The 113,690-nt window shown below is 70.6% G+C and carries 104 protein-coding genes and 5 pseudogenes (1 of these 109 running past the window's edge); 66 read left to right on the top strand and 43 right to left on the bottom strand.

Annotated features, from left to right (window positions below):
- Positions 1-694, bottom strand: partial view of an FAD-binding oxidoreductase gene (locus tag BV907_RS16090; protein ID WP_077490749.1) — the 5' portion only. 671 nt of this gene lie to the left of the window's left edge; 694 of the gene's 1,365 nt are visible here — the first part of the coding sequence; its start codon is at positions 692-694; its stop codon lies off the left edge, out of view.
- Between the two features lie 214 nt (positions 695-908).
- On the opposite strand from BV907_RS16090, the gene BV907_RS16085 reads away from it, so the two are divergent.
- From BV907_RS16085 to BV907_RS16050, 8 genes are all read left to right on the top strand, one after another.
- On the top strand, positions 909-1,313 hold the full coding sequence (locus tag BV907_RS16085; protein WP_077490748.1) for a tautomerase family protein: 405 nt from the start codon (positions 909-911) through the stop codon (positions 1,311-1,313).
- Positions 1,314-1,570: 257 nt separating this feature from the next.
- On the top strand, positions 1,571-2,560 hold the full coding sequence (gene iolC, locus BV907_RS16080; protein ID WP_077490747.1) for a 5-dehydro-2-deoxygluconokinase: 990 nt from the start codon (positions 1,571-1,573) through the stop codon (positions 2,558-2,560).
- Positions 2,557-3,582: a Cgl0159 family (beta/alpha)8-fold protein gene (locus BV907_RS16075; RefSeq protein ID WP_245828028.1), complete on the top strand. Its 1,026-nt coding sequence runs from the start codon at positions 2,557-2,559 to the stop codon at positions 3,580-3,582. Before iolC ends, BV907_RS16075 begins: the two co-directional genes overlap by 4 nt.
- A gap of 11 nt (positions 3,583-3,593) precedes the next feature.
- Positions 3,594-5,546, top strand: coding sequence for a 3D-(3,5/4)-trihydroxycyclohexane-1,2-dione acylhydrolase (decyclizing) (gene iolD / locus BV907_RS16070; protein ID WP_077490746.1), 1,953 nt, complete (start codon positions 3,594-3,596; stop codon positions 5,544-5,546).
- 73 nt (positions 5,547-5,619) lie between these two features.
- Entirely contained in the window at positions 5,620-7,119 is a 1,500-nt protein-coding gene (locus BV907_RS16065) for a CoA-acylating methylmalonate-semialdehyde dehydrogenase (protein WP_077490745.1), read from the top strand.
- A gap of 24 nt (positions 7,120-7,143) precedes the next feature.
- Complete coding sequence (locus BV907_RS16060) at positions 7,144-8,061, top strand: sugar phosphate isomerase/epimerase family protein (RefSeq protein ID WP_077490744.1); 918 nt, start codon at positions 7,144-7,146, stop codon at positions 8,059-8,061.
- Between the two features lie 26 nt (positions 8,062-8,087).
- The gene (locus BV907_RS16055) at positions 8,088-9,146 is read left to right on the top strand and encodes a Gfo/Idh/MocA family protein (protein WP_077490743.1); all 1,059 of its coding nucleotides are present in this window, start codon (positions 8,088-8,090) and stop codon (positions 9,144-9,146) included.
- Complete coding sequence (locus tag BV907_RS16050; protein ID WP_077490742.1) at positions 9,143-10,024, top strand: sugar phosphate isomerase/epimerase family protein; 882 nt, start codon at positions 9,143-9,145, stop codon at positions 10,022-10,024. The genes BV907_RS16055 and BV907_RS16050 overlap by 4 nt, the downstream gene beginning before the upstream one ends.
- Before the next feature lie 522 nt (positions 10,025-10,546).
- Here the strand turns inward: BV907_RS16050 and iolB are convergent.
- The 3 genes from iolB to BV907_RS16035 all read right to left on the bottom strand — a co-directional run bounded on the left by iolB (position 10,547) and on the right by BV907_RS16035 (position 13,705).
- On the bottom strand, positions 10,547-11,461 hold the full coding sequence (iolB, locus tag BV907_RS16045) for a 5-deoxy-glucuronate isomerase (RefSeq protein WP_077490741.1): 915 nt from the start codon (positions 11,459-11,461) through the stop codon (positions 10,547-10,549).
- A 52-nt stretch (positions 11,462-11,513) separates the two neighbouring features.
- Positions 11,514-12,254 (bottom strand): GntR family transcriptional regulator, encoded by a 741-nt coding sequence (locus BV907_RS16040; RefSeq protein ID WP_077490740.1) that lies wholly within the window; start codon positions 12,252-12,254, stop codon positions 11,514-11,516.
- A 428-nt stretch (positions 12,255-12,682) separates the two neighbouring features.
- Positions 12,683-13,705, bottom strand: coding sequence for a LacI family DNA-binding transcriptional regulator (locus BV907_RS16035; RefSeq protein WP_077490739.1), 1,023 nt, complete (start codon positions 13,703-13,705; stop codon positions 12,683-12,685).
- 140 nt (positions 13,706-13,845) lie between these two features.
- Here BV907_RS16035 and BV907_RS16030 point away from each other — a divergent pair, with 140 nt between their 5' ends.
- Positions 13,846-15,069, top strand: coding sequence for a Gfo/Idh/MocA family protein (locus BV907_RS16030; RefSeq protein ID WP_077490738.1), 1,224 nt, complete (start codon positions 13,846-13,848; stop codon positions 15,067-15,069).
- Positions 15,070-15,092: 23 nt separating this feature from the next.
- Positions 15,093-16,112: a sugar phosphate isomerase/epimerase family protein gene (locus tag BV907_RS16025; protein ID WP_077490737.1), complete on the top strand. Its 1,020-nt coding sequence runs from the start codon at positions 15,093-15,095 to the stop codon at positions 16,110-16,112.
- 96 nt (positions 16,113-16,208) lie between these two features.
- Here the strand turns inward: BV907_RS16025 and BV907_RS18980 are convergent, their stop codons facing one another.
- Entirely contained in the window at positions 16,209-16,346 is a 138-nt protein-coding gene (locus BV907_RS18980) for a hypothetical protein (protein ID WP_175637496.1), read from the bottom strand.
- A gap of 312 nt (positions 16,347-16,658) precedes the next feature.
- On the opposite strand from BV907_RS18980, the gene BV907_RS16020 reads away from it, so the two are divergent.
- On the top strand, positions 16,659-17,084 hold the full coding sequence (locus tag BV907_RS16020) for an ester cyclase (RefSeq protein ID WP_077490736.1): 426 nt from the start codon (positions 16,659-16,661) through the stop codon (positions 17,082-17,084).
- A gap of 22 nt (positions 17,085-17,106) precedes the next feature.
- Here the strand turns inward: BV907_RS16020 and BV907_RS16015 are convergent, their stop codons facing one another.
- The gene (locus BV907_RS16015) at positions 17,107-18,255 is read right to left on the bottom strand and encodes a LacI family DNA-binding transcriptional regulator (protein WP_077490735.1); all 1,149 of its coding nucleotides are present in this window, start codon (positions 18,253-18,255) and stop codon (positions 17,107-17,109) included.
- Positions 18,256-18,399: 144 nt separating this feature from the next.
- Here BV907_RS16015 and BV907_RS16010 point away from each other — a divergent pair, with 144 nt between their 5' ends.
- Together BV907_RS16010 and BV907_RS16005 are read left to right on the top strand one after the other, a co-directional pair.
- Complete coding sequence (locus tag BV907_RS16010; protein ID WP_077490734.1) at positions 18,400-19,458, top strand: Gfo/Idh/MocA family protein; 1,059 nt, start codon at positions 18,400-18,402, stop codon at positions 19,456-19,458.
- 207 nt (positions 19,459-19,665) lie between these two features.
- A complete protein-coding gene (locus tag BV907_RS16005) occupies positions 19,666-20,790 on the top strand; it encodes an LOG family protein (protein ID WP_077490733.1) in 1,125 nt (374 codons plus the stop codon).
- A 70-nt stretch (positions 20,791-20,860) separates the two neighbouring features.
- Here the strand turns inward: BV907_RS16005 and BV907_RS16000 are convergent, their stop codons facing one another.
- Positions 20,861-21,973, bottom strand: a complete 1,113-nt coding sequence (locus BV907_RS16000; protein ID WP_175637495.1) for a VIT1/CCC1 transporter family protein — start codon at positions 21,971-21,973, stop codon at positions 20,861-20,863.
- A 301-nt stretch (positions 21,974-22,274) separates the two neighbouring features.
- On the opposite strand from BV907_RS16000, the gene BV907_RS15995 reads away from it, so the two are divergent.
- Positions 22,275-23,669, top strand: a complete 1,395-nt coding sequence (locus tag BV907_RS15995) for an FAD-binding oxidoreductase (protein ID WP_077490731.1) — start codon at positions 22,275-22,277, stop codon at positions 23,667-23,669.
- Positions 23,670-23,776: 107 nt separating this feature from the next.
- Here the strand turns inward: BV907_RS15995 and BV907_RS15990 are convergent, their stop codons facing one another.
- On the bottom strand, positions 23,777-25,294 hold the full coding sequence (locus BV907_RS15990; RefSeq protein ID WP_077490730.1) for a sodium:solute symporter family protein: 1,518 nt from the start codon (positions 25,292-25,294) through the stop codon (positions 23,777-23,779).
- A gap of 175 nt (positions 25,295-25,469) precedes the next feature.
- Between BV907_RS15990 and BV907_RS15985 the strand changes: the two genes are divergently transcribed.
- Together BV907_RS15985 and BV907_RS18975 are read left to right on the top strand one after the other, a co-directional pair.
- Positions 25,470-26,045, top strand: a complete 576-nt coding sequence (locus BV907_RS15985) for a cupin domain-containing protein (protein WP_077490729.1) — start codon at positions 25,470-25,472, stop codon at positions 26,043-26,045.
- 283 nt (positions 26,046-26,328) lie between these two features.
- The gene (locus tag BV907_RS18975; RefSeq protein ID WP_077490728.1) at positions 26,329-27,045 is read left to right on the top strand and encodes a hypothetical protein; all 717 of its coding nucleotides are present in this window, start codon (positions 26,329-26,331) and stop codon (positions 27,043-27,045) included.
- 152 nt (positions 27,046-27,197) lie between these two features.
- Here the strand turns inward: BV907_RS18975 and BV907_RS15975 are convergent, their stop codons facing one another.
- Positions 27,198-29,171 carry an APC family permease gene (locus tag BV907_RS15975; protein WP_077490727.1) on the bottom strand — a complete coding sequence of 658 codons (1,974 nt, stop codon included), beginning with the start codon at positions 29,169-29,171 and terminating at the stop codon, positions 27,198-27,200.
- Between the two features lie 310 nt (positions 29,172-29,481).
- Between BV907_RS15975 and BV907_RS18970 the strand changes: the two genes are divergently transcribed.
- The 7 genes from BV907_RS18970 (at position 29,482) to BV907_RS15940 (ending at position 40,495) form a co-directional block, all read left to right on the top strand.
- A complete protein-coding gene (locus BV907_RS18970; protein WP_077490726.1) occupies positions 29,482-30,225 on the top strand; it encodes a hypothetical protein in 744 nt (247 codons plus the stop codon).
- An 11-nt stretch (positions 30,226-30,236) separates the two neighbouring features.
- Entirely contained in the window at positions 30,237-30,953 is a 717-nt protein-coding gene (locus tag BV907_RS15965; RefSeq protein WP_077490725.1) for a hypothetical protein, read from the top strand.
- A gap of 100 nt (positions 30,954-31,053) precedes the next feature.
- The gene (speB, locus tag BV907_RS15960; RefSeq protein WP_077490724.1) at positions 31,054-32,106 is read left to right on the top strand and encodes an agmatinase; all 1,053 of its coding nucleotides are present in this window, start codon (positions 31,054-31,056) and stop codon (positions 32,104-32,106) included.
- A 47-nt stretch (positions 32,107-32,153) separates the two neighbouring features.
- The gene (locus BV907_RS15955; protein WP_077490767.1) at positions 32,154-33,890 is read left to right on the top strand and encodes a thiamine pyrophosphate-binding protein; all 1,737 of its coding nucleotides are present in this window, start codon (positions 32,154-32,156) and stop codon (positions 33,888-33,890) included.
- Positions 33,891-34,162: 272 nt separating this feature from the next.
- Positions 34,163-35,905: an ABC transporter ATP-binding protein gene (locus tag BV907_RS15950; protein WP_077490723.1), complete on the top strand. Its 1,743-nt coding sequence runs from the start codon at positions 34,163-34,165 to the stop codon at positions 35,903-35,905.
- A gap of 101 nt (positions 35,906-36,006) precedes the next feature.
- Entirely contained in the window at positions 36,007-37,962 is a 1,956-nt protein-coding gene (locus tag BV907_RS15945) for an ABC transporter ATP-binding protein (protein WP_175637498.1), read from the top strand.
- A gap of 421 nt (positions 37,963-38,383) precedes the next feature.
- Positions 38,384-40,495 (top strand): phosphocholine-specific phospholipase C, encoded by a 2,112-nt coding sequence (locus BV907_RS15940; protein ID WP_217697957.1) that lies wholly within the window; start codon positions 38,384-38,386, stop codon positions 40,493-40,495.
- 50 nt (positions 40,496-40,545) lie between these two features.
- Here BV907_RS15940 and BV907_RS15935 read toward each other — a convergent pair whose 3' ends face one another.
- The gene (locus BV907_RS15935) at positions 40,546-40,740 is read right to left on the bottom strand and encodes a hypothetical protein (protein WP_139346829.1); all 195 of its coding nucleotides are present in this window, start codon (positions 40,738-40,740) and stop codon (positions 40,546-40,548) included.
- 455 nt (positions 40,741-41,195) lie between these two features.
- Here BV907_RS15935 and BV907_RS15930 point away from each other — a divergent pair, with 455 nt between their 5' ends.
- Complete coding sequence (locus tag BV907_RS15930) at positions 41,196-41,561, top strand: hypothetical protein (RefSeq protein ID WP_139346828.1); 366 nt, start codon at positions 41,196-41,198, stop codon at positions 41,559-41,561.
- 75 nt (positions 41,562-41,636) lie between these two features.
- Entirely contained in the window at positions 41,637-42,977 is a 1,341-nt protein-coding gene (locus tag BV907_RS15925) for a ParM/StbA family protein (RefSeq protein WP_077490719.1), read from the top strand.
- A 117-nt stretch (positions 42,978-43,094) separates the two neighbouring features.
- Here the strand turns inward: BV907_RS15925 and BV907_RS15920 are convergent, their stop codons facing one another.
- Entirely contained in the window at positions 43,095-43,541 is a 447-nt protein-coding gene (locus BV907_RS15920; protein WP_077490718.1) for a pyridoxamine 5'-phosphate oxidase family protein, read from the bottom strand.
- A 142-nt stretch (positions 43,542-43,683) separates the two neighbouring features.
- Here BV907_RS15920 and BV907_RS15915 point away from each other — a divergent pair, with 142 nt between their 5' ends.
- The 11 genes and pseudogenes from BV907_RS15915 to BV907_RS19620 all read left to right on the top strand — a co-directional run bounded on the left by BV907_RS15915 (position 43,684) and on the right by BV907_RS19620 (position 53,016).
- Positions 43,684-43,986 (top strand): urease subunit gamma, encoded by a 303-nt coding sequence (locus tag BV907_RS15915; protein ID WP_077490717.1) that lies wholly within the window; start codon positions 43,684-43,686, stop codon positions 43,984-43,986.
- 11 nt (positions 43,987-43,997) lie between these two features.
- The gene (gene ureC, locus BV907_RS15910) at positions 43,998-46,160 is read left to right on the top strand and encodes an urease subunit alpha (protein ID WP_077490716.1); all 2,163 of its coding nucleotides are present in this window, start codon (positions 43,998-44,000) and stop codon (positions 46,158-46,160) included.
- A gap of 38 nt (positions 46,161-46,198) precedes the next feature.
- Positions 46,199-46,708 (top strand): urease accessory protein UreE, encoded by a 510-nt coding sequence (gene ureE / locus BV907_RS15905; protein ID WP_077490715.1) that lies wholly within the window; start codon positions 46,199-46,201, stop codon positions 46,706-46,708.
- A 2-nt stretch (positions 46,709-46,710) separates the two neighbouring features.
- Positions 46,711-46,926: pseudogene (locus BV907_RS19425) on the top strand (urease accessory protein UreF); the annotation flags it as partial.
- On the top strand, positions 46,924-47,631 hold the full coding sequence (locus tag BV907_RS18965; protein ID WP_342745570.1) for an urease accessory protein UreF: 708 nt from the start codon (positions 46,924-46,926) through the stop codon (positions 47,629-47,631). The pseudogene BV907_RS19425 and the gene BV907_RS18965, both read left to right, overlap by 3 nt.
- A 9-nt stretch (positions 47,632-47,640) precedes the next feature.
- Positions 47,641-48,255 carry an urease accessory protein UreG gene (gene ureG, locus BV907_RS15895; protein WP_077490713.1) on the top strand — a complete coding sequence of 205 codons (615 nt, stop codon included), beginning with the start codon at positions 47,641-47,643 and terminating at the stop codon, positions 48,253-48,255.
- Positions 48,252-49,220 (top strand): urease accessory protein UreD, encoded by a 969-nt coding sequence (locus BV907_RS15890; protein WP_245828027.1) that lies wholly within the window; start codon positions 48,252-48,254, stop codon positions 49,218-49,220. The genes ureG and BV907_RS15890 overlap by 4 nt, the downstream gene beginning before the upstream one ends.
- On the top strand, positions 49,220-50,290 hold the full coding sequence (locus tag BV907_RS15885) for a HoxN/HupN/NixA family nickel/cobalt transporter (RefSeq protein ID WP_077490712.1): 1,071 nt from the start codon (positions 49,220-49,222) through the stop codon (positions 50,288-50,290). Before BV907_RS15890 ends, BV907_RS15885 begins: the two co-directional genes overlap by 1 nt.
- A gap of 91 nt (positions 50,291-50,381) precedes the next feature.
- A complete protein-coding gene (locus tag BV907_RS15880; RefSeq protein ID WP_077490711.1) occupies positions 50,382-51,038 on the top strand; it encodes a hypothetical protein in 657 nt (218 codons plus the stop codon).
- Positions 51,039-51,537: 499 nt separating this feature from the next.
- Positions 51,538-51,987, top strand: coding sequence for an acyl-CoA thioesterase (locus BV907_RS15875; protein ID WP_077490710.1), 450 nt, complete (start codon positions 51,538-51,540; stop codon positions 51,985-51,987).
- Between the two features lie 144 nt (positions 51,988-52,131).
- Entirely contained in the window at positions 52,132-53,016 is an 885-nt protein-coding gene (locus tag BV907_RS19620; RefSeq protein ID WP_077490709.1) for a DUF4190 domain-containing protein, read from the top strand.
- Between the two features lie 100 nt (positions 53,017-53,116).
- Here the strand turns inward: BV907_RS19620 and BV907_RS15865 are convergent, their stop codons facing one another.
- Positions 53,117-56,686 (bottom strand): TM0106 family RecB-like putative nuclease, encoded by a 3,570-nt coding sequence (locus BV907_RS15865; protein ID WP_077490708.1) that lies wholly within the window; start codon positions 56,684-56,686, stop codon positions 53,117-53,119.
- 230 nt (positions 56,687-56,916) lie between these two features.
- Here BV907_RS15865 and BV907_RS15860 point away from each other — a divergent pair, with 230 nt between their 5' ends.
- Both BV907_RS15860 and BV907_RS15855 read left to right on the top strand, forming a co-directional pair.
- Positions 56,917-57,801: a pullulanase X25 domain-containing protein gene (locus tag BV907_RS15860; protein ID WP_077490707.1), complete on the top strand. Its 885-nt coding sequence runs from the start codon at positions 56,917-56,919 to the stop codon at positions 57,799-57,801.
- 324 nt (positions 57,802-58,125) lie between these two features.
- Complete coding sequence (locus BV907_RS15855) at positions 58,126-58,848, top strand: HNH endonuclease family protein (protein WP_077490706.1); 723 nt, start codon at positions 58,126-58,128, stop codon at positions 58,846-58,848.
- A gap of 16 nt (positions 58,849-58,864) precedes the next feature.
- On the opposite strand, the gene BV907_RS15850 is transcribed toward BV907_RS15855, so the two are convergent.
- The 4 genes from BV907_RS15850 to BV907_RS15835 form a co-directional block, all read right to left on the bottom strand.
- Complete coding sequence (locus BV907_RS15850; protein WP_077490705.1) at positions 58,865-59,584, bottom strand: DNA alkylation repair protein; 720 nt, start codon at positions 59,582-59,584, stop codon at positions 58,865-58,867.
- Positions 59,585-59,742: 158 nt separating this feature from the next.
- Positions 59,743-60,105 (bottom strand): iron chaperone, encoded by a 363-nt coding sequence (locus tag BV907_RS15845; protein WP_077490704.1) that lies wholly within the window; start codon positions 60,103-60,105, stop codon positions 59,743-59,745.
- A 13-nt stretch (positions 60,106-60,118) separates the two neighbouring features.
- Positions 60,119-61,318 (bottom strand): 5-methylcytosine restriction system specificity protein McrC, encoded by a 1,200-nt coding sequence (locus BV907_RS15840; RefSeq protein ID WP_175637494.1) that lies wholly within the window; start codon positions 61,316-61,318, stop codon positions 60,119-60,121.
- Positions 61,315-63,507, bottom strand: coding sequence for an McrB family protein (locus BV907_RS15835; RefSeq protein ID WP_077490702.1), 2,193 nt, complete (start codon positions 63,505-63,507; stop codon positions 61,315-61,317). Before BV907_RS15835 ends, BV907_RS15840 begins: the two co-directional genes overlap by 4 nt.
- Positions 63,508-63,660: 153 nt before the next feature.
- On the opposite strand from BV907_RS15835, the gene BV907_RS15830 reads away from it, so the two are divergent.
- The gene (locus BV907_RS15830) at positions 63,661-66,036 is read left to right on the top strand and encodes a tectonin domain-containing protein (RefSeq protein WP_077490701.1); all 2,376 of its coding nucleotides are present in this window, start codon (positions 63,661-63,663) and stop codon (positions 66,034-66,036) included.
- 34 nt (positions 66,037-66,070) lie between these two features.
- Here the strand turns inward: BV907_RS15830 and BV907_RS15825 are convergent, their stop codons facing one another.
- From BV907_RS15825 to BV907_RS15810, 4 genes are all read right to left on the bottom strand, one after another.
- Entirely contained in the window at positions 66,071-66,622 is a 552-nt protein-coding gene (locus BV907_RS15825) for a dihydrofolate reductase family protein (RefSeq protein ID WP_077490700.1), read from the bottom strand.
- Positions 66,623-66,717: 95 nt separating this feature from the next.
- Complete coding sequence (locus BV907_RS15820; protein WP_077490699.1) at positions 66,718-67,143, bottom strand: universal stress protein; 426 nt, start codon at positions 67,141-67,143, stop codon at positions 66,718-66,720.
- A gap of 224 nt (positions 67,144-67,367) precedes the next feature.
- Complete coding sequence (locus BV907_RS15815; RefSeq protein WP_077490698.1) at positions 67,368-68,018, bottom strand: SDR family oxidoreductase; 651 nt, start codon at positions 68,016-68,018, stop codon at positions 67,368-67,370.
- A gap of 102 nt (positions 68,019-68,120) precedes the next feature.
- Positions 68,121-68,696 (bottom strand): Rv1352/Rv1906c domain-containing protein, encoded by a 576-nt coding sequence (locus tag BV907_RS15810; RefSeq protein ID WP_077490697.1) that lies wholly within the window; start codon positions 68,694-68,696, stop codon positions 68,121-68,123.
- On the opposite strand from BV907_RS15810, the gene BV907_RS19705 reads away from it, so the two are divergent.
- A complete protein-coding gene (locus tag BV907_RS19705) occupies positions 68,627-69,151 on the top strand; it encodes a nickel-binding protein (protein WP_342745567.1) in 525 nt (174 codons plus the stop codon). The genes BV907_RS15810 and BV907_RS19705 overlap by 70 nt on opposite strands.
- Positions 69,152-69,352: 201 nt before the next feature.
- A pseudogene (locus BV907_RS15800) lies at positions 69,353-70,524 on the top strand (winged helix DNA-binding domain-containing protein).
- 69 nt (positions 70,525-70,593) lie between these two features.
- Here the strand turns inward: BV907_RS15800 and BV907_RS15795 are convergent.
- Entirely contained in the window at positions 70,594-71,049 is a 456-nt protein-coding gene (locus BV907_RS15795) for a MarR family winged helix-turn-helix transcriptional regulator (RefSeq protein WP_077490696.1), read from the bottom strand.
- Positions 71,050-71,164: 115 nt separating this feature from the next.
- Between BV907_RS15795 and BV907_RS15790 the strand changes: the two genes are divergently transcribed.
- The gene (locus BV907_RS15790) at positions 71,165-72,397 is read left to right on the top strand and encodes an MFS transporter (protein WP_077490695.1); all 1,233 of its coding nucleotides are present in this window, start codon (positions 71,165-71,167) and stop codon (positions 72,395-72,397) included.
- A gap of 327 nt (positions 72,398-72,724) precedes the next feature.
- On the opposite strand, the gene BV907_RS18530 is transcribed toward BV907_RS15790, so the two are convergent.
- The 3 genes from BV907_RS18530 to BV907_RS15780 form a co-directional block, all read right to left on the bottom strand.
- The gene (locus tag BV907_RS18530; RefSeq protein WP_139346825.1) at positions 72,725-73,069 is read right to left on the bottom strand and encodes a hypothetical protein; all 345 of its coding nucleotides are present in this window, start codon (positions 73,067-73,069) and stop codon (positions 72,725-72,727) included.
- Positions 73,070-73,196: 127 nt separating this feature from the next.
- The gene (locus tag BV907_RS15785) at positions 73,197-73,718 is read right to left on the bottom strand and encodes a hypothetical protein (protein WP_077490694.1); all 522 of its coding nucleotides are present in this window, start codon (positions 73,716-73,718) and stop codon (positions 73,197-73,199) included.
- Positions 73,719-74,200: 482 nt separating this feature from the next.
- On the bottom strand, positions 74,201-74,497 hold the full coding sequence (locus BV907_RS15780; RefSeq protein ID WP_139346824.1) for a hypothetical protein: 297 nt from the start codon (positions 74,495-74,497) through the stop codon (positions 74,201-74,203).
- An 863-nt stretch (positions 74,498-75,360) separates the two neighbouring features.
- Here BV907_RS15780 and BV907_RS15770 point away from each other — a divergent pair.
- The 6 genes from BV907_RS15770 to BV907_RS15740 all read left to right on the top strand — a co-directional run bounded on the left by BV907_RS15770 (position 75,361) and on the right by BV907_RS15740 (position 82,390).
- Positions 75,361-76,512, top strand: a complete 1,152-nt coding sequence (locus BV907_RS15770; RefSeq protein WP_217697955.1) for a tyrosine-type recombinase/integrase — start codon at positions 75,361-75,363, stop codon at positions 76,510-76,512.
- On the top strand, positions 76,509-78,992 hold the full coding sequence (locus tag BV907_RS15765; protein ID WP_077490692.1) for a site-specific integrase: 2,484 nt from the start codon (positions 76,509-76,511) through the stop codon (positions 78,990-78,992). The genes BV907_RS15770 and BV907_RS15765 overlap by 4 nt, the downstream gene beginning before the upstream one ends.
- 644 nt (positions 78,993-79,636) lie before the next feature.
- Positions 79,637-80,242, top strand: coding sequence for an RNA polymerase sigma factor (locus BV907_RS15755; protein ID WP_077490762.1), 606 nt, complete (start codon positions 79,637-79,639; stop codon positions 80,240-80,242).
- Entirely contained in the window at positions 80,239-80,988 is a 750-nt protein-coding gene (locus BV907_RS15750; RefSeq protein ID WP_077490691.1) for a hypothetical protein, read from the top strand. The genes BV907_RS15755 and BV907_RS15750 overlap by 4 nt, the downstream gene beginning before the upstream one ends.
- Positions 80,989-81,044: 56 nt before the next feature.
- Positions 81,045-81,383 carry a PadR family transcriptional regulator gene (locus tag BV907_RS15745; protein WP_217697954.1) on the top strand — a complete coding sequence of 113 codons (339 nt, stop codon included), beginning with the start codon at positions 81,045-81,047 and terminating at the stop codon, positions 81,381-81,383.
- Positions 81,380-82,390, top strand: coding sequence for a hypothetical protein (locus BV907_RS15740; RefSeq protein ID WP_139346823.1), 1,011 nt, complete (start codon positions 81,380-81,382; stop codon positions 82,388-82,390). Before BV907_RS15745 ends, BV907_RS15740 begins: the two co-directional genes overlap by 4 nt.
- Positions 82,391-83,252: 862 nt before the next feature.
- Here the strand turns inward: BV907_RS15740 and BV907_RS15735 are convergent.
- The 5 genes from BV907_RS15735 to BV907_RS15715 form a co-directional block, all read right to left on the bottom strand.
- Entirely contained in the window at positions 83,253-83,660 is a 408-nt protein-coding gene (locus BV907_RS15735) for a recombinase family protein (RefSeq protein ID WP_425441650.1), read from the bottom strand.
- Between the two features lie 92 nt (positions 83,661-83,752).
- On the bottom strand, positions 83,753-84,160 hold the full coding sequence (locus tag BV907_RS15730) for a hypothetical protein (protein ID WP_175637492.1): 408 nt from the start codon (positions 84,158-84,160) through the stop codon (positions 83,753-83,755).
- Positions 84,055-85,002, bottom strand: coding sequence for a TniQ family protein (locus BV907_RS19835; protein WP_077490688.1), 948 nt, complete (start codon positions 85,000-85,002; stop codon positions 84,055-84,057). Before BV907_RS19835 ends, BV907_RS15730 begins: the two co-directional genes overlap by 106 nt.
- Entirely contained in the window at positions 84,999-85,913 is a 915-nt protein-coding gene (locus BV907_RS15720) for a TniB family NTP-binding protein (protein WP_245828024.1), read from the bottom strand. The genes BV907_RS19835 and BV907_RS15720 overlap by 4 nt, the downstream gene beginning before the upstream one ends.
- The gene (locus BV907_RS15715; RefSeq protein ID WP_077490687.1) at positions 85,907-87,583 is read right to left on the bottom strand and encodes a Mu transposase C-terminal domain-containing protein; all 1,677 of its coding nucleotides are present in this window, start codon (positions 87,581-87,583) and stop codon (positions 85,907-85,909) included. Before BV907_RS15715 ends, BV907_RS15720 begins: the two co-directional genes overlap by 7 nt.
- Before the next feature lie 148 nt (positions 87,584-87,731).
- Between BV907_RS15715 and BV907_RS18525 the strand changes: the two are divergent.
- A pseudogene (locus tag BV907_RS18525) lies at positions 87,732-87,875 on the top strand (transposase); the annotation flags it as partial.
- A 99-nt stretch (positions 87,876-87,974) separates the two neighbouring features.
- Here BV907_RS18525 and BV907_RS18960 read toward each other — a convergent pair.
- Positions 87,975-88,439 carry a hypothetical protein gene (locus tag BV907_RS18960; RefSeq protein ID WP_175637491.1) on the bottom strand — a complete coding sequence of 155 codons (465 nt, stop codon included), beginning with the start codon at positions 88,437-88,439 and terminating at the stop codon, positions 87,975-87,977.
- Positions 88,440-88,732: 293 nt separating this feature from the next.
- Here BV907_RS18960 and BV907_RS19830 point away from each other — a divergent pair.
- A pseudogene (locus tag BV907_RS19830) lies at positions 88,733-89,182 on the top strand (recombinase family protein); the annotation flags it as partial.
- Between the two features lie 289 nt (positions 89,183-89,471).
- Here BV907_RS19830 and BV907_RS19400 read toward each other — a convergent pair.
- Positions 89,472-89,720, bottom strand: a complete 249-nt coding sequence (locus BV907_RS19400; RefSeq protein WP_175637490.1) for a hypothetical protein — start codon at positions 89,718-89,720, stop codon at positions 89,472-89,474.
- Between the two features lie 402 nt (positions 89,721-90,122).
- Here BV907_RS19400 and BV907_RS15700 point away from each other — a divergent pair.
- Positions 90,123-90,341: pseudogene (locus BV907_RS15700) on the top strand (MFS transporter); the annotation flags it as partial.
- 105 nt (positions 90,342-90,446) lie between these two features.
- On the opposite strand, the gene BV907_RS15695 reads toward BV907_RS15700, so the two are convergent.
- Positions 90,447-91,034, bottom strand: a complete 588-nt coding sequence (locus tag BV907_RS15695) for a helix-turn-helix domain-containing protein (protein ID WP_077490685.1) — start codon at positions 91,032-91,034, stop codon at positions 90,447-90,449.
- A gap of 82 nt (positions 91,035-91,116) precedes the next feature.
- Between BV907_RS15695 and BV907_RS15690 the strand changes: the two genes are divergently transcribed.
- A complete protein-coding gene (locus BV907_RS15690) occupies positions 91,117-92,064 on the top strand; it encodes an NAD(P)/FAD-dependent oxidoreductase (RefSeq protein WP_139346822.1) in 948 nt (315 codons plus the stop codon).
- Positions 92,061-92,711 carry a class I SAM-dependent methyltransferase gene (locus tag BV907_RS15685; protein ID WP_077490683.1) on the top strand — a complete coding sequence of 217 codons (651 nt, stop codon included), beginning with the start codon at positions 92,061-92,063 and terminating at the stop codon, positions 92,709-92,711. Before BV907_RS15690 ends, BV907_RS15685 begins: the two co-directional genes overlap by 4 nt.
- A gap of 161 nt (positions 92,712-92,872) precedes the next feature.
- Here BV907_RS15685 and BV907_RS15680 read toward each other — a convergent pair whose 3' ends face one another.
- The 3 genes from BV907_RS15680 to BV907_RS15670 form a co-directional block, all read right to left on the bottom strand.
- The gene (locus BV907_RS15680) at positions 92,873-93,661 is read right to left on the bottom strand and encodes a copper homeostasis protein CutC (protein ID WP_245828023.1); all 789 of its coding nucleotides are present in this window, start codon (positions 93,659-93,661) and stop codon (positions 92,873-92,875) included.
- Positions 93,646-94,425 carry a glucosamine-6-phosphate deaminase gene (gene nagB, locus BV907_RS15675; RefSeq protein ID WP_077490682.1) on the bottom strand — a complete coding sequence of 260 codons (780 nt, stop codon included), beginning with the start codon at positions 94,423-94,425 and terminating at the stop codon, positions 93,646-93,648. Before nagB ends, BV907_RS15680 begins: the two co-directional genes overlap by 16 nt.
- A gap of 104 nt (positions 94,426-94,529) precedes the next feature.
- Positions 94,530-95,777 carry a PTS transporter subunit EIIC gene (locus BV907_RS15670; RefSeq protein ID WP_077490681.1) on the bottom strand — a complete coding sequence of 416 codons (1,248 nt, stop codon included), beginning with the start codon at positions 95,775-95,777 and terminating at the stop codon, positions 94,530-94,532.
- Between the two features lie 181 nt (positions 95,778-95,958).
- On the opposite strand from BV907_RS15670, the gene BV907_RS15665 reads away from it, so the two are divergent.
- The 4 genes from BV907_RS15665 (at position 95,959) to BV907_RS15650 (ending at position 98,123) form a co-directional block, all read left to right on the top strand.
- Positions 95,959-96,189, top strand: coding sequence for a PTS sugar transporter subunit IIB (locus BV907_RS15665; RefSeq protein ID WP_077490680.1), 231 nt, complete (start codon positions 95,959-95,961; stop codon positions 96,187-96,189).
- Positions 96,189-96,653 carry a PTS sugar transporter subunit IIA gene (locus tag BV907_RS15660; RefSeq protein WP_077490679.1) on the top strand — a complete coding sequence of 155 codons (465 nt, stop codon included), beginning with the start codon at positions 96,189-96,191 and terminating at the stop codon, positions 96,651-96,653. Before BV907_RS15665 ends, BV907_RS15660 begins: the two co-directional genes overlap by 1 nt.
- 50 nt (positions 96,654-96,703) lie before the next feature.
- Positions 96,704-97,051 (top strand): hypothetical protein, encoded by a 348-nt coding sequence (locus BV907_RS15655; RefSeq protein ID WP_077490678.1) that lies wholly within the window; start codon positions 96,704-96,706, stop codon positions 97,049-97,051.
- A gap of 64 nt (positions 97,052-97,115) precedes the next feature.
- Positions 97,116-98,123 carry an adenosine deaminase gene (locus tag BV907_RS15650; protein WP_217697952.1) on the top strand — a complete coding sequence of 336 codons (1,008 nt, stop codon included), beginning with the start codon at positions 97,116-97,118 and terminating at the stop codon, positions 98,121-98,123.
- On the opposite strand, the gene BV907_RS15645 is transcribed toward BV907_RS15650, so the two are convergent.
- From BV907_RS15645 to BV907_RS15615, 7 genes are all read right to left on the bottom strand, one after another.
- Positions 98,124-98,717 (bottom strand): hypothetical protein, encoded by a 594-nt coding sequence (locus BV907_RS15645; protein WP_077490677.1) that lies wholly within the window; start codon positions 98,715-98,717, stop codon positions 98,124-98,126.
- Positions 98,718-98,793: 76 nt separating this feature from the next.
- A complete protein-coding gene (locus BV907_RS15640) occupies positions 98,794-99,951 on the bottom strand; it encodes a Gfo/Idh/MocA family protein (protein ID WP_281250877.1) in 1,158 nt (385 codons plus the stop codon).
- The gene (locus tag BV907_RS15635; protein WP_077490675.1) at positions 99,948-100,727 is read right to left on the bottom strand and encodes a ThuA domain-containing protein; all 780 of its coding nucleotides are present in this window, start codon (positions 100,725-100,727) and stop codon (positions 99,948-99,950) included. The genes BV907_RS15640 and BV907_RS15635 overlap by 4 nt, the downstream gene beginning before the upstream one ends.
- 43 nt (positions 100,728-100,770) lie before the next feature.
- A complete protein-coding gene (locus tag BV907_RS15630; RefSeq protein WP_077490674.1) occupies positions 100,771-101,661 on the bottom strand; it encodes a carbohydrate ABC transporter permease in 891 nt (296 codons plus the stop codon).
- Between the two features lie 11 nt (positions 101,662-101,672).
- Entirely contained in the window at positions 101,673-102,644 is a 972-nt protein-coding gene (locus tag BV907_RS15625) for a carbohydrate ABC transporter permease (protein WP_077490673.1), read from the bottom strand.
- Between the two features lie 8 nt (positions 102,645-102,652).
- Positions 102,653-103,870: a sugar ABC transporter substrate-binding protein gene (locus tag BV907_RS15620; RefSeq protein ID WP_077490672.1), complete on the bottom strand. Its 1,218-nt coding sequence runs from the start codon at positions 103,868-103,870 to the stop codon at positions 102,653-102,655.
- 60 nt (positions 103,871-103,930) lie between these two features.
- A complete protein-coding gene (locus tag BV907_RS15615) occupies positions 103,931-105,205 on the bottom strand; it encodes a Gfo/Idh/MocA family protein (protein WP_077490671.1) in 1,275 nt (424 codons plus the stop codon).
- Positions 105,206-105,420: 215 nt separating this feature from the next.
- On the opposite strand from BV907_RS15615, the gene BV907_RS15610 reads away from it, so the two are divergent.
- Complete coding sequence (locus BV907_RS15610; RefSeq protein WP_077490670.1) at positions 105,421-106,446, top strand: LacI family DNA-binding transcriptional regulator; 1,026 nt, start codon at positions 105,421-105,423, stop codon at positions 106,444-106,446.
- Between the two features lie 71 nt (positions 106,447-106,517).
- Here BV907_RS15610 and BV907_RS15605 read toward each other — a convergent pair whose 3' ends face one another.
- Positions 106,518-106,973 carry a hypothetical protein gene (locus BV907_RS15605; protein ID WP_245828022.1) on the bottom strand — a complete coding sequence of 152 codons (456 nt, stop codon included), beginning with the start codon at positions 106,971-106,973 and terminating at the stop codon, positions 106,518-106,520.
- A gap of 96 nt (positions 106,974-107,069) precedes the next feature.
- Here BV907_RS15605 and BV907_RS15600 point away from each other — a divergent pair, with 96 nt between their 5' ends.
- From BV907_RS15600 to BV907_RS15570, 8 genes are all read left to right on the top strand, one after another.
- On the top strand, positions 107,070-107,717 hold the full coding sequence (locus BV907_RS15600; RefSeq protein ID WP_077490669.1) for a helix-turn-helix transcriptional regulator: 648 nt from the start codon (positions 107,070-107,072) through the stop codon (positions 107,715-107,717).
- 47 nt (positions 107,718-107,764) lie between these two features.
- On the top strand, positions 107,765-108,673 hold the full coding sequence (locus tag BV907_RS15595) for a hypothetical protein (protein WP_077490668.1): 909 nt from the start codon (positions 107,765-107,767) through the stop codon (positions 108,671-108,673).
- A 685-nt stretch (positions 108,674-109,358) separates the two neighbouring features.
- Positions 109,359-109,505 (top strand): hypothetical protein, encoded by a 147-nt coding sequence (locus tag BV907_RS18950; protein WP_175637493.1) that lies wholly within the window; start codon positions 109,359-109,361, stop codon positions 109,503-109,505.
- Between the two features lie 59 nt (positions 109,506-109,564).
- Positions 109,565-109,951, top strand: a complete 387-nt coding sequence (locus BV907_RS15590) for a hypothetical protein (protein WP_139346820.1) — start codon at positions 109,565-109,567, stop codon at positions 109,949-109,951.
- Positions 109,952-110,111: 160 nt separating this feature from the next.
- Complete coding sequence (locus BV907_RS15585) at positions 110,112-110,546, top strand: hypothetical protein (protein WP_077490666.1); 435 nt, start codon at positions 110,112-110,114, stop codon at positions 110,544-110,546.
- A complete protein-coding gene (locus BV907_RS15580; RefSeq protein ID WP_139346819.1) occupies positions 110,533-111,105 on the top strand; it encodes a DUF6262 family protein in 573 nt (190 codons plus the stop codon). The genes BV907_RS15585 and BV907_RS15580 overlap by 14 nt, the downstream gene beginning before the upstream one ends.
- 343 nt (positions 111,106-111,448) lie before the next feature.
- Complete coding sequence (locus BV907_RS18520; protein WP_139346818.1) at positions 111,449-111,952, top strand: hypothetical protein; 504 nt, start codon at positions 111,449-111,451, stop codon at positions 111,950-111,952.
- A 1,307-nt stretch (positions 111,953-113,259) separates the two neighbouring features.
- Positions 113,260-113,690, top strand: a 431-nt coding sequence (locus BV907_RS15570; protein ID WP_217697951.1) for a DUF6531 domain-containing protein, incomplete at its 3' end; no start/stop codon positions are given.

Here is a 113,690-nt window from a genome sequence, read left to right as displayed (position 1 = left end):
TCTCGACGTCGTCGAAGTAGGCGGCGAGGGTCTCCGTCCGGACCGGCCGCGGGCGCAGCCGCAGCGTCGCCTCGACCACGATCCCGAGCGTGCCCTCGCTCCCGATTATGAGCGCATTGAGGTCGTAGCCGGTGACGCCCTTGATTGTCGCCCGGCCCGTGCGCAGGAGCCGGCCGTCCGCGAGCACGACGGCGAGCCCCAGCACGGACTCGCGCGTCACCCCGTACTTGGCGCACCACATGCCCCCGGCATTCGTGGCGATGTTCCCGCCGATCGAGCAGATCGACGTGCTCGCCGGGTCCGGCGCGTAGAACAGGCCGTGCTCGGCGGCCGCGGCATTGACCGTGGCGTTGAGGACGCCGGGCTCGACGACGGCGGTCATCTCGACCGGGTCGATCGCGAGGATGCGGTCCATGCCCGAGACGTCCACGACCACCTGGCCCGCCTGCGCGCTCGAGCCGCCCGCGAGGCCCGTTCCCGTGCCGCGCGGCACGACCGCGATGCCGTGCTCGTGCGCGAGGCGGAGGGCGAGGGCCACGTCGTCGGCCGTCTCGCAGCGCACGACGACGTCGGGCGGGTGCGGGGGCTCGTAGCCCGAGCGGTCGGTCGCCGCCGCGGCCCGCGCGGCGGGATCCGTGGTGGCGCGCGGGTGGGCGGCGAAGACGGCTGCCGGGCTGAACGGCGCGTCGGGCATGGCAACTCCTTCGTGGGCCTGAGGGCACGGCCTGAGGGCACCCTACCCGAGCGTCTATCGCCGAGATGGGGGAGTGGGGCGCCGAGATGGGGGAGTGGGCACTAGGTAGGTCGAGCGCGCGACAGCCAATTTGTTAGGACAAATCTTGTGTTTCCTGTGGCCTCGACATATTGTTTTTATGTTAGGACAAATTGCCTTTGAAGGAGCCCCCCGCATGCCTCTCGTCCGCATCGACGTCAACGCCGGCCGCAGCCCCGAGCAGGTCTCCCGGCTCAGCCGCGCGATCCACGACGCGATCCTCGCCGAGTACCGGATCCCCGAGCGCGACTACTTCCACATCGTCACCGAGCACGCGCCCGGGCAGATCGTGGCCCAGGATGCCGGGCTCGGCTTCGAGCGCACGGGCGGAGTCGTCATGATCCAGATCTTCACGCAGGGCGGCCGCAGCCAGGAGGCGAAGGAGTCGCTCTTCGCCGCCATCTCAGGCAATCTCGCCGACGCCGGGGTCCTCGGCGAGGACGTGTTCATCGGCTACGTCGAGAACGGCGCCGGCGACTGGTCCTTCGGCTTCGGCCGCGCGCAGTACATGACCGGCGAGCTCGCCGTCCCCGCACGCTGACACGCCTGTCGCCTATCCCCCATCTCGGCGTTGCACGCCCCCATTTCGGCGTCATGGGCCCCCATCTCGGCGTCCCAGTCCCCCCTTTCGGCGACTGGGCGCGGACCGGGCCGGCCGCCGTCGTTCGCTGAGACGGCAGCATGTCAGTACAAACTTTTGACAGGACATTAATTCTGTAGCAGAGTGGACCTGTGGCCGCCGCCACAGGCAGCGAAGCCGGCCCGCACCACGGGCTCACGAGGAAAGGCACCGCACACGTGACCTACGACGTTCTCACGATGGGGCGCATCAGCGTCGACATCTACCCCAACGACATCGGCGTCGGCCTGGCGGACGTGACGAGCTTCGGCAAGTACCTCGGCGGCTCGCCGTCGAACGTCGCCGTCGCCGCCTCGCGCCACGGGCGCCGCACCGCCGTCGTGACCCGCACGGGCGACGACCCGTTCGGCGAGTACCTCCACGGCGAGCTGGCCAAGTTCGGCGTCGACGACCGCTACGTCCGCCCGGTGGGCGGCCTGCAGACCCCCGCGACGTTCTGCGCGATCCTGCCCGAGCAGCACGACTTCCCGCTGTACTTCTACGGCCGCTTCCCGACGGCCCCGGACCTGCAGATCAAGGCCGAGGAGCTGGACCTGGCGGCCATCCGCGAGGCCCGGATCTTCTGGTCCACGGTCACCGGCCTGTGCCAGGAGCCCAGCCGCTCGGCCCACATCGCCGCCCACGAGGCCCGCCCGCGCGCCGGGCTCGCCCAGGGCCAGTTCACCGTCCTGGACCTGGACTACCGGCCCATGTTCTGGGATTCGGAGGAGGACGCCCGCGAGCAGGTCGCCAAGGTCCTGCCGCACGTCACGGTCGCGATCGGCAACGAGGAGGAGTGCGCGGTCGCCGTCGGCCACGGCACCCCGGACGAGCAGGCGGACCGCCTCCTCGCCGCCGGCGTGGAGATCGCCGTCGTCAAGCTCGGCCCCGAGGGAGTCATGGCAACGACCCGCGCCGAGCGCGTCGTCTCCGCCCCGGTCCCCGTCGAGACGCTCAACGGACTCGGCGCCGGCGACTCCTTCGGCGGCGCCTTCTGCCACGGCCTGCTCGCGGGCTGGCCGCTGGCCCAGGTCCTCGACTACGCGAACGCCGCCGGCGCGATCGTCGCCTCCCGCCTCTCCTGCGCGGACGCGATGCCGACGCCGGACGAGGTCACCTCGCTGCTGGCCGAACGCGGCCGGCTCGTCCCCGAGGGGGTGGCCCGATGAGCGCCACGACCGTGTCCAACGCCCAGACCGTGCCCGCCGTCGCTCCTGGCGTCGCCGCGCTGCGCAACGCGCACGACGACGACCCCCGCCGCTACGAGCACCTCACCAAGATCCGGCTCGAGGACCCGCAGGCCATCGCGCGCGCCGCTGCGTCCCGCCGCCGCCACCCGGGCGCCGTCCTGGGCCGGCAGAACTTCATCGTCGCCGCCGACCATCCGGCCCGCGGCGCGCTCGCGGCGCAGGGCCGCCCGGAGGCCATGGCCGACCGGCGCGAGCTGCTCGACCGGCTCCAGATCGCCCTCGCGAACCCCGCCGTCGACGGCGTCCTCGCGAGCCCGGACATCATGGACGACCTGCTCCTGCTCGGCGCGCTCGAGGGCAAGCTCGTCTTCGGCTCGATGAACCGCGGCGGCCTCGCCGGGTACGTCAACGAGTTCGACGACCGCTTCACGGGCCACACGGCCGAGGCCCTCGCCGCGCTCGGCGCCGACGGCGGCAAGATGCTCACGCGCATCGCCCTCGGCGACCCGGCCACGGCGTCGTTCCTCGAGGCCACCGCCAAGGCGATCGACTCGCTCGCCGAGCGCGGCCTCATCGCGATGGTCGAGCCCTTCCTCTCCGCCTGGATCGACGGGAAGGTCCGCAACGACCTCTCGACGGACGCGGTCATCAAGTCGATCGCGATCGCCGAGGGCCTCGGCTCCACGAGCGCCTACACGTGGATGAAGCTGCCCGTGGTGGAGGACATGGAGCGCGTCATGGCCGCCACGACCATGCCGACCGTGCTCCTCGGCGGCGACCCGACCGGCCACCAGGACGAGGTCTTCGCCTCGTGGGGCCGCGCCCTCGCCCTCCCCGGCGTCCAGGGCCTCACCGTGGGCCGCACCCTCCTCTACCCGGCCGACGGCGATGTGTCCGGCGCCGTCGCGGCAGCCGCCTCGCTGCTGACCACGGAAGAGATCAAGCCCGCCGCGGTGGCCGCGGCCGGCGCCAGCACGTCCGGCAAGGAGGCCGCGCAGTGACCACCCGCAGAATGACGGTGTCCCAGGCGCTCGTCGAGTTCCTGGGGAGGCAGTACACCGTCGACCGCATCGGGGACAGCACGTTCCGCGAGCGTCTCATCCCCGGCATGTTCGGCATCTTCGGCCACGGCAACGTGGCCGGCGTGGGCCAGGCGCTCAAGCAGTGGCAGGTCGCCGACCCGGCGCTCATGCCGTACTACCAGGGGCGCAACGAGCAGGCCCAGGTCCACCAGGCCGTCGGCTACGCCCGGCACACGCGCCGCCGCCAGACCTTCGCCGTCTCGACATCGATCGGCCCGGGCTCGTCCAACCTGCTCACCGGCGCCGCGCTCGCCACGGCCAACCGCCTCCCCGTCCTGCTCCTGCCGAGCGACACGTTCGCGACCCGTGCGGCGGACCCGGTCCTGCAGCAGCTCGAGCAGCCGCACGGCTACGACATCACGGTCAACGACGCGTTCCGGCCGCTGTCGAAGTACTTCGACCGCGTCAACCGGCCCGAGCAGCTCTTCTCGGCGCTCCTGCACGGCCTGCGCGTCCTGACCGACCCGGCCGAGACCGGTGCCGTGACCATCGCCCTGCCGCAGGACGTCCAGGCCGAGGTCTTCGACGTCCCCGAGGAGTTCCTCGCCGAGCGCGAGTGGCGCATCCGCCGCCCCGAGCCCGAGGCCGAGGACATCGCCGAGGCCGCCCGCCGCATCCGCGCGGCGAGGCGCCCGCTCATCGTGGCCGGCGGCGGCGTGCTCTACGCCTTCGCGACCGAGCAGCTGCGCGCGCTCGCCGAGGCCACCGGCATCCCGGTGGGCTGGACCCAGGCCGGCGTCGGCGTCCTGCCCTGGGACCACGCCCAAGCCCTCGGCGCGATCGGCTCGACTGGCACGACGGCGGCCAACACCCTCGCGCGCGAGGCCGACCTCGTCATCGGCATCGGCACGCGCTACGAGGACTTCACGACGGCCTCGCGCACGGCGTTCCAGAACCCCGACGTCGCCTTCGTGAACATCAACGTCGCCCCGATCGACGCCTACAAGCACGGCACCTCCCTGCCGATCGTCGCCGACGCGCGCAAGGCGCTCGCGGCGCTGACGACGGCGCTCGGGGGCTACCGCGCGGGCGCGGACCTCGAGTCCTCGGTCGCCTCCGAGAAGGCCCGCTGGGACGCGACTGTCGACGAGGCGTTCGCCCAGGACCACGCCCCGCTCGTGTCCCAGAACGCGATCATCGGCGCCGTCAACCGCGCGATGGACCCGCGCGACGTCGTCATCTGCGCCGCCGGCTCGCTCCCGGGCGACCTGCACAAGATGTGGCGCGTCCGCGACCCGTTCGGCTACCACGTCGAGTACGCGTTCTCGTGCATGGGCTACGAGATCCCGGGCGGGCTCGGGGTCAAGCGCGCGGCGCTCGACGAGGCGGACCGGGCCGGCGCCCGGCCGGGCGGCGCCGAGGAGGCGCCGCGCGACGTCGTCGTCATGGTCGGGGACGGCTCGTACCTCATGATGCACACCGAGCTCGTCACCGCCGTCGCGGAGGGCATCAAGCTCATCACCGTGCTCATCCAGAACCACGGCTACGCCTCGATCGGCGCCCTGTCCGAGCAGCTCGGCTCGCAGCGCTTCGGCACGAAGTACCGCACCCTGGACCGCGAGCGGCACACGTTCGACGACGGCGAGAAGCTTCCGATCGACCTCGCCACGAACGCCGAGAGCCTCGGCGTGACGGTGTACCGGATCGAGCCGGGCGCGAACGCGATCGCCGACCTCGAGGCCGCGATCGGCAAGGCCAAGGCCGCCCCCGAGGGCAGCGGGCCGATCGTGATCCACATCGAGTCGGACCCGCTCGTGGACGCCCCGAGCTCCGAGTCCTGGTGGGACGTCCCCGTCTCCGCCGCCTCCGAGCTCGAGTCCACGAAGAAGGCCTTCGAGACCTACATCGACCACAAGTCCCGCCAGAAGCCCTTCCTCGGCTAAGCGACCAGCCCTTCACCCACCCACCCGCAGGCCGCCGACTCCGTCGGCGGCGCCCCTCACAGTAGGAGCAACGATGACCATCAAGACCATTCCCCACTTCCTCAATGGCGAGGAGACCCACGGCGTCGGCACCCGCACGCAGCCTGTCTTCAACCCGGCCACCGGCGAGCAGACCGCTGAGCTTCGCCTCGCGGACGCCGCGGACCTCGAGACCGCCGTCGCCAACGCCCGCAAGGCCGCGGAGTCGTGGAACGACATCTCCCTCGCGAAGCGCACCGCGGTGCTGTTCACGTTCCGCGAGCTCGTCGCGGCACACATCGATGAGCTGGCCGCGCTCATCACGGCCGAGCACGGCAAGGTCATCTCGGACGCCAAGGGCGAGATCGGCCGCGGCCTCGAGGTCATCGAGTTCGCGTGCGGCATCCCGCAGCTGCTCAAGGGCGCCTACTCGGACCAGGCCTCGACCGGGATCGACGTGTTCTCCTACCGCCAGCCGGTCGGCGTCGTCGCGGGCATCACTCCGTTCAACTTCCCCGTCATGGTGCCGCTGTGGATGGCACCGGTCGCGATCGCGACGGGCAACGCGTTCATCCTCAAGCCCTCCGAGCGCGACCCCTCGCCGTCGATCCTGCTGGCGAACCTGTGGAAGCAGGCAGGCCTGCCCGACGGCGTCTTCCAGGTCCTGCACGGCGGCAAGGAGACCGTCGACGGCCTCCTGACCCACCCGGACGTCGACGCCATCTCGTTCGTCGGCTCGACCCCGATCGCCCGCTACGTCCAGGAGACCGCCACGGCGCACGGCAAGCGCGTCCAGGCCCTCGGCGGGGCGAAGAACCACGCGATCATCCTCCCGGACGCGGACCTCGACAACGCCGCGGACCACCTCGCCGCGGCCGCGTTCGGCTCCGCGGGCGAGCGCTGCATGGCCATCTCGGTCGCCGTCGCCGTCGGCTCCGCCGCGGACGAGCTCGTGGGCAAGGTCAAGGACCGCGCCGAGGCCGTGCACGTCGCCGAGGGCACCGACCCGGCCGCGGAGATGGGCCCGATCATCACGGCCGCGTCCAAGGAGCGCATGAAGGGCATCGTGACCAAGGCCGCCGACGCCGGCGCGCAGCTCGTCGTCGACGGCCGCGAGTTCACCGTCCCCGGCAAGGAGGGCGGCTTCTGGTTCGGCCCGACCGTGATCGACAACGTCGGCACGGACATGGAGGCCTACACCGAGGAGATCTTCGGTCCCGTCCTGTCCGTGGTCCGGGTCGAGACGGTCGAGGAGGCGATCGAGCTGATCAACTCCAACCCCTACGGCAACGGCACCGCGATCTTCACCTCCTCGGGCTCCAACGCCCGCAAGTTCCACCGCGGCGTGCACGTGGGCATGATCGGGGTCAACGTCCCGATCCCGGTCCCGGTCGCGTACCACTCGTTCGGCGGCTGGAAGAGCTCGCTCTTCGGCGACAAGCACATCTACGGCGAGGAGGGCGTGTCCTTCTACACCCGCGCCAAGGTCGTCACCCAGCGCTGGCCCGAGCCCACCCACGCCTCCGGCGCCTCCTACAACTTCCCGTCCAACTAGCCCGGAAGGATGCGAAGGAGCATCATGACTGAGACCGAGAACAAGGTCATCATCGGCACGGCCCCCGACTCGTGGGGCGTGTGGTTCGCCGACGACCCGAAGCAGACCCCCTGGGAGCGCTTCCTCGACGAGGTGGCCGAGGCCGGCTACAAGTGGATCGAGCTGGGCCCGTACGGCTACCTGCCCACGGATCCGTCCCGCCTGGCGGACGAGCTCAAGGCCCGCGACCTCCAGGTCTCGGCGGGGACGGTGTTCACGGCGTTCCACCGGGGTCGTGCCCAGTGGGAGGAGGCGTGGGAGCCGGCCCGCCGTGTCGCCGAGCTGACCGCCGCGATGGGCGGCGAGCACATCGTCGTCATCCCTGCCATGTGGCGCGACGATGTCACGGGCCAGGCCGTCGAGAACGAGGTCCTCAGCTCCGAGCAGTGGGACTCGCTCTTCACCGGGCACAACGAGCTGGGACGGCGCCTGGCCGAGCAGTTCGGCCTCAGGCAGCAGTTCCACTCGCACGCCGATTCGCACGTGCTCACGCAGGAGGACATCGAGACGCTCCTGAAGAACACGGACCCCGAGCTGCTCAACCTGTGCCTCGACACGGGCCACGCCGAGTACGGCGGAGCGAGCAGCCTGGACCTCATCCGCACGTACCCCGAGCGCATCGGCTATCTGCACCTCAAGCAGGTCGACCCCGGTGTCATGGAGCGGGTCCGCGCCGAGAACCTCACGTTCGCCGCGGCCAATGCGGCCGGCGTCATGACCGAGCCTCCCGGCGGCCTGCCGGACCTGCGCGAGGTCATCGAGGAGGTCGAGAGGCTCGACCGCCCGATCTTCGGCATCGTCGAGCAGGACATGTACCCCGTGGCGTTCGACGTCCCGCTCCCGATCGCCAAGCGCACCCGGAGCTACCTGCTCTCGTGCGGCTCCCGCACGCGCGTCTCCTGACCCCGCTTCCGAGAAAGGCACACCCCATGGCTGAGAACCTGCGCGTCGCCGTCATCGGCGCCGGCCGCATGGGCGCTGACCACATCCAGCGCCTGCACACGCGCGTCCACGGCGCCGAGGTGGCCGCCGTCATCGACGTCGACCTCGACCGCGCCAAGGCCGCCGTCGCGGACATCCCGGGCGCCCGGGCCTTCGCGACGCCCGGCGAGGCGTACGCTGCTTCTGCCGCCGACGGCGGCATCAACGCCGTCGTCATCGCCACCCCCGGCTTCCTGCACGAGGAGGCGCTCCTCGAGGCGCTCGCGCTCGACATCCCGATCCTGTGCGAGAAGCCGCTGACCCCGGACGCCGAGTCGGCGTGGCGGATCGTCGAGGCGGAGCAACGGCTCGGCCGGAAGCGGATCCAGGTCGGCTTCATGCGCCGCTTCGACGCCGAGTACGCCCGGCTGGGCGGGCTCATCCGCTCGCGCGACCTCGGCGAGCTGCTCCTGCTGCACTGCCGCCACCGCAACCCGGACACCCCGGCCGGCTTCACGAACGAGATGCTCATCAACGACTCGGTCGTGCACGAGTTCGACGTGATCCGGTACCTCACGGGCGAGGAGATCACCTCCGTCCAGGTCCGCCTCGGCAAGGCCACCTCGAAGGCACCCTCGGGCCAGCACGACCCGCAGCACGTGCTCATCGAGACAGAGTCCGGCGTCCTCGCCGACGTCGAGATCTTCGTCAACGCCCAGTTCGGCTACGAGGTCGCGACGCAGGCCGCGTTCGAGGACGGGATCGTGGACATCGGCGGCGACGGCGGGCCGTACGTGCGCCGCGCGGGCCGCTGGGGCGGCGAGGTCACGCCGAGCTTCATCGAGCGCTTCGGCGCGGCGTACGACGTCGAGGTCCAGGCCTGGGTCGATGCCGCCCTCCGCGGCGAGATCGGCGGACCGTCCGCGTGGGACGGCTACGCCACGGCCGCGTGCTGCGAGGCCGGCGTGGAGGCCCAGAAGAGCGGCGAGAAGGTCGCCGTCGTCCTGCCTGAGAAGCCGGAGCTGTACTGGTCTTCTGGCACGGCGCGGAAGGGAGCCGGCCGATGAAGATCGCCCTCGACCCCACCCCGTTCCACTCGACGCACTCGCTGCTCGAGTTCCCCGCCCTCGCGGCGGAGCTCGGCTACGAGTACCTCCAGATGACCCCGCACCGGGACATGATCCCGTTCTTCACGCACCCCAAGGCCGACGACGAGCTGGTCCGCCAGTTCCGCAGGAACTGCACGGACGCGGGCGTCCAGGTCGCCTCGGTGCTGCCCGTCCTGCGCTGGTCCGGGCCCGACGAGGCGATGCGCGAGGCCGCCGTGCGGTACTGGAAGCGCGCCATCCAGATCACCGTGGACCTCGGCTGCACCCAGATGAACACCGAGTTCTCGGGCCGGCCCGAGAAGCCCGAGGAGTCCGAGGCCTGCTTCTACAAGTCCATGGAGGAGCTGCTGCCGGTCTTCGAGCGCGAGAGCGTCCACGTGGCGATCGACCCGCACCCTGACGACTTCGTCGAGGAGGGCCTCGCCGCGCTCCGCGTGATCCGGGGGCTCAACTCGCCGAACGTCGGCATGGTGTACGTCGCCTCGCACACGTTTCACATGAAGGACGAGCCGCTGACGATCATGCGGGCAGCGGGTGACCGCCTGCGCGTCGTGCACGTCTCGGACACGATGAACCACCACGCGTCCCACGGGCTGCGGTACATCACCAACCCGCCCGGGAACGACGTCCGGGTGCACCAGCACCTCAAGATCGGCGACGGCGACGTCAACTGGGACGAGTTCTTCGGCGGGCTCGGGGAGATCGGCTTCCTGGGCCGGGAGGACACGGTCATGGTCTCCTCGGTCTTCGCGGAAGACGAGAACGCCCCCGACGTCTCGCGCTACCAGCTGCGCGAGATGCAGGAGCGCGCTGAGAAGGCGCGGGCGGCCCTCTGACCCCCCGCCCCTCCCGCCCGCCCCCCGTTCCGGGTACGGATCTCGACGCGTTTCCCCGTTCCTGGTACGGATCTCGACGCGTTTCGGCCGTCCCGGGTACGCGGGGCGCGGCGTCTCGAGCCGCCGGGGGCGCACCAGCCATGGTGCGCCCCGGGCGGCTCTTCGTCGTGCCCTGAGGCAGCGTCCTGAGACGGGTCCGCGGGCCTAGCCTTCCCGCGCGAGACCGGTGCTGACCCGCGAGACCGGCCTTGGGCGGCGGGACGGGGTCCCGGGTATTGAGACAGGTCCCTGGCCGCGAGACCGGCCTTGGGCCCGCCTGTCTCGCGGCCAGGGACCGGTCTCGTGGCGAGACCGGTCCTTCCGTGCGGACATGCTGGGGAGCCGTCGCCCGGACCCACGACGCCGGGTGCCCGACCCGCGTGGGCCGGGCACCCGGCGTCGTGCGTACCCGAGATACGAAAATGGCGTCGAGATCTGCACCCGAAATGCCAAAAAGGGTGACGAGATGCGTACCCGAAGCGGTCAGGGGGTGAAGGGGAGGCGGGGGTCGATCTTCTCGGCGTCCCAGGTCCGGCGGACCCAGCCGTGGTGCGGGTCGTCGCTGATGAGCCACTCCCGCACCCGCCCCGGGCCGGCCATGACGTTGAGGTAGTACAGGTCGTAGCCGGGGGCGGCCATCGCGGGGCCATGCCAGCCGTAGGGGACCAGGACGACGTCGCCCGTGCGCACCTCGGCCTGCACGTCGATCGGCCGCTCGTCCGAGGCGTAGACCCGGGCGTAGCCGATCGGGTCCTGGCCCGCGGCGGCAGAAGCGCCAGCACCCTCGACGGGGGAGCCGGCGGCGAGCCTGGTCTCGAAGTAGTAGATCTCCTCGAGGGCGGTCTCGCCGTCCTTCTCCGTATCATGCTTGTGCGGCGGGTACGAGGACCAGTTGCCGGCCGGGGTGATGACCTCGCACACGATGAACCGGTCGGCCTCGAGCGCGGCGGGGGTGCCGAAGTTGTGCACCTGGCGCGAGCAGTTGCCCGCCCCGCGCAGCTCGACCGGGGTCTCCTCGGCGCGCACGAGCCGCGTCGGGTAGTCGGCCTTGGCCGGGGCGAGGGCGACGGCGACCCGCCCGCCGTCGGGGGAGGAGATCTCCACCTCGCGCCCGATCCCGGTGTACAGCACGTCGCTCGGGCCGGCGAAGACGGAGGCGCGGCCGCGCAGGGAGTGGACGACGCCGTCGACCGTCACCTCGAACGCGCCCTCCAGCGGGACGACGATCCGCTCCTCGCCGGCGGCCTCGAGCGAGACCGACGCGCCGGGGGCGAGCTCGGCGACCTTGAGGCCCGTGTGCGCCCAGCCGTCGACGGCGGTCGAGGAGTCGTGTGCGCCGAGGGAGACCTGCCAGTCCCCGTCCTTGGCCGATCCGAGGGGGTAGACCCACTCTGCCATGGGTGTCCTTTCGTCAGGGTCTGATCGCGGACTCTCGCTGGGCTGTGGTGGCTCAGCGGGAGACCAGGGTCATCTCGAAGCTGTAGGAGTCAGCGCGGTAGACGTGCCGGCCGGTCTCAACGTGGCGGCCCGTGTCGTCCACGGCGGTGCGCTCCATGGTGACAAGCGCCGAGCCGGGGGCCGTCTCGAGGAGCGAGGCCTGGTACTCGTCCGCGACGGTCGCGCCGATGCGCTGGTTCGCGAGCCGGAAGTTCACCCCCGCGTCCCGCAGGATCTGGTACATGCCGCGCTCGCGCAGCCCGCCCTCGGTGAGCTCGGCGACGTCGTCCCGCACCCAGTTCTCCATGAGCGCGAGCGGCTTCTCGCCGACCGAGCGCAGGCGGGTGAAGTGGTAGACGCCGACGCCGGGCGGCAGCTGGAGGGTGTCAGCGATGTCGGCCTCGGCGGGGCCGTGGCGGAACGCGAGGACCTTCGTGGACGGGGCCTTCCCGCCGCGGGACAGGTCGTCCCAGAGGCTCGAGAGCTCGAGGTGCCGGCGCACCTGGCTCGCCACGACCTGCGTGCCGACGCCCCGCTTGCGCACGAGCAGGCCGGCGCGCACGAGCTCGTCCATCGCCTTGCGCATCGTGGGCCGGGACAGGTTCAGCTGCGCGGCGAGCTCGATCTCGTTCTCGAGCTTGGAGCCGGGCTCGAGCGCGCCGCTGCGGATCATCCCCTCGATGCCCTGGACCACCTGGTGGTACAGGGGGACGGGGGACGAGCGGTCGATGGGGATGTTGAGGCTGGCTGCCATGACCTCTCCTTGGGCCGCGCCGTCGGGCCTGGGTGCCCGAAACCGCATGTTTATTTGATAGGACAAATTGTCCTCGTTGATCTTAGCACTGGCAACCCCGATCCTTCGGGGATTTCCGCCCACTCTGCATCCGCAGCCGCATGTTCGCAAGGGGTGACATACGACAGCGGGCGGCTGGGAGCGCTCCAAATATTAGTGCTTATGTGTGGACAAAATATGGCATGACGTGATCACCCAAGATCGGGCCCCCAGCCCGGCGCAGTGCGCCAGGCCGGGATCGTGTTACCGGGGGAGTAGGGCCGAGGCCGTCAGAAACTGCACAACTCAGGGACGGAATGGCACCCAGAGCGGAGGTTCCGGCCGTGAGTTGTGCAGTTTCTGACGTGTGGGCTGCCGTTTGCGGCCGGGAGCCGATGAGCGGGGCCGGGCTACCGGCTGGCGTCGCGTACGGGGCCCGTCGAGTGGCGGACCACGAGGCTCGGCTCGAGGAGCTCGCGGTGCGGCGGGGCGTCGGGGTGGTCGAGCCGGGCAAGGAGCGCCCGTGCCGCTGCGGCGCCGACCTCGCGGCTGTGCCCGTCCACGCTCGTGAGCCCGAGGAACCGGTAGGCGGCGAGGGGCGAGTCGTCGTGGCCGACCACCGAGACGTCCGCGGGCGCGGCGAGCCCGCGCTCCCTCAGGGCCGCGAGGGCGCCCACGGCCATGACGTCGTTGCCCGCGACGATTGCGGTGGTCTCCGGGCGGGCGTCGAGCAGGGCGCACGCCGCGGCGTAGCCGTCCGCCTCCGAGGTCCCGCCCGCCTCGCCCGTCACGGCGGGCTCCAGACCGGCGTCCCGCATCGCTGCCTCGTAGCCGCGGCGTCGGTGCGCGCCCGGTCCGCTGCGGCCGGTCAGGTGCCCGATGCGCCGGTGGCCGAGCCCCAGGAGGTGCTTGGTCGCGAGGCGCGCGCCGAGCTCGTCGTCGCCCGCGACGACGTCCGCCCCGTCGTCCGGCAGTCCGAGCTCCCGCATCCCGGCGACGACCATCGGCACGTCCACGCCGTCCAGGGTTCCCGGAGCCGGCTCGGCGGCGACGACGAGCGCGTCGACGTGCTGGGCCAGGAAGCCCTCCACGGGGTTGCTGCCAGTGGCCGCCTCGAGCTGGAGGTCGGCGACGCTCGCCGTGTAGCGCGCCGGGTCGAGGACGGAGCGCAGGCCGGCGAGGAGCTCGACGAACCAGGGGTTGTGGAAGTCGTCGATGAGGACGCCGACTGTGCGCGTGCGCTGGCTCGCGAGGGCCGCCGCGGCGCGCGAGGGACGGTAGCCCAGCTCCTCGATCGCCGCCTCGACGGCTTCGCGGCGGGCCGGGCTCACGTGGTCGGAGCCGCGCAGCACGAGCGAGACGAGGGACTTGGACACGCCGGCCCGCTGGGCGACGTCGTAGATCGTCGGGCGGGGGTTCGCGTCGGTCGGCACGGGTCCATCATGGCACTCCCGAGGACGCGCACGAGGGCATTGACAGGACAAAGTCCCCGGTCCTACGCTTCTTTGGAGCGCTCCAAATCGCACCGCGCCAAGACCCCGGCGACGCCGGACCCCCCTCGAAGGAGAGAGACATGAGCAAGCCCCTCGGCGTCGCCGTCATCGGCGCCGGCATGGCGGGCAAGGCCCACGCCGCCGCGTACCGCACCGCCAGCACCCTCTTCAAGCCCAGCCTCCCGGAGATCCGCCTCATCTCCATCGGCGATGTCAACGCCGAGTTCGGCCGGGCCGCCGCGACCCGCTTCGGCTACGCGCGCCACGACTCCTCGTGGCAGGCCATCGCCGAGGCGGACGACATCGACGTCGTCTCGGTCGTCATCGCCAACTCGCTGCACCGCGAGGTCGTCGAGGGCCTGCTCGCCGCCGGCAAGCACGTCCTGTGCGAGAAGCCGCTCTCCGACTCGCTCGCCGACGCCCGCGCCATGGCCGACGCCGCGCGCGTCGCCGAGGGGCGCGGCGTCCTCGGCCGGATCGGCTTCACCTTCCGCCGCACCCCCGGCATCGCCGCCATCCGCCAGCTCATCCAGGACGGCACGCTCGGCCGCCCGCTCCACTTCTCGGGCCGCTACTGGACCGACTACGGCTGCAGCCCCGACGCCCCCATGAGCTGGCGCTACAAGGGCGGCCCCGGCTCCGGCGCGCTCGCCGACGTCGGCAGCCACCTCGCCTACGTGGGCGAGTTCCTCTGCGGCGACATCCGGTCCGTCTCGGGCGGGCAGCTCTCGACGGCGATCGCACAGCGCCCGCTGCCGCTCGGCGCCGTCATGGGCCACGACCACGCCGCCGTCTCGGACACCTTCGAGCCCGTCGAGAACGACGACGTCGCCTCCTTCTCCGCCGAGTTCGCCTCCTGCATCGGCTCCCTCTCGGTCTCCCGCGTCGCGGCAGGGCACGCGAACTCGCTCATGTTCGAGGTGTTCTGCGAGAACGGCGCGGCCCTGTTCGACCAGCGCCGCCCGGCCGAGATCGGGCTGTTCCTCAACGACGGCGCCTCCGCCCAGAACGGCTACCGCCAGGTCATCCTCGGCCCGGAGCACCCCTACATCGCGGGCGGCCTGGCCATGGACGCCCCGAGCGTCGGGTTCGGCCAGAACGACGCCTTCGGCTACCAGGCGCGCGCGTTCCTCGAGGAGGTCGCCGGCCTGCCCGGGGCCGAGTCCCTCCCGCGCTGCGCGACCTTCGACGAGGGCGTGCGCAACATGGAGATCCTCGACGCCGTCGCCGCCTCCGCCGCCGACGCGGGCCGCCGCATTGAGCTGCCGTCCGCCGCCACGCCCGCCCACGCCGTCGTGCGCTGACGAGAACACCGGAGAAACCGACCATGAAGCTCGGCGTCTACAACGCGATCCTGCACGACCGCCCGCTCCGCGAGGCCCTCACGGTCATCGCGGACCTCGGCCTGACCGGGATCGAGATCAACACCGGCGGCTTCCTGCCCGCCGTCCACGTCCCCACCTTCGACCAGATCCTCGTCAGCGACGCCGCGCGCGACGACTACCTCGGGATCTTCGAGGGCACCGGCGTCTCGATCGCGGGCCTGAACTGCAACGGCAACCCGCTGCACCCCAAGCCCGAGATCGGGCAGAAGCACGCGGAGGACATCCGCCGCTCGATCCGGCTCGCGGAGCGCCTGGGCCAGAAACGCGTCGTCACGATGTCCGGGCTGCCCGGCGGCGAGCCCGGCGCGACGGTGACCAACTGGGTCGTCAACGCATGGAACTCCGCCGCGCTCGACGTGCTCGACTACCAGTGGGGCGTCGCCGCCGAGTTCTGGCGCGAGACCGACCGCCTCGCCGCGGACCACGGCGTCAAGGTCGCCCTCGAACTTCACCCGCAGAACATCGTGTTCAACACCGCGGACGTGTACAAGCTCGTCGAGCTCACGGGCGCGACGCATGTGGGCGTCGAGCTGGACGCCTCGCACCTGTTCTGGCAGCAGATGGACCCCGTCGCTGTGGTCCGCGAGCTCGGCCCGCTCGTGGTCCACGCCGCAGCGAAGGACGTCCGGGTCAATCCCGAGCACGCGCGCCTCTACGGCGTGCTCGACAACCGCTTCCGGCGGCTCTCTCCTGAGGAGCCGCGGACCAACCTCGGCGGCGACGAGTGGGCCAACGAGTGGCCGAAGGATTCCGCGTGGGACTTCGTCGCGCTCGGCCGCGGCCATGACACCGCCTACTGGGCCGAGTTCCTGCGGGCCCTGCGCGAGGTCGACCCGGACATGATGGTCAACATCGAGCATGAGGACGTCTCGCTCGGCCGGATCGAGGGCCTCGAGGTCGCCGCGGGCGTCCTGCTCGACGCGGCCCGGATGATCGGCGAGCCGGTGGCGGCCCGGACCTGAATTCCCGGCAATTGGTGGGCTGAGCAGGGTGCGGAGGCCTCCGACCCTGCTCACCCCACCATTTCGCGGGAAGGGGGAGCTGAGGGCGGCCTGGTTTCAGCGCACGACGGCGGGCGGCGGCGCGGTGCTCGACCGCACCGTGAGCGAGGGCGGCACGAGGACATGCTCGTGCCGCCCTTCGAGCGGCGGAGTCGCCCGATCCAGGCCTGAGTTGTGCAGTTTCTCTGCGGCCATCGCCCGAGGGAGCCTTCTGCGAGGCCCCCTCTCCGCGGCCTTGACAGGCCAGTGGGCGGCGCGCTCAATGAACCCAGGCGAGCGCAGCCTCGCGGCGTGCCGCCTGTTGGAGTATGCCGGATGGGCTGGGGGTCCAGGTCGTCCGCGCGGCGTGCGCTGCGCTGACGACGCTCTGCTCTGGTGACAGGGGCGGAGAGCCGGGCGGCCTCGGATCGGACAGCGCCAGCCACCAGGATCCGTCGGCGCGGCCGCATCCGGAGGCCGAGGCGCCCTGCGAGAACACTCATTCCAGGACCGAGGAGAAAGACCGCCATGACTGCTGACGATGTGCGTCGAACGGACGACGAGGGGATGGCCGCGTGGGACGCCCACGATCCCGATCGTTTCGTCGCCCTGCTGGGAGAGGGCTTCCAGTTCAAGGACACCTCCCTTCCCGAGCCGCTGACCACGGCCGACCAGGTCAAGGAGTACATGCGCTCATGGTTCACCGCCTTCCCGGACATGCGGGTGGCCACGACCAACCGCGTGATCTCCGATGACAGCGTGGCGGCGGAGGTTGAGTTCACGGGAACGCAGACGGGCCCCCTCAACGCCGGTGGGCAGGAGATCCCGCCGACCGGCAAGGCCGTCCGGTCGACGGGGACCTACTTCGCCCGCGTGGAGGACGGCAAGATCTCCTCCTTCAGCGCCCACCCCGACAGCATGGGCCTCATGGCGCAGCTGGGGCTCATGGGCTGACGGCGCGTGGCCCTCCTGTCGATCAGGCCGGCGGGGGCGCCGTGCTCGAGCGGGCCTTGAGCTCCGGCGGCAGGAGGACGACGGCGGGCGGCTCGCCGCCGGCGTCGCCGCTCCACCCTTCAACGCCGCATCGCAACACGCCGGAAAGACGCTGTTTTTCCGGCGTGTTGCGATGCGGCGTTGCGCGACTTCCGGGGTCTGAGATGCGCTCCGCGAGGAGCCCGGCGGCGACGCGCCCGGCCTCGCGGCTCGCGTTGTCCACGCTCGTGAGCCCGACGGCGCGCAGCCTCGCCGCGGGCGTGTCGTCGTAGCCGGCGAGCGATAGGTCCTCCGGCACGCGCAGCCCGAGCTCGTCGGCGGCCGAGAGCGCGCCGAGCGCGGCCATGTCGTTGACCGCGAACAGGGCGGTGGGGCGGGCGGGGGAGCCGGGCCCGCCGGGGGAGCCGGGTCGGGAGCGGTCCTCGGCGCCGGGGCGCAACAGCGCGAGCGCGGCCCGTCGGCCCGCGTCCTCGGTGAGCCCGGCCTCGACGGTCTCGAAATCGACCCCCAGGCGCGCGCACTCCTCCTCGAACCCCGCCCGCCGCGCGTCGCCCACGCCCGTCCCCGGGGCGGCGAGATGCGCGATCCGGCGGTGGCCCAGCGCGGCGAGGTGCCGCACGACGTGGCGGGCGCCCTCGGCGTCGTCGTTCGTCACGACGGCGGCGCCCCGCACCTGCGCCCGCGCCGCGCCGACCTGGACCACCGGCACCGATGCGAGGGAGGGCAGGGCCGACTCGGCGCCGTCGAGCGTCCCGACGAGCACGAGTCCCTCGACGCGCAGCTCGAGGAAGCGCTCGGCGAGGGCCGCGCCCTCGAGCCGCCAGTCGCCGAGCAGCGGGCGGAGCGAGCCCGCATGGAGGCCCTCGGAGAGGCCCTCGATCGCCGGCACGAACCACGGGTTGCGCAGGTCGTCGAGGATGACGCCGACCGTGCCCGAGCGCGCCGAGCCCATCGCCCGGGCGGCGGCGTTCGGGCGGTAGCCGAGCTCGGCGGCGGCGGCGAGGACGGCCGTCCGCTTGGCCTCGCTCACGTAGCCCGTCCCGCGAAGGGCCAGCGAGGCCGCCGACTTCGAGACGCCCGCGCGTGCGGCGACGTCGAGAATTGTCGCGGACTTGGGCACGGCCTTCGCCATGGCGCCTCCTTCGGGTCCGGGCCGGCTCAGCGCTCTTGTCAGGACAAACCTTGACCCGCTGCCGCGGCCCATGGATACTCTACTGCAGATGTTGGAACGTTCCCATACGTTCTGGCCGTTCCAGGTGTTACGAAGGAGTGCCCCATGGCCCAGACCACTCAACCCACCCAGACCGTCACGCTCGGCCTCGTCGGCGTCGGCCGCATCGGCGTCATGCACGCGCGCAACATCGCCGCGATCGCGCCGCAGCTCGCGGCCCGCGGCATCCGGCTCGAGCTCCGCCTCACCGATGTCGCCGAGGAGCACGCCCGCTCCGTCGCTGCCGAGGTCGGGGCCGAATTCGTCGCCGGCGGCGCCGGTGGCCTCCTCGCCTCGGGGGTGGACGCCCTCGTCATCGCGACCGGGACGCAGACGCACCCCGACCTCATCCGCGCCGGCGTCGACGCGGGCGTGCCCGTGTTCTGCGAGAAGCCCGTCGCCGGCTCGGTCGAGGACTCGCTGCCCGTCATCGAGTACATCGCCGCGAAGGGCGGCACGGTGCAGATCGGCCACCAGCGCCGCTTCGACGCCGGCTACCTCGAGGCCAAGCGCCGCTTCGACGCGGGGGAGATCGGCTGGATCCACTCGCTGCGCGCCATGACGGGGGACATGGCCCCGCCGTCGGTCGAGTTCATCGCGACCTCCGGCGGCCTGTTCCGCGACTGCTCAGTGCACGACTTCGACATCCTCCGCTGGCTCACCGGCCGCGAGATCACCGAGGTCTATGCGAAGGGCTCCAACAACGGCGACCCGGCGATCGGTGAGGTCGGCGACGTCGACACTGCTCTGGCCGTCGTGACGTTCGAGGACGGCACGGTCGGCACCGTCTCCGCGACGCGATACAACGGCGCCGGCCACGACGTGCGCCTCGAGATCCAGGGCTGCCAGTCCTCGGTCATGGTCGGCCTGGACGACAAGACGGCGCTGCGCTCGGCCGAGGCCGGCGTCGCGTTCCCCGCGGGCGAGACGCACAAGACCTTCGCCGACCGCTTCGACGCCGCGTACCGGGCCGAGCTCGCGGCCTTCGTCGAACTCGTGCTCGGCGAACGGGGGAACCCGTGCACGCCCGAGGACGCAGTCGCCGCCTCCCGCGTGGCCGACGCCGCCCAGGAGTCCCTCGAGACCGGCGCCCCGGTCCGGATCAATCTCCCCGCCCGCGCCTAACCCCCGCCCGGTTTCGGGTACGCATCTCGACGCGGATCCGGCGTTCCGGGTGCGCATCTCGACGCTCATTCAGCGTTCCGGGTACGACTCCCGACCCTCGTGCGGACGCAGCCCCGTTGGTGACCACCCGCCGTCGTGCGCCACCGGGTAGCAGGCGGCGGGCCCCGGGCGTGCGTCACGGCACCGTCCCCCGGCTAATGTTTCTCCATGGACGCCGCGCCGGCCCTGAGCCCCACCCCCCGCGTGCTCGAGGTCGACACGCTCGAGTACTTCGACCGCCTCGTCGAGGCCGGGGCCACGGCCATGGCGGGCTGGCATGTCCGCTCGCTCGACCTCACCCAGCGCTCGAGCGCACTCAAGGCCCTCGACCCCAGCTCCGCGATGTTCCTTGGCTGCGAGCTGCAGCCGGGCATGGAGCAGTCGCTGCGTGCTCGCGGAGCGCTCGTCTTCCCGGTCCTGCCCGGCGTCCCCTTCAACGCCTACCGGCCCACGCTCTACACCGGGCGGGAGCTCTACGAGGGCGTCGAGGACCACCCCTACGAGGAGACCCCGGACGCGCGCATCTACGCGTGGACGCAGCGGCAGGGGCGCAGCGGCGTCGACTCCGCCCTCTCCGCGGCGCTCCACGACCACCACATCGGTGACGCCCTGCACGATGTCCTCGCCGATCTCGCGCGCGGACGCCGCGTGGTCGGCGTCATGGGCGGGCACGCCGCGGGCCGGGGGAGTGCCACGTACGACGACGCCGCTCGCCTCGGGCGCGGCATCGCCGGGGCGGGGCATGTGGTCGCCACGGGCGGGGGGCCGGGTTCGATGGAGGCGGCCAACCTCGGCGCCTACCTCGCGACCGCGCCCGACGGTGCCCTCGAGGACGCCTTGGCCCTGCTCGCCGTCGTGCCGTCGTTCCGACCGTCGGTGAGCGCCTGGGCCCGGGCCTCGCTCGCGGTCCTGACCGAGCATCCGGTGGGGACGCCGAGCCTGGGCATCCCGACGTGGTTCTACGGCCACGAACCGCCCAACCTCTTCGCGACCCACATCGCCAAGTACTTTGCGAACTCGGTCCGCGAGGCCGTGCTGCTCGAGAAGTGCACTGGCGGAGTCGTGTTCCTCCCGGGCGCCGCCGGCACGGTCCAGGAGATCTTCCAGGACGGGTGCGAGAACTACTACGCCGCGGCCGAGGCCGTCACTCCCATGGTCCTCGTGGGCCTACGGTATTGGACCGAGGAGCTCCCCGCCTGGCCGCTGCTGTCCCGCCTCGCCGCCGGGCGGGGGATGAGGAAGCGGCTGCACCTCGTCGACACCGTCGAGGAAGCCGTTGCTGCCCTGGCCTGAGCTTCGGTGGTGACCCCGCAACGCAGGGAGGTGACCCCGCAACGCAGGGAGGTGACCCCGCACCCCTGGGTCAGGCGATCACCACTCCGAAGCCCCAGCCCAGGAGGTACGTCACGGCCGCCGCGCCGAACCCGATGCCGAGCTGGCGGACGGCCCGCTTGAGCGGCGACGCCCCCGCGAGCAGGCCGACGACGGCGCCGGTCGCGAGAAGCGCGAGGCCAACCAGCACGCCGGAGACCGCCAGCGCGCCGACCCCGACCATGCCGAACAGGAACGGCAGGACCGGCACGATGGCCCCCGAGGCGAAGAAGCAGAAGCTGCTCAGGGCCGCGCCCCACGCAGACCCGACCGCCTCGTGCTCGTCCTCGCCCCTCTCGGGGTGGAGCGAGAGGCTCGGGTCGCAGTCGCACGTGAAGTGCCCGAGCCGCTCGGCGGCGCGGTGCTCCGCGGCCTCCTGGCTCATGCCGCGTGCCTTGTAGACGAGCACGAGTTCGTTGTGGTCGAGGTCGAGCGCCGGCGCCGCGCTCAGCGTCACCTGGGTGGGCCTCGAGGCGCTCAGGAGCTCGCGCTGCGAGCGGACGGAGATGAACTCGCCGGCGCCCATCGACAGCGCGCCCGCGAGCAGTCCCGCGATGCCCGAGAGCAGCACGACCTCGCTCGCCACGCCCGAGGCGGCCATGCCGGCCACGAGGGACAGGTTGCTCACGAGCCCGTCGTTGGCGCCGAACACCGCCGCGCGGAACGAGCCCGAGAGCCGCGTGCGCCCCCTGACCGCGAGCCCGCGCACGACTTCCTCGTGGATGCGCTCGTCGGCGGCCATCGCGGGAGTGGCGTACGGATCGGTCGCGTAGGGGGAGCGGCTCTCGGCCCGCTGCGCCATCGCGAGCACGAACACGCTCCCGAAGTGCCGCGCGAGGAACCCCAGGAGCTGGCTGCGCAGCGACGCCGGCCGCGGCCTGCCGACCTCCTCGCCGAGCAGTGCGAGCCAATGAGCCTCGTGCCGGCCCTCGGCCTCGGCCAGGCCCAGCAGGATCTGGCGTTCCTCGCCGTCGCGGCGGCTCGCGAGGGAGCGGTAGATCGCGGCCTCGGCCCTCTCGTCGGCCAGATACTGCCGCCACCGCCGGATGTCCGCGGGCGAGGGCTCGCGGCGTGCTCCGTGGTGGTTGGACAGGGTGTTCTGCATCGTGGCTCCTGGGCTGTGGCGGGTGCTGCGGGCGCCGTTGCCCCAGCCACTGTAGCCCTTTCGCACCGCGGATTTCCGCCGGTCTCCCGGCATCGCGGAGTTAGGCGGGCCGGAACCTTTCGCGCGTTCTCGAAAGGCGCGGACGACGGCGGGCAGCCGGGCCGCGCGGGCCGGGCACGCGCCGTCGTGCTTGAGACGGCCGACGGCGGCGCGCCACCCAATGAACGAGAGGATCCAGTCCCGTCTTGTCAGCCGATCCCAACGGTGGGAATCTGCTCGCACGAGAGAGGACCGTGAGTCCATGTCACAGGGCACCCGGATCGATGGCCGCGCTGTCGATGAATTGCAGGCATCCTTTCGGGGCGGACTCTTCCGTCCGGGGGATGGTGGTTATGACGAGCATCGCAAGGTCTGGAACGGATCGATTGATCGCCATCCCGCACTCATAGCCCGGTGCACCGGCGTCGCAGACATACGGGCCGCCGTTCGGTGCGCCCGCTCGCAGGATCTGCTGGTCGCCGTGCGTGGGGGCGGTCACAGCTTCCCCGGGCTGTCAGTGTGCGACGACGGCATGCTCATCGATCTCGGGCCGATGAGGGGGATCCGGGTGGACCCCGAGGCGCGAACGGCACGTGTTCAGGCCGGTGTCCTGCTGGGTGAGCTCGACCGCGAGACGCAGGAGTTCGGTCTCGCTGTTCCTTCCGGGATCGTCACCCATACCGGAGTGGCGGGCCTCACGCTGGGTGGCGGCATCGGCTGGGTCATGCGCAAGTACGGGCTCACGATCGACCAACTGCTGTCCGTGGATCTCGTCACCGCCGACGGCGACCTGGTCAGGGCCAGCGAGGATCAGAACGCCGACCTCTTCTGGGGCGTGCGAGGCGGGGGCGGGAACTTCGGCATCGTCACCGAGTTCGAGTTCCGTCTCAACCCTGTTGGCCCCTACGTCATGGCGGGCCCGGTCTTCTGGTCGATGGACGATGCCCCGCAGGTGCTGCGGTTCTATCGCGATTGGATCGCCGACTGCCCCGACCCGCTCATGACGATCGCCGTGGAGCGGAGGGCGCCGGCGCTGCCGATCGTCCCGCCTGAGCTGGTCGGAAAGCACGTCGTGGCGATCGCCGCCTGCTACGCGGGACCGGTCGAGGAGGGCCAACGAATCCTGGAGCCCCTCAAGCACTTCGGTTCGCCCGTGCTCGATCTCTGCCGGCCCAAGCCGTTCCTGGAGCATCAGAAGATGTTCGACGCGTCCTTCCCCCACGGCTGGTCCTACTACGTCCGATCCTGTGACGTCGCAGCCCTGACGGACGACGTCATCGACACCACCGTCGAGTACGGCAGACGCATCACCTCGCCGATCACGAGTCTCGGCCTGTGGCAGATGGGTGGGGCGGTAGGGCGCGTCGATGATGGTGCCACCGCATTCAATGGCCGCCAGACCGGGTTCACCTTCAACATCAACGGCAACAGCACGACCGCCGCTGGCTTCGACGCTGAGCGCGAATGGGCCCGCAACCTCTGGTCCGCTCTGGCGCCTCATCACACCAGCGTGTACGTGAACTTCCTGATGGAAGAGGGCGAGGATCGTGTCAGGCAGGCCTATGGCGCAGCCAAGTACGACCGGCTGAAGGCGCTCAAGCGCAAGTACGACCCGACGAACTTCTTCACCCTGAACCAGAACATCAAGCCGGACTGAGCGGAAGCTCGCTGCCGGCACACGCCGCCCCCGCGCGCCAAACGCACGACGGCGGTGCGCCGCCCCGGCGAAGGGGGCAACGCACCGCCGTCGTGCACGCGGGCAGGCTAGGCGACCTTCTCCGGCAGGGCCTCCTCGACCCGTCCGGCGAGCCGGGCCTCCCACGCGGCGCGGACGCGGCCGTCCGTGGGCGGGGTCGCGAGGGAGACGGCGACGTAGGCGACGGCCGAGGCCGCGAGGCCGAAGTAGATCGGCTCGTTGGCGTAGATGCCGTCGAGCGGCACGGCGGCGGTGGCCTCGAGGTAGACCATCGTGCCGAGCGTCACGACCGTGCCGACGGCCATCGAGACCGCGGCGCCGAGTCCCGTGCCGCGCCTCCAGACGAGCCCGCCGAGGATCGCGACGAGGAGGCCGCCCACGAGGATGTCGTACGCGATGGTCAGGGCCGCGACGACATCCTTGACGAGGATCGCGATGACGATCGTGACCACGCCGAGGCCGAGGACCCACCAGCGGTTCTCGCGCACGTCCTCCTCGGGGTCGCGGTCGTGTTCGACGGCGATGCTCTTGCCGAACCAGCCCGCGACGAAGGGCACGACGTCGGTGCGCGCGACGGTGGCGGCGGCGATGAGGGCGCCGGACGCGGTGGACATCATCGCGGCGACGGCGGCGGCGAGCACGAGGCCGCCGACGGCGATGGGCAGCAGGTGCGTCGCGACCTCCGCGTACACGACGTCCTTGCCGAGGTTCGCGACGTCGATGTTCGGAAGGGCGACCTTGGCGGCCATGCCGATCACGGCGCCGGCGACCCCGTAGAGGACGCAGTAGATGCCGGCCGTGGTGCCGCCCCAGCGGGCCACCTCGGGGGTCTTGGCCGTGAACACGCGCTGCCAGATGTCCTGGCCGATGAGCAGGCCGAGGGTGTAGACGACGAAGTAGGTGATGATCGTCTGCACGCCGATCCCGTCCCACTGGAAGAACGAGGCGTCGACGCGCTGCCGGATCCCGTCGAAGCCGCCCGCGGCGTTGAGGGCGAAGGGGAGCATGAGCAGGAAGATGCCCACGGTCTTGATGACGAACTGGACCTGGTCCGCGAGGGTGATGGACCACATGCCGCCGACGGTCGAGTAGACGAGCACGATCGCGCCGCCGAGGAGGATCGCGAACCAGCGCTCCCAGCCGAAGAGGACGACGAAGATGGTCGCGTAGGCGCTCGTCGACGTCGCGCACAGCATGAGCGTGTAGGCAAGCATGACGATGCCGGAGGTCTGGGTCGAGCGCGTGCCGTAGCGCAGCGTGAGCATCTGGGCGACGGTGTAGATCTTGAGCCGCTGGATGGTCCCGGCGAAGGCGAGGCTCAGGGCGATGACGCCGGCGCCGATCGCGATGACGAGCCATGCGCCGGAGATGCCGAACCGGTAGCCGAGGCCGACGCCGCCGACGGTGGAGGCGCCGCCGAGCACGACGGCGGCCATAGTGCCCGTGTAGAGGAGCGGGCCGAGGCGGCGGCCCGCGACGAGGAAGTCGCTGTTGTTCTTGGTCCGGCTCTTGCCCCACCAGCCGAAGGCGAGCATCGCGGCGAGATAGGCCACCACGATGCCGATGTTGACGGCGTTTGCGTCCATGGAGAGTCCTTGGGGAGTTTGGGTCAGGGGTCCGCTGCCTCCGGCACGGATGCCTAGAGAGCAACAGGTGTTGCCCAATAGACTAAATTGTGATGGGAACAACAGTCAATGCGGCCCTCGCCAGTAGGATGGCGGGAGCCGCTTCCAGCCAGAGCGCTTCCAGAGAGAGACAGCCATGAAAGCCCTGCCAGTCGAGCCGAGCAACGCGCCCGTCGCCATCGGCTCCCGCATCCGCGCGGCGCGCCAGGCCCAGCGCATGACGATCGAGCAGGTCGCCGACGCCACGGGCCTGACCAAGGGCTTTCTCTCCCGCGTCGAGCGGGACCTGACGTCGCCGTCGGTCGCCTCGCTCGTGACCCTGTGCCAGGTGCTCTCGCTCTCCATCGGGGACCTCTTTGCCGTCCCGGAGACCCACCTGACCCGTGCGCAGGAGGCTCCGCGGATCTCGCTCGGCGGCGAGGGCATCGTCGAGCGGCTGCTCACGGCGCGCTCCGAGCGGAGGGTCCAGCTGCTTCAGGCGGACATCCAGCCGCGCGGGACGGGCGAGTCCGAGCTGTACGCCGTGGACTGCGACGTGGACGTCCTGCACGTGGTGCGCGGGCAGATCACGCTCATCATGACCAACGAGCGCTACTCGCTGCGCGCGGGGGACACCCTCACCTTCCCGGGCCGCGAACCGCACACGTGGGTTAACCCCTCCGACGAGCCCGCGACCGTCCTCTGGGTCCTGGTCCCGGCCGCCTCCCGCTGACCCCCCTCGTTCACCCTCTCGTTCCGGGTACGTATCTCGTCGCCCTTCTGGCGTTCCGGGTACGTATCTCGTCGCCCTTTCGGGGTTTCTGGTGCACGACGGCGCGTGCCCGACCCGCGCGGAGGCCTCCGGATCACGATCCGGTACGGCGGCCGGCCACGAAGGGGCCTCCGGACACGAGTCCATATCAATTCGATGGAATTATGCGCTGGCCACTGGTGCGAACGATGCACAGGGTGGACCGTTGACCCACCGGTCCACCCTCGCACCCTCGGAGCCAGACATGACCCGCCCCGCAGCCCTCTCCGCCCGCGCCGTGACCGCCCTGTCGGCGGCCTGCATGGCCATCGCCCTCGCGCTGTCAGGCTGCGGCACGGGAGCCGGTGCCCCGGCGACCGGCACGCCGTCGGCGACCGGCACGCCGTCGTCCGCCGCACCCACACCGGCCGCCACCACGGCGGCGCCGTCCGCGCCGACGACGACCTACACTTTCACGACCCAGCGGCTTGCCTTCCAGTACCCGGCCGCGTGGAGCGCAGACAACTACTCCGACTCGCGGGGCGGCCAGGAGATGGAGTACGTGAGCCTCAAGGACGAGGCCGGCCGGCACATCCTCACCGTTTCGGTCAACTTCTCGCCGTACGACGTCAGCATGCCGATCGAGCGCCGTGCGGTGGTCTTCGCCGAGCCCGTCCCGGGCCTCGCCGCGGGGCCCTGGGAGCAGCCCTACCGCCTCGCGTTCTTCGCCGAGGGCGCCGCGGACCTCGGCGCCGGAACCATCTACACGATGACGTACTACCCCGGCGTCCCCCAGGAAGGGCCCGGTGAACTGCGCGGAGGCGGGACCGGGCCGATGAACACCGTGAGTCCGCCGGCCCTCTTCGCCGAGGTCAGCCCCGAGATTCTCCGGTTCGCGAGCCTCGGCGAAGCCAACGACTGGCTCGCCTCGCCGCAGGGCCAGCAGGTCAAGGCCGTCCTCATGAGCCTGACCCTGACCTGACGGTCGCCCTCGGTTGCGCCGGGAGGGCGCACGACGCCGGCGGGGCGCCTGCCCGGGGTGCCCCGCCGGCGTCGTGCGTACCAGAAACGGCGAATCGGCGACGTCATGCGTACCAGAAACGGAGGGGGTGGGGGCGTCCCCGGGCGGTGCCGTCAGCCGACGTGGACCCAGGGGCGCTCCGTGACGTCGGGCTCGGCCTCGCGCAGCACCTCCCGGGTCACGGGCGCGATCTCGCCCTCGCCGAAGAACAGGAACTTCGTCAGGTTCACCACGGGGTTGCCCTCGGTCCAGCGGAAGTAGATGTGCGGCATGAGGCCCGTGACGTTGCGCAGGTGCAGGAGGACCGCGGCCAGCGTGTTGGGCACGTTGTTCGAGTGGACCTCGAGCACCTTGAACCCGTGCCGCTTGATCCCCCGGACGTCGAGCTCGCGCTCGAACTCCGAGCTGTCGTCCACCACGACTTCGATGAACAGGATGCGCGCGTCCACCGGCACGTGGTTGGCCGCGCGCGCGTGGTCGAGCTTGGTCCGGTACCGCGCGGCGTCGAGCCGCTGGGGCTCATGGGCGATGAGCCGGATCGGCCCGCTCTCGATGCCTGCCAGGAATTCGAGCGCCTGGTCGTCGAGCCGCACGTGCGTCGCGCGCAGCTCGAACGAGCGCCGCACCCGCGAGGCGAAGCTCACGAGGAGGATGCCGAGGATGAACATGGCGGCGATCCGGATGCCGTCGGGGCGCTCGACGATGTTCGCCACGGTCGTGTACACGAACACGGCGGTGACGGCCCCGAACGCCCACGTCCGCGTGCGCTCGCGGGCCGTGCGCGCCGAGAGCGTCACGGCGACGGCCGCCGAGGTCATGAGCACGAGCACGCCGGTCGCGTACGCGCCGCCTTGGGCGTCGACGTCGGCCTCGAAGATCCACGTGATGAGGAACCCGACGCCCGTGAACACGAGCACGAGCGGCCGGACGGCCCGCGCCCACTCCGGCGCCATCCCGTAGCGGGGCAGGTAGCGCGGCACGAGGTTGAGCAGCCCGGCCATCGCAGAGGCCCCGGCGAACCACAGGATCGCGATCGTCGCGACGTCGTACACCGTGCCGAACCCGTCGCCGAAGAACCCGTGCGCGAGGTACGCGAGGGCGCGGCCGTTGGCGGCGCCTCCGGGGGCGAACTCGGCGGCGGGGATGAGCAGGGTCGTGACGAAGCTCGAGGCGATGAGGAAGGCGGACATGATCAGGGCCGCGGAGGTCAGGAGCTTGTGCGTGCCGCGGATCCGGCCCACGGGGCGCTCCTCGGTGTCGCCGGGCCCGCCCTTGACCTGGGGCATGACGGCCACGCCGGTCTCGAAGCCGGAGAGGCCGAGCGCGAGCTTCGGGAACACGAGCAGCGCGATCCCGACCATGAGCCACGGGTCGCTGTGCTGCGTGGTCAGGGCGGCCCACCAGTCCGTCACGAGGTGCCCCTCGGCGACGACGTGCACGATCCCGGCCGCGACCACGATCGCATTGAGGCCCAGGTAGACCCCGACGAGCACGACAGCGACGTTGATCGCCTCGCGGAAGCCGCGCAGGAACACGATCCCGAGCGCGGCGATGAGCCCCAGGGTGATCGGCACCTGCTGCCCGTGCAGGAACGCGGGCGCGAACGGGTTCTCGAGCAGGTGCGCGCTCGCGTCCGCCGCGGAGAGGGTCATGGTGATCATGAAGTCCGTCGCGGCGAATCCGAGCAGGGCGAGGACGACGAGCTTGCCGTTCCACCGGCCCATGAGCTTCTCGAGCATCGCGATCGAGCCCTCGCCGCGCGGGCTCTCGCGCGCCACGCGCCGGTACACGGGCAGGGCCCCGGCGAGGGTCACGACGACGAGGATCACGGTGGCGAGCGGCGCGAGCAGCCCGGCGGCGAGGGCCGCGATGGCGGGCTGGTAGCCGAGGGTCGAGAAGTAGTCCACGCCGGTGAGGCACATGACGCGCCACCACGGCGCCGGAGTGTGATGCTCGCGCGGGACGCCGTGCGGGCCCTGGCGCTTGCCGGAGGCCTCGGGCATGCCCTCGAGCAGCCAGGTCCGGACGGGGTGCGGCTGCCTGCGGCGGGTGGAGGGGTCGGCCGGCGGCCGTGTGAGTGTGCTCATGGCTCCTGCGCTCTCTTGGGTGCAGTCAGGAGCGTAGGCAGGGCGCGTGGAGGGGAATGTGGGCTTTGACGGAACCTTAACGCGCCTTTGCGGTGTCTTTGCGCACGACGCCGGGCGCTCGCCGGGGCGGTTCGGTCACCGTTGCTTCACGGCCGGGTCCCGAGACCGGCTCCTCGTAACGGCTTTATTTCATTTCGGTGGATTTATTATCCTGACTCTTCTTCCCGCCCGGACCGAGGTGAGACGGTGGTCTCGTTAGACCTCGCAGCACCACCGCATCCCCGACGCTTCCACACCCCTCTGGAGAGCCATGCACCCCCACCGGCCCACCCATCGGCCCATCCTCACCCTCGCGGCAGCCGCACTTGCCCTCGCCCTCACGGGCTGCGGGGAGGTCGCGTCGCAGGGCGCCGCCACCCAGGCGCCCAGCGCGCAGCCGTCGGCCACCTCGGCCGCCCCCGCCAGCCCGGCGCCGTCGTCCGCGACCGACGCCAGCCGTCCCGCCGCCACCGCGACGGGGGAGGCGCCCGCCTCGACGGCCCCGTCCGCGGCCCTCTCCACGTTCACGTTCCCGGGCGGGCGCTTCTCGTTCGACCACCCGCAGGACTGGACGGTCGAGGGCTTCCATTCCGTGGACGCGCCGGTCACGACCGTGACGGCGACCGTCAAGGACCCTGCCGGGCGCACCATGGCCACGGTCTATATCGGCGGCCTCGCGGACATGGTGGCGGGCGGTGGCAGCCGGACGGTCTACGAGTCAGTCCCCGTCCCCGGCCTCGCCTCCCTGCCGGCCCCGCAGGCCCACGTCTCGTGGTTCCGCGAGGGAGACGGGGACTCGGCGCTCTACCACCTGCGACTCACCGCCGGGACGCCGGCCGCGACGCCGGACCCGGCCACGGAGCGGGTCGTCCAGACGCACGAGGGTGTCCTCGGCGCCGAGGCCGTGTGGGACGTGCCGCGGCCCTTCGCCTCGGAGGAAGCCGCGAAGGCGTGGTACGACTCGGACGAGGGGCGCCAGCTGCGCGCGCTCCTGCTCAGCCTCCGGGCCTCGTGAGGACCGCGGCCATGGCACGCACCCTGTCCTGGACGGCCGCGGCGCTCGCCGCGGCGGTCCTCGCTCTCGCCGGCTGCGGCGCGCCCTGGCCGGAGGCGACCGCACCCGCGTCCTCCGCGCCCGCGGGCGCCTCCGCCCCGGCCTCTGCGCCTTCCGGCGGCGACGCCGGGGCGACGCCCAGCCCCACGCCGTCGCCCGCGCTCAAGCTGCACAACTTCACGGCCCACCAGCTCGCCTTCCGCTATCCGGCGGGCTGGACCGTCACGAGCGAGCTGCACCCCATGGGCCCCGCGATGCGCGAGATCGCGACGCTGCGCACCGCGGACGGCACGGAGGTCCTGGGCGTCTTCCTGAACTGGACGCCGCAGGACGTGGGCTTTGAGGTCACGCGCTCCGTCCTCGACGCCGAGCCGGTCCCCGGCCTCGGGTCGGCCGCCGTCGAGCTGGGGCACTACGCGTTCTATGCGGAGACCCCGGCCGCCGGCTCTGCGGCCTCCGGCCTCGAGTACTTCATGACCATCTCGCCCGGACGGCCGATCGACGGACCCGGGCAGCGGCACGGGGGATTCGACAAGGGAGTGGTCCAGATCTCCAGCGGCTACGCCGTCGCTGCCGACGTCTCGCCCGCGCTCCTGGAGTTCGAGAGCCCGGAGGCGGCGCGGAAGTGGCTCGCCTCGCCGCTGGGCCAGCAGCTCAAGGAGGTCCTGCTGAGCCTGACGGTGTACTAGCCGGGACACATGCCTAAGTAAACAGTGGGTGCGTATTGGGAAACTTTGCTGTAGTGTGGCTCACAAGCACACACTCACCGCCACACTCAGGATGGTCATCTTGGAAGAGCTGCGCATCGAGGCCAACGGCAACCTCGGCCCCATCGATTCGTCCCGCATCCCGCGCTTCGCCGGCGCCGCCACGTTCGCCCGCCTCCCGCGCCTCGACCAGGTGCCCCGGGCGGACGTCGCGGTGGTCGGCGTCCCCTTCGACTCCGGGGTCTCCTACCGCCCGGGCGCGCGCTTCGGCGCGAACCACGTCCGCGAGGCGAGCCGCCTCCTGCGCCCGTACAACCCGGCCCTGGACCTCTCGCCGTTCGCCACCGCCCAGGTCGCCGACGCGGGGGACATGGCCGTGAACCCGTTCAACATCAACGAGGCCATCGAGACCATCCAGCAGAACGCCCTCGACCTCACGGCCGGCGGCGCGCGGCTGGTCACGCTCGGCGGCGACCACACGATCGCCCTGCCGCTCCTGCGCGCCGCGTCCGAGCGGGCCGGCGAGCCCGTCGCGCTCCTGCACTTCGACGCCCACCTCGACACGTGGGACACGTACTTCGGCGCCGAGTACACGCACGGCACGCCGTTCCGCCGTGCGGTCGAGGAGGGCATCCTCGACACCGAGGCCATCTCCCATGTCGGCACGCGAGGCCCGCTCTACGGCAAGAAGGACCTCGAGGACGACCGCCGCTTCGGCTTCGGCATCGTGACCTCCTCTGACGTCTACTACCAGGGCGTGCGCGAGATCGTCGAGAAGCTGCGCGACCGCATCGGCAGCCGCCCGCTGTACGTCTCGATCGACATCGACGTCCTCGACCCGGCGCATGCCCCCGGCACCGGCACCCCCGAGGCCGGCGGCATCACGAGCCGCGAGCTCCTCGAGATCCTGCGCGGTCTGCGCGGGCTCAATCTCGTCGGCGCCGACATCGTCGAGGTCTCCCCGGCCTACGACCACGCCGAGATCACGGGCGTCGCCGCGAGCCACGTGGCCTACGACCTCGTGTCGCTCATGAGCGAGCTGCCGAAGGCTTCTCCCACGGCCGGCGCCGAGCCTGGCACCGTCTCCGCCGCTGGCTCTGCCGCGGCACGGCGCACGACGGCGGTGGCCCAGTGAGCCCGGTGGAGTCGCCGGAGGCGCCCCGGACCGGGGAGGCCGAGGCGATCCGCGCGCACGAGGCGGGCGGCGCCGTCGTTCGCCCCGGCACCGGCGCCCAGCGCAACGGCGGCGACCTCGTCGTCGAGACGCTCGAGGCGCTCGGCGCGAAGACCGTCTTCGGCATCCCCGGCCAGCACGCGCTCGGGCTCTTCGACGCCATGGGCCGCGGGAACCTGCACTTCGTCTCGAGCAGGGTCGAGAACAACTCCGCGTTCGCCGCGGACGGGTACTCGCGCGCCACCGGCGAGGTCGGCGTCCTGTTCCTCTCGACCGGGCCCGGCGCGCTGACCTCCCTCGCGGGCCTCCAGGAGGCGTACGCGACGGGCGTGCCGATGGTCGTGATCGCGAGCCAGATCCCGCTCGAGGGGCTCGGCGCGCGGCGCAAGGGCATGCTGCACCAGCTCGACGACCAGAAGGCCTCGGCCGCGAACGTCACCAAGAGCCAGCGGCTCATCCAGCACGCCTCGGGCATCCCGAGCGCGATCCAGGACGCGTGGACCGAGGCGATCTCCTCGCCTCAGGGGCCCGTGTGGATCGAGATCCCGCAGAACGTGCTGCTGGACCCGATCGTCGTGCCGCCGGTCGAGGACGCGCTCGCGGTCGCGGCGGACAACCCGCCGCGCGTCGAGCTCGTCCGCGAGGCCGTGCGCTGGCTCGCCGAGGCCCGGCGCCCCGCGATCATCGCCGGCGGCGGCACCCGGCGCGGCCACGCCGAGAAGTCCCTCCTCTCGATCGCCGAGCGGCTGCGCGCCCCCGTCATCTGCACGCCGGGCGGCAACGGCGCCTTTCCGTGGGAGCACCCGCTCTCGCTCCAGTCGTGGATCGAGGACCGGCACATGACGGGGGTCCTCGAGGACGCCGACGTGCTCCTGGTCATCGGGTCCTCGCTCGGCGAGGTCACCTCGAACTACTTCACCTTCGAGCCCCGCGGCCGGATCATCCAGATCGACGCCGAGCCGCGGGTCCTCGAGTCCAACCGGCCCGGGCTCGGCATCCGCGCCGACGCCGGGCAGGCGCTGGAGGCGCTGGACGCGGCGCTCGAGGCCGCCCTCGCCGAGGCGCTCGGCGACCCGGCCGCCGCGGCACGCCCCGGCCCGGACTGGCACGGCGCGACGCCCGAGGAGATCGTCGCCGACGCGCTCGCGAAGGTCCGGTCCCGGCTCGAGTCCCAGGACCTGGCCAAGGAGCTGCGCTTCATGGCCGACCTCCGCGCCGCCGTGCCGGACGACATGCAGACGTTCTGGGACATGACGATCTCCGCCTACTGGGGCTGGAGCTGCTGGGACGCCCGGCGGGGCCAGTTCCACTCGGCCCAGGGCGCGGGCGGGCTCGGCTACGGCTTCCCGGCCGCGATCGGCGGCGCCGTGGGCCTCGCGACCGTGGGCCAGCCCGCCCGCGTGCTCGCCGTCTCGGGCGACGGCTCCGCGATGTACTCGATCAGCGAGCTCGCGACCGCGAAGCAGCACAACGTGCCGGTCACGTGGCTCATCGTGGACGACGGCGGGTACGGGATCCTGCGCGAGTACATGGTCGGGGCGTTCGGCCAGGCCACCGCGACCGAGCTCGCGCGGCCCGACTTCGTCGCGCTCGCCGAGGCCTTCGGCGTCCCGGCGCGGAAGGTCGCGCCCGAGGACGTGCGGGAGGCGCTCGAGGAGGGCTTCGCCGCGGACGGGCCGAACGTCGTCGTCGTCGAGACGCTCCTGAAGATGTTCGCCCCGACCCACGTGGAGCTCGAGCACTAGCCCCACCCGCCTCCGCAACGCCGCATCGCAACACGCCGCTATCCCGCCGGGATAGCGGCGTGTTGCGATGCGGCGTTGCGGGGTTTCCGGAGCGGGCTGGCCCGCGCGGGCCGGGAACCCGCCGTCGTGCGCGCGCCGGGGCAGCCAGCGGACAGCTCCTGTCCGCAGGCAGCCCGAATCGTCCTCAAGGCTGATGGTTCCCGGCGATCCCGGGACTACGCTGGACTCGCCCGCACCCCACTGGCGGTGCCGGCCCGACGCGAAGGACTTCGATGCTCCTCACCCTCATTCGGCGCTACAGCGCCCGCTACTGGGCGTGGATCCTGGCCGTCGTGGCGTTCCAGCTCGCCACGACGATCGCCACGCTCTACCTGCCCAGCATCAACGCCCAGATCATCGACCAGGGCGTGGCCCGCGGCGACACGGACTACATCTGGCGCCAGGGCGGCCTCATGCTCGGCGTGGCCATGGCCCAGGTCGCGACCGCGATCGCCGCCGTGTACTTCGGCTCGAAGACGGCGATGGCGTTCGGCCGCGACCTGCGCCAGGCCGTGTTCCGCAAGGTCACCTCGTTCTCGGCGCAGGAGGTGCAGTCCTTCGGCGCGCCGACGCTCATCACGCGCGGCACGAACGACGTCCAGCAGGTCCAGATGCTCCTGCTCATGGCGCTGAACTTCATGGTCTCGACGCCGATCATGTGCATCGGCGGCATCATCATGGCCCTGCGCGAGGACCTCGGCCTCTCGTGGCTCGTATGGGTCTCCGTGCCGGTCCTGTTCGGGATCGTCGGGTACCTCGTGTACCTGCTGCTGCCGCTCTTCCGCGGGATGCAGACCCGGATCGACGGGATCAACGGCGTGCTGCGCGAGCAGATCATGGGCATCCGCGTGGTCCGGGCCTTCGTGCGCGAGCCCTACGAGGAGGGCCGCTTCGCCGAGGCCAACCGGGCCCTGACGGAGGTCTCGCTCAAGGTCGGCGCCATCTTCGTGCTCATGTTCCCGATCATCATGATGCTCCTGCACCTCGCCACCGCCGCCGTGCTGTACTTCGGCGGGCAGCGCGTGGACGCCGGGCAGATGCAGGTCGGGGCGCTCACGGCGTTCCTGCAGTACCTCCTGCAGATCCTCATGGCCGTCATGATGGGCACCTTCATGGCCATGATGATCCCGCGCGCCGCCGTGTGCGCCGACCGCATCGGCGAGGTCCTCGGCGTCGTGCCAGCCATGAAGGCGCCCGCCGAGCCGCTCGTGCCCGCGCGGCGGGAGGGCGTCGTCGAGTTCCGCGACGTGTCCTTCCGCTACCCGGGCGCCGAGGCGCCGGTCCTGTCGGGACTGAGCTTCATGGCGCGGCCGGGGGAGACGCTCGCGATCGTCGGGTCCACCGGCTCGGGCAAGTCCACCCTGCTCTCGCTCATCCCCCGGCTCTACGACGCCGGCGGCGGTCAGGTGCTGCTCGACGGCGTGCCCGTGGACCGGATGCCGCGCTCCGAGATCACCTCGCGTGTGGCCATGGTGCCGCAGCGCCCGTACCTGTTCTCCGGCACGGTCGAGCACAACCTGCGCTTCGGCCGGCAGGACGCGTCCGACGGCGAGCTGTGGCAGGCGCTCGAGGTCGCCCAGGGTGCCGACTTCGTCCGCGAGAAGCCCGCGGGGCTCGGCGCGCGGATCGCCCAGGGCGGCACGAACGTCTCGGGCGGCCAGCGGCAGCGGCTGTGCATCGCCCGGGCCCTCGTCGCCAAGCCCGCCGTCTACCTCTTCGACGACTCCTTCTCTGCCCTCGACGTCGCGACCGACGCCAGGCTGCGCCGGGCCCTGCACGCGCACACGCGAGAGGCGACCGTGATCATCGTGGCCCAGCGCGTCTCGACGATCGTCGACGCCGACCAGATCCTCGTGCTCGACGGCGGGCGGATCGTGGACCGCGGCACGCACGAGGAGCTGCTCGAGACGAGCCCGACGTACCAGGAGATCGTGCAATCGCAGATCTCCGCCGAGGAAGTGGGGGAGATCGCGTGAGCCCTGGGAAGGTTGAGAAGAGGCCTCACCCGCAGCACGAGGACGAGCTCCTCGAGGAGGAGTATCGCCCCTCCGAGGCGGATGGCGGCGCGTTCGGGGCCATGCCCGCGAAGAAGGCCAAGAACTTCGGGCCGAGCGCGAAGCGGCTCATGGGCCTTCTGCGGCCCGAGCGCGCCCAGATGGCGGTCATCGTTGGCTTCATCCTCGTCTCGGTCGTGCTGACGGTCATCGCGCCGAAGGTCCTGGGCCAGGCCATGGACGTCATCTTCTCGGGCGCGATCGGCAAGCAGATGCCTGCCGGCGTCTCGAAGGAGCAGGTCGTTGAGGGCCTCCGGGCCCAGGGGCAGGGCAACTTCGCCGACATGCTTTCGGGCATGGACCTCGTGCCCGGGCAGGGGATCGACTTCCCCCGCCTGACGTTCCTCATCGCCGTCGTGCTGCTCATGTACTCGGTGGCCGGGGTGTTCATGTGGGCCCAGGGCTACCTCCTCAACCGGCTCGTCATGCGGGTGATCTACCGGCTGCGGCAGGACGTCGAGGCCAAGCTCAACCGGCTCCCGCTGGGCTACTTCGACACCCGGCAGCGCGGCGACGTGCTCTCCCGGGTGACCAACGACGTCGACAACATCCAGCAGGGCCTCCAGCAGGCGTTCTCGCAGCTGCTCTCCTCGGTCCTGCAGGTGCTCGGCATCGTCGTGATGATGTTCATCGTCTCGTGGCAGCTGGCCCTCATCGCCCTCATCGCGCTGCCGCTCTCGGGCGTCGTCGCGGGCGTGATCGGCGCGCGCAGCCAGAAGCTGTTCCAGGCGCAGTGGAAGAACACGGGCGCGCTCAACGGCCAGATCGAGGAGTCCTTCTCCGGCCACGACCTCGCGACCGTGTTCGGGCGCCAGGCCGACATGGTCGCCCGGTTCGACGACAAGAACGAGGAGCTGTACCGGGCCTCGTTCGGCGCGCAGTTCGTCTCCGGCATGATCTTCCCCATCATGAACTGGGTGAGCTACCTCGCCTACGTGGGCATCGCCGTCGTGGGCGGCCTGCGCGTCGCTGCCGGGCAGATGACGCTCGGCGACGCCACGGCGTTCATCCAGTACTCGCGCGAGTTCACCCAGCCGCTCGGGCAGATCGCCGGCATGGCCAACATGCTCCAGTCCGGCGTGGCCTCCGCCGAGCGGACCTTCGAGCTGCTCGACGCCGAGGAGGAAGAGCCCGAGGCCCCGACCCGGCACCTGCCCGAGGCCACGGACGGGCACGTCGACTTCGAGCACGTGACCTTCTCCTACTCGCCCGATCAGCCGCTCATCGAGGACCTCTCGCTCACGGCCGAGCCCGGGCACACGGTCGCGATCGTGGGGCCGACCGGCGCGGGCAAGACGACGCTCGTGAACCTCGTGATGCGCTTCTACGAGATCTCCTCGGGCCGGATCCTGCTCGACGGCGTGGACATCCGCGACCTCTCGCGGTCCGAGCTGCGCTCCAAGGTCGGAATGGTGCTCCAGGACGCGTGGCTCTTCGGCGGCACGATCTACGAGAACATCCGCTACGGCAACCTCGACGCGACCGAGGACGAGGTCATGGCCGCGGCCAAGGCCACCTACGTGGACCGGTTCGTGCGGGCGCTCCCGGACGGCTACCAGACGGTCATCGACGAGGAGGGCTCGAACATCTCCGCCGGCGAGAAGCAGCTCATCACGATCGCGCGGGCGTTCGTGTCCAACCCGTCGCTGCTGATCCTGGACGAGGCGACCTCGTCCGTGGACACGCGCACCGAACTGCTCGTGCAGAAGGCCATGCGGGCGCTGCGGACGGACAGGACGTCGTTCGTCATCGCCCACCGGCTCTCGACCATCCGGGACGCGGACACGATCCTCGTCATGGAGGCCGGGCGCATCGTCGAGCAGGGCAGCCACGAGGAGCTGCTCGCCCGAGGCGAGGCGTACCACCGGCTGTACATGAGCCAGTTCGCGGGCGGCCACGACATCGAGGCGGAGGAGGCGGCGGCCACGGCAGGAGGCGCGGCCGCGCCGGTGGCGAGCAACACCCCCGCGGCGCCGTAGCCCGGACCGGAGCCAGAAGGCCCTGGCCGAACATCGTGGGCATTGAAACTGCACCCTTCGAGGTGGACTATGGGGGAAGGCGGCTGGGAGCTCAAGAGAGGGGCTTCCCATGCATGCCACATCTCGTCGCAAAGGCCATCCGCGGTGGCGGGAAATGATCGCCGGTGCGGCTCTGGCGTTCCTGCTCGCAGTCATCCCGACCTCGGTACAGGGGACCAGCACGTCCAGTCCGCCCGCGTCAACGGGCTCCGGGGAGCCAGACGGTGGAGCGGTCGCCAACATAGGCAACTGGCCCGACCCCATGTAGAAGCATCCCTGGGTCTGGAAGGATTCGACCCAGCGGGAGGCGACCCCCGCCGGTTCACCTCACGGCAACCCGGCCGTCGTCGTGCGCTCGCTCCGGCTCCCTACCCTCGCGGGCATGGCACAGTCACCCGGACACATGACAGAGATCTCGCGCCGGCACCTCCTCGGGCTCGGCGCGGCGACGGCCGCCCTCACGGCGGGCCAGTCGCTCCTGCCGCCCTCCTTCCAGAAGGCCATGGCGCTCGAACCGGCCCCCGGCGGGCTCGCAGGGGTCAAGCATGTCGTGGTGTTCATGCAGGAGAACCGCTCGTTCGACCACTACTTCGGCACGCTCCGCGGCGTCGCGGGCTTCGGCGACCGGACTGTCCTGCCGCGGCGCAAGGGCGGGACCCTCTTCGAGCAGGACGGCGTCCTGCCCTTCCTCGTCCGGGAGGCCCGCGACGCGGGGGACAAGAGCATCGAGTACATCGCCTCCCTTCCGCACACCTGGCCCGACGGCCAAGAAGCCTGGAACGCCGGCTGGTGCGACAACTGGGTCAAGGCCAAGGGCCGGAGCACGATGGCCGCCTACGACCGCTCCGACATCCCCTTCCAGTTCGAGCTCGCGGACAAGTTCACGATCTGCGACGCGTACTTCTGCTCGATGAACGCCGGCACGAGCCCCAACCGCAACTACCTGGTGAGCGGCCTGAGCGGGTTCGAGCCGGGCAGTACGCAGCGCGCCGTCATGAACGACGCGTACGCGGCCTCGCACGCCGGCTACGACTGGAAGACCTACACCGAGCTCCTCACGGAGGCCGGGGTGTCGTGGCAGGTCATGCAGGAGTGGGACAACTACACCGACAACAACCTCGAGTTCTTCAGGCACTACAAGGACATCGCGCGCACGGTCCTGGCCGGCGTCGAGGGCGGCGCCTTCGGAGATCTCACAGAGTTCTACAACGCGGTGATCGCGGGCGACGGCGCGCGGCGGGCGAGCCTGCTCGCGCAGCTCGACGCTGCGGTCGCCACCCTGCCCGAGGGGCATCGGCTCGACTTCGAGCGGGCACTTCGCCGTGGGCCCGAGGGGAGCGTCGGCCGGCAGTTCCGCGACGCCGTCGCGAGCGGGACCCTCCCCGCCGTGACGCACATCGTCGCCTCCGCCGCCGACTCCGAGCACCCGAGTGTGTCCTCGCCGATCCAGAGCGCCAACCTCACCTACCAGATCCTCGAGGCGCTCGGGGACCACCCCGAGGTCTGGCGGGAGACCGTCTTCCTGCTCATGTTCGACGAGTACGACGGCTACTTCGACCACGTCCCGCAGCCGGTCCCGCCGGCGGGCACGGCCGACGAGTACTTCGAGGGACTGCCCGTGGGCCTCGGCCCGCGCGTGCCCATGTACGTCGTGTCCCCGTGGAGCGTGGGCGGCTACGTGTCCTCGGAGGTCTTCGACCACACGTCGGTGATCCGCTTCCTCGAGGAGTGGACGGGCGTGCGCACGGACCAGATCAGCGCCTGGCGCCGCGCCGCCGTCGGCGACCTCACCGGGACCATGGACTTCGCCGGGACGGCCGCCGCGGCGATGCCCCGCACCACGCAGCCGGGCCCCGTCCCGGCGTTCACGGGCCGCTGGATGCCCACGCCGCCGAAGGAGCAGGCGCTGCCCGTCCAGGAGCCGGGAACGCGTCTTGCCCGCGCGCTGCCGTACCGGCCCGAGGCGCACCTCCGGATCGAGGGCGGCACGGTGCGCGTCGACCTCTCCAACGCCGGAGAGCGCCCCGCCCACCTCGCCGTGTACGACTTCGCGGGCGGGCAGGAGAGGCCCGAGCACGCCGACGTCGCGCCGAGGAGCTCCCAGCGGTTCGAGCTCGCGGCGGGCAAGGAGTACAGCACCACCGTGACCGGCCCGAACCGCTTCCGCCGGGATGCGAGCGGACCGCTCGAGTCCGGGCTTCCGCTCGCCCAGGTCACGACGGGGCTGGACCACGGGCGGCGCCTCGTCACCGTCGCGATCTTCAACCCCAGGGCCAAGGCCATCCTCCTGCGGGTCCAGTCGGCCGGCGACGCCCAGGACCGGACGCTCAGCGTCTCGCCCGGGACGACCCACACGCTCATCGTCGACGCCGGCGTGCAGAACGGCTGGTACGACGTCGTCGTGACCGCTCCCGAGGTCCCCGCCTTCAGGTTCTGGGCCACGGGTCACCTGGAGAATGACCAGCCGAGCATCTCGAGCCCGTTCCGCCTCTGACTTGAGGCCCTCCGTTTCGATGGGGGATCGTCGGCTCGGCGGCGGCCACGCTAGACCGCCGAGTACCCGCCGTCGGCCGCGAGGACGGCCCCGACGACGAACGAGGCGGCGTAGGTCACCGCGGCCGAGCGGGTGAGGTTGGCGACGCCGGCCTTGGCGGCGGGCGTGCCGAACTCGGCCGCCGCGGCCTCCATGAGCCCGGCGACCGAGTCCTCGTCCGTGACATCCCATCCGTGCACACCCACACATGGGGACTTTCCTTCGAGCCGGCGGAGTGGCTGCATCGGGAGTCGCACCGTGGGATATGGCGCGGATCACCTCTTCCCGATCATCGGGAAATGGACGCTTGAGGGCAGCGTCCTCTTCCGCGTGCCGGCGTGCCATCGATCCCCGTTTCTCCGTGGCTCAAAGTTGGGCTGATTCCGACCAGAAAATGGCCAAAAGTAGGTCATGAGTGGGCTGGGCCCGAGCTGCCAATGACGTATGTGTCCACTGATGGTCACAACTGGTCATCAGCGACACGACTGTGGTCAGATGTGGCCGGACATGGCCCAGTTTCGGGTCGATGTGGGGATGTTCCGCACTATGGCTCTCGGGATCGAGAGCGAGCTGCTCGCGGAGTGAAGAGGGAGGGGCGCCGCCCATGGCAGGACGTTCGAAGGCAGACATACCGGCGAAGCCGCAGCCGCACCGTTTCCGGGTGAGTGTTCCCGCAGCCGACGAGGCTGTGGTGGCGTGGATGGAGCTGCAGGACAATCCGTCGCTGTCGGTGCGGATGCTGATCCGGGAGAGCATCGAGCGCCTCGGCTATGTCGACGTCGTGAATCGTCCCGTGAGCCAGCTCCCCGGGCGGGACCGCCCGGCAGGGCCGTCGGAAGAAGGGGGCTCGGTCCAGGAGGCGGCGGGGGCTGCTCCCGAGGCCCGCCCACAGCTTCCCGTCCCGGTCTCTGCACCGAGGCCCCGGGCCGCAGTGCCCCAGTCGGCGCCGGCCCCGTCTCCCTCCGGGCCGGAGGAGCCAAGGGGAGAGCCGCTTGATGTCAACGACATCTTCTCGATGACGCGGTAGCTCCTCGAACCCCCTCAGCACTACCGGCAGCACAGGCAAGCCCCACCCCGCACACTTTCCAGGAAGGGATTCTCCATGACCATTTCGACCCAACTCACGGGCGGCATCGACGTCGGCAACGGCTATGTCAAGGGCATCATCCGCGGTGCCGAGGACGACGGCGCCTTCACCATCGACGAGATCGACCTTCCCAGCGGCGTCGCCCTCGTCACCAGATCCAACGCTATGCCCACTGCCGACGGCGACGCCGGGGCGAAGATGGACGGCGACTTCTACAATGAGCTGGACGTCAGCTTCGCCTCCCCGCTCATCGGCGACCAGTACCGTCGCCTGTTCGGCACTCGTGCGCTGAGCGCCCAGGGCGCCTTCGACGAGTTCGACGTCGTCGGGCGCCGCAGCAAGGCCCAGCAGGAGCTGAGCAAGGTCCTGGTCATGGGGGCCTTCGCTGCCAAGGCGCTGCGCGACTACGTCCGCCAGAACGGCGCGCTGCCGCCGGCGGACGAGACGCTGAGCGTGCAGGCCCGCGTCGCCCTGGCGCTGCCGATCAACGAGTACATGGCCCACCGCACGAGCTATGCCGCCGAGTTCACCACCGGCACGCACACGGCCACCATCCACAACTTCGACACCCCAGTCACCGTGAACCTCCGCTTCGTGGACGTGCAGGTCATTCCCGAGGGTGCATCGGCCCAGTACGCGATCACCGTCAAGGGCGAGTCGCTGATGGACGCGATGCTGGCAGATGTGCGCCGCAGGGGAGTGGCGCTGGAGGGCATCACCTCCGCTGACGTGCTGGCAGCCCAGCACAGCGTCGGCATCGACATCGGCGAGGGCACCGTGAACTTCCCGGTGTTCACCGCCGGGAAGTTCAACGCGGACGCCTCGACCACCTACAAGAAGGGCTACGGCTCGGTGCTCACGGACGCTCTGAAGTCGATGGCCGACCGGGGCTTCGACTCGGGCTTCACCTCGCGCAAGCAGCTGGCCGAGTACCTGCAGGCGGGCCCCTCGCCGCTGAAGCGCAACTTCTACAACAAGGTCGCCCAGTTTGTGGAGGAGGAGATGCTGTTCTTCTCCAAGGAGGTCGCCGAGCAGTTCGGGCGCGTGCTGGCCGTCGTCGGCGCCACAACCGAGGTCGCCTACGTCTACGGCGGCGGCTCAGGTCCCGTGAAGGACTTCCTGTACCCGGCGCTGCTGGCCAAGGCGACCGAGATGAACAGCGAGGACGCCTTCCCCACGCTCTACCTGGATTCGTCCTACTCGCGTCACCTGAACCGGGAGGGCCTCTACATCGCGGCCTTGACCGTGGAGGATCGCGAGACCAGCGCTGCTCCCGCATCGACCACCCGCGGCAAGCGCAGCGCCCGAGTGGCCGATACGGAGGAAGGCAAGGAGCTCACTGCCGCTGCCGTGTGAGCCAGCGAAGAGATGGCCTTCCCGGACCGACCGGGAAGGCCATTTCTGTTGCACCCGTTCTCGAGCTCTCCCACCGAGGCCTCCCGGCCATCGCCGGGGTCTCCGGGGGTGTCCTTCTCAGTAGGGGCGCGCCGTCGTCGAGTCCGGCTCCGCGCCGAGTACGAAGTGGCGCCCCTCGACGTGCTCGGGCGTGATCTCGACGTAGATGTTCCTCAGCGCCGGGAGCCACGACTCGATGCCCACAGCCTCTGCGGCCTCGATCTCCGCCGAGGTCTCGAGCATCCTGGCCCTGCCCTTGACGACGACGCTCCAGGCCTCGTCGTCCGTCACGCCGTCCGCCTCGAAGGCCACGGTGGGGTCGATGACGAGCTCGGCGAGCTTCGTCCCCGGGATCGTGCGCACGTAGAGCTTCCCGTCGACTGCCTTGACGTTGATGGGCACGATGTCGAGCTCGCCGGCGGCATGGGTCGCCAGGCGGCCGTGCCTCGCGTGGGCCAGCAGCTCCCAGCTCTCGGCGTCGGTGAGGATGCGGACCGGATCGTCGTTGTCGTGATCGAACAGCATGGTGTTCCCCTCCCTGTCCCAGCCATCGTAGGCTCGCACCACGCCTGCCCGGTATGGATCTACGGCCCGTCCCGGTGGGGACACTTGTCCGTAACACTCCCGCCCTACGATCGGTATCCCAGAAGCCCGAACAAGGAGCGCCATGCGACTCAGCCCCCGCGAGCAGGAGAAGCTCATGATCGTCGTCGCCGCGGACCTCGCCCGGCGGCGGCAGGCCCGGGGACTCAAGCTCAACTACCCCGAGGCAGTGGCGATCATCAGCTACGAGCTCATCGAAGGGGCGCGCGACGGCCGGACCGTCGCGGAGCTCATGAGCTGGGGCACGACGATCCTCGCGCGCGAGGACGTCATGGACGGGGTGCCCGAGATGATCCACGACGTCCAGATCGAGGCCACGTTCCCCGACGGCACGAAACTCGTGACCGTCCACGAGCCGATCCGCTAGGAGCTGCGCGCATGGCACACACTTCAGGCACGGGGGGTCAGGTTCCCGGCCACGCCGTCCCGGGCCAGGTCATCCCGGCCCAGGGCGACATCGTGCTCAACGCAGGCCGTCCCGTGTCCGAGCTCGAGGTCACGAACACGGGGGACCGCCCCGTCCAGGTCGGCTCGCACTACCACTTCGCCGAGGCCAACAAGGCCCTCGCGTTCGACCGCGCCGCGGCGCGCGGGCGCCGCCTCGACATCCCCGCGGGGACGGCGGTGCGCTTCGAGCCCGGCGACGCCAAGACGGTCCGGCTCGTGCCGCTCGGCGGGGCGCGCGAGGTGTACGGCCTGCGCAACCTCACCAACGGCCCCCTCGACAAGCCCGCCGAGATGGGGGCCGGGGACGCCGAGATGGGGTCCCCGATCCCGAACCGGGCGATCCCCCGCGCCCAGTACGCCCAGCTCTACGGCCCGACGACGGGCGACCGGATCCGCCTTGGCGACACCGACCTGTGGGCAGAGGTCGAACGCGACCTGACGGTCTACGGCGAGGAGGTCGTGTTCGGCGGCGGCAAGGTCCTGCGCGACGGCATGGGCCAGAACGGGCGAGCGACGCGCGACGGCGGGACGGACGCCGCGGGCGGCCCGGCCGGCGTCGTGCGCGGGGAAGTCCCCGACACGGTGATCACGAACGCGCTCATCATCGACTACGCCGGGATCTACAAGGCGGACGTCGCGCTGCGCGACGGCCACATCCAGGCCATCGGCAAGGCGGGCAACCCGCTCGTGCAGGACGGCGTGGACATCGTCGTGGGCGCGGCGACCGAGATCATCGCGGGGGAGCGGAAGATCCTCACGGCCGGCGGGATCGACACCCACATCCACTTCATCCACCCCGACCAGGTGCCCGTCGCGCTCGCCTCGGGCGTGACGACGATGATCGGCGGCGGCACCGGCCCGGCCGAGGGCACGAAGGCGACGACGGTGACCCCGGGCGCGTGGCACATCCAGCGGATGCTCGAGGCCGCGGAGGGCCTTCCGGTCAACATCGGGCTCCTGGGGAAGGGGCACGCGTCCCGCACCGAGCCGCTCGCCGAGCAGATCGAGGCGGGAGCGATCGGGCTCAAGATCCACGAGGACTGGGGCGCGACGCACTCCTCGATCGACGCGTCCCTGCGCGTGGCCGACGAGTACGACGTCCAGATCGCGATCCACACCGACACCCTCAACGAGTGCGGCTTCCTCGAGGACACGGTCGCGGCGATCGGCGGCCGCGTCATCCACACCTTCCACACCGAGGGCGCGGGCGGCGGGCACGCGCCGGACATCATCGCGATCGCGGCCCACCCGAACGTCCTGCCGTCTTCGACCAACCCGACCATCCCGTACACGCGCAACACGGCCGAGGAGCACCTCGACATGCTCATGGTGTGCCACCACCTGAGCCCGCAGATCCCCGAGGACGTGGCCTTCGCCGACTCCCGCATCCGCCCCGAGACGATCGCCGCGGAGGACGTGCTGCACGATCTGGGCGTCTTCTCGATGATGTCCAGCGACTCGCAGGCCATGGGCCGCGTCGGGGAGGTCATCACGCGCACGTGGCAGCTCGCCGACGCGATGAAGGCGCGGCGCGGGGTGCTGGCCCCGGACGACGGCGGGGAGTCGCCCGCGGCCGACAACTTCCGGATCAAGCGGTACGTCGCGAAGTACACGATCAACCCGGCCCTCGCGCAGGGCATCGCGGACACGGTGGGCTCGGTCGAGGTGGGCAAGTTCGCGGACCTCGTGCTGTGGGACCCGGCGTTCTTCGGCGTCAAGCCGGACCTCGTGATCAAGGGCGGCACGATCGCCGGCTCCGTCATGGGCGACCCCGGCGCCTCGATCCCGACGCCGCAGCCGCAGACGCTCCGGATGGCCTTCGGCTCGTACGGGCGGAGCCTGCAGGGTTCCTCGATCACGTTCCTGCCGAAGGCCGCGATCGAGGCCGGCGTGCCCGAGCGGCTCGGGCTGCGCAAGCAGATCCGCGCCGTCGGCGGCATCCGCACGCTCACCAAGGCGGACCTGCCGTTCAACGCCGCCATGCCCTCGATCGAGGTGGACCCCGAGACCTACGAAGTCCGCGTCGACGGCGAGCTCGCCACGTGCGAGCCGGCCGAGTCCCTGCCCCTCGCCCAGCGCTACTTCCTCTTCTGATCCCCTCTTCCTCCCCTCTCCTTCCTCCGGAGGCTGCCATGATCGTCACCGAAATCCTCGGCAACCTGCACGACGACGGCGCTGCCGCCGCCTACGCGGGCCGGCACCGCGAGCGGGTGGTCCTGCCGAGCGCGGACCTGGCCAAGCGGATCCAGCGGGTCCGCACCGACCACGGCACCGAGCTGGGGATCCGGCTGCCCGCAGGCTCGCCGGACCTGCGCGACGGGGACATCCTCGCCGCGCGAGAGCCGGGGGAGGGGACGCGCGGGAACGTCGTCGTGGTCTCGGTGGAGGGCACGGACGTGCTCGTCATCGCGCCCCGGACCATCGGCGAGGCGCTCTTCACCGCCCACTCGCTCGGGAACCGGCACCTCCAGGCGCAGTTCTTCGGCGCGGGGAGCGAGTTCGCGGGCGCCTCAGGCCAGGACGTCATGGTGTGCCAGTTCGACCACACGGTCGCGGACTTCCTCGACGCCCACGGCGTCCCGTACCGGCGCGAGGAGCGGGTCATGGCCGTGCCGTTCCGCCACGCGTCCCACACGCACTAGCCATGTCGCACACCTCTCTCTCCGGCCTTCTCCAGCTCACCGACTCGGCCCTGCCGACCGGCGCGTTCAGCCACTCCTTCGGGCTCGAGGCGTACCTCGAGTCCGGGGAGGTGCACGACGAGGCGACCCTCCTGGCCTGGCTCGAGGGCTTCCTCGCGACCCAGCTCACCCACACCGACGCGGTCGCGGTGCGCCGCGCGGCCCGCCTCGCCGAAATGGGGGCCTGTGACGCCGAGGTGGGGTCCTGTGCCGCCGAAATGGGGTCGTGTGACGCCGAGGTGGGGGCCTGTGACGCCGAGGTGGGGTCCCCTGTTGGCCCCGACCTTGCGGTTCGAGGCCCCCAATTCGCGGTGCAGGACCCCCATTTCGCGGTTCGAGGCCCCCATTTCGCGCTCCCAAACCCCCATTTCGCGATCCAGAACCCCCATCTCGGCGACCTCGACGACGCCGCAGGGCTCGACGCCCTCCGCGCCCTCGACGTCGAGCTCACCGCCCTCCTCGTCCCCGCCCAGATCCGGCAGGCGAGCCTCCGCATGGGCCGGCGCCTCCTCGAGATCGCCGCGGAGAACTTCGCGTCCGATGCCGTGGCCTCCTACGCCGCCGACGTCGCCGCGGGCACGTGCGCGGGCCACTACCCGATCGCGTTCGCGCTCGCGGGCGCGGGCCAGGGGATTGACGAGGAGACGCTCGTCGAGGCCTACCTCTACTCGACGCTGACGTCCCTCACGCAGAACGCCGTCCGCGCCATCCCCCTCGGTCAGCTCGCCGGCCAGCGCGTCCTCGGCGGGCTGCGCGCCCACGTGCCCGCCGCCGTCGTCCGCTCCCGCGCCGCCGACCCGCGGCACTTCGGCGCCGCGGCACCCGCCCTCGAGATCCACCAGATGCGGCACGAGCACCAGCGCGCCCGCATGTTCGCCAGCTAGGAGAAGAGCATGAGCGATCCCGTCATCATCGGCATCGGCGGCCCCGTCGGCGCCGGGAAGACCCAGCTCGTCGAGCGCGTCACGCGCGCGCTCATCGGCGAGCTGTCCATGGCCGCCATCACGAACGACATCTACACGATCGAGGACGCCAAGATCCTCGCCCGCAACGGCGTGCTGCCCGAGGACAGGATCGTCGGCGTCGAGACCGGCGGCTGCCCGCACACCGCGATCCGGGAGGACACCTCGATGAACACTGCCGCGATCGAGGAGCTCAGGGCCCGGCACCCGGACCTGCAGCTCATCTTCGTCGAGTCCGGCGGGGACAACCTCTCGGCCACGTTCAGCCCCGAGCTCGTGGACTTCTCCATCTACGTCATCGACGTCGCCCAGGGCGAGAAGATCCCCCGCAAGGCCGGGCAGGGCATGATCAAGAGCGACCTGCTCGTGATCAACAAGACCGACCTCGCCCCGCACGTCGGCGCGGACCTCACCGTCATGGAGCGGGACTCGAAGTCCTTCCGCGGCGAGAGGCCGTTCTGCTTCACGAACCTCAAGACCGACGAGGGCCTGGACTACGTGCTCGAGTGGATCCGCCGCGACGTGCTCCTGACGGGCCTCGCGTGACGGCGCGAGCCGAGCCCCGCGTGCGTTCCGGCCCCGGGGAGCCCACGACGGCGGGGCCCCGCCTCACCGGGCAGCTGCGGCTCGGCCTCGAGCTGCGCGCCGGCCGCACGGTCGCGGCCCGCCAGTTCCACGAGGGCGCCCTGCGGGTGCTCCGCGCGCTGTACCCGGACGGCACGGGGCAGCCCATGCTGACGGTCGTGAATCCCGGCGGCGGGTACCTCGGCGGGGACACGTACGCGACGGAGGTCGCCCTCGGCCCCGGTGCCTCCGCCCTGCTCACCACGCAGTCCGCGACCAAGGTCTACCGCACGCCCCAGGGCCCTGCCCGCGCGGTGCTGCGCCTGAGCCTCGGCCCGGGCTCCCGGCTCGAGTCCGTCCCCGACGCGCTCATCGCCTACCGCGGCGCGGCCTACCGCCAGGACACCGAGGTGGCCATGGCCCCGGACGCCTCCCTGGCCCTCGCCGACGTCGTGACCCACGGCTGGTCGCCCGACGGCGAGCCGTTCCGCTTCGACGAGGTCTTCCTGCGCACGCGCGTGGCCGTGGACGGCCGGCTCGCCGTCGCGGACAACCTCGTCGTGCGCCCGGCCGACGGCGGCACCGCCCGCCTCATGCTCGCCGGCCGCAGCCACCTCGGCTCGCTCCTCGTCGTCGACCCCCGCGCCGACGACGCGGCCGTCGCCGCCCTGCGCTCCCACCTCGGCATCGATGCCGCGCCGGGCGCGGGCGCCACCGCGCACGACGGCGCGCGCTCGCCGCGTGTGGTTGCGGCGCACGACGGCGCGCGCTCGCCTCGGAGGGGAACAGCGCCGCTCGCGGGCATCACCCGCCTCGCCGTCCCCGGCTTCGCCCTGAGGGTCCTCGCGGACTCGACCCAGTCCGCCGAGGCCGTCCTGCACGCCGCCCTGAACTGGATGCGGTCCGCGTGGCACGGCCAGGGCCCGCTCGACACAAGGAAGCCCTGATGACCCTCCCCGCCGGCCTCGGCGCCCTGGACGGGCTGTCCGCCCGGATCGAGCGCGCGCCCTGGCGGCGCCGCGCCGCCGGGGCGCTCGCCGTCGTCGTCCTCCTCCACGCCGTGGCGGGCGCCCTCCTCGCCGCGGTGCCCGCCGGGCACGCCGCGACGGTGCTGGCGCTCGCCGGGGTGGCCTACCTCGCCGGCGTCAAGCACTCATACGACTGGGACCACCTCGCCGCGATCGACAACTCGAGCCGCCGGTTCGCCGCGCGCGGCCAGGACCCCGTGGGCGTGGGACTCGCGTTCAGCCTCGGGCACTCGAGCGTCGTCGTTGCCGCCGCGGCGCTCGTCCTCGCGGGCGTCGGTGCCGTGGGCACGGCCTTCGAGGAGGGGTCGGCGGTGTCGGCGGCCCTCGGCGGGGTCGGCGCCGGCGTCTCGGGGGGCTTCCTGCTGGCCCTCGGCCTCGCGAACCTCGCCGCGTTCGCCGCCGCGTCCCGCGCCGCGCGCCGCCACCGCCGCGGCGCCGCCCTGACCAAGGAGGACTTGGAGCCCCGCGGCATCCTCGCGCGGCTCCTCGACCGGCCCCTCGGCCTCGTCCGCCGCCCGCGGGACATCTACGTGGTCGGGTTCCTGTTCGGGCTCGGCTTCGACACGGCCACGACCGTCGGCCTCCTCGTCGCCGCGGCGGCCGCCGTGCTCGCCGGCGTCCCGGCCGGGGCGCTGCTCGCGGTGCCGTTCGCGTTCGCCGGGGCCATGACCCTGTGCGACACGGCGAACGGGATCGCCATGATGCGGCTCTACCGGCGGGCCCTGGCCGTGCCGGGCCGGCGCATCGCGTTCAACCTTCTTATCACGGGCATGTCCGCGGCCTCGGCCCTGCTCGTCGCGGTCCTGACAATGGCCGGTCTTGCGCGCGAGCTGCTCGGGCTGAGCGATCCGCTCACGGGGTTCCTCGCCGCCGTCGACCTCGGCGACGCCGGCCTGCTCCTCGCCGCGGCGTTCGGCACCGCGTGGCTGCTCGCGGTCGCGGCGGAGCGGCTGCGACGGCCCTCGGCGGAGGCGCCGTCCCGGACATAGACTGGAGGGGCCCTCGCTGGCCGACGTACCGGCCCTCCGGCGGCCGGGCGCGAACCTCCCGAACGGCCGCGAGCCGGTAGGAGGAACAGCCATGGATCCGACTCAGCACGCCGACGGCCCCCTGCACGCCGAACACGCCGCGCTCCTCCGCTGGACGGCCGTGGCCATGATCGCGGGCGGCGCGATCATGGTGCTCTTCGAATTGGGCCGGGTCCTGACCGGCGATTCCAGTGCCTACAGCCGCGCGGCCGGGATCGTCGTCGCCCTCGGCCAGCTCGGCATCGCCGCCGGCTGCGCGGGCCTGTGGCTGCACCATTCTTTCGGCGGCAGCGTCCTGGCCCGCACCGGGCTCGCGCTCGCGATGGTCGGCCTCGTGCTCTATGCCACGGGCAATGCCGTGGAGCCGTTTGCGCCCACCGTCTGGTGGCCGTTCGCCGCCGCGACCCTGCTGATTCCCCTCGGCTTCATCCTGGCCGGCGTGGCCGCCGTCCGCGCGCACGTGTGGGACGGATGGGCCAGGTACCTGCCGCTCGCCGTGGGCGTCTACCCCGTCCTGGCCGTCTATCCGTGGCTCGCCATGACCGGCGCCGCGGACGGCTCGTGGATCGGGACTACGGTCGTGGCGGTGTGGGGCCTGCTCTTCGCGGTCACCGGGTGGGTCGAGCTCGCGCACGTCGAGCACCGCACAACGGCGGCCGCCCACGCCCGCGCCGACGCCCGCCGGGGCCGCGGACGCCGGCACCCATGACGGCCCCCGAGCGTAACCGCGATTAAACAGCGAGGACACCCCCGCGCAAGTTCGCCTTCGTAGGCTGAAGCCATCGGTCCGGAGGGGATGGCCAGCCAGAGAGCGTTGGGTCCTGCGGGAACGGACCACACGAAGCCAGCCGCGGGGCTGGCGCCGGCGGGGCACGTAGCGTCCCGGGTGGTGTCCCGCGGCACCGGGAGTCGGGCGGATGAGGCGCCGCCCGGCCCCGCGCCCCGCCCCGATCGGTCACTCCGGGACGGGGCGCCATTTTGTTTCGAACGTCCCCGCTCGAGGCGCTGGCCTTCGAGCGCGAGCACTTCCTCACGGGCCTCGTCGCGTCCCTCGGCTGGCCTCGTTCGTGATCAGCCACGCCGCGTGATAGACCACTCGGGTGAGCACTGACAGCGCAGCGCAGCCCCCGGTCGAGGATGTGACGGATGCCGGGGATACGGCCGGCAGGACGCCCGACGGCGGGGGCAGGCTCCGCGTCCGCGTCCCTATGCGCTGGGGGGACATGGACGCCTACGGGCACATCAACAACGTCGAGATCATCCGCATGCTCGAGGAGGCTCGGATCGCCGCGTTCGGCCCTCCCGGGGGCACGGGTGCGGCGGGTGTCGAGCCCCTCGTCCCGCTCTTCTCGGCCGTCTCCGACGGCACCCTCGCCCTCGTCGTCGAGCACCGCGTGCGCTACCTGCGGCCCCTGGACTACCGCAACGTCCCCGCGGAGGTCGACGTGTGGGTCAGCGGGCTCAAGGCCGCGGCCCTCACGCTCGACTACGTGGTCCACGATCCCGTCGACGGCCACGAGTGTGTGCGGGCGACGACGCAGCTCGCCTTCGTCGACGAGGCCACCGGGGCGCTCATCCGGCTCAGCGCGGAGCAGCGCGGGCGGCTCGCCCCGTACGTGGGGCCCGGCCTCTTCGTCGCGGGGGTCCGCGGGGGCTGACCGGCGACGCCTGAACGACGCCTGAACAGGGGCGCGCGAACCGCAGTATTCCGCGCCTCGGCGTGGAATACTCACACCCAGCGCGCTTGAACGTCTCGGCAGGGGGCCGGGAGGGGCGTGCGCTTGCGCCAGAGGGGGAACATCATGAGCAGCAGCACGCCTACCGGCGGCACGCCGCAGCAGCCGCAGGACGAGCAGCCGGAGGGCAAGCAGCCGGAGGGGCAGCAGCCGGGCGGCCAACAGCCGGGGGGCCAGCAGTACGGGCAGCCCGGACAGCAGTACACTCCGCTCGCCCAGTCGGGGCAGCAGTACAGCCCGCCGGCTCAGCAGTACGGCCAGCCGGGCCAGCAGTACGGCCAGTCGGGGCAGCAGCAGGGGCAGGCGCCCTACGGGCAGCCGGGCCAGCAGGGGCAGGCACCCTACGGGCAGCCGGGCCAGCAGTACGGCGCTCCGGGACCGCAGCAGAGCAAGGTCCTCGCGATCGTCGCCCTTGTCCTCGGCGGCCTCGCCTTCCTGATGAGCTGGATCCCGATCGTGAATGTCGTGGCCATCGCCATGGCGATCGCAGGCGCCGTCTGCGGTGTGATCGCGCTCGTGCGCAAGCTCGGCGGCAAGCCGCTGGCCATCACCGGCGTGGCGCTCTCTGGCGTCGCGATCATCATCTCGATCGCCATGACCCTATTGGCCGCCGCCGTCCTGTCCACGACCGCCGGTGAACTGTCCAAGATCAGTGAGACGTTCTCCGCGCAGGCCAACGCCGAGCACACGGTCCAGTACAAGGTGACGACGTCGGCCCCTGCCGATGTCGACTACGGCGACGCGAACGGCACGAAGACCGAGCAGATCACCGAGAACTGGGACAAGGAGTTCACCGAGACGGGCTTCTTCATCGGCCACGTCTCCGTCATGGCGAATTTCGACACCGAGGCCGACGTGAGCTGCCAGATCATCATCGACGGCGTCGTCGTGTCGGAGGACGCGTCCTCCGGCACCGGCGCGATGGCGATCTGCACGGGCAGCCTGAACTGACCTCCTCGGTCTGACACTGCTCTGACGGGCCGCCCGGGTTCCAGCGCCCGGCAGGCGAGGCACCATGCTCCCTGCCGGGCGGACCCCTACACCCCGCGCTTCAGCCACCGCACAGCCCGATGAACGCCCCGAGCTCCTCGAGCCCGGCCGGGCGCCGGGGGAGCGCCGCCGTGAGCTGCGGAGAGCGCACGACGACGGCCCGCCACTTCGCGCGGGACACCGCGACGTTGATGCGGTTCCGGTTGAGCAGGAAGCCGAGCCCCCGGGGTGCCTCGGCCGGCGACGAGCAGGCCATCGACACGAGGACGACGACGGCCTCCTGCCCCTGGAACTTGTCGACCGTCCCGACCCTCGCCGCGGAGAGCCCCGCGTCGTCGAGGCGCTCGCGGATGAGGTTCACCTGGGCGTTGTACGGCGCGACGACGAGCACGTCGGACGCCTCGAGCGCCCGCGCCCCGGCCTCGTCGTGCCACGTGAGCCCCACGTGGGCCTGGACCTCGCGCACGACGGCGGCGGCCTCCTCGGGCGAGTTCGTCGCGTTGCCGCTGTGCTCGACCCAGTGGACGGCGACCCCGGAGGGGACGCCGTCGAGTCGACGGCCGGCGGCCGCCGGGGCTGACCGCAGGCGCCTGGCGTAGGACAGCCGCGAGACCGCCTCGCAGAGGGGCGGCGCCATGCGCCACGACTCGGGCAGGAAGTAGCCGAACTCGTCCGGGAGCACGCGCGCTCCGGCCGCGAGCCAGCCCAGGGCCGACTCGTTGACGGGCTCGGGATGCTGTCCCTGGCTCACCTCGGGGAGCTGCTGGGGGTCGCCGAGCAGGAGCAGCCGGGGGGCCGCGCGGCTCACCGCGACGGTGTTCGCGAGGGAGAACTGGCCGGCCTCGTCGACGACCACGAGGTCGAGGGATCCGGCCGGGATTTCCTGCCCTGTGAGCTGCCACGCCGTCCCGCCGACGAGGCAGCCGCCCGGTGCTGCCACGAGTGCCGCGACTGACCCGTTCCGCCTGTTGGCGAGCGGCCACGGAACCTCCAGGTCCTCGGGCGCGAGCCCGCTCCGGGGCTTCTTCGCGACCGATCCGACGGGCACTCCGGCAGCGACGGAGCGCGTGAGCAGGTTCTCGACAACGTTGTGCGAGTTGCCCACCACCCCGACCTTCCAGCCGGTCGCGACGAGCCGCGCGATGACCGTCGCGCCGACGTGCGTCTTGCCGCTCCCCGGCGGGCCCTGCACCGCGAGGTAGGAGCGGTCGAGGGAGCGCACGGCGCCCTCGATCGCCGCGACGAGCCCATCGCCGTCGTGCGTGCCGTTCGGGGCGGGAGGCAGCGGGGCGCGCCCGGCCGTGCGCGGCGGGAGGCGGCGGAGGAGGTCCACGGCGGGCTGGGCCAGCAGCCCGGGCAGGGCGCGCGCCGCCTCGCGAGCGACCTCTCGCTGGGCCGCCTCGATCGAGGCCGTGGGAAGGGGGGCGTCCTCGGTGAGGGCCACGGGGAGCTGGGCGTACGGCGGCACCTTGCCCGTGCACTTCTCCCGCACCGTGAGCACGTCGCGGTCCCCGTCCCGGCCCATCCCGACGATCTCGGTGCCGGGCAGCCCGCTGCGGCCGATCCCGAGGGGATCGGTCGGCTCGAGCCCCTCGGGCAGCGGCTGCTCGAACTCGCGGAACCACGTGCTGCCCTCGCGGAAGTCAGAGCCGGGGGTCGCGGTCCCCACGAGCCGGGTCGTGCGCCCGAACAGGCGCCCGTCGGGCTCCCAGTCGTGCACGACCTCCGCCTTCTCGACGATGAACGCGTTCCGCACGGATTCGAGCCGTGCCAGCGGCCGCTCGAGCCGGTCGAAGTGCGCCCACCAGTACGCCTTGCGCTCGCGCGGGTGGAACCTGACGGCCGCGGCGAGCAGGCCGAGGGCCGTGTCGTCCGCGGCGGCCCGTTCGTCCGCGGAGCCCGACTCGGCTCGGGCGGCCCGCCGCCGCGCGACGAACTCCGTGAGCGCTGCCTCGTCGGGATCGGCCGGGGGCTGCGGCCGTGCCTCGCGGGCCGCCGGGAGCGCTGCGTGCGCCGTCGACGGGTGGGCCGCGGCGAGGCCGCGGAGCCAATCGCACAGCCGCAGCGTCGAGACGCAGTCGTCCCGGTTGTACTCGAGGATGAGGTCCAGCAGCTCCTCGGCCTCGGGCTCCCGTCTCGCCTCGCGGGCCGCGGTGAAGCGCGCGTACATCTCGACCGACGCGGCCCCGCCTTGGAGCTCGGCCGTGCGCAGCTCGCTGCCCATGTAGAGCGGCTCGAGCTTCTTGATCGAGTACGAGCGCTCCGAGATGCGGATCCCGCTGCGCACGGCCTGGTAGAGGTCGACGAGGAGTCCCTCGCGCAGCCACGCGTCGATCTCCGCCTCGCACACGCCGTGCCGGACCGAGAGCTTGCGCAGGGCCGTCTTCTCGTACGCCGCGTAGTGGTAGACGTGCATGCCGGGGTGCTGGGCGCGCCGCTTCTCGATGTAGGCGACGAAGTCGACCAGCGCCTGGCGCTCCTCGGCGAGGGTGTGCGCGAGGAAGGAGCGGTACACGGGGTCCGAATGTTCCGCCCCCGGAACGGGTGCCTCGATGACCCCGAAGAGATACTCGAGGCCCCACGTGCGCGAGCTCCGGTCGAACCACAACGGGTCGCCCTCGAAGTCGAAGTACACGTCGCCCGCGGACGGAGCGGGCAGGGCGCCGAGCCCGTGGTCGGGCAGCACCTCGTACCGGACCCAGTGCGCCGGCGCGCCGTCGTGCTCGGGAGCCAGCCCGCCGCCGTCGCCCGTCACGACGCCGGTCTGGAGGCGCGCCTGGGCGACGAGCCGGGCGAGCGTGGCGTCGCCGCCTGCGGGGTCGAGGGCCGCGAGATCGTCGATCGTGCGCACGCCCGCCTCGCGGAGCGCGCGCCGGCGCGGCGCGCCCATGCCGGCCGTGAGGTACATGTCGCGGTGCTCCTCGATCTGGACCGCGCAATAGTCGCACCGCCCGCAGGCCGCGACGCCGGGCGCCTCCCACTCCGCCGGGTGGTCGCGACCGACGTGCGCCTCGGCGAGCTCGCGGAGACGCGCCCACCGCTCGCGGAACGCCGGCACGAGGTCGGTGAGGCTGAACGACTCGATCTCGCCCGTGCCGAGGATGAGGGTCGCGGCGTCCGACGGCGGGAAGCCGGCCCGCGCGAGCTGGTCGCCGTACGCCGCGAGCTGCAGCAGCGCGGTCGTCTTGGCGTGACGGGCGAGCTTCGTGTCGAAGACCGCGTAGCGGCCCCCGGGGCCGCGGACGAGGAAGTCCGCCCGGCCATGGAACCCGCCGTCGAAGAAGCTGGCCTGGAACACGACGTCCGCCCCCGCGGCGAGGGCGGCCATCGACTCCGCGTGCTTGGCCTCGAGCGTCGCCCTCGTCATGTCCGCGGCTGGCTCGATCTCCGCGACGCCGCCCGCCCCGCCCGGCGTCCAGGGCCCGAACTCGTCCCGGTACGCCTGCAGCACGGCCTGCTCGTGGACGTCGCCGAGGGCCGCGGCCCGCTCCCGCATCGGGTCCGGGACGTGGAGCCGCTCGGCGCGCCCGAGCTTCTCGTCGAGCCGGCGCAGGAGGCCGAATTCGCACTCGGCTGCCGTGACCAGATCCGATGCCGAGAAGACGAGCCGGCGGTCCTCGAGGAAGAACATGACCCCAGCACAGCACACCCCTCCGACAGTCTTCGAGGTCCCATTCCGTTGCACGCCCGTAACCCTGTCGAAACCCCGGTCGTGAAGGGTGGCAGAATCATCGTGTGTTTGGCGTGTCACACTCGGTCACCGACAAGGTGACTCGGGAGTAACAGACCAGCATGTGACGGGGGACGGGCGCTGCAGGCGCCGCGGACCGCACCTAGTGAACCGATGGAAAGAGGTAAGCCATGGCGAGGAACGCAAGCGGGACAGAGAAGGTTGACCTGCGGCTCAAGGCTGTGCTGGACGGACTGGCAGAGGCGGCATTCTCCGGTGAGGGCGCCGACGCGCGCGCCGTGCTCGCCGCAGCGGTCGAGCAGGTCCCTTTCGACGACCATGAGGCGTTCCTCCTCGCGGGCGGCATCCCGCGGGGCCACAAGGCCCTGACTGCCGCTACCGCCAAGCTCGTCAAGGCTGGCTGGATGGTCAAGGGCCGCTCCGGCTGGACCATCACGGAGGACGGGCTCCGCGCGACCGTGGCGTTCCCGACCGCTGCCGCGCTCGCCGAGGCCCTCGACGCCGGGACGCCCGTCCCGGCAGACACGCCCGTGCCGACCGAGGCGCCGGCCCCGAAGAAGGCTCCGCGCAAGAAGGCTCCCGCCCGCACCTCGAAGAAGGCCGCAGCCGCCGAGGAGGTCCTCGCTCCCGCGGTGACGGCACCTGCCGCTGCGGCGGACGCCGCTGCCGACGACGACGAGGCGCCGGTCGCCGTCGCTGGCGCCGCTGAGGCAGAGGCTGCGGCCGAGTCCGAGGCTCCGGTCGTCGTCGACCTCCAGCAGCCCGAGGCCGTCGCGATCGCCGGCGACTTCGCCGCGCACCTGGGCGCCGAGACGGACTGGGAGCCGCAGCTCGACGCCGTCCAGATGGGTCTTGATGGGTCTGGCCGCCGCTGGGTGCGCACCGTGGAACTGCCCGCGGGGCACTACAGCTTCAAGATCGCCATCAACCGCTCGTGGGACGAGAACTACGGCGCGTTCGGCGCCTTCAACGGCGCGAACCACGAGCTCGCGCACGACGGCGGGCCGGTCACCATCGCGTACGACCACTCCACGAAGGACATCGTCTTCTCCTGATTCCCGATGGCGCGCAGGCCGGGCCCGGACATCCGTCGGGCCCGGCCAGCGCCCAGGGGTTGATCCCTGGCAGAGGCCGCGACCCCTCGCGATATTCGCATCGCGAACTTGCAGAGTCGGCGCGACACCCCGGTGAATCCACCGAAGGAAGCTGCGGTGTCGCATCGAACCTACGACCTCGAGGGCGCCCAGGTGGCTGGTGTGTCCACCATCCCGGCCCGTGCGTCACCACCGAGGCTCTCCCCGGGCGCTGCCGGTTCCACTTCTGTCGGTGCCCCCTGATGTACTGGGGGTCCGAGCCGAGGTGGAAAGTGGGGGAGGACCGTGGGCAGGATCGGGGGCCGGGCGGCCAGGCTGCTCGGCGTGCTGGCCGTTCTCGCGGCCGTGTGGGGCGTTGCGTGGGCGGCGGGCTGGGTTGGGCCGCCCGGAGGGGCGGCCTCAGACGGCGCGCTGGCGGACGCCGGGACGCTCCCGGACGACAAGCTCGCCGCGGCGCGCGCGCAGCTCGCGCGCCTCCAGGTCAAGGGCCGCGCGGGCACGGGCGGCTACGAGCGCAGCGAGTTCGGGCAGGCCTGGGCCGACGTCGACCGCAACGGCTGCGACACCCGCAACGACATCCTCGCGCGGGACCTCACGGGCGTCGCGTTCCGCGCCGGGACGCGGGACTGCGTCGTGTCCTCCGGCGTGCTCGAGGATCCGTACACGGGCGACCGGATCGACTTCGTGCGCGGGCCCCGCTCGGCGGAGGTGCAGATCGACCACGTCGTCGCGCTCTCCGACGCGTGGCAGAAGGGCGCCCAGCTGTGGAGCCCGGAACGGCGGGAGGAGTTCGCCAACGACCCGGCCAACCTGCTCGCGGTCGACGGCGACGCGAACCAGGAGAAGGGCAACGGCGACCTCGCGACGTGGCTGCCGCAGAACAAGGCGTTCCGGTGCGAGTACACGGCGCGGATCGTCGCGGTGAAGTCGGAGTACGGGCTGTGGATGACCGAGGCCGAGCACAGGCGCGCGGGCGAGCTGCTCGACGCCTGCGGGCCGGGCGGCTAGTCAGGGCCCGTCGGCATCAGGACGCCTTGAGCGTCTGGGCCTTGAGGAACCGTTCGCGCGTGTCCTTGGGCAGCTTCTCGACGGCGTACCGCAGCGCCACCCGCGCCATGTGGGGCGCCCAGTGCTCGAGGAACTGCTCGAGCCCCGGGCTTCCGGCCGTGCGGAGCGCCCAGCCCACGGCCTTCTGCACGACCGGGTCCGGATCGTCCGCGAGGATCTCGGCGATCGCGAAGGTGTCCTTCGTCTGGCCCAGGGAGAGGAAGTGCATCGTGGCCACGATGGCGGTGCGCCGCTCGTACGGCGAGGAGGAGCGGGCGAGCACGTAGAGCTGGTCCTTCCGCCTGTCCGCGAGGTAGCCGCCGACGACGTGTGCGGCCGCGCGGTCCACGAGGTCCCACGAGTCGATCCGGTCGTGCCGCCGCAGGTACAGCTCGTACAGCTCCTGCCGCCGCTCGGGCGCCGTGGTGCGGCGGCGCGCCTGGAAGTCCATGATGGACACGGCCCCGGCCCGTGCCTCGTGCCACGGGCTCTCGAGCAGCTGCTCGACCTCGTCCAGCGGCATGTCGGCGGAGGCCTTGGCAAGGTCGAAGACGTCGCCCATCCGGACGCCGAGGAACCTGTCCCGGCCCTTGCGGGCGAGTGGGAACGCGCGTTTGTACTTCCTGAGCTCGTCATCGGAGCTCAGGGCCTCGAGCGCCGCCAGGAAGGCCCCGGCGGTCTCCACCCCGGCGAACATGCCCACCCCCAGGCAACGACAGAGATCCTCCTTCGAGGGTAGCCCTCGGGCACGGCCGCTGGTACCCCCGAGGTGACGCTCGGAAAACCCGGACGCAGGGCCCCGACCGGGCAGCCCAGACTGTTCGCGACCTGACGCCGGGGGAGGTGCCCGTGGGCTCAGCCCGGGCGCCCCCGCGGCGGGCCGATCTCGGCGATCCGCGCCTCGAGGATGCGGCGCACGAGATCCTCGGGCACCGGGTCCTTGGCGGTGAACCGCAGCGTCCCGGGCGCCCAGTCGAGGCCCTCGAGCTCGTCCGCGAGCCGCGGCAGGATCTGGCCGCTGAAGGGGTACAGCGCGAGGTGCTTCTTGGTCGCGAGCGCGCTCACGTAGCCCTTGCCATGCAGCAGGAGCGCGGGCATGCCGTAGCTGCGCCCCTCGGTCGCCTCCGGCGCGAGCCCCCGCGCGATCTCCATGATCCGTCCGAGCACGGCGCGGTCCTGGCCGTCGAGGGAGTCCAGGTAGTCGGTGACCTCACCCATGCAAGGAATGGTCTCAGGCGGGCTCGTCTGAGAGGTAGGGGCCCACGACGGCGATGAGCTGATCCCGCACGAGCACGGACGCGACGGAGAGGTCCACGGTCGCGGCACCGAGCCGGTGCCCCGCGGTCACGAAGGACTCGGCGAGGGACGACCCGGCGGAGGGGTACAGGAGCAGGCCGCCGGCGCCGAGGGAGGCCGGGTCCGCGGGGTCCTCCTGCTCGCGGACGTACGTGTAGAGCTGGTACAGGTGCCCGCTGTCGAGGGTCTCGCGCGCGAACCGCCCCGCCCGGAGCGCCGGGGTGAACTTCGTGTCGACGATGAGGCGCCGCCCGCTGCGGGGGCTGTCGATCCACACGTCCGTGACCATGTGGGGCAGGACGGCAGCCATCCCAGGGGTCGGGCCGAGCGCGTTCCAGCCGACCTTGCGCCCGCGCTCCACGGCCCACCCTCTCGGGCGCCCGTGCACGCGGTAGAAGCCGCCGACGGCCCGCTCGAAGAGGTGCCGGAATTGGCGTTCGTCGAGCTGCCCTCGCCCGTGCCCGGGGTTCGTGCGGCCGAAGGGGAGCGCGAGCTCGAGCGCGAGCCGGGCGGCGAGGAGCACCGAGCGGTCCTGGGCGTCGTTGCGCGTGAGCCGGACCCCGGCGTCGCGCTGGCCCGCGCGCAGGTCGATCCGGCCGACGCCGAGTCGCTCGAGCCGCTGCGACTGGCCCTGGCAGCGGCGGACGAGCTCCTCGTCCGAGCACAGCCGCGCGATCGAGTCCAGGGCGGTCCGGATGAGTCGGTTGCGCGGCGTGTCCACCGTGAGCTCCTCGAACCGGCACGCGACGAGGCCGCGGGACAGGAGCTGGTGGGACTCGGTGCGCAGCGTGTCGATCCCGCCGCGGACGCGCGAGAGGTCCCGGGAGGTCTTCGCGAACGACGGCGTGAGCGGCCGCCGCAGGCGGTCCTCCGTACTGGCGACGAGCACCTCCGCGAGGAGCTCGGGCAGCTTCTCCGGGTACTCCTCGATCCCATCGAACGCCTCGGGCCCGGACTGGTAGAACTCCGAGGCGTACAGCAGCAGGAGCCACACGTTGCGCACGGGGATGCGCGCCCCGCCGGCGACGACAACAGAACCGTCGGCCGCCGTCGTCGGCGGCGCAGGCGACTGCTGCGCCGTCAACCGCTGCGCCGTCGGCTGCCCCCTGCCGCCGGACCCAGGCACCTCGGTCACTCGAGTCCTTCGAGCAGCGCCTCCGAGGCCGCCTCGGCCTTGGCCGCATCGTCGAACCAGTACTCCTCGAGCGTCGGGACGATCTCGGTGTCGACGACGCCGCGGAACCAGTCGGGGAACGAGTTCACGCGTTCCTCCGCCGGGGGCGTGACGAACGAGTGCCCGAGCCGGAACTCCGTGCCGAGGGCCGGGTCGGAGGCGATCCGGTCGTTGAGCGCCTCGAAGCGGTGCCGCACGAGCTCGAGCTCGCGCTGGGCGACGCCGTGGCGCTGCGACATCCACTCCTCCCACGCCTCGTTCACGGCCGGCTCGAGCGAGACGAACGCAAAGCGGCGGCGGAAGGCGAGGTCCATGATCGCGAGCGAGCGGTCCGCGAGGTTCATGGTGCCGATGATGTACAGGTTGCTCGGCACGTGGACGCTCTCAGTGCCCGAGCGCGGGTACGCGAGCTGGAGGGACTCGCGCGGGGAGCGCTTGCCGGCCTCGATGAGGGTCAGGAGCTCGCCGAACACCTGGACAGGGTTGCCGCGGTTGATCTCCTCGATCAGCACGACGTGCGGCACGTCCGGATTGGCGTTGGCCCGCTCGACCATCTCGAGGAATGGCCCGTCCACGAGCGTGAGCTTCCCGTCCGAGCCGGGGCGCCAGCCGCGCACGAAGTCCTCGTAGCTGGAGTTCGGGTGGAACTGGGTCGCCCGCAGGGCGGACTTGTTGTCCTTCGTGCCGATGAGCGCGTACGCGAGCCGGCGGGCGAGCCACGTCTTGCCCGTCCCCGGAGGGCCCTGCAGGATGAGGTTCTTCTTCGACCGCCACCGGGCCAGATAGCCGTTGAGCGAGGGCTCGGGCAGGAAGCAGCCGTCGGTGACGATGTCGTGGACCGTGTAGCTGGCCTGCGGCGAGACGGGCGTGGGGTCGTCGTCGTCCGGCTCCGGCGCCTCGTCCGCGCCCCCGGTCTCCGTGTGCGCGCCGCGGCCGTCCCGCTCGAGGTAGGCCGTCCAGGACAGCTCGGGGAAGGAGTTCACGGCGAACTGCGGATCCTCGAATTTGGACGCGAGCGTGTCGATGAGGTTCACGTACGCCGTGCCGTCCGCCATGAAGAAGTCCTGGTCGAGCATGAGCTCGGTCTTGAGGTACTGGCGCGAGCGCCCGTCGAGCGGGACGAAGTTCCACGGCCGGATCCAGAACAGGCCCATGGTGAGCTTCGTGCCCACGCGGTAGATGTCCCGCGCCCGGCTGTACGCGGCAGCGAAGCGGATCCGGGCGTGGTCCTCGGAGCTGTCCGCCGCGGCGATCGCGGCCTCGAAGACGTCCCAGAGCGTGTCGATGTCGTCCTTCTGCCGCGTGCCCGCCGTCGGGAAGAACCACGAGTTCTGGCTGTTCAGGAGCGGGATCCCGTCGAAGCTCGACGGCGCCGGCGTCGTGACGCCGAGCAGGCGGGCCCAGTCCGCCGCGATCTCGGTCCGCTTCTCCGGGGTCGAGCCCCGGTTGAACGTGCCCATGACCGTGAACGGGCAGATGTCCCGCAGCGGCACGGGATTGTCCCGCCAGTCGCGGTCCATGAGGACGCCGAGGACCTCGTGGCGCTCCTGCATCTCGCGCAGGTGGGCGAGCAGCTCGGGGCGGCGGTTGCGGAAGGCGAGCAGCGCCGTTGCCGCCTCCTCGTAGAACGCGGCCCACTCGAAGTTCTGCTCGGGCTTGGGCCGGACGTCGGCGAAGCGCTTGGCCCACGCCGGGTCGTTGCGGAACCTGTCCGTGTCCTGCGCGTCACCCCAGAACGCGAAGCGCAGGAGGGCCTCGCGCATCCAGTGGCCCGGCGTGACCTTCCAGATCGAGTGCCGGCCGGTGTAGAAGTACCACTCGCGCGGGCTGTCGAGGCGCGTCCACGCGACGCCGATCTTGCGGCCGTCGCCCGGGTTGGCCGTGATGGTGCCGGTCGCGGTGATGGCCATGACCGAGACGGAGTGGCCGCGCGGGTCGAAGGGGAGCTCCGTTTTCCGCACGTAGGTGGCCTTGAGGGCGATCTGGTCGCCGACCTTCATCGACTTGACGGTGTCGAGGAACCGGTCCTCGAACCCGTTCTCCCAGATGCCCTCGGCGAGGAACCGCTCCGTCTGGTCGTGCGGTTCGCGGTCGCTGTCATAGGCCCCCACAAACCAGTACTGACCCTCCGGAACGCCCACTTCTGCCATCGCTTCCCTGTCTCCCGCACGGGTGCCGCGGCCACGGCACCCATGCATTAGATCATGCCCAGCTGAACGAGTCGGGCCGTTGACCCCCACACGGAGCGCGCGCACCATGGCGTTCAGGCCCGGCGTGGGCCGGAGCCGCACGGAGGTGGCGCCATGTCCCGCGAGATCCTGCTGTACGCCGAGGACGCCGACAGCGCGGCGCGCGAGATCGAGGCGGCCGGAGGGAGGATCCTCCTCGGCCTCTCGCCGCACCTCATCGTCGCGGTCCTCCCGGACGACGCCGACCCCGGCGGCCTCGGGAGCGTCACCGAGGATCTTCCGGAGCTCGAGGGGGCCGAGCGGGTGGCCGCGGAGGCGTGGATCGAGCGGTTCGGGCAGCGGACGACGGCGGAGGGCCGGCGCGCGCGGGCCGCTGCCGAGCCGGTGGTCCCCTGGGATGCCCCCGGCCGCACCCCGCCCGACCACACGGGCGAGCCAGGCGGGCCGGTGGGAACGTTACCGGCCGGACCGGAGGGCCCGCCGGGCACGGTCCTGCCGGGTTCCGATACGGTCCCGCCGGGGTCCGACACGCTCCCGCCGGGCGAAGGCCCCGCCGTCGGGCCCCGCTCGACCAACACCCCGACCTCGGTGGTCATGACCGGGAAGGTGGCCGTCGGCGTCGTCGTCGTGTCCGGGCCCGCGACGCCGCCCTACTGGTTCCCGCTGCACGGCGCGCTCATCCACGTCGCGGCGTCCTCGACGGGCGAGGTGTGGGGAGTGAACGCGGCGCACGAGATCTTCCGGCTCGACGGCACGTCCTGGACCAAGGTCGCCGGAGCCCTCCGGCAGGTCTCCGTCGGCGCGAAGGTGTGGGGCGTCAACGCCCAGGACGAGATCTACCGGCGCGACGGCACCGCATGGACGCGCGTCCCCGGCGCGCTGCGGCACGTCTCCGCCGCCGAGGACGGCACGGTGTGGGGCGTCAACGCCCAGCACAGCATCTACCGCTGGGACGGCTCCGCGTGGACGCAGGTGCCGGGCGCGCTCACACAGGTCTCGGCGGGCTCGGCGTCGACCGTGTGGGGCGTCAACGCCGACGGCGAGATCTACCAGTGGACCGGGGCTGCGTGGTCCCAGGTGCCCGGGGCGCTCAGGCACGTCGCGGCGGCCGCGGACGGGTCCGTGTACGGCGTCAACGCGGACGACGAGATCTACCGGTACCTCGGCGGCGGGAACTGGGAGCAGCTCGACGGCCGGCTCGCGCAGATCAGCGCCGCGTCGGCGTCGGTGCAGTGGGGCGTGAACGCCGAGGAGGAGATCTTCCGGCATGACCCCAACCTCAACCTCGTGGTCAGCGGCGCCGAGCGGCGGCAGATCGTGGCCGAGGTCCTTGAGGGGCTCGCGTTCCTCGGCACGGCCGGGGCCGCGGAGAACGTCTCGTTCCAGCTGGACCTGCGGTTCCCGACGGTCGACGTGGCGACCGGCACCGGGCACGACTACGAGCCCATGGAGGCGCCCTGGCGCGACGCTGCGCTCACGCAGCTCGGCTTCGAGGGCTCCCGGGACGGCTCCGTGGACTACGTGACGTCCATCCGCTCCGCGCTCGGCGCGACGTGGGCCTATGTGGGGTACTTCACGAAGTACCCCACGCACCACTTCGCCTACGCGGGCCGCGAGCGGATCGTCATGGAGTACGCGAACGACGGCTGGGGGCCGGCCGAGATCAGCCGGGTCTTCGCGCACGAGACGTGCCACATCTTCGGCGCGGCCGACGAGTACGGCGGCTGCTCGTGCGACGCGAGCGGCCACCACGGCATCCCCAACCTCAACTGCCGCAACTGCACGAGCGCCCAGGTGCCGTGCCTCATGGAGGCCAACACGCTCGTGCTGTGCCCGTGGTCGCGCGGCCAGGTCGGGTGGCGGCTGTGGATCCCGGTGGCCGGGGCGCTCAAGCACGTCTCCGCCGGGGCGGACGGGACGGTGTGGGGCGTCAACGCCGCCGACAGGATCTACCGCTGGACCGGGTCCGCGTGGCAGCAGGTGCCCGGGGCGCTGAGCCAGATCTCGGTCGGGGACGCGGCGCACGTGTGGGGCGTGAACTCGGCCGGGAAGATCTACCGCTGGAATGGCTCCTCGTGGACCCAGGTCTCGGGCGCCCTGCGGCACGTCTCGGCCGCCTCCGATGGGACGGTGTGGGGGGTCAATTCCGCGGACAGGATCTACCGGCGCGACGGGAACGCGTGGACCCAGATCCCCGGGGCGCTGCGCCAGGTCTCGGCCGGCTCGGCGGGGCGGGTCTGGGGCGTGAACTCCGCCGGGAGCATCTACCAGTGGAACGGCGCCTCGTGGACGCACATCGCGGGGGCGCTCAGGCACGTCTCGGTCGCGGCGGACGGGACGGTGTGGGGCGTGAACGCCTCGGACACGGTCTACCATCGCGAGGCCAACGCGTGGCGGCAGTTCCCGGGCGCGCTCAAGCAGGTCTCGGTCGGGGCCGCCGGGCGCGTGTGGGGCGTCAACGCCGGCGACGCGATCTTCCGCCAGGCGTGAGCCCCCGGGGGAGCCAAGGCAGGCCCTGGCGAGTTCAGTGCACCCGGTACGTGAGCCGCACGAAGCGCCCGATCCGCTCCTCGCCCGTGAGCTCGAGGTCGAGCCTGGCATCAGGGAGCGCGGCCGTCCCGCCTCCCACGACGGCCGGCGCAACGAACAGGGTCACCTCGTCCACGAGCCCCGCGCGGAAGGCCGACGCCGCCAGGCCCGGGCCGCCGACGGCGAGGTCCGCCGTCGTGCGCTCCTTGAAGTCCCGGACGACGTCGGGCTCGAAGCTGCGCGCGATGCCCGTACGGGCGGTGTCCACGGACGGCAGCGTGGACGAGTACACGATCTTGTCGGTGGCGCGCCAGATCTCGGCGAAGTCGCGCACGACGGCGGACCGGCCGGCTTCGATGGCCGGGTCCTCCCATGCGCGCATCACCTCGTAGAGGCGGCGGCCGTAGAGGTAGGTGCCCACAGGGCGGAGGAGGTCGTTGACGGCCGCGTGGACGTCGTCGTCCGGGGCCGCCCAGGAGAACGAGCCGCTGCGGTCCGCGATGTAGCCGTCGACGGACATGATGTTCATGTAGAGGAGCCGGGCCATGCCCCTACTGTGGCCGCGGGGGAGCGGCGGCGGCAATGGGCGGCGGGGGAGGCGGGCCCGGCGGGCCGCCTCCCCCGCGGGCGTCAGGCGCCCGGTCAGTCCACGGTCTTGACGATGTACACGTCGCACGGCGCCGTGTGGGCGACCGTGTTGGCCACGCTCCCGAGGACCCGGCCGATGCCCTGCATGCGCCGGTTGCCGACGACGATCATCCGCGCGTCGAGCACCTCCGCCTCCTTGACGAGCGCCTCCGCGGGCTTGCCGCGCGCGGCGGTGTGGGTGATCGTGACGCCCGGGGCGGAGAGCTTCTCCGCGACCATCTTCGCGATCCCGAGGGCCGTGTTCGCATCCGACACGATCCACGTGTCGCTGCCAGCGCCGATCACCTCGGCGCGGTCGCCCTCGAACGCCGAGACCACGTGGAGCTGCGCCCCGAGGGCCGCCGCGATGTCCCGCGCGGCCTCTGCCGCCCGTCCTGCCGTCTCGCTGCCGTCTACGCCGACAATGATGGGTCCAGTCATGATGTACTCCCTTGCTCGATCGCCGGCTCTCAATCCGTGCGGCTACCAGTATCACCGATATCGAAGCCCGCCTGCGCCAGCGCCGCCGCGTCGCCGCCGTCGTTCGCTGCGAGCCGCTCGACGATCCCCGCGAAGGCGCGCTCGTCGAAGGCGGACTCGTCCAGCGGCGTGAGCGGGAACGCGCTCAGGCCAGTGAAGGGGCGGACGGGCCGGCTGGCCAGCGCTCACAGCGAGCCCAGGGCCTCGTCGATGGGCGTCGGCCCCTCGACGAAGCCGACGAACTGCCGCACGGTGCGCGGCTCGCGCAGCGTCGCGGCGGCCACGGCGGCGACGTCCTCGCGGCTCACGCGCCCGGGGTCCCCGGGGCGGGCCAGAGCGATGCGGCCCGTGCCCGGCTCGAGCGTGAGCGTCGAGGGGCCGAGGATCGTCCAGTCCAGCGCCGTGCCGCGCAGGTGCTCGTCCGCCGCGGCCTTCGCCTCGGCGTAATGGAAGAACGGGTCCCCGGGCGGGACGCCGTGGTCCGGGCGGGCGCCGAGGTAGGAGACCATGACGTACCGGGGCACGCCGGCGGCCGCGGCGGCGTCCATCGAGCGGATGGCCGCTTCCCGGTCCACGGCACGCGTCCGCTCCGGGTTCCCGCCGCCCGCCCCGGCGGACCACACGACGGCGTCGTGCCCCGCGATCAGCTCGGCGATCCCGGCCGTGTCGAGGCGCTCGACGTCGGCCACGACCGCCGTCGCGCCCGTCGCCTCGACCTCGGGCACGTGGGCCGGGTCGCGGACGATTCCGGTCACCTCGTCGCCGCGGCCGACGAGGAGGGGCGCGAGGAGGAGGGCCACCTTGCCGTGGCCCCCGACGATCGCGATGCGGGACATGCGTGCTCCTTCCGACGATGACGGGTCCACGCTAGCCGGTCGGGGAGCGGCCGCGCGCCCACGCCGGGGCGGTCCTCGCGACCGCCCGGGCGTGGGTGCGCGTCAGCCCTGCTTGGTCCAGGGAGCGCAGCTCGACGACTCGAACACCTCCCCGTCGCGCAGCGTGACCGTGGCGGGGCCCTTCACGATGTTGTTGTCCACGATCTCCGCGTCGGAGCCCGTTCCGGACATCCACGCGTAGTAGCAGCCCAGGGGATTGCGCCCCGAGCCGCCCGTCGTCGAGTAGACGCCCGGCTGGACGTCCTTGCCCACCACGTGGAGGCCGTCCGTGATCTGGGACTGGGCGACCTTCGTCTGGCGCTCCTCGAAGGCCTTCTCGCGGGCGGTGAGGTCGGCCTCCTTCTTCGTGACGTCCTGCTCCCGCTTCGCGGCCTCCTGCTCGCGTTGGGCGAAGCCGTTCTCCTTCGCGGCAGCCGCGGCCTCACGGGCCTTCATCGCCGACTCCTGGCGGACGTAGCCCGCGATCGTGTCCGCCTGGCGGGAGGACTCGGACGTCGCGGCGGCGAGCTCGGCGCCCAGCGCCGCGTATTCCGACGAGGATTCGACGGGTGGCCGCAGGGCGACGCCCCCGACGACGCCGAGGGCGATCAGGGCGGCAGCCGCGACGGCCTGCAGCACGCGGCGAAGGCGGCGCCGGGGGCGGTGCGGTTTCCCGGTCTGAAGGGGGTCCGCGGCCTGGGGTGCGGCCGGTGGGCGGGGCGGGATCGGCGCAGCGGGTACGCCCGGGGGTGGTGGCAACGTGTCCATGGGGCTCTCCTGGGACGCCGGAAGGCCGCCTCCCCAACGGCCCGCCGAAGGCGGTTGTGGCGCGGCCGGCCGGGAGGGCTGGCCGCAGCATCAGGGAACCACGGGGGTCCGACAGTTCTCGGCGTTGTCTGCGCGACGCCCACGACGCGGACGTCGCCATCCAGGACGATGAGAAAGTGAACTTCAAGATTGCCTGGGCTGACCCCGAGTCCGGCGATGTCTTCTGCCTGTCCGAGGCGCCGTCGGCCGACGCAGTGCGGAAGATCCACGAGCGGACGGGGCATCCTGTTGACGAGATCCATCCCCTCCCGCTCTCCGTCTCGTGAGACGCTTTAGTCGCTCCCGGAAGGGCAAGAGTCCCGGTGCCATCGGCACCGGGACTCTTGCGCTGAGCCGCCAGAGATGTGTGACCTGACCCCGCATCGTTGGGAGGTGACCCCGCAACGTAGGGTCGGCCCTCCATTGACGCTGGCGCGGGGCGGGCCTAGCGTCTGCTGGCATGGCCCCGATCTGCAGCGTCCGGTGAGATGGGCGGGGGCGAGCCCGAGGCGGGCGCGCTCTCCTGGCCGGAGGCGTGCGGCAGGCGGCTGGCCCGGCACGGACTGGCCGAGCCGTGGACCGACGCCAGCCCGGCCGATGCCGTCGCCGCGATCTGCGGGGCCCACGCCCAGGTGATGTCCGCCGCGGAGCTCTCCGTGGGCATCAGGCTGCGCGGCACAACCCGCTCCGCGGTCCAGGCCGCCCTCGAGGCCGAGCACTCCCTCGTCAAGACCTTCGGCCCCCGAGGCACCGTGCATCTGCTGCCAACGCGGGACCTGCCGCTGTGGGCCGGGGCGCTCGCCGCGCTCTGGGTCCCTCCGACTCATCTGCCGCCAGAGGCGCTCATGACCGAGGAGCAGACCGACCGGGTCATCGAGGCCGTCGGCGATGCCCTGCGGGACGCCGAGCTGACCCTCGACGAACTGACGGACGCGGTTGTCGAGCGGGCGGGGGCCTGGGCCGGGGAGCCCGTCGTGCCCGCGTGGTATGGGCTCTGGCCCCGCTGGCGGCCAGCCATGTACCCAGCCGCGGCCCGCGGTGTGCTCTGCTGCGGTCCCAACCGCGGCCGCGCCGTCACCTACACGAACCCGCACCGCTACCTCCCCGGCCTGCGGCCGCTCGGCCCCGCCGCGGCCGGGGCCGAGCTCGTGCGCCGGTACCTCCACGCCTACGGGCCGGCCACCCTTGGGGACTTCGCCCGCTGGCTCGGCATGCCCAGCCCGCGGCGAAGGGACTCTTCGAGGCCGTGTCCGCGGAGCTTGCTCCCGTCAGACTCGTCGGCGCCCCTGCGTGGGCCCTGGCCGCGGACGCGGACCAGCCGGCCGCGCCGGCCGAGGGAGTCCGCCTCCTGCCGTACTTCGACGCCTACGCCATCGGCTGCCAGCCGCGGGATCGGCTGTTCCCGGGCCGTGCCTCGGGGCGGGCGCTCTCCGGGGGCCAGGCCGGGAATTATCCCGTGCTGCTTGTCGACGGAGTCGTCGCCGGCGTGTGGCACCTGAAGCGCTCCGGCCGCAGGGCCGTCGTCACTGTCGAGCCGATCGGGCGGCTCACGTCGGCCCGGCGCCGGGAGCTTGAGGAGCAGGCGGCCCGCGTGGGCGAGGTCCTCGAGTGCCGCGCGGAGCTCAGCATCGGCGCTGTCACCGTGGGGCCGCACGCCTGAAGATGCGGCGGCGTGCCCGCGGCCGCCGCGCCGACCGACGGCTGGCGCGTCAGCCCGCCGTCGTCCGCGTCAGCCCGCCGTCGTCCGCGCCCCCGCGCCGAGGGCCGCGACGACGGGCGCGAGCTCGGGCTGCTCCTCCGCCTCCGCCAGGACGGCCCGGAGCGCGGCGTCGTGGACCGGCCTGACCTTCTCGTAGAGCCCGCGCCCCTGCGCCGTGAGCTCGGTATAGATGCCGCGCCGGTCGTCGGCGCAGAGGATCCTCGTCAGCAGGCCGCGGTCCTCGAGCCGGTTGACGAGCCGCGTCGTCGCGCTCGGGCTCAGCGCGGTGGCGCGCGCGAGCTGCTGCATCCGCATGTGCCAGCCGTCCTGGCGGCTGAGCGCGTCGAGGACCGTGTACTCGACCACCGAGAGCTTGGCCTCCGCGGAGAGCGCGCGCTCGAGCGCGGCCTCGATGAGCCCGTGCAGCGCGGCGAGCGTGCGCCAGCCCTGCGCGCGCACCTCGACGGCGTCGTCGGCGATGCCCAATGTGAACCTCCTGCCAATTAGTTGCTTGCGCTTTGTATTTGCATGTGCAACTATCTACTCTGGCGGCGCAATATGCCGCGTCTGCAACTAATCCAAGCCTAGCAGGAGACCCCTCGTGCCCCTCGGCCTCATTGCCCTGTCCCTCGGTGCGTTCGGCATCGGGCTCACCGAATTCGTCATCATGGGCCTGCTGCCCGACGTCGCCCGCGACTTCGCGGTCGACGAGGCCGCCGCGGGCTGGCTCATCTCGGGCTACGCCCTCGCCGTCGTGGTCGGCGCGCTCGGCGTCACCGCCGCGACGTCCCGCTGGCCGCGCAAGCCCGTGCTCGTGGGCCTCCTCGGCCTCTTCATCGCCGGCAACGCGCTCTCCGCCCTCGCCCCGGACTACGGCTCGATGCTCGCCGGGCGGATCGTCGCGGCGCTGTGCCACGGCGCGTTCTTCGGCATCGGCGCGGTCGTCGCGTCCGGCCTCGTGGACCCCGCTCGCAAGGCACGCGCCGTCGCCGTCATGTTCACCGGGCTGACGGCGGCCAACGTCCTTGGCGTTCCCTTCGGGACCTTCCTCGGCCAGGAGCTCGGCTGGCGCTCGACCTTCTGGGCCATCGTCGGCATCGGCGTGCTCGCCCTGGCCGGGATCCTCGCGCTCGTGCCCGCTGACAGGGCGCACGACGGCGGGCCGGGCCTCGCGCGCGAGCTCGGCGCCTTCCGCTCGGGCCAGGTCTGGCTCTCGCTTGCCGTGACCGTGCTCGGCTACGGCGGCATGTTCGGCGCCTTCACCTACATCGCCTACACCCTGACCGAGGTCAGCGGCTTCGAGGCCTCGGCCGTGCCGTGGCTGCTCGTGCTGTTCGGCCTCGGGCTCTTCGCGGGGAACTGGGCCGGCGGGCGGCTCGCCGACCGGGACGTGGACCGCGCTCTCGCCGGATTCATCGCCGCGCTCCTGGCCGTGCTCGTGCTCTTCGCCGCCACCGCGGCGAGCCAGCCTGCCACGATCGTCGCACTCTTCCTCATGGGCGGCTTCGGCTTCGGGACCGTCCCGGGCCTGCAGTCCCGCATCATGCATTTCGCCTCGCACGCCCCGACCCTGGCCTCGGGCGCGAACATCGGAGCCTTCAACCTCGGCAACGCCCTCGGCGCATGGGCGGGCGGGCTCGGCATCAGCGCCGGCCTCGGCTACACCTCGCCGATCTGGATCGGCGCAGCCATCACCCTCGCCGGGCTCGTGGTCCTCGTGCTCGCGGCCGGGGCAGCCCGCCGCGCGGGCTCGCATGCTCCGTCCGTCGCGTCTGCCGAGCCCGAGCCCGGGGCGAGGAGCGAGCGGACGGAGCCTGCCGGCGTCGTTCGCTGAGGCCCGGGGGGCCGCTCATACAGATCCGGGTTACCTTGCTGTTAACCGGCATCAAGGACTGGATCGGGCATGACAAAGCGGGCGTTACGATCGTGTTCATTAAAAGGGCGCCCGCATGTCGCGCAGCGTGCTGTCTGTTAGGGGAAACCCGGCGGCCCTCCGGCGGTGTACCCCAGCAGCGGAGGGCGCATCCGCATCAGAAGTCGGACTCGTATTATGCCAACCAAGCCTGCAGCACTCCGCTCTCATCAAGATTGGTTCCGGGGCACAAGCGCTCCAGTTCGGCGAAGAACTCTAATCCAGCGCGGGCTACCGCCCGCATAGAGTTCATCGGCAAACTGCGATTGCTTTACGATTAATCGATTCTCCATCCGTCACAGATACGAGAAGCTGATCTGCCCCTGCAGCCTTTACCCTAAATGATATTGGCTGATCGGGAAATCCTCGGCTACCGAATCCTGTGCGACGGCAATCATCAAGTGCTTGCACGATAAAGGGCCATAGCCAGTTCACATCGTCCCACAAATCCACGCCGAGAATCTCGATACCGTCAATTGTCAGGCTGATGGCGCCAGGCACATACTCCCGGTTACCGCCATAGCGCGAGATCTCTCGGATGGGCAGAAAGGTGTCTCCAACCTGTACGTAACTCTCAATTCTGATTGAATTCACGGTGGCCTCCCGGGATAGAACTTTACCCACTTTCTAGTAAGACTTTGCTTCAGCTAAGCAGATATCCAATACATGCGTTCTACGCGAGCCGCGCTTGCCCCTGAGTTCAATTCTTAATGAAGTCACTTCACTGTCCTTGGTTGAGGAAGGCAGCGCTGACTACCTCGAATGGCGACTCCCAGCCCGCAACCTGTTGGCCCAGAGTCGTGCGGTCAAGATCGGTGTAGTCGGGCGGCGCCTCGGACAGCCCTGGCACATCGCCGACGAAGAAGGCAGCACTTTCGGCCGTCAGCGATAGTTGCGCACCGGGATGAGGCCACATCACAAGACGCAACCCAAAGAGTCCATCCATTACCTGTGGATGGGAACTTCCAACCGCCCACGCCATGAGTGCCGTGTCGCGGCCGGGTCCAGACCAGGCCAGCTCACGGATGCCGCGGGCAATGAGAACTCCAGTGTTGGCCTCCCGCAGCTGAAGAGCCGTTCGAAGCTCAAACATCAGTCCAACGACGCTAGCTAGGGCATCGAACCCGACATCGAGCAGTTGCGCTTCCTGAAGCGCATCTGCCTCGGTCAGTGGGTCCATTTCGGGAGACGAAGCGTACTGGCGCAGTCCGGTATTCAGGAGCAGAAGGTCGTCGATCTTCATCACGGCCAGGGGACATGGGCGAAGGGATGGGAGTTGCCGATGATCTCGCCTGTGAGTGGATAAACGGTCTGCCCTGTCTTGTTCATGCAGGCAGCGTAACCATTGGGGTACTGGTACTTGGCGTCACCGGATCCATAATGCGTCCGTGTCAGTTTTCGAAGTCATCTGCACAAGTGATCGAAGTCCTGTGCACAAGCCTCCGTTCGGGACTCAGACCGTCCGATTGAGGATCCTTCACCGGCAATTATTCGAGCGGGCTCGAGGAAGATACCGGCGTTCGTGTCGTAATGGCAGGTGCGCGGATGGATGAGGCCTGTGCGGTCCTGGGGCGAAGCCGTGGGATGTGTCGTAGCGGAGGCTGTCTTAGGTTTAGATCGGCGCCGGAGCTTCCGCCGAGGCAGCAGCGGCTGCGCCCGGAGTGGCCGGGCAGAGCCAACCTATGAGGAGCGCGATCATCGCAACCACAGCGCGCAGAACCGGGGTCACGAGGTCCCTCCCACCACGACCGCGAGGACGCGCTCCAGCAGAGCATCGAGCTCAGCTGGCGACTCGACCTCCACGTGTTCGAGGACAGGGTCGTCAAGGGTGCCGTAGTTGAACTCGGCCTCGCCGGACTCCCAGAGCACAAGTTCGACGTCATAGTCCGTGAGAGCGACGACAAGGTGCGCCGACGGGTTCGGAAGGTCTCGCGGGCCTCGGGTGTAGGTCAGCGATCCCGCTTGCTTGAGCTCAGCGCCGCGGCTGCTGAGCCACTGGTCCAGACGATCGAGATGGGTCATCGGCGGCACACCAGGACGATGCACGTGGCGGGTGGCATTTCTGCAGGTGGAGGACCGTAGAGCCGCGTCGTGACGTTGGGCCCGGGAATCACGCCCCACTCCGGCTTGCTCGCAGGGAAGACGGAGACACTGGCTGCCTTCCAAGCACGATGAAGACTCCGCTTCACGGTCCCTCCAATGAACAGGCCAAGAAAGTTGGACGGAGCCTACGGTCAAGATTCCCGGGGAACCAGAGGTGGATTGAGCAGACGACTACTTGAATTTGGAAATCATGTACTCGATTTCAGAAGGACCCTCGTGTCATCCCTCTGCGAACGGCGATGGCGAAACCGTTCGAGCGGACAAGGCAGCCGGCTCGCCTCGTTCGAGGAGATGGACGTGCGAGGTCAGGGCTCGCAGAGGGGAATCTACGATCCGCGACGCCGAGGATTCAGCGCCTTCACCCAGGCCGACCTCGACATGACGAGAAGAACCTAGCCCGAACGCTCCGTGTCCTGTCGCCAGGACGCTCGCGCTGCAGTTCTTGTCCTCGACTCATTCTCAAGAACGTCAGCCTGGGATGAGGGACTGCCCTTGGCGAGCACCTTCGCCCCATGGGGACGCAGCTCCCCGGCGGGCGAGACGTGCCGGTAGAGCGTCTGGCGGGTGATCCCGAGCTCCCGGCACAGATCGCCGACGCGTGTCTCGGGTTTGCCCATGGAGGCCATGGCGAGGCGGAGCTTGGGCGGGGTCATCTTGAAGGGACGGCCGCCGGTGCGGCCGCGGGCGCGTGCGGAGGCCAGGCCGGCGATGGTGCGGTCTGTTAACTGAACTCCGGCGGGTCCATCCGGGCGCCCGCTGGGAGGCATGGAAGGGTGGTGGCCGTGGCACAGCTGCTGGGCAGGGTGGTGGAGTCGGCCGAGGGGCTCCGGTATTGGCTGGTGTTCCCCGATGACGAGCACGAGGCCGCCTGCTCGTTCCTGCGAGATCTCGCCGCCTCCGACTGCTCGCCTGCGACGCTGCGCAGCTACGCGTACGACCTGCTGCGCTGGTTCCGCTTCCTGCACGGCCGCTTCATCCCGTGGGAGAAGGCCGAGCGGATCGACGTACGCGCGCTCGTGGAGCACATGAAGGCCTCGCCGACCGCCAACACGCTGCGTAGGGGACCGGACGCCCCTCCCACGGTGAACCCCGTGACGAGGAGGCTAGGGCCGGGCATGACGTTCTCGGCGCGCACCATCAACCATCAGCTGACCGTGCTCTCGAGCTTCTACGACTTCGCGCTCGAGTTCGGTCTCGGTCCCCTGGTGAATCCTGTTCCGCGGCAGCGGAATGTCCATGCGCACCACAACCCGATGGAGCCGTTCGCCCGGAGCCGACGAGGGTCCTACCGGCAGCGCGTTCCGCAGCCCGCCTGGCGGGGCATCCCGGATGATGCAGTGGCGGCGATCTTCGACGCCCTCGAGCACCACCGCGACCGGGCCCTGCTCGCCTTCTGGCTCAGCAGCGGCGCCCGCGCCGAGGAGCTCCTGGGACTGCGGCACGGCGACTACGACTTCGGCGAGCACACCCTTACGGTCACGACCAAGGGCACCAGGAGCCGCGACGTCATCCCGGCGAGCCCGGATGCGTTCGTCTGGCTCGCCCTCTACATGCGCCAGGGACAGCCGGCGGACCCGGGTGACCCGGTGTGGTGGACGCTCGCGGCGAAGAACCGAAGACCCCTGACCTACGCCGCAGCTCGCCGCATGTTCGCCCGCGCCCAGAGCGCGCTCGGGTCGAACTGGACCCTGCACGACCTGCGCCACACTGCGGCGGAGCGGATGATCGCGGATCCGGCCTTCACCCTCGTCGACGTCCAGACCGTCCTCCGGCATGCGCATGTGACCACGACGACCATCTACACCCAGCCGCGGATGGAGGACGTGCTGGCCAAGGTGCTCGAGCACTACGCCCGCCCGAAGCCTGCCCCGTCATCGATCGAGCCCGAGTACGACGACGCTGCCGTGCGCGAACTGCTCGGGCTGGGCGAATGAGCGACCAGACCGTCCTGGCGGACCCGAGGTCCCCCTCCCAGATCGCGGCAGCACAGACGCTCCAGCGCGCCAGACAGTTGCGCCTCGCTGCGGACAGGGCGGTCACCTCGAACGGGCGCATCTGGCCGAGACTGGCCCACGACGCCGGCTCCCCCGCGCCCAGGGGCCAGGACGACGAGCTCGCGCGCCTGCAGGCATCGACCCTGGACGAGGCGCTCGCCCGCGTCGAGGAGTGCGCGGGGCGCATCCGCCCGAACCCCGGGCCGCGCGCACGGCTCATGTGCGGGGCGGGGCATCTCCTGCACTGGCTGGCCGCGTTCGACGGGCAGACGTGGGACGAGCGCTGGCGGAACTCCGGAATGGACACGGCGCCCCGCCGAGGAGTCCACGAGCTGAGCGAACGCCTCGGCGTGTCTGTCCAGCGCATCGGTGGCGGGGTCATCGGCATGGTCCTGGCCCGGCTCGTGCGCCCTTCCTACGAATGGCTGCTCTCCTCGTCCCTGTGGAAGCCGAACGCGCCTACCGCCTTCCTGGACCTGGCAGGGAACGAAGACGCAGAACGGGTCCGGGCACTGCCCGAGTACGGCCGCGCCCACGAGCTCGGCCGGCGGAACGCCGAGAACGCGATCGCACGGATCCTCATCCGCACCGGCAAGCACTTGCACCAGCTCACCGCCGAGGACGTCCTGGCCTACTCCCAGGCGGTGCGCACCTCGCGCAACCACGCCAAGGAGCACCTCGCCTGGGAACTGCTGGTCGCCCTCGGCCCCCTCGCGGGGGAGCCGCCCACCCTCCGGGCCGCATGGCACGCAAGCGTCACCTCCCGCCGGCACACCGTGGCGATGCTCGTTGACCGCTACGCAATCCCCGCCTCCCCCGTGCGGGACCTCCTCGTGGATTACCTGGAGGAGCTCGCGCCCAACATGGACTACGGCTCGCTCAGCGGCCTGGCCTACCGGCTCGTGCGGCTGTTCTGGGCCGAGGTGATCGATATCAACCCCGACCAGACGGACCTCCGGCTCTCCCCGGCCGTCGCCGCCGAATGGCGCCAACGGATCCAGACCACGCTCGAGGGCCGGGAGAGGACGGACACCTCCTCAACGTTCTTCGCCGTCCGGGCCCTCTACCGCGACCTCGCCGAATGGTCCTACGACGATCCCGGGCGCTGGGCCGCGTGGGTCGCGCCCACGCCCCTGCCGCGCTCCCAGTCACGCGCAGAGTCGAAGCGCCGCCGCAAGGTCGAGGCCAGGATGCACCAGCGCACCCGCACCCTGGCGCCCCTGCTCCCAGCCTTCCTCCTGGCCGCGTCCGAGCTGCGGGATCGCGGGAGCATGCTGCTGGAGGCGACCCTGGCCGCAGAGCACGGACAGGAATACACGCTCGACGGCGTGACCTACCGCAGGCACGACCCCCCGACTCGATGCCTGGCCAACGAGCGCGCACGGGTCTGGGCCGAGGTCGTCTCCGCCGAGGGCGGGGCACGCCCGCCCAAACCGGCAGGGAAGCGGGTCGACGTCAGCGCGGTCGAAGCCGACGGGTTCTGGGGTTGGGCCATCGCCTCGACCCTGAAGGAGACCGGCATCAGGAGCGAGGAGCTCCAGGAGCTCACACAGCTCTCGCTGCGGCACTACACCGCCCCGTCCACGAACACGATCGTCCCGCTCCTGCACATCGCCCCCTCGAAGACCGACCGCGAACGGCTCATCCCCATGTCGCCCGAGCTCGTCAAAGTCCTCGTGGACGTCCAGCGCCGGGCCCGCGGAACCGGTACCACCGTCCCGCTCTCGATCCGCTACGACAGCTACGAGAAGACCTTCGGCGACCCGCTTCCGCACCTCTTCGCCCGCATCGTCGGCCCAACCCAGAACACCCTCTCCCCGGCATACATCCGGAGCGTGCTCAACGGGATCGCCGCCCATGCCGGGATCACCGACGGCGGAGCACCGATCAACTTCACCCCACACGACTTCCGCCGCCTGTTCGCCACCGACCTCGTCGGCACCGGCCTCCCCCTGCACATCGTCGCGACCCTGCTCGGCCACCTGAACCTCGAAACCACCCGCGGATACACCGCGGTTTTCCCCGAGCACGTCATCCAGGCCCACCATGCCTTCATCGAAAGACGCCGCCAGACCCGCCCCGACGGGGAACTGCGGCCCGCCACCACCGAGGAATGGACTGACTTCGAACAGCGCTTCCTCCTCCGAAGAATCGCCCTCGGAGCCTGCCACCGCCCCTACGCCACCCCCTGCATCCACGAACACGCCTGCATCAAATGCCGCTTCCTCCAAGTCGACCCCGCCCAGGCAGGCCGTCTCGAGGAGATGACCGCCAACGCCGAGCAGCGCCTCGCCGAAGCCCGCGAGCACAGGTGGCTCGGCGAAGTCAGCGCACTCGAAGAGAGCCTCGTCCACCTACGGCGGCGAAGAGCGGAAGCCCAATGCAGCGCAGGCACAGCCGAACCCGCGATCTCCCCCTAGCAGGGCAGGCCGTCTCAGACACGGACTGGGCACGTCTGGGGGCGGAATCAAGCTGAATGGTTGTCCGCGGGGGGATCCCCGATGGGGCGATCTCAGCGTGGACGGATCACGAGCACCATACTCTGACCATGGCCGTTTACTTCGAGTGCACAACGCGGACAAGCCTGCCCAAACAAGAGCTGTTCGACCTCGCCAGGACATTGACGCCCACAAGGACTCGATGGCGCGGTCTCAAGAAGAGGCGGTTGCTGGCGTCAGGTCTGGACTCATTTCTTTGGGCGAGGAAGTCACTTGGCGAGCTTGGCACTTCGGTGTCCCGCTTCGTATGACGAGCCGGATCGCTGAGATGGAGCCGCCTGACTATTTTGTGGATGAGCAGGTCAAGGGCCCGTTTCGGCGGTTCCGGCACGTCCATGAGTTCAATCAGGATCCGACAGGCACCATGATGGTCGATCGGATCGAGTTCGTTCGCAGTGCCGTTCGGCCCCCTAGGACGTCTGGTCGAGAGGCTAGTGCTGGCCCGCTATCTCCGGAAGCTGATCGAGAACCAGAATCGGCACCTAACGGAAGGCAACGTCCGGTAAAGGATCCCTTAGCGGACGCATACCGTGAAACCTTTCGGGCTCTTCCGGACAATACAGGGCATGGGGGACCTTGAAGCGGGGGACGAGGGCCTGTGGGCCCGTAGCCTCGGGGGCAACGGCGAGGCGTTCGGCACGCTGTATGACAGGCACAGGGATCGGGTCTTCCGCCACGCCTATCGCCTGGCGGGAAGCCATCATGACGCGGAGGACATCCTGGCATCGGCCTTCCTGGAGCTGTGGAGGCGGCGCAACGCCGTGCGGCTGGTCGAGGGGTCGGTTCTTCCCTGGCTGCTCATCACGACGACGAACGTGGCCCGCAACACCGCGCGGGCCGCACGCCGGTACCGGAGGTTCCTTGAATCCCTGCCCCGCGCCGAGAGCGTGTCCGACCAAGGGGATGAAGACTTCTTCGGCCGAGCCCAGGGACTCCTCGACCAGGACGTCGCCTCGGCCCTGAGGGCCCTGAAGGCCGAAGACCTGCATCTGGTGGTCCTGGTCGTCTTCGAGGAGTACACCCTCTCCGCCGCCGGCGCCGTTCTCGGGCTCAGCCCCTCAGCGGCGAAGAGCCGGTTCCATCGTGCTCGCCAGAGGCTGAAGGCCGCCCTCGCCGATGCCCGGCCCCGGGCTGTTCCGGCCGCGCCGATCCTGGAAGGAGAAGGGGCATGAGCGGGCTTCGAGTCGACGAGCAGTTCAGCACAGCGCTGCGGGCGGAGCTGGTCTCACGGGCAGAGCGGGCGAAGCCTGCTCGGCGGGCACGGCTGTGGATCGGTGCCGGGGCTCTGGCAGGTGCCGGACTCCTGGGGGGTGTCGCCGCCACAGCCGCGGGGCTGCTGCCCCTTCCGGGCGGCGAACAGGTGACTCCTCTGGCCTCCCCGGTGACCGAGACGTACACGGGCACGGCGACGGTCGAGCTCGGCCCCGCCCCGGAGGGCGCGACCGGGATCGAGATGGAGCTGACCTGCCTGACCCCCGGGAGCTTCAGGTTCCCCGACGGTGCCAGTCTGGCGTGCTCGCCCGCGGACGCGGGGAGCCGCACGGGCTGGGCCGGCTACACCCTTCCGCTCGCCGAGGGCCAGGACAGCGTGACCATCGAGACCGGCCCCGAGAGCCGCTGGCAGCTGAAGGCGGAGTACGTGAAGCAGGAACGGACCGAGTGGGGGGTCAACGCCAGGGGCGAGACCTACGGCGTCGAGATCCCGGGGGTCGGAGTCCCCGACCTCCTCGCCGTCATCGCCACGAACGGCCGGGAAGGCTACGTCTACGCAAGGGACCTCTCCGGCGGACCGGGCCCGACCAGCCCAGAAGACGCCGCGAAGAACTTCAGCAAGCCCCGCCCACCCCGCGAGATCCCCGTCTACCTGAGCGACGGAGAGACCCAGATCGGAATCTTCGAGGTGACACCGGGCAGGTAGCGACACGCGCAAGAAGCTTCCCGCCAATAGTCATGCCAATTGACTATGGTGCTCACATGACTAAACGCGAGATGAGAGAACCGACATTCCTCGTACTTTCCGCACTGGCCGCTGGCCCGCAGCACGGCTATTCGCTGATTTCCGAGACGGCGCGGCTTTCGGGAGGGAGGGTGAAGCTGCAGCCCGGCAGTCTGTATGCCGCTTTGGACCGACTCTCGGACGAGGGATCGATACGCGTGGACCGTGAAGAGGTGGTTGATGGGCGTCTCCGGCGCTACTACGGGCTAACGGATCAGGGAGAGCAAGAGCTTCGCTCAGAAATCGACCGGCTTGAGGCGAACGTCGTGGTCGCTCGCACCAATCTGAAGATCCGTATGGCTGGAGGACTCGCATGAGCCCCCGCACCACACCGCTTGAGGTTGGTTACCGTCGTGCACTGCGGGCCTATCCCCGGAGCTGGAGGGCACGTTACGGCGACGAATTTGTTGGCGTCCTGCTCGACATCGCTGAAAGCCGACAACGCACACATCCGACTAGCGCAGAGTTGGTGGCTGTCGTCTTCCACGGACTCATCGCACGAATTTCGTTGCTTCTGGGTATGGTCGCCCCAGCCGAGCGGAGGGATAGGGTGGCGGCTGCGGCCACCATCATTTTGACAGCGCTGGCGGCAATCATGATGGTGCTGGGCGAAGTCGGCCGTTGGTTCCGCTCGAACTCCTATACCCTGGCAGACGGACTCTACGGCCCGTTCACAACCGCTGCCTCAAACATCTACCTCTTGGCGATGGCAGCTTTCGGAGCCTTGGTCATCGGCAGGGAAGGCTTCCGGAAACTGCTGCTCGGCCTTACCGTTCTCGCATGCCTCGCCACGCCGCTCCTGACTGACACAGCCCACGCCGCGGTGGCCGTGCACTGGTTCATCCCCGCCGTATTCGCAACGGGCAGCCTGCTGGCCCTGATCGGCCGACCTGCCCGGAACCGAAAGCTCACAAAAATTGTGGTCTGGGCTACCCCCGTTGTCACGGTCCTTCTGACCCTGACCAGCTATCTCCAAGGCGGCGGCTCCCAGAGAACGTTCTACGGTCATTCTCTGATGCCCGTCGTCGACGCGCTGACCCTGTCGCGGTCGGCGGCCGAGATCCTTGCCCTAACAACCGCGGTGCTGCTCGCAAGCCGGAAACTACTCCCATGGGTCGTACTCCTCAGCGTCGCCGCATTGTCGTGGCCGCTCGGCCGTCTCCTCATTTTTCTGGGCGGTGACACAACTACCGGGCTCATCGGTTTTCTGAATCCGGGCACGGTATCTACGATCTGTTTCCTCGCGGCACCACTCTCCGCGTGGGCCGCTTGGAAACGTCCTCGACTCGAGTTCGGAGACGGGGACATGAGCGCGCTCAGCTAGCCGACACGAGCGGGCTGATCGGCGGACCGGTCGCAGCTGGTGGCTCTGGATCTGATCGCTATGTGGCGGCGTTCTGTGATCGCTAAGTGGCACTCGCGGGTGTCCCGACAGCCGATCCCTTTGCGGACGCGGAGGTCTGGCGGAACAGCTTCTATCCAGGGAAGCCGAGTCCCAACACCTTGGCGTCTCATCGCTATGCGCAGCGGGCGGGGCACTTGACTCATGGCAAGGACCATTGGTGGCGGCTAGCTGGAGACGGAACGAATGAAGCGCGTATTCAGTCCGAGGTGCTTGCCGCGCTTCGCCAGACGCTTATCCCGAAACTCAGAGCCGAGATGCTGGACAGGACTCCAGGTCCACGCGGCACTCTTGAGGGACTAGCGGGACGATGATCTTACCCGAGCGGAGGAACCATTCGACCACCGCCAGCCTGGCCGTTAACCGACGCCAGTGGCTCCAGGGGCCGGCGTCCGAGATGGGGATCGCCCAACGGATGCCGATCCGTTTGAGCGAGTGCACAGGCAACTACAGCAGCCACCTTCGAAGTTCCCGTTCCCACAATCGTTGCCACTGACTGCCCAACCACGCCTTGCAGTTCATCCTCTTGGAGACGAGTCACAGCGCCCGTAAGTCGGCCGTCCACCGGACGCGGAGTGGGGCGGGACTTTGCGCTTCGGGCTGCCACCCCGGCTCTGATCTGCAGATTGGCACATACCCCGCCCAAATAAATGCCCGGTAAGGGTAGGACAACTGCAACACTGCTTCCCGGGGTAGCCCCCTTGCTCCTGACGCGCTCTTAGGCTCTCGAGGCGAAACCACCTAAATGGCTCTCGACCAGATGCTCCTCGGTCCGCCCAGCCGGTCACCTTGACGATGTCCAGTGAAGTTCCCTGATGAGCTCGCGCTCGAATTCGGCCAGGGCGGCGAAGATCCCGAAGACCAGCTTTCCGGAGGCGGTGGTGGTGTCGATCGCGGCGCCCTGACCGGTGAGGACTTTCAGGCCGATGCCGCGCTCCGTGAGGTCGTGGACGATGTTCACCAGATGGCGCAGGTCCCGACCGAGCCGGTCCAGCTTCCACACCACCAGAGTGTCCCCGTTTCGGAGGGCCTTCAGGCAGGCTGCGAGCTCCGGCCTGTCGTCGCGTTTCCCCGACGCCCGGTCCTCGTACACGGCCTCGGGGTCGACGCCGGCGGCGAGGAGCGCGTCGCACTGCAGATCTGTGGTCTGTGACCCGTCGGCCTTCGACACCCGGACATATCCGACGAGCATGGCTTCCTCCGTCACTTATACGGCCGATTACGTGACAGAACACCAGGTACGCCAAAGCCAAGTCCCGGATGTCACGTAATCCGTCGCTTATTCTACGTCTCGCTAACATCCTGCCCCCGGCTAGCGTGACTTTCCCGGTGGATCGCCCTGAGGCGCATGGCCTCGGTCTGGGTGGGAAGGTTCTGCTCCGGGATCCCGAGCATGATGAGGTCCTCGCGCACGGTGGCGAACCTCTTCGAGCCAGGGTTAGGTGCGAGCAGGGCCAGCAGGCGGTGCGCCTCGAGGGGGTCCGCCCGGGCCGCTGCGAGGGCGTCCTCGAGCGCCTGGTTCAGCTCGGCCGCCCGGACCGCTTCGGGCGTCCTCCCGTCGGGCAGGGGCCTGTGGGGCTCGGCGCTCAGCAGACCACCCAGACTGCCCTCGGCGGTGATCCCGCCGTTCCCAATGAGGTGCAGTGCCACTGCTGCGGCTTCGAGCGTGGCCTGCTGGCGGGACCAGGGCATCGCCTCGTACGCCCGCCATGCGCCGACGACTCCCGCGCGGGCGGGGTGGCCGGCCGCCTCCCAGACGCGGCCACGGCCCTCCGTGAGCGCGCCGGCAGCTTCGAGAGGGGGATGGAGATCTCGTCGATGAGGGTGCGCAGGAGGCGGAACCAGACACCGGCGTGCACGGTCCGGCGCGGAAGGGCGACGGCTCCGGTGCTCAGGGCGGCGTGGGTGAGCCGGTCCATCGCCACGACGGCGGCCGGCGCCGGGGCCCGCGCTGTTTCGGGACTCTCCCAGAAGAAGCAGATGCCGGGGGCGCCGTATGCCGGCTCGAGCCTGCACCCGTGGTCGGGGCAGGTCAGGGTCAGCGGTATCTGGGAGACGAGGGTGAAGCTGCGGAGGGCCAGCGGGGTGGTGCTGATGCAGCTCGGACAGGCGCGGCGCATCGGCGTCCGTCGGGGGTCCGCGGGCAGCCATGGCCGCCAGCCAGACAGCAGACGGCGCGGCCTGTCCCTCGGGCCCAGCAGGACCGAGTGCTGGTGGACGTAGTTCTCGAACGCCATGCCGGGCTCGGTCTCCACCGGCTCGATGATCCAGGGCTCCAAGCCAGCCAGGGCCATCGGACGTATCCGGTCCAAGGGGACGCCTGTGCGCTCCGCCAGCGTTCCGAGGAGCTGCTCGGGCGGGGCGGAATCGATGCCGGCCATCGGATCCCGGGGCGCTTCTGCCCTGCGCGGGACGAGGCTGTGGCGCAGGATCGCGTCAGGGGTCATGCCGTACGCTCCCGCGAGCCGCCACAGCCAGGAGGAGAGCGCTTCTCCTTCGGAAGGTGTGGGGTGCAGGGGCCAACGGCGCGTCATGCGAGGATGCGCTCGAACGTCCTGCGCCGTTCGGTGGGCCCGGCGTACGCGGCCGCGAGCAGGGTGCGCCGGTTGATGGACTCCTCGCCTGATTCGATGGCCACCGCGGCGGTGGCCGTGAGCAGGTGGGCCAGCTCGCCGATGGTCCCCTCGCTGCGGTTGAGCAGGTAGGAAGCCATCTCCTCCGTGGCGATCGGCGAGGGGCGACGGAGCGGGAGGGCCGCTGCGAAGCTCGCCAGCAGCGAGCACGCCTCCGGCCCGGGCTCCCACCGGGGCAGGGGGAAGGGCTCGAAACGGTTCTCGAGCTGGTCGTCGGCCCGGATCGCCAGGTAGGCGTCCTGTGTGCCGACTCCCACCAGCGGGATGCGCAGCTCGTTGCCCAGGAAGCGGATCAGGTTCAGGAACTCCCGCCGGGCATCCCCGCGCCCGGCCAGGACATTGTGGAGCTCGTCGATGACCAGCACCTTCACCCCGACCGCGCGGAGCAGGGCCAGCGTGGCCTGCTCGAGCTCCGCGACGCGCTGGCGCGGGCGGACCGGTGCGCCCATCGCGGCCTGCAGTGCGACGTAAAAGCGGCTCACCGAGGGCTCGGAGGGCATCTGCACGACCAGCGCCGGGATCTGCTCGGAGTCCGGAAGGGAGACGGCGGGGTGGAGCCGTCGGAACTTCTCGATGACCATGGACTTGCCGTTGTTGGTCGGGCCTATCACCAGCAGGTTCGGCATCCGCTCCCTCTGCGGCCAGGAGAACAGCGCCTCCAGCCGCTCCAGCGCCTGGTTGGCCTTCGTGTAGCCGATCCACCGGTCAGCGCGGAGGCAGAGCAGGCGGTCAGCAGCCGGCAGCAGCGCCGAGGCGCGGCTGCTCTCGTGTAGGTGTTCCAGGCCCGCCTCCGGCGCCGCACTGCCTACCACTGCTCGATCACCTCGAACGGCGCCGCCGACGGCACCGGCCCCGGCGACGGCGGTGCGGGCGGAGGAACCAGCAATGGCGGAGGGGACGACGCTGCTGGGGTGCGGCGGCGCCGTTCGGCGTTCCGTCGCGCCTTCCGTGTGGCAGCCGTTGCCGTGTCGGTGATGGCGCGCATCTGATCGACCATGCGGAACAGGGCCTCCTCGTCGACCTGGGCCTTGCCCTCGGTGCGCAGGCGCTGCACCGCCGCCCGCTGCTCCCACAGGGTCACCGGCGGGCGGGACAGGGTCCGGTACGGCACCGCCAGGTACGAGCCGCCCTCCGGGTCCAGGACCCAGATCCGGCTGATGTCGCGCGGGTCCCGGCGCAGCGCGAAGGAATCGAGCTGTCCGCGGCGGGCGACCCAGGGCTTGAGGGCATCGCTGAAGTAGTGCACGTAGTCCAGGACGAATCCCGTCCGTGCCAGCCTCCGGCGGTAGACCGGCAAGAAGTCGACCAGGAAGGACGACCCGTCGGCCACGACCGGCGGCGGGGCCTTCCCGCAGGCCTCCTCCCAGCGCCACTGCGGGGTCTGCCCAATCGTGCCGTGCACCTGCCCGTGGTAGACGGCGACCGCCAGGGCCAGCCAGCGCTCCAGCTCGGCCATGGTCAGCGAGGCCTTGGCCTCGGAGTCGTAGCTGCCCCGCTCGACAGGGTTGGAGAACGTCGTGCCGGGCAGCTCGTGGACCATCCCCATCATCGTGCCGATGACCCTTTCAACGATCCCGCCATAGTGGGGCTGCCCGGGAGGCCTGTAGCGCAGTGCGATCCCATGCTGTTCACAGCCCCTGCGCAGCGCTTCGCCCTTGAACTCCGCCGCGTTGTCCAGATACAGCTCGCGCGGCTTCCCGCTCATCGGCCAGGCCGCCTCGACGCCGATCCGCTCAAGCCACGGCCTCTTGTCCGTGGCCATGTGGGCAAGGCACAGCCCCACCGACAGAGCCGAGGGCGCCTCCAACGTCACGACCAGCCCGACGATGCACCGGCTGAACACATCGATCCCCACGGTCACGTAAGGGCGGCCGATCGGAAGGCGCTCCCGCTCGTCGACCACGACTACATCCACCACGGTGTGGTCGATCTGGACCTGCTCGAGGACCTCCCCCACAGGAGGGACGCGGCCGCCGGCCGACTGCAGCCGACGCGCGCCGTCGGCTCCCTCCCGGGCGGTCGCCGTCGCCAGAGGATCCAGCCCGGCGATACGGCGGGCAACCGAAGAGCGCGACGGGACCGGCATGCCGCGTCTGCGGCACAGGCGCGCGATCTCCCGGTGCGCCGCCGCGACGGTCTTCCTCTGGCGGTTCCCATATGCACCTGAGAGCATTTCGCCGATCACGGCGTCCACGTCAGCCGGCAGCCGAGACCCGCCACGGCCGCCGGACGACCGGCCCGGAACCATGTCCGAGGCAAGCCCCTCGCCCTCGCGCCACCGGCGCAGGAGCACATAGACCTGGCGCCTCGAAACGCCCAGGGCCTCCGCCGCGGCATCCACCGCGCCGCCAGCCAGCCGCTCGGCCGCGGCCAAGGGGCCGATCACCTCCGCGCGGCGGACCGCCGAAGCCCACACGGGCTCCGGCACCGAGAGCAGACCCCGCTCGGTTACCCGGCCGTCACCGACCGCGCCATCCTGCACGCCACCATCAAACGACGCATATCCGCGCAGAGGACTTCGGACACGCCGGATGCACGAAGTCCCCTGCACAAGCCCGCGCTTGCGCGGTCATCTGTGCAGACGACTTCGAAATTTGACAGTCCGCTCGTCACTCGATCCGAAATCTCCGGCCGGAGATTGCAACGGGCCCACCGAGGCCGTCAACGGCGTCATCGAGACCACACGCCGCATCCCCCGCGGATTCCGCAACTTCACCAACGACAGACTCAGATGCCTGCTATCCGCAGGCGGCCACCGCCCATGGAGAAGAACCCAGAACCAGTTTAGATCCGAAGAACCGTCAGGGGGGAGGTTAGGCGAACAGGAGGGGCAGCCCCGAACTGGGGGCGGGGGTGCCCACATCTGGTTCGCGTTACGGCGCTATGAGTTCGCAAACGTCAGTGACCGTGCCACCTTCGGAAGTAAACAGCGTCTTCTCGGAGAAATCGGGGTTGAGAGTCCAACTGACCGTGCCAGTCGTGAGGAACAAACCAGCTGGATGCTTCTTCTTCACGTCGGGCACCAAGACCACGTTCAATCCAGTTGCCGTGACGTCCAAGCTCCCGTCGGATAGAACCTCCACGTGGGTCACTCCCGTGATGACGTAGCTCACTGTTTCGCCTGTGGGACCCGTGATCGTAACCGTTTGATCCGGAGCGATGAGTTTGAATCCACCCGGAACTGAAATGAACCCGCTCTTACCGGTGACATGCAGCGTTGCGTCGAAGTCTGGGCAGGGCCACTCGAAGGTTACGTCGATATTCTGTGGCGGGGCTGCGGCGGCCGTACTTGCGAATAGTGCGGCGGTGACTGCGAGGGGTGCGATCCAGCGTTTCATGGAAGATTCTCCCTTGATGGTTCGAAAGTCCCTAGATGACCGGGACAAGAGAGTCGGGACAAGTCCCTAACCGCAGGGTTCCTGAATGCTATGGCCCGTCCCGTCAGTGTCCGCTACTCGCGTTCTAGAGAGTGCACACATCACGCCGCGGATTTCGTGGGTGCGTCATATGCCCGCCCGATGGGGCCTTGGAACAGCCTGCAACACGCCTCCCAGTAGACCACCGAGGAACATTTCCGGCCTGAGTAGTAGGTACGCGTCCTCTTCAACGGCAAGTACCTATGGCCTGACTCGTGCCACCTCCTCAGCGGGTTCTCCGCATAGAGGAGGCGGAGGGCTCAGACGGCTATGTCGACGTCCCCACGCAGGACCTCGCCGATTGCGATTCACTCTGTGTCACTGAGCCACGAGCCCGAGGATTTCGTCTTCCCGGCGGACACGCCGAGCGCGGACATCCGCATCGGCTACGCCCGCTGCTCCCACCTCACCCAGGAGCTCCAGTCCCAGCTGGATGCCCTGGCCGCGGCCGGCATCCGCGCGAGAAGATCTTCGCCGAGAAGGTCTCCACCCGCGTCCGCGTCCGCGTCCGCCCCGAGTTCGAAAAGGCGTTGGAGGCGTGCCTGCAAATCAAGGCGCACGCCCCGCACTGCCGGGTCATCCTCACCGTGTACGAGACGAAGCGGCTCGGCCGCGACTCCGCCGAGCTGACTGCGCTGGCCGACTACCTCACCGCGCACGGCATCGTACTGGAGATGCGCCGCGGGCGAACCCGTCGCCTCGATCCGCAAGGACCTGATCATCCCCACCGGCAGCGGGGGCGGAACCCCGCCTGGCCAGCATCTACCACGCCCTGGCTGAGCACGACAGACGCCAGCGCCATCCCGAGGCGGTCGAGCGGGCACACGCCGACCTCACCACCAGCCAGTCAGGCCCAGATCAGCCGTATCCGCCCGATTCTTCCCGAGTGCTTCCGGGACCCCGACCGAGGCGGGAAGGCAATGAGGGTGAACTCCTGCCTTCCCGCGCCCGGTTCTACCTGCCCTTCTTGCCCTGGGGCTTCATCATCCCGGCGGCGAGAATGGCCGTGGCGAGCTTGGCCGCGTCCTCCCTGCGGAAGTAGACAGCGCGACTCGTCTCACACATGTGGTCGGGATCGATCTGGATGCACGGGTCATCATCGAGAACGCTCGGCCACACCACGAGCTTCTCTCCCATCCCCTTGGAATCGGTGTAGGAGAGGGTGGGGACGACGGGGTTCTTGGCGATCTTGGACTTGGGCATGGAACGACTTCCTTTCACTTGGCGGCTGGCGCGCCGCTACGCGGAACGCGCTCCGCGTAGCCCCCATCGATTACGTAGTGGCCGCCCCAGAGGGGATGAGGAAGTCGATGTCACACAAGGATCGTGCCACATCCGCCCGACATTTCTGCGAGGCGAGTGGATGCGCCGGGCGACGGGGTCTTGAGGGAGGCCGCTCGGATCCCTGACAGAAGTCGATGTGGGATCGGGGCGCTAGTTTGCCGTGTAGGCCCGCCGGGTGAGTTCCTCCACGAGCGTCCACTGGGAATCATCGGTGACCCGTTGCTCCAGGTCGCCGGCCGCAATGTCCGATGCTCGCTCACGTCCCGGCCGAAGCCTTCCTGGACGGCTGCCGGGTCGAGCTTGAGGTAGACCAGAAGGTTCGCCGTGATGTTCACCGGGCTGACGGCGGCCAACGTTCCCGGCGTTCCCTTCGGGACCTTCCTCTGCCAGGAACTCGGCTGGCGCTCGACCTTCTGGGCCATCGTTGCGATCGGCGTCCTCGCCCTGGCCGGGATCCTCGCCCTCGTGCCCGCTGACAGGGCGCACGACGGCGGGCCGGGCCTCGCGCGCGAGTTCGGCGTCTTCCGCTCGGGCCATGTCCCGCCGGTCCTTGTGCGGGTCGCGCCCACTCATGGGTCGGCCCGCAGCCGGCCCATTCCGGGACGAGCGGGTAGGGCCGCCCTCCGGCTGTGACGTTGCGGCTGGCTACTCGCCGAGCTCGCTGACGTGGACCCGCTCGCCGCGTGGGCCGAAGAGGCTGATGAACTCGACCGCCTGCGGCCCGCCCGCGCCGAACCAGTGCGGAGTGCGGGTGTCGAACTCGGCGGCCTCGCCGGCCTCGAGCAGGAACTCGCGGCCGCCCAGGACGAGGCGGAGGCGGCCCGCCAGGACGTAGAGCCACTCGTGCCCGGGATGGACGCGCGGGCGAGGATCCTCGGGGGTGGACCTCCCTGGGAGGACGTGCTTGAAGGCGGTCACCCCGCTGGCCCCGCGGCTCAGGGGCAGGATGGTCTGCCCATGGCGGCGGATGGGCCGAATGTGGACGCGCGGATCGCCCACGGCCGGGGCGCCCACGAGCTCGTCGAGGGGGACGCCGTAGGTCCGCGCTAGCGGCAGCAGGAGCTCGAGCGTCGGGCGCCGGCTTCCGGATTCGAGCCGGGACAGCGTGCTCACGGAGATCCCCGTCGCGACCGAGACGTCCGCGAGGGTCAGGCTCCGCCCGGCGCGGATGGCGCGCAGCCGGCCGCCGACGTCGTTCAGGAGGTCGTCGAAGGAGCCGGGTGCGTCGGGCATGCACCCAGTTTGCCATAGTGGCAAAACGGATTGCCATCCTTGAGGGACTCTTATGAGAATGGTTCTCCAGAAGGAGGCAACCATGGAATCACACGGGATCTACGACGTCGCCATTGCCGGCGGGGGCTTCTCGGGGCTCAGCGCAGCCGTGGCCCTCGCTCGCTCGCGCCGCTCGGTCGTCGTCGTCGACGGCGGCGAACCGCGCAACGCCCCCGCGGCCGGCGCGCACAACGTGCTGGGGCGCGAGGGCGTCCCGCCGCTGGAGCTCCTCGCCGAGGGCAGGCGCGAGGCGCAGGGCTACGGCGCACGCCTCGAGCATGGCCAGGCCGTGTCGGCCAGTCTTGGGGAGGGCGGCTTCGAGCTGGGGCTCGCGGACGGCAGGACCATCCGCGCCCGCAGGCTGCTCCTCGCCACGGGCCTCGTCGACGAGCTGCCCGAGGTCCCGGGCGTCCGGGAGCTGTGGGGCCGCAGCGTGCTGCACTGCCCCTACTGTCATGGCTGGGAGGTGCGCGGCCGGCGCATCGGCGTGCTCGCGACGGATGCGAGGGCGGTCCACCAGGCCCTGCTGTTCCGGCAGCTGAGCGAGGACGTCACCGTGTTCCTCCACGAGGCGGATCTGGACGACGCCGCCCGGGCGCAGCTCGCCGCCCTCGGCATCCGCCTCGTCGAGGGCAGGGTGGCGGGCCTGACGTCGGAGGGCGGCGGGCTCCGGGCGGTCGCCCTGGCGGATGGCCGCGAGGTCGCTGCGGACGCCGTAGTGGTCGCTCCGCGGTTCGTCGCCCGGACGGCCCTCTATGAGCAGCTCGGCGGGACGCCTGCCCAACATCCCCTCGGCGTCCACATCCCGGCCGATGCCATGGGGAAGACCGACGTCCCGGGCGTGTGGGCCGCAGGCAACTCGAGCGACCTCGCGGCGATGGTGTCCGGGGCCTCCGCGGCCGCCTCCCTCAACGCCGATCTCCTGATGGGGGCCGCCGCCCCACCGGCCTCCCCACTGGCGGCCCGGCTCGGAACGGGGGCCGGCTCATGACGCACGCCTTCGACGAGCAGTACTGGGAGACCCACTGGACGAGCCTGAGCGGGGCGTCACCAGCGGAGCACGGCGGCGGGACGGCCAATCCCCACGTCGTCGACGAGATCGGGGCGCTTGTCCCGGGAACGGCGCTGGACGCGGGCTGCGGGCACGGTGCCGAGGCGATCTGGCTTGCGGCCAGGGGCTGGCGAGTCACCGCAGCGGACGTCTCGGGCCACGCGCTCGAGCAGGCCGCGGCGCGCGCTGCGGGCCTCGCCCTTCCCCGCCCAGTCACCTGGCTCCAGGCGGACCTGACGGCGTGGGAACCGGAGGGCCGCTTCGATCTTGTCATGACCAACTACGCCCACGCCTCGATGCCCCAGCTCGACCTCTACGAGCAGCTCTCGCGGTGGGTCGCCCCCGGCGGGACCCTCCTCGTCGTCGGGCATCTGGAGGCCCCGGCCGCGGCGGGCGCCCCGACAGGCCTGCCGCACGCCCACCCGCCGGCAGCGTCGGTCCGGCCGGAGGACGTCGCCGCACGCCTCGGGCGCGACGGCTGGCGCGTCGAGACCGCGGACCGGCGGGCGCGGACGGTCATGAGGAGGCCGGGGCACGCCATGACCCTCCACGACGCCGTCATCAGGGCCACTCGGCGCGAGGGGTGAGCCGGGCCTGTCCGCCCGTGTTCGTCGTGGCCCTTGGGGCCCGGCGAGTCGGGTGCGACACGCCGCGTTGAAGCGATGCAGCTGGCCCATCGTGAGCAGGAACGGACGCCTCTCGGGGTCCGCGGCCGGGCTCGCGGACCGGACTCCGGGTGGAGGCGGCCCTACAGGCCCCGCACTGCCGTGGCGATCCCGGCGGCGACCGCCGGGTCGATGACGCCCGAGCCCCCGCGCGCCGAGGCGTGCACGGCGTGCACCCCGGCCGCGAGGAGCTCCGGCACGAGCCCCGCGGTCACGCCGCCGCCGGCCATGACCTGCAGCCCCGGCGCGTGCACCCGGCCCAGCCCGACGAGCCGCCGCAGCCCCGCGAGCCCCCGGCCGCAATCCGGCGCCCCGCCGCTCGTGAGGACCCGGTCGGCGCCTGCCCGCGCGATCCGGGCCAAGGCTTCGGCGGCCAGACCATCAGCGGCCCGTCCGTCCGTGCCCAGCGCGCCCGCGGCCAGCGCGGCGTCGAACGCCCGGTGGAAGGTCACCTCCGCGCCCGGGTCCTCGGTACGCACCGCGGTGGCGACCCGGCCGAGCGCCTCGGCGTCCGGCCCGCCGTCGGCCGAGAGCATCCCGACGACGACCCCCGCCGCGCCCGCGCGGATCGCGGCGACGGCATCGGCCTCGATGCCCTTGAGCTCCTCGGCCGTGTAGGCGAAGCCGCCCGCCCGCGGCCGGACCAGCACGTGCACGGGGATCCCGACCGCGCACGCGGCCTCGATCACGCCGATGCCCGGCGTGACGCCGCCGGTCTCTGCCAAGGCCGCGCACAGCTCCACCCGGTCCGCCCCGGCGGCCAGGGCGACCCGCGCCCCCGCGGCGGACTCGACGGCGAACTCGAGCGCCGGGCCAACCGTCGCGAGGCTGCGCGGAGCAGACTCGGGCCCCGGCCTCAGAACCCCTGCCACGCGGGCTTCCGGCCGAACGTGTACTGGTAGTACTCCGTGTGCGCGAGGCGCGCGGCGGCGGGCTCGTCGACCAGGACCGTGACGTGCGGGTGCAGCTGCAGCACCGACGCGGGGCACAGAGCCGCCAGCGGGCCCTCGACCGCGGCGGCGATGGCCTCCGCCTTGGCCTCGCCGAGTCCGATGAGGATCACGTGCCGGGCCTCCATGATCGTCCCGAGCCCCTGCGTGAGGACGTGCTCGGGGACCTCGTCGATGCTGTCGAAGAAGCGCGCGTTGTCCCGCCGGGTCTGCGCCGTGAGCGTCTTGATCCGCGTCCGCGAGGCGAGCGAGGACATGGGCTCGTTGAAGCCGATGTGCCCGTCCGTGCCGATGCCCAGGATCTGCACGTCCACGCCGCCGGCCTCGGCGATGGCGCGCTCGTACCGCTCGGCCTCGGCGGCCGGGTCCGGGGCCTCGCCGTCGAGCCCGTGCACCGCGCCCGGGGCGAAGTCCACGTGGTCCGCGATCTCGCGCCGGATCACCGAGCGGTACGACTCCGGGTGCGAGGCCGGCAGGCCCACGTACTCGTCGAGCGGGAAGCCCTGCGCGTCGGCGAAGCTCAGGCCCTCCTCGCGGTGGCGCCGGATGAGCTCGCGGTAGGTCCTGAGCGGGGTCGAGCCGGTCGCGAGGCCTAGGACGGCGGGGCCGCGCCGGAGCCGCTCCTCGATGATGTCGGCGGCGGTGCGGGCCACGGCGTCGGGGTCGGGCAGGACGATGATCTCCATGCTGCTGCTTTCTCGTGGTGGGCGGGCGGGCGGTGAGGGGCGCACGACGGCGGGCGGTCGCCGTCGTGCGCCCGGGCGCGAGGGCAGGACGAGGGAGCGGGGGGCTACTTCGCGGGCTCGGTCTCGACCGTGACCTCGTCGTCCTCGCGGCCCGGCGTGCGCAGGTTCCAGCGCTTGATGACGAAGCTGAAGAGGAAGTAGTAGACCACCGCGTAGCCGAGGCCGATCGGGATCAGGAGCCACGCGTTCTCTGCCTTGCCGAAGTTCAGCACGAAGTCGATGAGCCCGGCCGAGAAGGTGAAGCCGTGGTGGATGTCGAGGGCGTTCACGAGGGCCAGGGAGGTGCCGGTCAGGACGGCGTGGACCACGTAGAGCGGGAAGGCGACGAACATGAACGCGTACTCGAGCGGCTCGGTGATGCCGGTGAGGAACGCGGTGAGGGCCGTGGAGAGCATGATGCCGCCGACGATCTTGCGCTGGGACTTCTTCGCGTGCCGCCAGATCGCGAACGCCGCGGCCGGGAGGCCGAACATCATGATCGGGAAGAAGCCGGTCATGAACAGGCCCGCGCCCGGGTCGCCGGCGAAGAAGCGGTTGAGGTCGCCGCGGACGAGCTGGCCGTCGGGGCCCGTGAAGTCGCCGATGAGGAACCAGACCACGGAGTTGAGGATGTGGTGCAGGCCGGCCGGGATGAGCATGCGGTTGGCGAAGCCGTACACGCCGCCGCCCACGACGGCGTTCGCGGCTACGGCCTGGCCGACCCACGAGAGCGCGGCGTTGAAGAGCGGGTAGAGCATGGCCATGACGACGCCGACGACGAGGCTCGTGACCGAGGTCAGGATCGGCACGAGGCGCCGGCCCGAGAAGAAGCCGAGGAAGTCGGGCAGCTTGGTCCGGTAGAACCGCTGCCACAGGCTCGCGGAGAACAGGCCCACGATGATGCCGGCGAGGACGCCGTAGTTGATGACGGCGGGCTTGCCGGTCGGGTCGAGCTGGTCCGCGAGGACCACGGGGGACATGGCCTTGAAGACGCCGTCGATCACCATGTAGCCGACGACGGCGGCGAGGGCCGTGGAGCCGTCCGCCTTCTTGGCCCAGCCGATCGCGATGCCGACGGCGAAGATGAGCGGCAGCCAGGCGAAGACGGCGTTGCCCGCGGCGGAGATGACGGCGGCGCCCTGGGCGAAGCCCGGGATCGCGCCGAGCAGGTCCGCCTGGCCGAGCCGCAGGAGGATGCCGGCCGCGGGCAGGACCGCGATGGGGAGCATGAGCGTGCGGCCGAGCCGCTGGAGGGTCGCGAAGACGACGTTGGGCTTCTTCTCCGGCGCCTGGGCCGTCGTGTCAGTCGACATGGGGTGCACCTTTGCGGGATGGGATCTGGGGGTCTTGTGCAGTGCCGGTCCTAGCCGGTACTGTCTGGTTATGACCAGTTCAGTGTGAGCGGAGCCACGGCGGGATGTCAAGGGATGACCCGCAGGGCGAAGCGGCACACACTGGTCCCACGACCAGCTAGGACAGCGAAGGAGCCATGCCATGTCGAAGGCAGAGAAGATCATCGCCGGGCTCGGTGGAGCCGGGAACATCGTCGAGGTCGAGGCGTGCATCACACGCCTGCGCACCGAGGTCAAGGACGCGTCGCTCGTCGACGAGGGCGCGCTCAAGGCCGCCGGCGCGCACGGCGTGCTCGCCGCGGGCTCGGCCGTCCAGGTCATCGTCGGCCCCGAGGCCGACACGCTCGCCGAGGACATCGAGGACCTCCTCTGATGGCGGCGGCGCTCATCGTCCGGGCCCCCATGGCCGGCACCGCCGTCCCGATCGGCCAGGTCCCCGACCCCGTGTTCTCGGCCGAGATGGTCGGCTCCGGCGCGGCCGTCGAGCCGCCCGCGGGGGAGTCCTTCGAGGTCGTCTCCCCGGTCGCCGGGAAGATCGTCAAGCTGCTCCCGCACGCGTTCGTCGTCGTGGACGCCTCGGGGCGGGGCGTGCTCACCCACGTGGGGATCGACACCGTGAAGCTCCAGGGCGAGGGCTTCGAGCTGCTCGCCGCGAAGGGGGACACGGTCGACGCCGGCGCTGTCATCATGCGCGTCGACCCGGCCCCCGCGCTCGCGGCCGGCTACTCGATGGTGAGCCCCGTCGTCGTCCTCGACACCAAGCCGGGCACGACGACGCCGCTCGCCGAGGGCGCCGTCGAGGCCGGGGCGGAGCTCTTCTCGGTCAACGGCGGCTGAGCGCGTCACACTGGGAGGCAGGGCTGCGGTCTGACCAAGGGGGTTTGAGGATGCGAGAGCTGTCGACGTCCCGACTGCAGGGTGCGTTCTACCTGGTCACGGGCATATGGCCGCTGCTGCACATGCGCAGCTTCGAGGCGGTGTCGGGGCCGAAGACCGACACATGGCTGGTCCGCGCGGCAGGCCTGCTCATCGCCGTCATCGGCTACGCACAGCTGCGGGCCAAGGAGACCCCGGAGAGCCTGGAGCAGGCGCGGCGCCTCGGCACGGGGACCGCCGGAGCGCTGGGCTCCATCGACGTGTTCTATGCGCTGCGGGGCAGGATCAGCAAGGTCTTCCTGCTGGACGCCGCCGTCGAAGCCGCCTTCCTCGCCCGCTGGCTGCGCAGGAGGACCTGAAGGTCCTCGGGGCGCACGTCCTCCTCCGGAAGTCCCGCCAGGAACGTGTGCGAGGGTAGAGCCCATGACCGCCGACGCCCTGCTCCTGCCCAAGGCCGAGCTCCACCTGCACATCGAGGGCACCCTCGAGCCGGAGCTCGCGTTCGAGCTCGCCGCCCGCAACGGCATCACGCTCCCGTTCGGCTCCGTCGAGGAGCTGCGCGCGGCGTACTCGTTCACGGACCTGCAGTCGTTCCTCGACCTCTACTACGCGTGCATGGACGTCCTGCGCACGCGCGAGGACTTCCGCGACCTCGCCGCGGCGTACTTCGAGCGCGCGGCCGCCGAGGGCGTCCGGCACGCCGAGCTGTTCTTCGACGCCCAGGCGCACACCTCCCGCGGGGTCGCGTACGCGGACGTCGTGGGCGGGCTGCGGGACGCGGTCGACGACGCCGCGCGCCTGGGCGTGAGCGGCTCGCTCATCCTCTCGTTCCTCCGCGACGCCCCGGTCGAGCAGGCCGAGGCCGTGTGGGCCGAGGCGAGGAGGGACCTGGCGGGGATCGTCGGCGTCGGGCTCGACTCGGCCGAGGTGGGCAACCCGCCGGGGAAGTTCGCCGCGATCTACGCCGAGGCCCGCGCACTCGGGCTGCACGCCGTCGCGCACGCGGGGGAGGAGGGCGGCCCGGAGTACGTGTGGGGCGCCCTGCGCGACCTCGGCGCCGAGCGGATCGACCATGGGATCCGCTCGCTGGAGGACCCCGAGCTGGTCCGGCACCTCGTCGAGCACCGCGTCCCGCTCACGGTGTGCCCGTTCTCCAACGTGCGGCTCCGCGCCGTCGACACGCTCGCCGTCCACCCGCTGCCCGAGATGCTCAGCGCGGGCCTGCACGTGACCGTCAACTCGGACGACCCGGCATACTTCGGCGGCTACGCGGGCCAGAACCTCCAGGCCGTCGCCGAGCAGTTCGGCCTCTCCCGCGGCGACCTCGCGACCCTGGCCCGCAACTCGGTCACGGCGAGCTTCGCTTCCGCTCAGCGGCAGGCGGAGCTCCTCGCCGACATCGACACCTGGGAGGCCGCCGACGGCGCCTGATCAGGCGGACGACGCCCCGGACCGGAACAGCAGGACCACTCCGACAACGAGCGTCGCAAGGTAGAAGGCGAACGGGGGCATGTCGCGGAAGACCAGGGTGAGGACGGCGAGGAGGGCCACGTAGACGATGAGCGCCCAGCCGAGCCAGGCCGGAAGCGGCGAGGACAGCAGCGCCATGCCGAGGGCGGCCAGGCCCGCTTCCGTGACGAGGAAGGAGGCCAGGTACGCCCATGTGGGGGACCGGCCTTGGGCGAACCGCTCAGGATCCGCCGCGCGGGCGACGACCTGCCACAGCCAGGGGACGACTGCCAGAGCCAGCAGGGCCACGCTCGTCCAGACGAGGGGGGCAAAAGCCTCCCTGCGCAAAGACATCGCGTAGAGGGCGATACCGAGCACGGTGACCACCGCGCCGGCGCCGAAGAGGACCTGCGCGGCCTGCCACTGTCCGAGCGCGGCCTCGATGCTCTCCAGCTTCTTGGCCGGAGACGTCTCGGGGAAGACCCGCATCGAGATCGGCAGGAACGCCGCGACGATGAAGAGCACCGAGCCCAGGACCGTCACCGTGGCCCCGGCGAGGCCGAGATTCCGTTCCATGGACCACCGCCTGCCTCGCGTCGGCCCCCCGCACTAACAGAATCGGGGCATCGACGCCGGTGGACAAGGCCCGCTACTACGACACCGCGGCCTTCGCCGCCCAGCTCGGCCCGGCCGGCTGAACCGCGAGGATCTCCCGCGCGGCCGGGATCCGCTCTGCCGCGAGCGCCTCCAGCCGCGCCTCCTCGAGGACGTCGGCGATGAGCACCCGCTGCCCGGTCTCCGAGGACCGGACGGCGGCCTCGACCATGGCCAGGCTCAGGACGTTCTCGTGGATCTCGCCCGAGGGCGTCTCCCCGGTGCGTAGCGCCTGCACGAACTCCGCGAGGGCCCCGGCGATCTCCTCGGGCCCATCGTCCGGCGGCTCGACCAGCGGACCCGGCCGCCCGCCGTCGTCCGCCCGCCCCGCACCTGCGGCGAACTCCGCCACCGGCGCCGACGCCCCGTCCCACACCGCCGACCCGCCGGCCCCGTTGACCCGCCACGACCCGTTCCACGAGGTCTCGAGCCCGTCGGCGCACCAGCTGCCCGTGTAGGCGAAGCGCGCCCCGCCGGCCATCTCGAACACGGCGGTCGCGGCGGCGCCGTGGGCGTACCAGCTCCAGTCCGGGTTGAACTCCTCGCAGTAGACGGACACGGGGTCCTGGCCGAGGAGATACCGCGCGGCGTCGAACGCGTGGATCGCCATGTCCACGAGCAGCACGTGCTCCATCTCCTCGCGGAACCCGCCGAAGTGCGGGGCCTTGAAAAAGTCGCAGGTCAGGATTCCGATCTCGCCGAGCCCCTGCGCGAGCCGCCGGAACGCCGCGAGTGCGTTGAAGTACCTCCGGGACTGGCTGATCATGAGCAGCTGCCCGCTCGCCTCCGCGACGGCCGCGAGGGAGAGCGCCTCCGCGACGGTCGGGGCCGCGGGCTTCTCGCACAGCACGGGCAGGCCGAGCCCGTGCGCCTCGACGTTGACCGGGTGGTGCGCCGCCGGGATGGTCACGTTGACGACGGCGTCGGGCCGGGTCGTGCGGGCCACCTCGGTCAGGCTCGTCCCGACCGGGACCCCGGCGAGCCCGAGGTCCGCGAGGGCCGCGTGCGCCGCGGCCGGGTTGAGGTCGACGACGCCGACCAGCTCGACGTCGTCGGACGCCCCGAGGAGCCGCAGCCAGGCCCGGCCCATCCCGCCGGCGCCGACCTGGACGACCCGCACGGGCGCGGAGGGATCAGACAGAGTAGCGAAGCTCAATTCGCCATCGCCCCCTCGTAGCCGTGGCCGGTGTAGAAGTCCTCGGTCTCGTAGCGCAGGAGCACGGGGTCGGTCCGCTCGGGCCGCAGCGTCCGGGCCCACTCGACCCCGTTCGCGATGACCCGCCGGACGTCCCGGTGGTGGTACACGGGGTAGTCCTGGTCGCCGGGGCTGAAGTAGAAGATCTTGCCGTAGCCGCGCCTGAACGTGCAGCCGCTGCGGAACACCTCGCCGCCGGAGAAGGTGCTGAGGAAGATCAGCTCGTCGGGAGCGGGGATGTCGAAGTGCTCCCCGTACATCTCCTGCTCCGGGATGATGAACGGGTGCGGCACGCCCTGCGCGATGGGGTGCGTCGGGTCGACGGTCCAGACGATCTCGCGGTCCCGCTCGGAGCGCCAGCGCAGGGTGCACGTGGTGCCCATGAGCTTGCCGAAGATCTTGGACCAGTGCCCCGAGTGCAGCACCACGAGGCCCATCCCCGCGAGCACGTGCCGGTGGACGCGCTCCACGACCTCGTCGGCGACCTCGGCGTGCGCCGCGTGCCCCCACCAGACGAGGACGTCGGTGGCCCGCAGCCTCTCCTCGGTGAGCCCGTGCTCCGGGTCGTCGAGGGTCACGGTGGAGACCAGGGCCCGCGCCCCGAGGTTCTCCTCGATGCCCTCCCGGATCGTGGTGTGCATGCCGTCCGGGTAGATCTCCGCCACGCGGGGCTGGAGGCGCTCGTGGCGGTTCTCGCCCCAGACGGTGACGCGAAGGGGAGTGTGGTTGTGGTTCATGGAACGGTTCCTTTGTTCGAAGGGTGAGGGACGCCGTCGTGCATCACTTGACCGAGCCGCCGGTGGCCCCCGCGGCGATGTACTTCTGCGCGAGGACGAGCAGCACGATGGCCGGCAGGGAGGAGAGCACGGCCGTGGCCATGACGGCGCTCCAGTTGGAGACCTGCGTGCCGAGGTAGGTGTAGATGCCGAGGGTCACGGGCCGCACGGCCTCCGTCGTCGTGAGCGTGAGCGCGAAGAGGAAGTCGCTCCACGAGAACAGGAAGGCGAACAGGCCCGCCGTGATGAGCGAGTTGCGGCTCACGGGCAGCACGATCGAGACGAACGCGCGGACCACCCCCGCGCCGTCGACCCTCGCGGCCTCGACGATGCTGGGCGGGATGCGCATCATGAACGCCCGCAGGATCAGGATGACGAACGGGATCGCGTGCGTCGCGTCGGCGAGGATGAGTCCGTGGATCGAGTTCAGCAGGCCGAGGTCGTTGTAGGCGGCGTAGAGGGCGTTCGCGATGACGATCCCGGGGATCATCTGCGAGACGAGGATCGCGAGCAGCGCGACGCTGATCCAGCGCGAGCGGATCTGCGAGAGCATGTACGCGGCAGGGGCCGCGACGGCGAGGCTGAACGCCACGGTCCCGAGCGAGATGAGCAGGCTCGTGACGAGGTTCGGCCCCTGCTGCGCGATCGCCCGCTCGTACCCCGCGAAGCTCGGGTTGAGCGGCAGGAAGTCCGCGGTGAGCGTGTTGCCGGAGGGCTGGAGGGACGCGTTGACCATCCAGTAGACCGGGAACAGCATCACGGCCAGGAAGAGGAGGCCGACGGCGGTGTGCCGCAGCTTGGGCCGGTCGGCGCGCCTCCTTGCCTGTGATGAGGAGGGCGCGGAGGGGGCGGCGGACGACGGCGCGCGGCCGGGCGTGCTTGTCAGTGCAGTCATGCGTGGGTCCCCTACTCGTCGACCGCGCGCCGGTTGAGGCGGAGGTAGACCACCGCGAACACGAGCGAGATCAGGATCAGGATGTTGGAGAAGGCGGCGCCGACGCCGAACTGGAAGTTCACGAACGACTCCTGGTACGAGCGCACGGCCAGGGTCTGGGTCGCGTTGGCGGGCCCGCCGTTGGTCAGGCCGAGGATGATGTCCAGGACCTTGAGCGTGTAGACCACGCCGAGGACGAGGACCACGCTCACCACGGGCCGCAGGTTGGGCCACGTGATGTGCCAGAACGCCTTCCAGCCCGTCGCGCCGTCCATCGCGCCGGCCTCGTAGAGCTCCTCGGGGATCTCCTGCAGGCCGCCGTAGAGGATGGTCACGTTGAACGGGATGCCCACCCAGATGTTCACGAGGACGACGGCGATGAGCGCCACCGAGGGGCTCGTGAGCCAGGGGATCGGCTCGGAGATGAGGCCGACGCCGCGGAGGAAGCCGTTGAGGACCCCGCTGTCCTGGTCCAGGATCGAGCGCCACGTGGCGCTCGAGACGATGAGCGGCAGGAGCCACGGCAGCAGGAGCATCGAGCGCAGGAACCCGCTGAGCGGGAACCGCTTCCGGAAGAACGAGGCCAGGGCCAGGCCGATCGCGAACTGCCCCGCGATCGAGCCGACCGTGAACAGCGCGGTGTTGAGCATCGCCGGCCCGAAGAGGTTCGAGCCGATCGCGGTGGCGTAGTTCGCGAGCCCGACCCACGGGGCCTCGCCCGTGAAGAAGGTCCGGGTCGTGTACTCCTGCAGGCTCATGAGGACGTTCTTGACCACGGGGTAGCCGAAGAACAGGACGAGGTAGAGGCCAGCGGGGGCGAGGAAGAGGGCCTGGACGAGGCGCTCCCGGCTGGCCCGCCGCCGTCGTGCGCCCCTGGCGGGCGGGGCCGCGGCCCGGGCGGGGGAGACCCCGCCCGGCGCCACGGGGGTTTCGAGTGTCGGCATGGCGGGCCTCAGCCTGCCGAGGCCCGGGCGAAGGCCTCCTCGGGGGTGGCCTGGTCGGTCAGGGAGAGCTGGATCGCCGTGTACATGACGGTCGCGGCCTTGGGCCAGTCCTTGCCGAGCTTGCCGGTGCGCGAGCGGGCGTTGGCCACCTGCTCGGTGAACGCGGCCATCTCCGGGACGGCCTTCGCGTACTCTGCGCCGAGGGCCGTCCGTGTCGGGACCACGAAGCGCTCCTTGGCCAGGGCCAGCTGGTTCTCGTCGCTCGCGATGCACTCGACGAGCTCGGCGGCCTTGGCCTGCTTGGCCTTGCTGCCGGTCTGCGGGACGGTCCAGACCTCGCCGCCGAGCGGGGCGACGGGCGTCTGGCCGGCCTCGTTGACCGGGACCTGCACGGCCTCCCACTTCACGTCGGGGGTCTTGGCCAGGGACGGGATCTGCCACGGGCCGTTGATCATCATCGCGGCCTTGCCGGCGGCGAACTGGTCGCGGACGTCGGCCTGGCTCCAGTTCACCACTGACTTGGACGCCGAGCCGGAGGCCACGAGCCCGTCGGTGAATGCGAGGGCCTCGGCGACCTGGCCGCCCGTGAGGTCCGTCTCGTCGCCGCCGTTGGTCCACATGAACGGCAGGAACTGCCACGCGCCCTCGTAGGTCGCGATCGCGGAGAACGCGAGGCCGTAGCGGTCGCCGGTGGTGAGCTTCGCGGCGGCGGCCTTGAGCTCGTCCCAGGTCCTGGGCGGCTCGACGCCGGCGGCCGCGAGCATCTCCTTGTTGTAGAACAGGCCGAGCGTGTTGGCCGTCGGGGCCAGGCCGTAGACCTTGCCGTCGAGGGTCGCGGCGTCGATCATGCCCGGCGCGAAGCCCGAGGTGTCCACGCCGTAGTCGCCCAGCGGGGAGAGGCCGCCGGTCGCGGCGATCTCCTTGACGTCCGGGTTGTCGAGCATGAGCACGTCCGGGAGGGTGCGCGAGGACGAGCGCTGGAGGACCTTCTGGATGAGGTCCTTGCCCGGAGTGGTCTCGCGCTTGAGGGTGACGCCGAGCTGGCCCGCGCACCGGTCGAGGGCCTTCTGGACGTGCGACTTGTCCGGCTCGTTGTTGTAGTAGTCCAGGACGGTCAGTTCCTTGACGTCCTCGGCGGCGGTGGACTGGCCTCCGCCGCCGCAGGCCGTGAGGGCCAGGGGTGCGAGGGCCGCGAGGGCCAGCAGCCGGGTCACGTTCTTCTTCATGGGGGGCTCCTTCGCCAGAGTGGGCAGGTGTGAGTGGGGATGTCGTGAGGACGACGGCGTTTACGCGCCGACGGTTGCTGCATTTCCGGCCGGGACGTCGCTGGTCGCGACATCGCGCCACTGCGCGCGGCCGGCGGCGCTGTCCTCGACGGCCTCGAGGAGGCGCTGGATCTGCAGCCCGTCGCCGAACGAGGGCTCGGGCTGCTCGCCGCGGGCGATGGCCCGGGCGAAGTCGGCGACCTCGTGGACGAAGCAGTGGTCGTAGCCGAGCCCGTGGCCGGCCGGCCACCAGGCGCCCGCGTAGGGGTGCTCGGGCTCGGTGACGAGGATCCGGCGGAAGCCCGCGGACGGGGCCGGGTCGACGCCGTCGTACAGCCACAGCTCGTTGAGGCTCTCGAAGTCGAACGCGAGCGAGCCCTTCGAGCCGTTGAGCTCGAGCCGGATCGCGTTCTTGCGGCCGGTCGCGAAGCGGGTCGCCTCGAACGTCGCGAGCGCGCCCTCGTCGGTGCGGGCGATGACGACGGCGGCGTCGTCGACCGTCACGGCGCCCCGCCCGCCGTCGTGCGCGCCGCTCGCGTGGAGGCCGACTGCCTGGAGGCCGCTCGAGGCCGCCGGCAGCGGGCGGCTCTTGACGAAGGTCTCGGTCAGGGCGCTCACGCCGACGATGCGATGGCCGCTGACGTACTGGGCGAGGTCGAGGATGTGCGCGCCGATGTCGCCGAGCGCGCCCGAGCCGGCCTTGTCCCTCTCGAGCCGCCAGACGAGCGGGAAGTCCTCGTCCACGATCCAGTCCTGGAGGTACTGCGCCCGGATATGGCGGATCGTGCCGAGCCGGCCCTCCCGCACGAGCTCGCGGGCGTAGGCCAGGGCCGGGGTCCGCCGGTAGGAGAAGCCGACCATCGCCAGAGCGCCGCGTGCCCTCGCGTCCCGGGCGGCGAGGGCCATCCGCTCGGCCTCCTCGACCGAGTTCGCGAGCGGCTTCTCGCACAGCACGTGCTTGCCGGCCTCGAGGGCCGCGATCGCGATGGGCGCGTGCAGGTTGCCGGGGGTGCAGATGTCGACCGCGTCGATCTCGGGGTCCTCGACGAGGGTGCGCCAGTCGGTCTCGACGCGCGGGATGCCGAACTTTGCGGCGAACTGCTGTGCGGCGCTGGCGTCCCGGCCGCAGACCGCGGAGAGCCTCGGGGCGATGCCGAGGTCGAAGAACCGCGGGGCCGTCGTCCAGGCCTGTGCGTGGATCGAGCCCATGAAGGAGTAGCCGATGAGGGCTACACGCAGGGGCCTCGGCTCAGTTGGGCCGGCCTCCGGAGAGGCGGAAGTGGGCTGGGACGTCATCGTCCTCCTGTCGGGGTGGAGGTCTGGCAGGGGGCCACCCGTTTAAACGGTTAACCGCGAGTGACGTGAACCACTTTGCCTGCGCCCGGAAGTGCTTGTCAAGGAAAAAGTTAAGCGGTTTACTGGAGGAGCCGCCGCGGTCGGGACGAGGCCGTAGGCTGGGTCCGATGCGCCCGCTCGTGGGCACTCTTGTAGACAGTTGGGGAGGGGCACGCATGCCGACAATGAGGGACGTGGCGCGGCTCGCCGATGTCTCCATCGCGACCGTGTCCTTCGTCATCAACGAGACCAAGCCCGTCAGCGCCGCGACGCGCCAGCGGGTCGAGGACGCGATGCGCGAGCTCGGCTACCGGCGCAACGCGCTGGGCCGGGCGCTCGCGAGCAAGCGCACGCGGATCATCGCGCTGCTCTACCCGGCGCTCCAGCGGCGGCTGCACGAGAGCGCCGTCGAGTTCTTCACCTCGGCGGCGCAGGCGGCCAAGGACCTCGGGCACAGCCTCGTGCTGTGGCCGATCAGCAACGAGGCGGACCAGGTGCAGGAGATCATCGCCAACGGGCTCATCGACGGCGTCCTGCTCATGGAGGTCCAGCTCGACGATCCCCGCGTCGAGCAGCTCACCGGCTCGACGATGCCGTTCTCGCTCATCGGCCGCACGCGGCACCCCGAGCAGCTGCCGTACGTCGACGTGGACTTCGAGAACTCGCTCGTCGACGCCGTCGACTACCTCGAGGGGCTCGGGCACCGGACGATCTGCCTGCTGGACAACGGGAGCGCCGAGCTGGCCCTGGCCGGCTACGGGCCGCTCGTGCGGGCGCGGGAGACGTTCGCGGCGGAGATGGCGCGGCGGGGGCTCGAGGCCGTGCACCTCTCGTGCCAGGACTCGCCCATCTCGGGCGAGGGCGCCGCTGAGGAGCTGCTCGCGACGGCGCCGGACGCGACCGCCGTCGTCATCATGAACGACAGCGCGGTCTTCGGGTTCGTGAGCGGGCTGAGCCGGCACGGGGTGCGGATCCCCGAGGACCTGTCCGTGGTGCTGTTCGCCTCGACCCCGGACGTGGCCGCCTCGACCGACCCGCACCTGACGCTCTGGCGCCTGCCCGGCGTCGAGCTGGGCCGGCGCGGCGTCGAATCGCTCATCGACCAGCTCGAGGGCCGCGGGGAGCCGATGACCCAGGGCGTCGTGAAGTGCACCTTCGAGGAGGGCGCCTCGACGGCGGCCCCGCGGGCGGGAGGCGGCTGACCCTGCGCCCGGCCGGGGAAGGGTGCGCCGGAGGGCCTCCGGCGCACCCTTCCGTGTCGACGGGCAGTCGCTCAGTCCTTCCGCGCCGTGGCCAGCCGGTTGAGCGCGAGCGCGCCCACCAGCAGGCCGAAGTCCCGCAGGGCGACGTCGTAGGCGCTGCCCAGCAGCAGCAGGTTCACGATGATCCCTGCCAGCCACGCCGCGACGACGAGCGATCCCCACCGGGGCTTCCACGCCACGAGCAGGCCAGCGGCGATCTCCACGACGCCGACGGCGTACATGAACGCCTGCCCGCTGACGGGGACCACCTGCGTCGCGAGGGGCGCGAGGTAGTCGGGCCAGTACGTGAGCAGGTTGAAGAACTTGTCCAGGCCGAAGAGGACCGGCGCGACGACGTACAGGCTGCGCAGCAGCGCGTAGGCCTGGAGCTCGCCCCCGCGGACGGCCGTGAACAGGCCCGGCCTGCTGACCGCGGCCGTCCTGTGGAGCCGCCCTGCGCCCGGATGGCTGGCTTGGTTCGCTGACATCATGACCTCCGTCCATGTCCATAACTGGTACTTGCGATTTTAGAACCTGACCCGCTCTAAAACAACAGATCGCAGTTTTGGATCTAGACTGGATCCATGGCTGGAGAGGATGCCCTCCGCGCCGTCGCGGCGCTGGGGGAGGAGCGGCGCAGGGCCCTGTTCGAGTTCGTGCGCGGCGCCGGCAGGCCCGTGGGCCGGGACGAGGCGGCCGAGGCGACGGGGATGAGCCGGGCCGCGGCCTCGGCGCATCTGGATCGGCTCGTTGACGACGGCGTGCTGGCGCACGGCTTCTCGAAGCCGCCCGAGCGGTCGGGGCCCGGCAGCGGGCGGCCCTCGAAGGTGTACTGGGCCGCGCTGGACGAGGTCTCCGCGTCGGTGCCGCCCAGGAGCTACGACCTCGCGGGGTCCATCCTCGCGGAAGCCGCACAGCGGGCGATCAGCGGGGGCTCCTCGATCGCCGAGGCGATCCGCGCCGCGGCCCTCGACCGCGGCCGCCTTCTGGGGGGAGACCACGGTCGCCCGGAAGACGCACTCGAATCCGTCGGCTACGAACCCGTCGCCGACGAGGGCGGCATCCGGCTCGGCAGCTGCCCCTTCCACCGGCTCTCGCGCGAGTGCCCCGACGTCGTGTGCGCGCTCAACGGGGCGCTTCTGCAGGGCGTCCTGGAGGGCTGCGGCGACCACGCCCACCGGGTCGAGGCGGAGCCGGATGGCGAATGCTGCGCGAGGCTCGCCCGCGGCTGAGGCGCGCGGCCTGAGCCGCGCACGCCCGCGAGGACGATCATGGACCCATGGGGTACACCTACACCTTCCCGCTGGCGCCTCCCCGCCCGCCGGCCCTCGCCTATCCGGTGTACGGCCTTGAGCTGAACGGCGCAGGGGACCACTCCGTCGTCCTCCACTCTCCAGAGGAGCTGGACAAGAAGGGCGCCTTCAAAAGGCTCTCGGTGGCGCTCGCGCTGCTCGGCGTCTACGAGGGGGTGGGGCTGATTGAACGTGCGGCGGGAAGCATCGACGGATACTCCATGAGCCGTTCTCCCGAGGAGTACGTCGACCCCGCGCTGTCGCCGGAGGTGGCCGAGGCGGTGAGGAGGCTGCGCCGGGCGAACGACCCGTACCAGATCCAGGCGTGCTTTACCCTGTCGCGCGGCCTGGCCCTCATGGCCGCTCCGGAAAGCGCGATCACCGAGTTCTTCAAGGTTATCGAGCTGCACATCAAGCACCTGGCCTGGTCACGTGCCCTGGACAGCGGCGCCGCGAGGAACGTCCTCGTCGACAAGATCATCCTCTCGAAGCGGGTCAGGGACGCTCTGCGCGTCCGCCGCCTCCTGGACCCAGGCGTTCTCGAGCTCGTCTACAAGATGAAGGAAGTCCGCAACAAGTTCGTCAGCCACGGAGGCGTGCGGGCCGCCGTAGGCGAGCTCTTCGGCGATCCCGAGGGCAGCGCCCAACTGCTCGAGGAGTCGGAGTTCAGGTACGACCCGGACCTCCACTACGGCCCGGGCTTCTTCGAGCGCGTCGTGAACGACGTCGCGCTGGTCGCCTCGTTCCTCTTCACCCTGACGCAGGGCCTCGAGCCCCGCGTCTGCGAGCCGTCGGGTGGATGGTCGCAGGCGAGCGATCGTGTCCGCGAGACGCTCTCGGCCGCTGGCGCCACGTGGATCAGCCCCTCGCAGGGGGCGCTCGAGCCGCGCCATTGACGTTCTCCCGCGGGCGCGCCTACCCTCGGCTGCCCGCTCGGAGGGACACGCCTGCATGTCATCCCGTTCTCCGACCTGACCCGGAAGACCTCGACCGCGCCCGGCAGATCTACGAGGGATCCTTCCTCGCGTGGGAGCGCGAGGACTTCGGCGAGCTGCTCGCGCGGGGGGCGGACGACGGCGTCGTGCAGCTCGCGTGCAGCGTCGACGGTGGATGGGTCGCCCGCCATCGCTGGCGAGGCATGACTGGTACGGATCGGATAGACCAACGCGGTTTGCCATTCCCGGACTGGCCAGGAACAGCCGATGTCGATCAGGGCGGCGCTGTCGTAACCAACCAGCACCACATGCCGGATCCCCATGTCTCAAACATGGACAAACGCGACCGACTCGCCAAGATTCGGGACATTGTGCACAGAATACCGCGACGCTGCACGGTCGGGTCTGTCATGGTGGCCGGAGAGGAAGTGGGGTATCTGCTTGCGTTCGAAGGGAACGTTCCCGCGCAGCCGCTCTGGCAAAGACCACTTCGGCATTCGCCGCGACTCACGGCTCGACCTCATGGGGAGACATTCAAATGGCATGCAAATTGGGGTATCTGCTTAACTGAATTAGACTGGCGTATGGCCGATTTGTCGCCGCAGATGCCGGGCCCAGGCGTGGACTACCCCAAGAAAGCCCAGGCGTGGACTACCCCAAGAGATTCGGGCAGTTTCAGGACTGGTTCAGCACGGATGACGCGTGTGTTGAGTATCTGGCCAAGCTGCTGAGTCTGCTGCGACATGCGCAGGTGATGAAAACCGAGCGGGACGGCGAGCCGGCCACGGGGTAGCGGTCGGCAGCTACGAGAGATATGAGCAGGGGAAGAGAGCAACAGGAGGAGGCCCTGTGGTGAGTTCCAAGACCATGCTGGCAGTTGGACTGGCTGCCGCAACGCTCGTCGTGTTCGTCGTCGTCATTGCGATGGGTGGTGCGTTGCGCGCTGGGCTCGCGCCATGGCCGGGCATCGGCGTTGCCGTCCTGGCGATCGCTGCGTTCGTTGTCTCTCGGGAGCGCCGATCCTTCGTCGTGGCGGGACTGCTGGCGGCGAGCGGCGTCCTCGGCGTCGTGTATGCCTTGATAAGAACGGAATTCTTGATGGCCAGTTCGTTTCCTGGTCCGATCTTCGGAATCATCCTTGGGCTTCCGATACTCGGGCTGGCCGTGGCAGGGGCTGTTGGAGCCACTCGGGACCGAAAGCGCAGGGACGGCACGTCTGGTCGTCCGGCGGCTTTATGAGGCACGGCCTCTCATTCAGCCCAACAAGCGCGCGTCACCGATCCGTCATACCTGACCACCAGCTGCCTCTGAAGAATCTGGTCAGTTCCGCATCTGCGGACTGACTTCAGCTAAGCAGATACCCAATGCATGCAAACATTTGGGCATTAGGGGTGCTCGGTTGACTATCGCCAGCTTCGGAGTTGCCGCGCTGTTCACGCTGCTGCAGACCGCGCCAGCGTCAGCAAGTCACGGCGGATGGCACGACGTCTGCAGCATCGACTACGCCTGCGAGTCCTGCCCGTTCTTCCTCGTCGACCCGCTGGAGCGGGACTCGATGGAGGCCAAGCGACTCCACTTGAAGGTCAAGTACGAGCGGGCCCGGGCGATTCAGACCCGTCCGCACGTGCTCGAGTACTTGCTCAAGCGAATCGAGGACTGTTCGTCCCTCATTCGGGCCATCGACGACTACATCGCCTCCCTCGAACCCGACGAGCGTCAGAGGATCGAAGAAGCCCTTTCCACCATGGCCGAGATCCGCAACCGCGCATCCCGCCCGAGGCGAATCGACCTGCGCGGAATACTGCGAGAGGGCGCCACAGATGGCCGGCAGTAGCGGCGTTGAAGCCCTCCGCGCCCATCGTCGGGCGGTGGCCGGACGGAAGAAGGAAGATGTAGCCCGGGCCCTCCTGGCGCTGAGCGCACGCGGTGACGGCATCACCGTCTCCTCAGTGGCAAGGCAGGCAGGAGTGTCCAGGGAGTACATCCACAGCCATCCCGAAGTCCATGCGGCAGTCCGCGAAGCGGCCAAGAAGGCCGCCGAACTCGCCGAGCACGAGCAGCGACAGGAAACCTCGACCTCTGTGCGTGCCGGAGCAGCCCAGAGGCTCACCCTCGTCGCCGAGATCAAGCGCCTCCGCGGGCGCCTCGAAAAGCAGCAGCGATCCATCGACGAACTGCATGTCCAGCGAAGAAGATGGCTCGGAGCCCAGGTGCCAGACCCGGACAAAGTCGACCCCGCGGTCCACGCCGAGCTCCGCTCGGCAAACGAGCGGCTCCTGTCCGAAAAGGCCGATCTCCTGAACACCATCGGCGAACTGAGACGAGTCGTCGGCGCTCTGGAGTACGACCTAGCCGCCTGCCGGGAAGCTCTGACCCAGCACTTCTCCGGTTAATGAGCAAGCAGGCACCGGACAAAGATCCGCTCGTCTCCCCGGAACATGTAGATCTTTAGGACTGCCGGTAAGGGTACACTCAAACGGACTTGCCCTGACCTCCGAAGCCTTTCCCGTTGTGGTCCTTGGAAAATACGATGGCATGTATGGACGAAAGCCCGGTACGCAGAGAGGTCCTTGTGATCCGCGAGGCCCCATTCGCCTCGGTTTCATGGGCCCTTCTTATCATTGCTCGAAATGAAGCGGCGCCGTGAGTGGAACCTCATCTTTGCACTCGACCCAAGGTTTAGGTGCATTCCCTTGGAGCGCCAGACCGAATCCAACTGATTATGGAGGATGCATCTTGGCTTCTGAAAGTAGCGACGAGCAGCTCGAGCAGGCACGCAGGGCCCTAGCCGACCTCTGGAATAACATGCCTCAGCATCGTGCTGCTAGGTATCAAGCCGGTCAGGGATTTGGAACAACAGTTTCCTATCATGGGACAGTCCGGACATATCCCCATCTGGATGATCTGGTAGGACAGGTCGGAGGAGCCCCTTTGTCTCAAGAAGGACTTGAGCGCGTCGACGATGCGATTGCCCAGAGGGAATTTGAAGACATGGACCGGAACCAAATCGCCCTTGAGATCTCGCTCTATTACGGGGACGTCATTGTCAAGTCGCATCCCAGCGCCTATTGGATAATAGAACAGGGGAGATTCCCGCGAGTGCAGCTCGATCAGGAACACTTCATTGATATGTTCCTAATTGCCAAAGACAATATTGAGCGAGGGCGGCCCTTTCTCCGCCAGGCCTTTGATCGCTTAATTTCCTTCACATCGAGGGGCGACAGGCCCGGCCACAGCTGAATGATCAGGCCTGTCGCTCCCTTGCTAATCAGTTGCCGCAGTACCAGAAATAGTTTCCGTCATAGACCGACGCCGTGTATTGAAGGCCTCCGCTACGCACAACCCCGCGGCTACTGCCCGAGAACCCGCTGTAGTTCCCCGTAGTGCAGGTGAAATTAGTGAGGTTCGTCAGACTTCTGTCCCAGTAGACTGAATTGAAGTCATAATCTACATCTGCCCAGACACCCCAAAAGGTGTCATACTTGTTAAGCACCGATTCCATCTGGATGTATTCCACCAGATAGTCACACGATGTGAGCGCTGATCCCTCGACATTACTGTAACTCGTTTGGCGGTAGTTGATGTAAACAATCAGGTACAGCCACATCCGGACGGGTACGAGGCGGCTATGCTCGCTTCGTCGGCCGTAGCCGGCTCCAGGACATAGGCAGCCTTCTCTTCGCCAAGAATCTGTCCACCATTCCGCCGGACCTTCTCCTGGACCTCGGCCAGGTGTCTCTCGAAATCCGCCTTCACCACTGGCGAGGTTTCCTCAATCGGAAGAGGCGGAGCGGGAATGTAATCTTCTCTCTCCACGACTGATTGAGACGACGGGGCAGGCTGCTCTCCGTGAGCGACTGCAGTGCCAGTCCCCGCGAAAAGGGAGAAAACCAGCCCAATTGCAAATAGGGCAGGCGCGAAACGCCCGTGACGCAGGTTCATAGATCTCATATTAACCCCCCGATTAAAAATGAGCCTCTGCTATTCAATAGGTGCGATGCGACGGCGCGCGCTTTTGAGCTCTACCGTCAAAAGGGAATGCTCGCAGCAGTGGCGGCTAATGTCAATCGATCAGTGCAGCGCAAAAGAAGCACGTCCCGGTCGGGGCACTTGTGTGATCCACGCGAAGGTCCGGGTCAGGGACTCCATGTCTGAGCCGGTTTGGCCTTGGATACCTTATGCAATTCAGAAGCCATCTCCTCTTGGCCAGGCACAGTGCCCCTTGACCGGGGGCCTAGCCAGATCGCGGACCTTCTCGTGAGAGAAGGCAGCATCATTGGCCTCTGCAGCCGCCGACAGCCGCCCCTGCCTACTCAAGGGGGAATCGCACCTGCGGCGTTGGCAATGAACGGCGTCAGCTGGCGATGCCGTCGACGCAGGGCCTTCCGAATATCCGCCGAGATGCCTCCCTGGGCTGGCCATCACTTGGGAGCATCGTCTGGCTGATGGACAGTGGATGACACATTCGAGGAGTGGGCTCCGCCCATCTGGCGCCGATGAGAACGAACTGAGGCGAGATAACGAGAGAGAACTGGTGGGGCCACGTCGTGGACCCGGAGCCTTCGGGCTGCTACGACTACACCGCGACGTATATCCCCGATGTGACCCACGCATCGATTCCAGGCAGCGCCTGCTACGCAGAGTATGACCAGAGCATCACGGGGTACTTCACGAAGGTCCTGCCGGCCCTGACGGAGGCGCCGCCCATGCCCTCCGCCGGGATCAACGGGACCGGGACGTTCGCCGGCCTGGTCCCGGAGGGGCAGCTGTATGGGCCCGACGGCGGGTCCGAGTTCGCGGTGGCGCCGAGCGGGTCGGTGGCCGACCCGGTCAACACCGCCACCGGCGCCCTGACCCACACCGAGACCGACCTGGGGATGGCGTCGCTGACGGGGAACCTGTCCGTGAGCCGGTCCTACACCTCGGCCGACATAGTAGAGGGGCCGTTCGGGCGCGGCTGGAGCCTCGGGTACGACAT

The sequence above is a fragment of the Sinomonas mesophila genome (assembly GCF_001999765.1).
In the GTDB taxonomy this organism is placed as follows: domain Bacteria; phylum Actinomycetota; class Actinomycetes; order Actinomycetales; family Micrococcaceae; genus Sinomonas; species Sinomonas mesophila.
This window is presented reverse-complemented; position numbering and strand designations above follow the sequence as displayed.

Bases quoted from the DNA above. Each gene is read 5' to 3' on its own strand.
- BV907_RS19835 (WP_077490688.1), bottom strand. From the start codon at position 85,002: ATGACGCGCCGTTGGCCCCTGCACCCCACACCTTCCGAAGGAGAAGCG.
- BV907_RS18975 (WP_077490728.1), top strand. From the start codon at position 26,329: ATGACCCGCCCCGCAGCCCTCTCCGCCCGCGCCGTGACCGCCCTGTCG.
- BV907_RS18980 (WP_175637496.1), bottom strand. From the start codon at position 16,346: ATGGCCGCAGAGAAACTGCACAACTCAGGCCTGGATCGGGCGACTCCG.
- BV907_RS15645 (WP_077490677.1), bottom strand. From the start codon at position 98,717: ATGGAACGGAATCTCGGCCTCGCCGGGGCCACGGTGACGGTCCTGGGC.
- BV907_RS16085 (WP_077490748.1), top strand. From the start codon at position 909: ATGCCTCTCGTCCGCATCGACGTCAACGCCGGCCGCAGCCCCGAGCAG.
- BV907_RS15820 (WP_077490699.1), bottom strand. From the start codon at position 67,143: ATGACTGGACCCATCATTGTCGGCGTAGACGGCAGCGAGACGGCAGGA.
- BV907_RS15920 (WP_077490718.1), bottom strand. From the start codon at position 43,541: ATGCTGTTCGATCACGACAACGACGATCCGGTCCGCATCCTCACCGAC.
- BV907_RS15635 (WP_077490675.1), bottom strand. From the start codon at position 100,727: ATGAACCACAACCACACTCCCCTTCGCGTCACCGTCTGGGGCGAGAAC.
- BV907_RS15735 (WP_425441650.1), bottom strand. From the start codon at position 83,660: ATGCTCGTCGGATATGTCCGGGTGTCGAAGGCCGACGGGTCACAGACC.
- BV907_RS16010 (WP_077490734.1), top strand. From the start codon at position 18,400: ATGGCCCAGACCACTCAACCCACCCAGACCGTCACGCTCGGCCTCGTC.
- BV907_RS16020 (WP_077490736.1), top strand. From the start codon at position 16,659: ATGACTGCTGACGATGTGCGTCGAACGGACGACGAGGGGATGGCCGCG.
- BV907_RS15825 (WP_077490700.1), bottom strand. From the start codon at position 66,622: ATGGCCCGGCTCCTCTACATGAACATCATGTCCGTCGACGGCTACATC.
- BV907_RS15750 (WP_077490691.1), top strand. From the start codon at position 80,239: ATGAGCGGGCTTCGAGTCGACGAGCAGTTCAGCACAGCGCTGCGGGCG.
- BV907_RS15965 (WP_077490725.1), top strand. From the start codon at position 30,237: ATGGCACGCACCCTGTCCTGGACGGCCGCGGCGCTCGCCGCGGCGGTC.
- BV907_RS15835 (WP_077490702.1), bottom strand. From the start codon at position 63,507: ATGGCAGAAGTGGGCGTTCCGGAGGGTCAGTACTGGTTTGTGGGGGCC.
- BV907_RS15595 (WP_077490668.1), top strand. From the start codon at position 107,765: ATGGGGTACACCTACACCTTCCCGCTGGCGCCTCCCCGCCCGCCGGCC.
- BV907_RS18965 (WP_342745570.1), top strand. From the start codon at position 46,924: ATGGGGGCCTGTGACGCCGAGGTGGGGTCCTGTGCCGCCGAAATGGGG.
- BV907_RS15865 (WP_077490708.1), bottom strand. From the start codon at position 56,686: ATGTTCTTCCTCGAGGACCGCCGGCTCGTCTTCTCGGCATCGGATCTG.
- BV907_RS15660 (WP_077490679.1), top strand. From the start codon at position 96,189: ATGGCGGCGGCGCTCATCGTCCGGGCCCCCATGGCCGGCACCGCCGTC.
- ureG (WP_077490713.1), top strand. From the start codon at position 47,641: ATGAGCGATCCCGTCATCATCGGCATCGGCGGCCCCGTCGGCGCCGGG.
- BV907_RS15995 (WP_077490731.1), top strand. From the start codon at position 22,275: ATGTCACAGGGCACCCGGATCGATGGCCGCGCTGTCGATGAATTGCAG.
- BV907_RS15655 (WP_077490678.1), top strand. From the start codon at position 96,704: ATGCGAGAGCTGTCGACGTCCCGACTGCAGGGTGCGTTCTACCTGGTC.
- BV907_RS16015 (WP_077490735.1), bottom strand. From the start codon at position 18,255: ATGGCGAAGGCCGTGCCCAAGTCCGCGACAATTCTCGACGTCGCCGCA.
- iolD (WP_077490746.1), top strand. From the start codon at position 3,594: ATGACGGTGTCCCAGGCGCTCGTCGAGTTCCTGGGGAGGCAGTACACC.
- BV907_RS15830 (WP_077490701.1), top strand. From the start codon at position 63,661: ATGTCCCGCGAGATCCTGCTGTACGCCGAGGACGCCGACAGCGCGGCG.
- ureC (WP_077490716.1), top strand. From the start codon at position 43,998: ATGGCACACACTTCAGGCACGGGGGGTCAGGTTCCCGGCCACGCCGTC.
- BV907_RS15950 (WP_077490723.1), top strand. From the start codon at position 34,163: ATGCTCCTCACCCTCATTCGGCGCTACAGCGCCCGCTACTGGGCGTGG.
- BV907_RS15985 (WP_077490729.1), top strand. From the start codon at position 25,470: ATGAAAGCCCTGCCAGTCGAGCCGAGCAACGCGCCCGTCGCCATCGGC.
- BV907_RS15630 (WP_077490674.1), bottom strand. From the start codon at position 101,661: ATGACTGCACTGACAAGCACGCCCGGCCGCGCGCCGTCGTCCGCCGCC.
- BV907_RS15875 (WP_077490710.1), top strand. From the start codon at position 51,538: ATGCGCTGGGGGGACATGGACGCCTACGGGCACATCAACAACGTCGAG.
- BV907_RS16000 (WP_175637495.1), bottom strand. From the start codon at position 21,973: ATGCAGAACACCCTGTCCAACCACCACGGAGCACGCCGCGAGCCCTCG.
- BV907_RS18960 (WP_175637491.1), bottom strand. From the start codon at position 88,439: ATGAAACGCTGGATCGCACCCCTCGCAGTCACCGCCGCACTATTCGCA.
- BV907_RS19620 (WP_077490709.1), top strand. From the start codon at position 52,132: ATGAGCAGCAGCACGCCTACCGGCGGCACGCCGCAGCAGCCGCAGGAC.
- BV907_RS15765 (WP_077490692.1), top strand. From the start codon at position 76,509: ATGAGCGACCAGACCGTCCTGGCGGACCCGAGGTCCCCCTCCCAGATC.
- BV907_RS16025 (WP_077490737.1), top strand. From the start codon at position 15,093: ATGAAGCTCGGCGTCTACAACGCGATCCTGCACGACCGCCCGCTCCGC.
- BV907_RS15755 (WP_077490762.1), top strand. From the start codon at position 79,637: ATGGGGGACCTTGAAGCGGGGGACGAGGGCCTGTGGGCCCGTAGCCTC.
- BV907_RS15615 (WP_077490671.1), bottom strand. From the start codon at position 105,205: ATGACGTCCCAGCCCACTTCCGCCTCTCCGGAGGCCGGCCCAACTGAG.
- BV907_RS15975 (WP_077490727.1), bottom strand. From the start codon at position 29,171: ATGAGCACACTCACACGGCCGCCGGCCGACCCCTCCACCCGCCGCAGG.
- BV907_RS16030 (WP_077490738.1), top strand. From the start codon at position 13,846: ATGAGCAAGCCCCTCGGCGTCGCCGTCATCGGCGCCGGCATGGCGGGC.
- BV907_RS15625 (WP_077490673.1), bottom strand. From the start codon at position 102,644: ATGCCGACACTCGAAACCCCCGTGGCGCCGGGCGGGGTCTCCCCCGCC.
- BV907_RS16005 (WP_077490733.1), top strand. From the start codon at position 19,666: ATGGACGCCGCGCCGGCCCTGAGCCCCACCCCCCGCGTGCTCGAGGTC.
- BV907_RS15780 (WP_139346824.1), bottom strand. From the start codon at position 74,497: ATGACCCATCTCGATCGTCTGGACCAGTGGCTCAGCAGCCGCGGCGCT.
- BV907_RS16040 (WP_077490740.1), bottom strand. From the start codon at position 12,254: ATGGCAGCCAGCCTCAACATCCCCATCGACCGCTCGTCCCCCGTCCCC.
- BV907_RS15860 (WP_077490707.1), top strand. From the start codon at position 56,917: ATGGCGAGGAACGCAAGCGGGACAGAGAAGGTTGACCTGCGGCTCAAG.
- BV907_RS15690 (WP_139346822.1), top strand. From the start codon at position 91,117: ATGGAATCACACGGGATCTACGACGTCGCCATTGCCGGCGGGGGCTTC.
- BV907_RS16050 (WP_077490742.1), top strand. From the start codon at position 9,143: ATGAAGATCGCCCTCGACCCCACCCCGTTCCACTCGACGCACTCGCTG.
- BV907_RS15880 (WP_077490711.1), top strand. From the start codon at position 50,382: ATGGATCCGACTCAGCACGCCGACGGCCCCCTGCACGCCGAACACGCC.
- BV907_RS15685 (WP_077490683.1), top strand. From the start codon at position 92,061: ATGACGCACGCCTTCGACGAGCAGTACTGGGAGACCCACTGGACGAGC.
- nagB (WP_077490682.1), bottom strand. From the start codon at position 94,425: ATGGAGATCATCGTCCTGCCCGACCCCGACGCCGTGGCCCGCACCGCC.
- BV907_RS18970 (WP_077490726.1), top strand. From the start codon at position 29,482: ATGCACCCCCACCGGCCCACCCATCGGCCCATCCTCACCCTCGCGGCA.
- BV907_RS15945 (WP_175637498.1), top strand. From the start codon at position 36,007: ATGCCCGCGAAGAAGGCCAAGAACTTCGGGCCGAGCGCGAAGCGGCTC.
- BV907_RS15745 (WP_217697954.1), top strand. From the start codon at position 81,045: ATGACTAAACGCGAGATGAGAGAACCGACATTCCTCGTACTTTCCGCA.
- BV907_RS15815 (WP_077490698.1), bottom strand. From the start codon at position 68,018: ATGTCCCGCATCGCGATCGTCGGGGGCCACGGCAAGGTGGCCCTCCTC.
- BV907_RS16055 (WP_077490743.1), top strand. From the start codon at position 8,088: ATGGCTGAGAACCTGCGCGTCGCCGTCATCGGCGCCGGCCGCATGGGC.
- BV907_RS15695 (WP_077490685.1), bottom strand. From the start codon at position 91,034: ATGCCCGACGCACCCGGCTCCTTCGACGACCTCCTGAACGACGTCGGC.
- BV907_RS15670 (WP_077490681.1), bottom strand. From the start codon at position 95,777: ATGTCGACTGACACGACGGCCCAGGCGCCGGAGAAGAAGCCCAACGTC.
- BV907_RS15610 (WP_077490670.1), top strand. From the start codon at position 105,421: ATGCCGACAATGAGGGACGTGGCGCGGCTCGCCGATGTCTCCATCGCG.
- BV907_RS15580 (WP_139346819.1), top strand. From the start codon at position 110,533: ATGGCCGGCAGTAGCGGCGTTGAAGCCCTCCGCGCCCATCGTCGGGCG.
- BV907_RS15845 (WP_077490704.1), bottom strand. From the start codon at position 60,105: ATGGGTGAGGTCACCGACTACCTGGACTCCCTCGACGGCCAGGACCGC.
- BV907_RS15925 (WP_077490719.1), top strand. From the start codon at position 41,637: ATGACCATTTCGACCCAACTCACGGGCGGCATCGACGTCGGCAACGGC.
- BV907_RS15990 (WP_077490730.1), bottom strand. From the start codon at position 25,294: ATGGACGCAAACGCCGTCAACATCGGCATCGTGGTGGCCTATCTCGCC.
- ureE (WP_077490715.1), top strand. From the start codon at position 46,199: ATGATCGTCACCGAAATCCTCGGCAACCTGCACGACGACGGCGCTGCC.
- BV907_RS15650 (WP_217697952.1), top strand. From the start codon at position 97,116: ATGACCGCCGACGCCCTGCTCCTGCCCAAGGCCGAGCTCCACCTGCAC.
- BV907_RS15850 (WP_077490705.1), bottom strand. From the start codon at position 59,584: ATGTTCGCCGGGGTGGAGACCGCCGGGGCCTTCCTGGCGGCGCTCGAG.
- BV907_RS15730 (WP_175637492.1), bottom strand. From the start codon at position 84,160: ATGCCCTGGTCCCGCCAGCAGGCCACGCTCGAAGCCGCAGCAGTGGCA.
- BV907_RS19400 (WP_175637490.1), bottom strand. From the start codon at position 89,720: ATGCCCAAGTCCAAGATCGCCAAGAACCCCGTCGTCCCCACCCTCTCC.
- BV907_RS15740 (WP_139346823.1), top strand. From the start codon at position 81,380: ATGAGCCCCCGCACCACACCGCTTGAGGTTGGTTACCGTCGTGCACTG.
- BV907_RS15605 (WP_245828022.1), bottom strand. From the start codon at position 106,973: ATGTCAGCGAACCAAGCCAGCCATCCGGGCGCAGGGCGGCTCCACAGG.
- BV907_RS15600 (WP_077490669.1), top strand. From the start codon at position 107,070: ATGGCTGGAGAGGATGCCCTCCGCGCCGTCGCGGCGCTGGGGGAGGAG.
- BV907_RS15620 (WP_077490672.1), bottom strand. From the start codon at position 103,870: ATGAAGAAGAACGTGACCCGGCTGCTGGCCCTCGCGGCCCTCGCACCC.
- iolB (WP_077490741.1), bottom strand. From the start codon at position 11,461: ATGGCAGAGTGGGTCTACCCCCTCGGATCGGCCAAGGACGGGGACTGG.
- BV907_RS15665 (WP_077490680.1), top strand. From the start codon at position 95,959: ATGTCGAAGGCAGAGAAGATCATCGCCGGGCTCGGTGGAGCCGGGAAC.
- BV907_RS16075 (WP_245828028.1), top strand. From the start codon at position 2,557: ATGAGCGCCACGACCGTGTCCAACGCCCAGACCGTGCCCGCCGTCGCT.
- BV907_RS15785 (WP_077490694.1), bottom strand. From the start codon at position 73,718: ATGAAGATCGACGACCTTCTGCTCCTGAATACCGGACTGCGCCAGTAC.
- BV907_RS15940 (WP_217697957.1), top strand. From the start codon at position 38,384: ATGGCACAGTCACCCGGACACATGACAGAGATCTCGCGCCGGCACCTC.
- BV907_RS15915 (WP_077490717.1), top strand. From the start codon at position 43,684: ATGCGACTCAGCCCCCGCGAGCAGGAGAAGCTCATGATCGTCGTCGCC.
- BV907_RS15885 (WP_077490712.1), top strand. From the start codon at position 49,220: ATGACCCTCCCCGCCGGCCTCGGCGCCCTGGACGGGCTGTCCGCCCGG.
- BV907_RS16060 (WP_077490744.1), top strand. From the start codon at position 7,144: ATGACTGAGACCGAGAACAAGGTCATCATCGGCACGGCCCCCGACTCG.
- BV907_RS16065 (WP_077490745.1), top strand. From the start codon at position 5,620: ATGACCATCAAGACCATTCCCCACTTCCTCAATGGCGAGGAGACCCAC.